Origin of the sequence: Rhodovulum marinum (assembly GCF_004343075.1) — a bacterium.
Taxonomy (GTDB): Bacteria; Pseudomonadota; Alphaproteobacteria; order Rhodobacterales; family Rhodobacteraceae; genus Rhodovulum; species Rhodovulum marinum.
The window spans coordinates 1-110,567 of record NZ_SLXP01000001.1 but is presented as its reverse complement, the minus strand read 5'-3'; the positions used below and the strand labels follow the sequence as shown (position 1 = coordinate 110,567).

The 110,567-nt window shown below is 68.9% G+C and carries 116 protein-coding genes, 2 tRNA genes and 2 pseudogenes (1 of these 120 running past the window's edge); 90 read left to right on the top strand and 30 right to left on the bottom strand.

Annotation, left to right across the window (positions count from 1 at the left end; translation table 11 throughout):
• Window positions 1–268: the 5' end (the start) of an AI-2E family transporter gene (locus tag EV662_RS00600; protein WP_132460193.1), read on the bottom strand. Its footprint begins 839 nt before the window's first position; 268 of the gene's 1,107 nt are visible here — the first part of the coding sequence; it begins with the start codon at window positions 266–268; the stop codon falls past the left edge of the window.
• Window positions 269–397: 129 nt separating this feature from the next.
• On the opposite strand from EV662_RS00600, the gene proS reads away from it, so the two are divergent.
• The 3 genes from proS to argF all read left to right on the top strand — a co-directional run bounded on the left by proS (window position 398) and on the right by argF (window position 4,151).
• Complete coding sequence (gene proS / locus EV662_RS00595; protein WP_132460192.1) at window positions 398–1,795, top strand: proline--tRNA ligase; 1,398 nt, start codon at window positions 398–400, stop codon at window positions 1,793–1,795.
• 242 nt (window positions 1,796–2,037) lie between these two features.
• The gene (locus tag EV662_RS00590) at window positions 2,038–3,228 is read left to right on the top strand and encodes an aspartate aminotransferase family protein (protein WP_132460191.1); all 1,191 of its coding nucleotides are present in this window, start codon (window positions 2,038–2,040) and stop codon (window positions 3,226–3,228) included.
• Complete coding sequence (gene argF, locus EV662_RS00585; protein ID WP_132460190.1) at window positions 3,225–4,151, top strand: ornithine carbamoyltransferase; 927 nt, start codon at window positions 3,225–3,227, stop codon at window positions 4,149–4,151. The genes EV662_RS00590 and argF overlap by 4 nt, the downstream gene beginning before the upstream one ends.
• Before the next feature lie 229 nt (window positions 4,152–4,380).
• Here argF and hrpB read toward each other — a convergent pair whose 3' ends face one another.
• On the bottom strand, window positions 4,381–6,822 hold the full coding sequence (gene hrpB, locus EV662_RS00580; protein WP_132460189.1) for an ATP-dependent helicase HrpB: 2,442 nt from the start codon (window positions 6,820–6,822) through the stop codon (window positions 4,381–4,383).
• Between the two features lie 99 nt (window positions 6,823–6,921).
• Here hrpB and meaB point away from each other — a divergent pair, with 99 nt between their 5' ends.
• The 5 genes from meaB (at window position 6,922) to EV662_RS00555 (ending at window position 10,123) form a co-directional block, all read left to right on the top strand.
• Window positions 6,922–7,905, top strand: coding sequence for a methylmalonyl Co-A mutase-associated GTPase MeaB (gene meaB, locus EV662_RS00575; protein WP_132460188.1), 984 nt, complete (start codon window positions 6,922–6,924; stop codon window positions 7,903–7,905).
• Window positions 7,902–8,642, top strand: a complete 741-nt coding sequence (locus tag EV662_RS00570) for a glutamine amidotransferase (RefSeq protein WP_132460187.1) — start codon at window positions 7,902–7,904, stop codon at window positions 8,640–8,642. The genes meaB and EV662_RS00570 overlap by 4 nt, the downstream gene beginning before the upstream one ends.
• Window positions 8,643–8,810: 168 nt before the next feature.
• Entirely contained in the window at window positions 8,811–9,098 is a 288-nt protein-coding gene (gene rpmB / locus EV662_RS00565) for a 50S ribosomal protein L28 (RefSeq protein WP_132460186.1), read from the top strand.
• Window positions 9,099–9,246: 148 nt separating this feature from the next.
• Complete coding sequence (locus tag EV662_RS00560) at window positions 9,247–9,597, top strand: hypothetical protein (protein ID WP_132460185.1); 351 nt, start codon at window positions 9,247–9,249, stop codon at window positions 9,595–9,597.
• A gap of 46 nt (window positions 9,598–9,643) precedes the next feature.
• Complete coding sequence (locus EV662_RS00555) at window positions 9,644–10,123, top strand: copper chaperone PCu(A)C (protein ID WP_132460184.1); 480 nt, start codon at window positions 9,644–9,646, stop codon at window positions 10,121–10,123.
• A gap of 42 nt (window positions 10,124–10,165) precedes the next feature.
• Here the strand turns inward: EV662_RS00555 and EV662_RS00550 are convergent, their stop codons facing one another.
• Entirely contained in the window at window positions 10,166–10,858 is a 693-nt protein-coding gene (locus EV662_RS00550; RefSeq protein WP_132460183.1) for an NAD-dependent deacylase, read from the bottom strand.
• 51 nt (window positions 10,859–10,909) lie between these two features.
• Here EV662_RS00550 and EV662_RS00545 point away from each other — a divergent pair, with 51 nt between their 5' ends.
• A complete protein-coding gene (locus EV662_RS00545) occupies window positions 10,910–11,362 on the top strand; it encodes a low molecular weight protein-tyrosine-phosphatase (RefSeq protein ID WP_132460182.1) in 453 nt (150 codons plus the stop codon).
• A 19-nt stretch (window positions 11,363–11,381) separates the two neighbouring features.
• Here the strand turns inward: EV662_RS00545 and EV662_RS00540 are convergent, their stop codons facing one another.
• From EV662_RS00540 to carA, 4 genes are all read right to left on the bottom strand, one after another.
• Window positions 11,382–11,678, bottom strand: coding sequence for a hypothetical protein (locus tag EV662_RS00540; RefSeq protein ID WP_132460181.1), 297 nt, complete (start codon window positions 11,676–11,678; stop codon window positions 11,382–11,384).
• A 104-nt stretch (window positions 11,679–11,782) separates the two neighbouring features.
• Window positions 11,783–13,060, bottom strand: a complete 1,278-nt coding sequence (locus EV662_RS00535) for a TAXI family TRAP transporter solute-binding subunit (protein ID WP_132460180.1) — start codon at window positions 13,058–13,060, stop codon at window positions 11,783–11,785.
• A 63-nt stretch (window positions 13,061–13,123) separates the two neighbouring features.
• Window positions 13,124–13,792, bottom strand: a complete 669-nt coding sequence (gene trhA / locus EV662_RS00530; RefSeq protein ID WP_132460179.1) for a PAQR family membrane homeostasis protein TrhA — start codon at window positions 13,790–13,792, stop codon at window positions 13,124–13,126.
• Window positions 13,793–13,918: 126 nt separating this feature from the next.
• Complete coding sequence (carA, locus tag EV662_RS00525) at window positions 13,919–15,073, bottom strand: glutamine-hydrolyzing carbamoyl-phosphate synthase small subunit (protein ID WP_132460178.1); 1,155 nt, start codon at window positions 15,071–15,073, stop codon at window positions 13,919–13,921.
• A gap of 184 nt (window positions 15,074–15,257) precedes the next feature.
• Here carA and EV662_RS00520 point away from each other — a divergent pair, with 184 nt between their 5' ends.
• Complete coding sequence (locus EV662_RS00520) at window positions 15,258–15,716, top strand: GatB/YqeY domain-containing protein (RefSeq protein WP_132460177.1); 459 nt, start codon at window positions 15,258–15,260, stop codon at window positions 15,714–15,716.
• Window positions 15,717–15,923: 207 nt separating this feature from the next.
• Complete coding sequence (locus EV662_RS00515) at window positions 15,924–16,256, top strand: hypothetical protein (RefSeq protein WP_132460176.1); 333 nt, start codon at window positions 15,924–15,926, stop codon at window positions 16,254–16,256.
• A 30-nt stretch (window positions 16,257–16,286) separates the two neighbouring features.
• On the opposite strand, the gene lipB is transcribed toward EV662_RS00515, so the two are convergent.
• Window positions 16,287–16,937 (bottom strand): lipoyl(octanoyl) transferase LipB, encoded by a 651-nt coding sequence (lipB, locus tag EV662_RS00510; RefSeq protein WP_132460175.1) that lies wholly within the window; start codon window positions 16,935–16,937, stop codon window positions 16,287–16,289.
• Window positions 16,938–17,044: 107 nt separating this feature from the next.
• Here lipB and EV662_RS00505 point away from each other — a divergent pair, with 107 nt between their 5' ends.
• The 9 genes and pseudogenes from EV662_RS00505 (at window position 17,045) to EV662_RS00465 (ending at window position 25,002) form a co-directional block, all read left to right on the top strand.
• The gene (locus EV662_RS00505) at window positions 17,045–18,418 is read left to right on the top strand and encodes a peptidoglycan-binding domain-containing protein (protein WP_243695725.1); all 1,374 of its coding nucleotides are present in this window, start codon (window positions 17,045–17,047) and stop codon (window positions 18,416–18,418) included.
• 126 nt (window positions 18,419–18,544) lie between these two features.
• Window positions 18,545–18,631 (top strand) — tRNA-Leu (locus tag EV662_RS00500).
• A 268-nt stretch (window positions 18,632–18,899) separates the two neighbouring features.
• Window positions 18,900–20,000, top strand: coding sequence for an ABC transporter ATP-binding protein (locus tag EV662_RS00495; RefSeq protein WP_132460174.1), 1,101 nt, complete (start codon window positions 18,900–18,902; stop codon window positions 19,998–20,000).
• Window positions 20,001–20,080: 80 nt separating this feature from the next.
• The gene (locus EV662_RS00490; protein ID WP_425056982.1) at window positions 20,081–21,205 is read left to right on the top strand and encodes an extracellular solute-binding protein; all 1,125 of its coding nucleotides are present in this window, start codon (window positions 20,081–20,083) and stop codon (window positions 21,203–21,205) included.
• A 100-nt stretch (window positions 21,206–21,305) separates the two neighbouring features.
• Window positions 21,306–21,596, top strand: coding sequence for a DUF1330 domain-containing protein (locus tag EV662_RS00485; protein WP_132460173.1), 291 nt, complete (start codon window positions 21,306–21,308; stop codon window positions 21,594–21,596).
• Window positions 21,593–23,266 (top strand): ABC transporter permease, encoded by a 1,674-nt coding sequence (locus EV662_RS00480; protein ID WP_132460172.1) that lies wholly within the window; start codon window positions 21,593–21,595, stop codon window positions 23,264–23,266. Before EV662_RS00485 ends, EV662_RS00480 begins: the two co-directional genes overlap by 4 nt.
• A gap of 14 nt (window positions 23,267–23,280) precedes the next feature.
• Window positions 23,281–24,132, top strand: a pseudogene (locus EV662_RS00475) (ABC transporter permease); the annotation flags it as partial.
• An 89-nt stretch (window positions 24,133–24,221) separates the two neighbouring features.
• Window positions 24,222–24,656 (top strand): host attachment protein, encoded by a 435-nt coding sequence (locus EV662_RS00470; protein WP_165915471.1) that lies wholly within the window; start codon window positions 24,222–24,224, stop codon window positions 24,654–24,656.
• A 40-nt stretch (window positions 24,657–24,696) separates the two neighbouring features.
• Window positions 24,697–25,002 carry a DUF4389 domain-containing protein gene (locus EV662_RS00465; RefSeq protein ID WP_132460169.1) on the top strand — a complete coding sequence of 102 codons (306 nt, stop codon included), beginning with the start codon at window positions 24,697–24,699 and terminating at the stop codon, window positions 25,000–25,002.
• Window positions 25,003–25,089: 87 nt separating this feature from the next.
• Here EV662_RS00465 and EV662_RS00460 read toward each other — a convergent pair whose 3' ends face one another.
• The gene (locus EV662_RS00460) at window positions 25,090–26,913 is read right to left on the bottom strand and encodes a M3 family oligoendopeptidase (protein ID WP_132460168.1); all 1,824 of its coding nucleotides are present in this window, start codon (window positions 26,911–26,913) and stop codon (window positions 25,090–25,092) included.
• Between the two features lie 254 nt (window positions 26,914–27,167).
• Here EV662_RS00460 and EV662_RS00455 point away from each other — a divergent pair, with 254 nt between their 5' ends.
• From EV662_RS00455 to EV662_RS00445, 3 genes are all read left to right on the top strand, one after another.
• Window positions 27,168–28,949, top strand: coding sequence for an IlvD/Edd family dehydratase (locus EV662_RS00455; RefSeq protein ID WP_132460167.1), 1,782 nt, complete (start codon window positions 27,168–27,170; stop codon window positions 28,947–28,949).
• A gap of 10 nt (window positions 28,950–28,959) precedes the next feature.
• A complete protein-coding gene (locus EV662_RS00450) occupies window positions 28,960–29,694 on the top strand; it encodes an SDR family oxidoreductase (protein ID WP_132460166.1) in 735 nt (244 codons plus the stop codon).
• A gap of 162 nt (window positions 29,695–29,856) precedes the next feature.
• Entirely contained in the window at window positions 29,857–30,702 is an 846-nt protein-coding gene (locus EV662_RS00445; protein ID WP_132460165.1) for a fumarylacetoacetate hydrolase family protein, read from the top strand.
• 151 nt (window positions 30,703–30,853) lie between these two features.
• Here EV662_RS00445 and EV662_RS00440 read toward each other — a convergent pair whose 3' ends face one another.
• Window positions 30,854–33,094 carry a xanthine dehydrogenase family protein molybdopterin-binding subunit gene (locus EV662_RS00440; protein ID WP_132460164.1) on the bottom strand — a complete coding sequence of 747 codons (2,241 nt, stop codon included), beginning with the start codon at window positions 33,092–33,094 and terminating at the stop codon, window positions 30,854–30,856.
• 3 nt (window positions 33,095–33,097) lie between these two features.
• Entirely contained in the window at window positions 33,098–33,556 is a 459-nt protein-coding gene (locus tag EV662_RS00435) for a (2Fe-2S)-binding protein (protein WP_132460163.1), read from the bottom strand.
• Window positions 33,557–33,740: 184 nt separating this feature from the next.
• Between EV662_RS00435 and EV662_RS00430 the strand changes: the two genes are divergently transcribed.
• Entirely contained in the window at window positions 33,741–35,372 is a 1,632-nt protein-coding gene (locus EV662_RS00430; RefSeq protein WP_132460162.1) for an alpha-D-glucose phosphate-specific phosphoglucomutase, read from the top strand.
• 130 nt (window positions 35,373–35,502) lie between these two features.
• Here EV662_RS00430 and truA read toward each other — a convergent pair whose 3' ends face one another.
• Window positions 35,503–36,276, bottom strand: coding sequence for a tRNA pseudouridine(38-40) synthase TruA (gene truA / locus EV662_RS00425; protein WP_132460161.1), 774 nt, complete (start codon window positions 36,274–36,276; stop codon window positions 35,503–35,505).
• Between the two features lie 105 nt (window positions 36,277–36,381).
• Here truA and EV662_RS00420 point away from each other — a divergent pair, with 105 nt between their 5' ends.
• From EV662_RS00420 to ileS, 3 genes and pseudogenes are all read left to right on the top strand, one after another.
• Window positions 36,382–37,812: a YcjX family GTP-binding protein gene (locus tag EV662_RS00420; protein WP_243695723.1), complete on the top strand. Its 1,431-nt coding sequence runs from the start codon at window positions 36,382–36,384 to the stop codon at window positions 37,810–37,812.
• Between the two features lie 371 nt (window positions 37,813–38,183).
• Window positions 38,184–39,179, top strand: a pseudogene (locus EV662_RS00415) (YcjF family protein); the annotation flags it as partial.
• Window positions 39,180–39,373: 194 nt separating this feature from the next.
• On the top strand, window positions 39,374–42,304 hold the full coding sequence (ileS, locus tag EV662_RS00410) for an isoleucine--tRNA ligase (RefSeq protein WP_132460160.1): 2,931 nt from the start codon (window positions 39,374–39,376) through the stop codon (window positions 42,302–42,304).
• Window positions 42,305–42,354: 50 nt separating this feature from the next.
• On the opposite strand, the gene EV662_RS00405 is transcribed toward ileS, so the two are convergent.
• Window positions 42,355–42,894, bottom strand: a complete 540-nt coding sequence (locus EV662_RS00405) for a hypothetical protein (RefSeq protein ID WP_132460159.1) — start codon at window positions 42,892–42,894, stop codon at window positions 42,355–42,357.
• Window positions 42,895–43,029: 135 nt separating this feature from the next.
• Between EV662_RS00405 and EV662_RS00400 the strand changes: the two genes are divergently transcribed.
• A complete protein-coding gene (locus EV662_RS00400) occupies window positions 43,030–43,296 on the top strand; it encodes a DUF3253 domain-containing protein (RefSeq protein ID WP_132460158.1) in 267 nt (88 codons plus the stop codon).
• A gap of 117 nt (window positions 43,297–43,413) precedes the next feature.
• Here EV662_RS00400 and EV662_RS00395 read toward each other — a convergent pair whose 3' ends face one another.
• From EV662_RS00395 to fsa, 4 genes are read right to left on the bottom strand one after another with little or no spacing between them, the layout of a single operon-like run.
• Window positions 43,414–44,106: a CDP-alcohol phosphatidyltransferase family protein gene (locus tag EV662_RS00395; RefSeq protein ID WP_132460157.1), complete on the bottom strand. Its 693-nt coding sequence runs from the start codon at window positions 44,104–44,106 to the stop codon at window positions 43,414–43,416.
• 49 nt (window positions 44,107–44,155) lie between these two features.
• Window positions 44,156–45,079 carry a tyrosine recombinase XerC gene (locus EV662_RS00390; protein WP_132460156.1) on the bottom strand — a complete coding sequence of 308 codons (924 nt, stop codon included), beginning with the start codon at window positions 45,077–45,079 and terminating at the stop codon, window positions 44,156–44,158.
• Window positions 45,076–45,789, bottom strand: coding sequence for a DUF484 family protein (locus EV662_RS00385; RefSeq protein WP_132460155.1), 714 nt, complete (start codon window positions 45,787–45,789; stop codon window positions 45,076–45,078). Before EV662_RS00385 ends, EV662_RS00390 begins: the two co-directional genes overlap by 4 nt.
• A 47-nt stretch (window positions 45,790–45,836) precedes the next feature.
• Entirely contained in the window at window positions 45,837–46,490 is a 654-nt protein-coding gene (fsa, locus tag EV662_RS00380) for a fructose-6-phosphate aldolase (protein ID WP_132460154.1), read from the bottom strand.
• Window positions 46,491–46,537: 47 nt separating this feature from the next.
• On the opposite strand from fsa, the gene EV662_RS00375 reads away from it, so the two are divergent.
• Window positions 46,538–48,769: a primosomal protein N' gene (locus EV662_RS00375; RefSeq protein ID WP_132460153.1), complete on the top strand. Its 2,232-nt coding sequence runs from the start codon at window positions 46,538–46,540 to the stop codon at window positions 48,767–48,769.
• A 91-nt stretch (window positions 48,770–48,860) separates the two neighbouring features.
• Here EV662_RS00375 and EV662_RS00370 read toward each other — a convergent pair whose 3' ends face one another.
• A complete protein-coding gene (locus tag EV662_RS00370) occupies window positions 48,861–49,925 on the bottom strand; it encodes a YeeE/YedE family protein (RefSeq protein WP_132460152.1) in 1,065 nt (354 codons plus the stop codon).
• Between the two features lie 228 nt (window positions 49,926–50,153).
• Here EV662_RS00370 and EV662_RS00365 point away from each other — a divergent pair, with 228 nt between their 5' ends.
• Both EV662_RS00365 and EV662_RS00360 read left to right on the top strand, forming a co-directional pair.
• The gene (locus tag EV662_RS00365) at window positions 50,154–50,576 is read left to right on the top strand and encodes a cupin domain-containing protein (RefSeq protein ID WP_243695721.1); all 423 of its coding nucleotides are present in this window, start codon (window positions 50,154–50,156) and stop codon (window positions 50,574–50,576) included.
• Window positions 50,577–50,618: 42 nt separating this feature from the next.
• Window positions 50,619–51,860, top strand: a complete 1,242-nt coding sequence (locus EV662_RS00360) for an MFS transporter (RefSeq protein WP_132460151.1) — start codon at window positions 50,619–50,621, stop codon at window positions 51,858–51,860.
• Window positions 51,861–51,864: 4 nt separating this feature from the next.
• Here EV662_RS00360 and ptsP read toward each other — a convergent pair whose 3' ends face one another.
• Genes ptsP through EV662_RS00340 form a run of 4 tightly spaced genes read right to left on the bottom strand, consistent with a single transcriptional unit; the run spans window position 51,865 to window position 56,531 of the window.
• Entirely contained in the window at window positions 51,865–54,111 is a 2,247-nt protein-coding gene (gene ptsP / locus EV662_RS00355) for a phosphoenolpyruvate--protein phosphotransferase (protein WP_132460150.1), read from the bottom strand.
• 11 nt (window positions 54,112–54,122) lie between these two features.
• Window positions 54,123–55,361 (bottom strand): aspartate kinase, encoded by a 1,239-nt coding sequence (locus tag EV662_RS00350; RefSeq protein WP_132460149.1) that lies wholly within the window; start codon window positions 55,359–55,361, stop codon window positions 54,123–54,125.
• A gap of 57 nt (window positions 55,362–55,418) precedes the next feature.
• Window positions 55,419–56,084: an SDR family NAD(P)-dependent oxidoreductase gene (locus tag EV662_RS00345; protein WP_132460148.1), complete on the bottom strand. Its 666-nt coding sequence runs from the start codon at window positions 56,082–56,084 to the stop codon at window positions 55,419–55,421.
• A gap of 12 nt (window positions 56,085–56,096) precedes the next feature.
• Complete coding sequence (locus EV662_RS00340) at window positions 56,097–56,531, bottom strand: DUF1178 family protein (protein WP_132460147.1); 435 nt, start codon at window positions 56,529–56,531, stop codon at window positions 56,097–56,099.
• 137 nt (window positions 56,532–56,668) lie between these two features.
• Here EV662_RS00340 and EV662_RS00335 point away from each other — a divergent pair, with 137 nt between their 5' ends.
• From EV662_RS00335 to EV662_RS00320, 4 genes are read left to right on the top strand one after another with little or no spacing between them, the layout of a single operon-like run.
• Window positions 56,669–57,196 carry a glutathione peroxidase gene (locus EV662_RS00335; protein ID WP_243695720.1) on the top strand — a complete coding sequence of 176 codons (528 nt, stop codon included), beginning with the start codon at window positions 56,669–56,671 and terminating at the stop codon, window positions 57,194–57,196.
• Window positions 57,193–58,308, top strand: coding sequence for an acetoin utilization protein AcuC (locus tag EV662_RS00330; RefSeq protein ID WP_132460145.1), 1,116 nt, complete (start codon window positions 57,193–57,195; stop codon window positions 58,306–58,308). The genes EV662_RS00335 and EV662_RS00330 overlap by 4 nt, the downstream gene beginning before the upstream one ends.
• Entirely contained in the window at window positions 58,305–58,871 is a 567-nt protein-coding gene (gene thpR, locus EV662_RS00325) for an RNA 2',3'-cyclic phosphodiesterase (RefSeq protein WP_132460144.1), read from the top strand. Before EV662_RS00330 ends, thpR begins: the two co-directional genes overlap by 4 nt.
• 24 nt (window positions 58,872–58,895) lie before the next feature.
• Window positions 58,896–59,378: a hypothetical protein gene (locus EV662_RS00320; RefSeq protein WP_132460143.1), complete on the top strand. Its 483-nt coding sequence runs from the start codon at window positions 58,896–58,898 to the stop codon at window positions 59,376–59,378.
• Window positions 59,379–59,384: 6 nt separating this feature from the next.
• Here EV662_RS00320 and EV662_RS00315 read toward each other — a convergent pair whose 3' ends face one another.
• From EV662_RS00315 to EV662_RS00305, 3 genes are all read right to left on the bottom strand, one after another.
• Window positions 59,385–60,365 carry a threonine dehydratase gene (locus tag EV662_RS00315; protein ID WP_132460142.1) on the bottom strand — a complete coding sequence of 327 codons (981 nt, stop codon included), beginning with the start codon at window positions 60,363–60,365 and terminating at the stop codon, window positions 59,385–59,387.
• The gene (locus EV662_RS00310; RefSeq protein ID WP_165915469.1) at window positions 60,358–61,644 is read right to left on the bottom strand and encodes a 3-deoxy-D-manno-octulosonic acid transferase; all 1,287 of its coding nucleotides are present in this window, start codon (window positions 61,642–61,644) and stop codon (window positions 60,358–60,360) included. The genes EV662_RS00315 and EV662_RS00310 overlap by 8 nt, the downstream gene beginning before the upstream one ends.
• A gap of 71 nt (window positions 61,645–61,715) precedes the next feature.
• Entirely contained in the window at window positions 61,716–62,477 is a 762-nt protein-coding gene (locus EV662_RS00305) for a DeoR/GlpR family DNA-binding transcription regulator (RefSeq protein ID WP_132460141.1), read from the bottom strand.
• Window positions 62,478–62,750: 273 nt separating this feature from the next.
• Between EV662_RS00305 and glpD the strand changes: the two genes are divergently transcribed.
• The 17 genes from glpD (at window position 62,751) to EV662_RS00220 (ending at window position 77,004) form a co-directional block, all read left to right on the top strand.
• The gene (glpD, locus tag EV662_RS00300; RefSeq protein WP_132460655.1) at window positions 62,751–64,337 is read left to right on the top strand and encodes a glycerol-3-phosphate dehydrogenase; all 1,587 of its coding nucleotides are present in this window, start codon (window positions 62,751–62,753) and stop codon (window positions 64,335–64,337) included.
• Window positions 64,338–64,356: 19 nt separating this feature from the next.
• A complete protein-coding gene (locus EV662_RS00295; RefSeq protein ID WP_132460140.1) occupies window positions 64,357–65,445 on the top strand; it encodes an ABC transporter ATP-binding protein in 1,089 nt (362 codons plus the stop codon).
• A gap of 12 nt (window positions 65,446–65,457) precedes the next feature.
• Complete coding sequence (locus tag EV662_RS00290) at window positions 65,458–66,534, top strand: ABC transporter ATP-binding protein (RefSeq protein WP_132460139.1); 1,077 nt, start codon at window positions 65,458–65,460, stop codon at window positions 66,532–66,534.
• A complete protein-coding gene (locus tag EV662_RS00285; RefSeq protein ID WP_132460138.1) occupies window positions 66,534–67,403 on the top strand; it encodes a carbohydrate ABC transporter permease in 870 nt (289 codons plus the stop codon). Before EV662_RS00290 ends, EV662_RS00285 begins: the two co-directional genes overlap by 1 nt.
• Before the next feature lie 3 nt (window positions 67,404–67,406).
• A complete protein-coding gene (locus tag EV662_RS00280) occupies window positions 67,407–68,252 on the top strand; it encodes a carbohydrate ABC transporter permease (protein WP_132460137.1) in 846 nt (281 codons plus the stop codon).
• Window positions 68,252–68,455, top strand: coding sequence for a hypothetical protein (locus EV662_RS00275; RefSeq protein WP_132460136.1), 204 nt, complete (start codon window positions 68,252–68,254; stop codon window positions 68,453–68,455). The genes EV662_RS00280 and EV662_RS00275 overlap by 1 nt, the downstream gene beginning before the upstream one ends.
• A gap of 3 nt (window positions 68,456–68,458) precedes the next feature.
• Complete coding sequence (locus EV662_RS00270; protein ID WP_132460135.1) at window positions 68,459–68,731, top strand: DUF2160 domain-containing protein; 273 nt, start codon at window positions 68,459–68,461, stop codon at window positions 68,729–68,731.
• A 91-nt stretch (window positions 68,732–68,822) separates the two neighbouring features.
• Window positions 68,823–70,550, top strand: coding sequence for an ABC transporter substrate-binding protein (locus EV662_RS00265; protein ID WP_132460134.1), 1,728 nt, complete (start codon window positions 68,823–68,825; stop codon window positions 70,548–70,550).
• A 109-nt stretch (window positions 70,551–70,659) separates the two neighbouring features.
• Window positions 70,660–72,144, top strand: coding sequence for a glycerol kinase GlpK (gene glpK, locus EV662_RS00260; protein WP_132460133.1), 1,485 nt, complete (start codon window positions 70,660–70,662; stop codon window positions 72,142–72,144).
• A gap of 3 nt (window positions 72,145–72,147) precedes the next feature.
• Entirely contained in the window at window positions 72,148–73,287 is a 1,140-nt protein-coding gene (locus EV662_RS00255; protein ID WP_132460132.1) for an iron-containing alcohol dehydrogenase, read from the top strand.
• A 309-nt stretch (window positions 73,288–73,596) separates the two neighbouring features.
• Complete coding sequence (locus EV662_RS00250) at window positions 73,597–73,908, top strand: hypothetical protein (protein WP_132460131.1); 312 nt, start codon at window positions 73,597–73,599, stop codon at window positions 73,906–73,908.
• Window positions 73,905–74,135, top strand: a complete 231-nt coding sequence (locus EV662_RS00245) for a hypothetical protein (RefSeq protein ID WP_132460130.1) — start codon at window positions 73,905–73,907, stop codon at window positions 74,133–74,135. Before EV662_RS00250 ends, EV662_RS00245 begins: the two co-directional genes overlap by 4 nt.
• Window positions 74,132–74,884, top strand: a complete 753-nt coding sequence (locus EV662_RS00240) for a hypothetical protein (protein ID WP_132460129.1) — start codon at window positions 74,132–74,134, stop codon at window positions 74,882–74,884. The genes EV662_RS00245 and EV662_RS00240 overlap by 4 nt, the downstream gene beginning before the upstream one ends.
• Window positions 74,881–75,264: a hypothetical protein gene (locus tag EV662_RS00235; RefSeq protein WP_132460128.1), complete on the top strand. Its 384-nt coding sequence runs from the start codon at window positions 74,881–74,883 to the stop codon at window positions 75,262–75,264. Before EV662_RS00240 ends, EV662_RS00235 begins: the two co-directional genes overlap by 4 nt.
• Window positions 75,261–75,620 (top strand): HNH endonuclease, encoded by a 360-nt coding sequence (locus tag EV662_RS00230; RefSeq protein WP_132460127.1) that lies wholly within the window; start codon window positions 75,261–75,263, stop codon window positions 75,618–75,620. Before EV662_RS00235 ends, EV662_RS00230 begins: the two co-directional genes overlap by 4 nt.
• A 60-nt stretch (window positions 75,621–75,680) precedes the next feature.
• On the top strand, window positions 75,681–76,700 hold the full coding sequence (locus tag EV662_RS19790) for a DNA cytosine methyltransferase (protein WP_243695719.1): 1,020 nt from the start codon (window positions 75,681–75,683) through the stop codon (window positions 76,698–76,700).
• 55 nt (window positions 76,701–76,755) lie between these two features.
• Complete coding sequence (locus EV662_RS00220) at window positions 76,756–77,004, top strand: hypothetical protein (RefSeq protein ID WP_132460126.1); 249 nt, start codon at window positions 76,756–76,758, stop codon at window positions 77,002–77,004.
• 50 nt (window positions 77,005–77,054) lie between these two features.
• On the opposite strand, the gene EV662_RS00215 is transcribed toward EV662_RS00220, so the two are convergent.
• The gene (locus EV662_RS00215; RefSeq protein WP_132460125.1) at window positions 77,055–77,264 is read right to left on the bottom strand and encodes a hypothetical protein; all 210 of its coding nucleotides are present in this window, start codon (window positions 77,262–77,264) and stop codon (window positions 77,055–77,057) included.
• Between the two features lie 454 nt (window positions 77,265–77,718).
• On the opposite strand from EV662_RS00215, the gene EV662_RS00210 reads away from it, so the two are divergent.
• Window positions 77,719–78,120: a hypothetical protein gene (locus EV662_RS00210; protein WP_132460124.1), complete on the top strand. Its 402-nt coding sequence runs from the start codon at window positions 77,719–77,721 to the stop codon at window positions 78,118–78,120.
• Between the two features lie 496 nt (window positions 78,121–78,616).
• Here EV662_RS00210 and EV662_RS00205 read toward each other — a convergent pair whose 3' ends face one another.
• From EV662_RS00205 to EV662_RS00195, 3 genes are all read right to left on the bottom strand, one after another.
• Window positions 78,617–79,678 carry a tyrosine-type recombinase/integrase gene (locus EV662_RS00205; RefSeq protein WP_132460123.1) on the bottom strand — a complete coding sequence of 354 codons (1,062 nt, stop codon included), beginning with the start codon at window positions 79,676–79,678 and terminating at the stop codon, window positions 78,617–78,619.
• Between the two features lie 220 nt (window positions 79,679–79,898).
• A complete protein-coding gene (locus EV662_RS00200; protein ID WP_132460122.1) occupies window positions 79,899–80,162 on the bottom strand; it encodes a hypothetical protein in 264 nt (87 codons plus the stop codon).
• Between the two features lie 247 nt (window positions 80,163–80,409).
• Window positions 80,410–80,757, bottom strand: coding sequence for a helix-turn-helix domain-containing protein (locus EV662_RS00195; RefSeq protein ID WP_165915468.1), 348 nt, complete (start codon window positions 80,755–80,757; stop codon window positions 80,410–80,412).
• Window positions 80,758–80,927: 170 nt separating this feature from the next.
• On the opposite strand from EV662_RS00195, the gene EV662_RS00190 reads away from it, so the two are divergent.
• Genes EV662_RS00190 through EV662_RS00160 form a run of 7 tightly spaced genes read left to right on the top strand, consistent with a single transcriptional unit; the run spans window position 80,928 to window position 86,732 of the window.
• Window positions 80,928–81,185, top strand: a complete 258-nt coding sequence (locus EV662_RS00190; protein ID WP_132460120.1) for a helix-turn-helix domain-containing protein — start codon at window positions 80,928–80,930, stop codon at window positions 81,183–81,185.
• On the top strand, window positions 81,182–81,391 hold the full coding sequence (locus EV662_RS00185; RefSeq protein WP_132460119.1) for a hypothetical protein: 210 nt from the start codon (window positions 81,182–81,184) through the stop codon (window positions 81,389–81,391). The genes EV662_RS00190 and EV662_RS00185 overlap by 4 nt, the downstream gene beginning before the upstream one ends.
• A complete protein-coding gene (locus tag EV662_RS00180; RefSeq protein ID WP_207903562.1) occupies window positions 81,384–82,142 on the top strand; it encodes a hypothetical protein in 759 nt (252 codons plus the stop codon). The genes EV662_RS00185 and EV662_RS00180 overlap by 8 nt, the downstream gene beginning before the upstream one ends.
• A complete protein-coding gene (locus EV662_RS00175; protein ID WP_132460118.1) occupies window positions 82,139–83,311 on the top strand; it encodes a DUF6456 domain-containing protein in 1,173 nt (390 codons plus the stop codon). Before EV662_RS00180 ends, EV662_RS00175 begins: the two co-directional genes overlap by 4 nt.
• Before the next feature lie 40 nt (window positions 83,312–83,351).
• Window positions 83,352–83,837, top strand: a complete 486-nt coding sequence (gene ssb, locus EV662_RS00170) for a single-stranded DNA-binding protein (protein ID WP_132460117.1) — start codon at window positions 83,352–83,354, stop codon at window positions 83,835–83,837.
• Window positions 83,838–83,847: 10 nt separating this feature from the next.
• Window positions 83,848–84,972 (top strand): DUF7146 domain-containing protein, encoded by a 1,125-nt coding sequence (locus EV662_RS00165; RefSeq protein WP_132460116.1) that lies wholly within the window; start codon window positions 83,848–83,850, stop codon window positions 84,970–84,972.
• 2 nt (window positions 84,973–84,974) lie between these two features.
• Window positions 84,975–86,732 carry a DNA primase family protein gene (locus tag EV662_RS00160; RefSeq protein WP_243695751.1) on the top strand — a complete coding sequence of 586 codons (1,758 nt, stop codon included), beginning with the start codon at window positions 84,975–84,977 and terminating at the stop codon, window positions 86,730–86,732.
• A 166-nt stretch (window positions 86,733–86,898) separates the two neighbouring features.
• Here EV662_RS00160 and EV662_RS00155 read toward each other — a convergent pair whose 3' ends face one another.
• Complete coding sequence (locus tag EV662_RS00155; RefSeq protein ID WP_132460114.1) at window positions 86,899–87,243, bottom strand: hypothetical protein; 345 nt, start codon at window positions 87,241–87,243, stop codon at window positions 86,899–86,901.
• Window positions 87,244–87,593: 350 nt separating this feature from the next.
• Between EV662_RS00155 and EV662_RS00150 the strand changes: the two genes are divergently transcribed.
• The 30 genes from EV662_RS00150 (at window position 87,594) to EV662_RS00005 (ending at window position 110,084) form a co-directional block, all read left to right on the top strand.
• Window positions 87,594–87,869, top strand: a complete 276-nt coding sequence (locus EV662_RS00150; RefSeq protein ID WP_132460113.1) for a hypothetical protein — start codon at window positions 87,594–87,596, stop codon at window positions 87,867–87,869.
• Window positions 87,866–88,654 (top strand): Rha family transcriptional regulator, encoded by a 789-nt coding sequence (locus EV662_RS00145; RefSeq protein ID WP_132460112.1) that lies wholly within the window; start codon window positions 87,866–87,868, stop codon window positions 88,652–88,654. Before EV662_RS00150 ends, EV662_RS00145 begins: the two co-directional genes overlap by 4 nt.
• Window positions 88,655–89,231: 577 nt before the next feature.
• A complete protein-coding gene (locus tag EV662_RS00140) occupies window positions 89,232–89,951 on the top strand; it encodes a hypothetical protein (protein WP_132460111.1) in 720 nt (239 codons plus the stop codon).
• Between the two features lie 166 nt (window positions 89,952–90,117).
• Window positions 90,118–90,480: an HNH endonuclease signature motif containing protein gene (locus EV662_RS00135; protein ID WP_132460110.1), complete on the top strand. Its 363-nt coding sequence runs from the start codon at window positions 90,118–90,120 to the stop codon at window positions 90,478–90,480.
• Window positions 90,481–90,624: 144 nt separating this feature from the next.
• Window positions 90,625–91,107, top strand: a complete 483-nt coding sequence (locus EV662_RS00130) for a P27 family phage terminase small subunit (protein ID WP_132460109.1) — start codon at window positions 90,625–90,627, stop codon at window positions 91,105–91,107.
• The gene (locus tag EV662_RS00125; protein WP_132460108.1) at window positions 91,104–92,939 is read left to right on the top strand and encodes a terminase large subunit; all 1,836 of its coding nucleotides are present in this window, start codon (window positions 91,104–91,106) and stop codon (window positions 92,937–92,939) included. Before EV662_RS00130 ends, EV662_RS00125 begins: the two co-directional genes overlap by 4 nt.
• Window positions 92,930–94,222: a phage portal protein gene (locus EV662_RS00120; RefSeq protein WP_132460107.1), complete on the top strand. Its 1,293-nt coding sequence runs from the start codon at window positions 92,930–92,932 to the stop codon at window positions 94,220–94,222. Before EV662_RS00125 ends, EV662_RS00120 begins: the two co-directional genes overlap by 10 nt.
• A complete protein-coding gene (locus EV662_RS00115) occupies window positions 94,219–94,809 on the top strand; it encodes an HK97 family phage prohead protease (protein WP_132460106.1) in 591 nt (196 codons plus the stop codon). The genes EV662_RS00120 and EV662_RS00115 overlap by 4 nt, the downstream gene beginning before the upstream one ends.
• A 151-nt stretch (window positions 94,810–94,960) precedes the next feature.
• Window positions 94,961–96,250, top strand: a complete 1,290-nt coding sequence (locus EV662_RS00110; RefSeq protein WP_132460105.1) for a phage major capsid protein — start codon at window positions 94,961–94,963, stop codon at window positions 96,248–96,250.
• Window positions 96,251–96,313: 63 nt separating this feature from the next.
• Window positions 96,314–96,613, top strand: a complete 300-nt coding sequence (locus tag EV662_RS00105) for a hypothetical protein (protein WP_132460104.1) — start codon at window positions 96,314–96,316, stop codon at window positions 96,611–96,613.
• A 24-nt stretch (window positions 96,614–96,637) separates the two neighbouring features.
• On the top strand, window positions 96,638–97,213 hold the full coding sequence (locus tag EV662_RS00100) for a head-tail connector protein (protein ID WP_132460103.1): 576 nt from the start codon (window positions 96,638–96,640) through the stop codon (window positions 97,211–97,213).
• Window positions 97,210–97,542: a head-tail adaptor protein gene (locus EV662_RS00095; RefSeq protein WP_132460102.1), complete on the top strand. Its 333-nt coding sequence runs from the start codon at window positions 97,210–97,212 to the stop codon at window positions 97,540–97,542. The genes EV662_RS00100 and EV662_RS00095 overlap by 4 nt, the downstream gene beginning before the upstream one ends.
• Window positions 97,539–97,961 carry an HK97-gp10 family putative phage morphogenesis protein gene (locus EV662_RS00090; RefSeq protein ID WP_132460101.1) on the top strand — a complete coding sequence of 141 codons (423 nt, stop codon included), beginning with the start codon at window positions 97,539–97,541 and terminating at the stop codon, window positions 97,959–97,961. The genes EV662_RS00095 and EV662_RS00090 overlap by 4 nt, the downstream gene beginning before the upstream one ends.
• Window positions 97,962–98,372: a DUF3168 domain-containing protein gene (locus EV662_RS00085; protein ID WP_132460100.1), complete on the top strand. Its 411-nt coding sequence runs from the start codon at window positions 97,962–97,964 to the stop codon at window positions 98,370–98,372.
• 140 nt (window positions 98,373–98,512) lie between these two features.
• Entirely contained in the window at window positions 98,513–98,914 is a 402-nt protein-coding gene (locus EV662_RS00080; protein ID WP_132460099.1) for a phage tail tube protein, read from the top strand.
• 4 nt (window positions 98,915–98,918) lie between these two features.
• Window positions 98,919–99,329, top strand: coding sequence for a hypothetical protein (locus EV662_RS00075; protein ID WP_132460098.1), 411 nt, complete (start codon window positions 98,919–98,921; stop codon window positions 99,327–99,329).
• A 185-nt stretch (window positions 99,330–99,514) separates the two neighbouring features.
• The gene (locus tag EV662_RS00070) at window positions 99,515–101,332 is read left to right on the top strand and encodes a hypothetical protein (RefSeq protein ID WP_132460097.1); all 1,818 of its coding nucleotides are present in this window, start codon (window positions 99,515–99,517) and stop codon (window positions 101,330–101,332) included.
• Window positions 101,333–101,342: 10 nt separating this feature from the next.
• Window positions 101,343–102,170, top strand: a complete 828-nt coding sequence (locus EV662_RS00065) for a hypothetical protein (RefSeq protein ID WP_132460096.1) — start codon at window positions 101,343–101,345, stop codon at window positions 102,168–102,170.
• Entirely contained in the window at window positions 102,163–103,905 is a 1,743-nt protein-coding gene (locus EV662_RS00060; protein ID WP_132460095.1) for a hypothetical protein, read from the top strand. The genes EV662_RS00065 and EV662_RS00060 overlap by 8 nt, the downstream gene beginning before the upstream one ends.
• A gap of 14 nt (window positions 103,906–103,919) precedes the next feature.
• A complete protein-coding gene (locus EV662_RS00055) occupies window positions 103,920–104,456 on the top strand; it encodes a hypothetical protein (protein ID WP_132460094.1) in 537 nt (178 codons plus the stop codon).
• A complete protein-coding gene (locus tag EV662_RS00050; RefSeq protein WP_132460093.1) occupies window positions 104,453–105,055 on the top strand; it encodes a hypothetical protein in 603 nt (200 codons plus the stop codon). Before EV662_RS00055 ends, EV662_RS00050 begins: the two co-directional genes overlap by 4 nt.
• A 27-nt stretch (window positions 105,056–105,082) precedes the next feature.
• Window positions 105,083–105,397, top strand: a complete 315-nt coding sequence (locus EV662_RS19340; RefSeq protein WP_165915467.1) for a hypothetical protein — start codon at window positions 105,083–105,085, stop codon at window positions 105,395–105,397.
• 53 nt (window positions 105,398–105,450) lie between these two features.
• Window positions 105,451–105,711 (top strand): spike base protein, RCAP_Rcc01079 family, encoded by a 261-nt coding sequence (locus EV662_RS00040; protein ID WP_132460091.1) that lies wholly within the window; start codon window positions 105,451–105,453, stop codon window positions 105,709–105,711.
• Between the two features lie 80 nt (window positions 105,712–105,791).
• Entirely contained in the window at window positions 105,792–106,406 is a 615-nt protein-coding gene (locus EV662_RS00035; protein ID WP_132460090.1) for a holin-associated N-acetylmuramidase, read from the top strand.
• The gene (locus EV662_RS19675; RefSeq protein ID WP_207903561.1) at window positions 106,397–107,074 is read left to right on the top strand and encodes a holin family protein; all 678 of its coding nucleotides are present in this window, start codon (window positions 106,397–106,399) and stop codon (window positions 107,072–107,074) included. Before EV662_RS00035 ends, EV662_RS19675 begins: the two co-directional genes overlap by 10 nt.
• A 4-nt stretch (window positions 107,075–107,078) precedes the next feature.
• Entirely contained in the window at window positions 107,079–108,752 is a 1,674-nt protein-coding gene (locus EV662_RS00025; RefSeq protein ID WP_132460089.1) for a hypothetical protein, read from the top strand.
• A complete protein-coding gene (locus EV662_RS00020; protein ID WP_132460088.1) occupies window positions 108,749–108,970 on the top strand; it encodes a DUF7220 family protein in 222 nt (73 codons plus the stop codon). The genes EV662_RS00025 and EV662_RS00020 overlap by 4 nt, the downstream gene beginning before the upstream one ends.
• The gene (locus EV662_RS00015) at window positions 108,967–109,182 is read left to right on the top strand and encodes a hypothetical protein (protein ID WP_207903560.1); all 216 of its coding nucleotides are present in this window, start codon (window positions 108,967–108,969) and stop codon (window positions 109,180–109,182) included. The genes EV662_RS00020 and EV662_RS00015 overlap by 4 nt, the downstream gene beginning before the upstream one ends.
• Window positions 109,179–109,805 (top strand): nucleoside/nucleotide kinase family protein, encoded by a 627-nt coding sequence (locus EV662_RS00010; RefSeq protein WP_132460087.1) that lies wholly within the window; start codon window positions 109,179–109,181, stop codon window positions 109,803–109,805. The genes EV662_RS00015 and EV662_RS00010 overlap by 4 nt, the downstream gene beginning before the upstream one ends.
• Window positions 109,806–109,994: 189 nt before the next feature.
• Window positions 109,995–110,084, top strand: a tRNA-Ser gene (locus tag EV662_RS00005).
• The last annotated feature ends 483 nt before the right edge of the window (window positions 110,085–110,567 follow it).

The following is a 110,567-nucleotide window of genomic DNA, read 5'->3' as shown; positions in this document are numbered from 1 at the left end:
GGCTGATCGCCTGCTGGATCAGGGTCGGCACGACGATCAGCGCGGCCAGCACGAAGATCACCAGCGCGCCCGCCGTGATCGTGACCGTGGCCCCCACCCGCGACAGCCCCGCCCGTTCCAGCCGGTCGGCCACCGGGTCCAGGAAATAGGCGACCGCCATGCCCACGATGAACGGCATGATGATGTCGCCCAGGAACCACAACAGGCCTAGGAACACCGCCGCGGCGATGCCCCAGTATTTCAGCTGTTCCCGGACCGGCAGGGCCATCTTTCCTCCTGGCTGCGCGCCTCTATCCTCTTCGCCCGGACGGGCCCCGCATGCAAGCGCGGCGCTTGTCTGGTCGTGCGCGATGACATAAGGGGTCGGCAACGCGAATTCACGAGGAAAAGGTCGAAAATGCGCCTGTCCCGCTACTTCCTGCCGGTCCTGAAGGAAACCCCGTCCGAGGCGCAGATCGCCAGCCACCGCCTGATGCTGCGGGCCGGCATGATCAAGCAGGCCAGCGCGGGCATCTATTCCTGGCTGCCTATGGGCTTCAAGGTGCTCAAGAAGATCGAGGCCATCGTCCACGAGGAACAGATGCGCGCGGGCCATATCCCGATGCTGATGCCGACGCTGCAATCGGCGGACCTCTGGCGCGAATCCGGCCGCTACGACGATTACGGCGAAGAGATGCTGCGCATCACCGACCGGCACGGGCGCGACATGCTTTACGGGCCGACGAACGAGGAACTGATCACCGACATCTTCCGGTCCCATGTCGGCAGCTACAAGGACCTGCCGCTGACGCTCTACCACATCCAGTGGAAGTTCCGCGACGAGATCCGCCCGCGGTTCGGCGTGATGCGGGGGCGCGAGTTCTACATGAAGGACGGCTACAATTTCGATATCGACTACGACAGCGCCATCCACGCCTATAACCGCCACATGGTCAGCTACCTGCGCACCTATGAACGCATGGGCCTGAAGGCGATCCCGATGCGCGCCGATTCCGGCCCCATCGGCGGCGACGACACCCACGAATTCCTGGTTCTCGCCGATACCGGCGAGTCCGAGGTGTTCTACGACAGCGCGATCCTCGACCTGACCCTGGGCGAGCGGAAGGTGAACTATGACGACCGCGGCGAATGCGCGGGGATCGTCAAGGAATGGACCACGCCCTATGCCCGCACCGACGAAACCCATGACCCCGCGCTGTACGCGGAAATCCCCGAGGCGCGGCGCAAATCCTCGCGCGGGATCGAGGTCGGCCAGATCTTCTATTTCGGCACCAAGTATTCCGAACCGATGGGCGCCACCGTCACCAACGACAAGGGCGAGCGCGTGCCGGTGCACATGGGCAGCCACGGCATCGGGGTTTCCCGCCTCGTCGGCGCCATCATCGAGGCCAGCCACGACGAGAAGGGCATCATCTGGCCCGAGGGCGTGACTCCCTTCCATTGCGGCATCGTCAACCTGAAACAGGGCGATGCCGAGGCCGACGCGGCCTGCGCGGGGATCTACAAGGCCCTGACCGACAAGGGGCTGGAACCCCTTTACGACGACCGCGAGGAACGCGCGGGCGCCAAGTTCGCCACGATGGACCTGATCGGGTTGCCGTGGCGGATCACCGTGGGCCCGCGCGGCCTGAAGAACGGGGTGGTGGAACTGACCTGCCGGCGCACCGGCGACAGCGAGGAAATGACCCCCGCCGCCGCGGTCGCCAAGGTCGCCGATATCTACGCCCCCCACGGCCCCGACGCCGCGCCGCACTGGGAACCGATGGCGAAATCCAGCTTCCACACCTGGCTCTGATCCGGGCGGCACGCGCCCGGCCCGGGCGCGTGCCGCCCCACGCCCGCCTTGCGTCTGGACAGCCCGGCCAAAGCCGGGTAAAGCCGCGGCCCATGACATGCCGCGTTCCCAGCCTGCGCCGACGCCGCAGCCGTTCCTGAGACGGCCGCCCCCGCGTGCGCCAACGCGTCCCCCTTCACCCTCGTTGACTCGACCCCGGCCGTGGGGCACCCCTATGGCTTCGTTCCCAGAGGATTTTCCCGATGATCCCCTCCATCCTGCCGACCTATAACCGCGCGCCCCTCGAATTCGAGCGGGGCGAAGGCACCTGGCTGATCGCCACGGACGGCACCCGATATCTGGATTTCGGCGCGGGGATCGCGGTGAACGCGCTGGGCCATGCCCACCCCGCGCTGGTGGCCGCCCTGACCGACCAGGCGGGCAAGCTGTGGCACCTGTCGAACCTCTACCGCATCCCCGAACAGCAGGCCCTGGCCGATGCGCTTGTCGCGGCGACCTTCGCCGATACGGCGTTCTTCACCAATTCCGGCACCGAGGCTTGCGAACTGGCGGTCAAGATGGCGCGGAAATACTGGTACGACAAAGGCCAGCCGGATCGCGTGAACATCGTCACCTTCGCCGGTTGCTTCCACGGCCGGTCCTCGGCCGCGATCGCCGCCGCCGGCACCGAGAAGATGGTGAAGGGGTTCGGCCCGCTTCTGCCCGGTTTCGTGCACCTGCCGTTCCCGGCCCATGGCGACGAGCTGACCGGGGCCATCGACGACACCGTGGCCGCGGTGATGATCGAACCCGTACAGGGCGAGGGCGGCATCCGCCCGCTGCCCGATGCCTGCCTCAAGGGCCTGCGCGATCTCTGCGACGAAACCGGCGCGCTGCTGATCTTCGACGAGGTGCAGTGCGGCATGGGCCGCACGGGCCGGCTCTTCGCCCATGAATGGGCCGGCGTGGCGCCCGACATCATGATGGTGGCCAAGGGCATCGGCGGTGGCTTCCCGCTGGGCGCGGTGCTGGCGACCGAGGCGGCCGCGGCCGGCATGACACCCGGCACGCACGGGTCCACCTATGGCGGCAACCCGCTGGCCTGCGCGGTCGGCAAGGCGGTGCTGGACATCGTGGGCGACCCCGCCTTCCTGGACGCGGTGAACCGCAAGGCCGGCCTGCTGCGCCAGCGGCTGGAGGGGCTGGTCGCGGCCCATCCCGACGTGTTCGAACAGGTGCGCGGCGCGGGGCTGATGCTGGGCCTGAAATGCAGGGTGCCGGCCGCCGATCTGGTGCAGGCGGGCTATGCGCAACACCTGCTGACGGTGCCCGCCGCCGACAACGTGGTGAGGCTCTTGCCGCCGCTGACCGTCACCGAGGAAGACATCGCCGAGGCCGTGGCCCGGCTGGACGCGGCCGCGTCGGCCGTCACCCCGAAGGAGGCCGACACATGAGCCATTTCCTGGACATCAACACGACCGAGCCCGCCGCGCTGCGGGCGATGATCGACCAGGCCCGCGCGATGAAGGACGCCCGCGCCGGCCGGCCCCGGGGCGCGCCCGATGACGACCAGCCGCTGGCGGGCCGCATGGTGGCGCTGATCTTCGAGAAACCCTCGACCCGGACCCGGATCAGCTTCGACGTGGGCGTGCGGCAACTGGGCGGGCAGTCGATGGTGCTGTCGGGGGCCGACATGCAGCTGGGCCATGGCGAGACCATCGCCGATACCGCCCGCGTGCTGTCGCGCTATGTCGACCTGATCATGATCCGCACCTTCGAAGAGGCCACGCTGCACGAGATGGCGGAATATGCCAGCGTGCCGGTGATCAACGGCCTGACCAACCGCAGCCACCCCTGCCAGATCATGGCCGACATCCTGACCTTCGAGGAACACCGCGGGCCGATCGCGGGGCGCAAGGTGGTGTGGTCGGGCGACGGCAACAATGTCTGCGCGTCCTTCATCCACGCCGCGGGGCAGTTCGGCTTCGACTTCACCTTCACCGGGCCGCCGACGCTCGACCCCGAACGCGTGTTCGTCGAAGAGGCGCGGGAAAAGGGCGTGCGCGTCGAGATCGAGCGCGATCCGATGACGGCGGTCGAGGCGGCGGACCTCGTGGTGACGGATACCTGGGTCAGCATGCACGACCCGCAATCCGCGCGCGAGCGGCGGCACAACCAGCTGCGCCCCTACCAGGTGACCGAGCGGCTGATGGCGGCGGCCAAGCCCGACGCCTTGTTCATGCACTGCCTGCCCGCCCATCGCGACGAAGAGGCGACCAGCGCGGTGATGGACGGGCCCCATTCGGTGATCTTCGACGAGGCCGAGAACCGGCTGCACGCACAAAAGGCGATCATGCGCTACTGCCTGGGCGTTTGACGGGGCGGGGGCGCTCCCGCCCCCGGTCCGCACGGGGCTTCGCCCCGCTTGCCCGGCGTTGGGCGTGGCGCGCGGCCCCGTGGGCCGCGCGCGCCTCCGGCGGGCGTCGTTCCACCGGGAAAAGCACGGGGGCGCCCGGGGAATAGAGCGCCCGCCCGAGGGACCGGCCGCAGGGCCGGGCCCGAGAGGAAAGGCTTGCGCCGCAGGCGCGCAACTGGATTGCCGGCGTTCAGCTTCGCCGTTTCGCCCGCAGCGTGGGGTCGGCGGATGTCGGGTCCTCGGGCCAGGGATGCCTGGGGTAGCGGCCGCGCATGTCCTTGCGCACATCGGCATAGGAATTGGCCCAGAACCCCGGCAGGTCGGTCGTGACCTGCACCGGGCGCCCGGCCGGTGACAGCAGCGTGATGCGCAGCGGCAGCCGCTTGGGGCCGACCGTGGGGTGGTCCGTCACGCCGAACAGTTCCTGCAGGCGCAGCGCGATCTGCGGCGTCTCGCCGTCGTAATCGACGGGAACCTTTCGTCCCAGCGGCGTTTCGAACTGTGCCGGGGCCAGCCGGTCCAGCGCCTGTTGCTGGTCCCAGGACAGCATCCCGCGCAGCGCGGGCAGCGGGTCGTGGCGTTTCAGGTCCTCGGCGGTCCGCACGCCGGTGACATGCGGCAACAGCCAGTCTTCCAGCGTCTCCATCAGCGCCGCGTCCGACATCGCGGGCAGGTCAGCCCCCTCGGCGCGCAGCAGCTCCACCCGCGCCCGGAACCGCCGCGCGGCGTCGCTCCACGGCAGGCCAAGCGCGCGCACACCCTCCAGCGCGGCGCGGGCCATGGCTTCGGGCGGGGCGTCGGTCCAGGCGCGATCCTCCAGCACCAGCGCGCCGAACCGTTCCTCGCGGCGCGCCCGCACGCGGTTTTCCCGCCGCGACCAGGTGCAGGCCTGGTGCCAGGCGATGGCCGCGCCGTGCACGGCGCGCAGCTCGGCCTCGCTCAGGGGGGCGGCCAGCCGCACCTTGGCCTCGCGCGTGTCCCCGTCGAGGTCGAGCGCCACGATCAGCCGCTGGCCCGCCAGCGCGTCGGCCGCGTCCAGCACCGCGCCCTTGCCGCCCGACAGCACGTAACGCGGCGCGTCGCCCTTGCGGCGCAGCCCCACCCGGTCGGGATAGGCCAGCGCCGCCATCTCGCCCACCGACATCCTGCGCGGCGGGGCGGGGGCGCGGGCGGCCAGCCGGTCGGCCTCGGCGCGGATGCGCTTCAGCGCCGCGCGGTCCGGGGGCACCGGGTGGTCCGCCCCGGCGGTCTCCAGCGCGCGCAGCCGCAGCCCCACGTCGCTTCCCGCCCCGCGCAGCGGGTCCCGCTCTTCCAGCAGCGCGGCCAGCGGCGCCGCCTGTGTCCCCGCCGCCAGCAGCAGGTGGCCCAGCCGCGGATGCACCGGCAGCGCGGCCAGCGCGCGGCCGTGACCGGTGATCCGCCCGTGCCCGTCCAGCGCGCCCAGCCCCGCCAGAAGCGCGCGCGCCTCGGCGAAGGCGCCGGGGTTGGGCGCGGTCAGGAACGCCATCGCCGCCGGGTCGTCCGCCCCCCACAGCGCCAGGTCCAGCGCAAGGCCCGTCAGGTCGCCCGCCTCGATCTCGGCGGGCGGGTAGGGGGCCAGCGCCCCCTCTTCGCCGCGGGTCCACAGCCGGTAACAGACCCCCGGGGCCACCCGCCCCGCGCGGCCCCGGCGCTGGTCGGCCTCGGCCCGGGTCACCCGTTCGGTCACCAGCCGCGCCATGCCGGAATTCGGGTCGAACCGCGCCCGCCGCGCCCGGCCGGCATCGACCACCACGCGCACATCCTCGATGGTCAGCGAGGTTTCGGCGATGGACGTGGCCAGCACCACCTTTCGCCCCTGTTCCGCCGGGCGGATCGCGGCGCGTTGCTCGGCGAAGGGCAGCGCGCCGTAAAGCGGGCGGATATCGCACCCCGCGGGCAGCCGCCCCGCCAGCGCGGCGGCGCACCGGCGGATCTCGCCCTCGCCGGGCAGGAAGACCAGCACGCCGCCCTCGGTCTCGGCCACGGCCCGGCCCACCAGGTCGGCGGCGGCCTCGGCCAGCCGTGCGCCCTTGGGCAGGGGCCGGTCCAGCCAGCGCGTCTCGACCGGAAAGGCCCGGCCCTCGGACGTCACCACCGGCGCGTCGTCCATCAACGCGGCCACCGGCGCGGCGTCCAGCGTGGCCGACATCACCAGCAGCACCAGGTCCTCGCGCAGCGCCTCGCGCACCTCCCAGGCGAGCGCCAGCCCCAGGTCGGCGTTCAGCGAGCGTTCGTGGAACTCGTCGAAGATCACCGCGCCGATGCCGTCCAGCCCCGGATCGGACTGGATCATCCGGGTCAGGATGCCCTCGGTCACCACCTCGATCCGGGTGGCACGCCCCACCCTTGTCTCGCCCCGGATGCGATAGCCGACCGTCTGCCCGACCTTTTCGCCCAGGGTTTCGGCCATCCGTTCGGCCGCCGCCCGCGCCGCCAGGCGGCGCGGCTCCAGCATCACGATGCGGCCCGGCGCCAGCCCCGCCTGCAACAGCGCCAGCGGCACCCGCGTGGTCTTGCCCGCGCCGGGGGGCGCCTGCAGCACGGCGCGCCCCGCGCGGCTCAGCGCCGCGATCAGGTCGGGCAGGGCATCGTCGATCGGCAAGGGAACCATGGGTCCGCTATATGGGCGATTCCGCGCGGGGCGGCCAGAGGGCTGGACAGCCCCGCCCGCACGCGGCAAGACAGGCGCGCCCCCGTATCGGAGCCGCCGATGGATACCGACGAGCTTGCACAGCGCCTCCGCGCCGGCGAACGCCGGGCGCTGGCCCGCGCGATCACCCTGGTCGAAAGCGGCCGCACCGATCACCGCGAACAGGCGCAGGCGCTCCTGGATGCGCTGGCCGCGACGCCGGGCCACGCGCTGCGGCTGGGGCTGTCGGGCACGCCCGGCGTCGGCAAGTCGACCTTCATCGAGGCATTCGGCACGCTTCTGACCGGGCAGGGGCACAAGGTCGCCGTTCTGGCCGTCGATCCCAGTTCCGCGCGCTCGGGCGGGTCGATCCTGGGCGACAAGACCCGGATGGAACGCCTGTCGCGCGATCCCAACGCCTTCATCCGCCCCTCGCCCAGCCAGTCGGCGCTGGGCGGCGTGGCGCGCCGCACCCGCGAGGCGGTAAGCCTGTGCGAGGCGGCCGGTTTCGACATCGTGCTGATCGAAACCGTGGGCGTGGGCCAGTCCGAAACCATGGTCGCCGAGATGACCGACCTGTTCATCCTGCTGATGGCGCCCGCCGGCGGCGACGAATTGCAAGGCGTCAAGCGCGGCATCATGGAAATGGCCGACCTGATCCTGGTGAACAAGGCCGATGGCGACCTGAAACCGGCCGCCGAACGCACGCGGGCCGATTACGCGGGTGCGCTGCAACTGTTGCGCCGCCGCCCGCAGGATCCCGACGGCTTCCCCAAGGCGATCTGCGTCTCGGCGCTGGAACAGGCCGGGCTGGCGCAGGCCTGGGCCGACATGCAGGCGCTGGCCGAGTGGCGGCGTGAAAACGGCCATTTCGACGCGCGCCGCGCCGCCCAGGCACGCTATTGGTTCGCCGAAGAGGTGCGCCGCGGGCTGCTTGCGCGGCTGGACACCGACGCGCAGGTGCGCGCCCGCATGGACAGGCTGGGCGCCGCGGTCGCCGCGGGCGAGATCACCGTCGCCCGCGCCTCGGCCGAGATGCTGGCCCTGCTGGGGGCGGCCCCGTGAAGCCGTTCCTCGTGCTGCAACTGCGCCCCGAGACCGAGGCCTCCGACGACGAGTTCGCCGCGATTTTGCGCAAGGGCGGGCTGCGCCCCGACCAGGCCCACCGCATCCGTCTGGACCGCGACCCGATCCCCGAAGGCCTGACGCTCGACGCCTATTCCGGGGTGATCGTGGGCGGCGGGCCGGGCTGCGTGTCCGACCCCGAGGACGCGAAATCCCCCGTCGAAAAGGCGATCGAAACCGCCGTCATGGGCCTCATGCCCGAGATCACGGCGCGCGATTTCCCCTTCATGGGCTGCTGTTACGGCATCGGCATCCTCGCCCATCACCTGGGCGCCGAGGTGTCCAAGCGGCGCTATTCCGAACCCGTGGGCGCGACCACCTGCACGCTGACCCCGGCGGGCCGCGCCGACCCGCTTCTGGCCGATGTGCCCGACCGCTTCCGCGCCTTCGTCGGCCACAAGGAGGCGGTGCAGGACCTGCCCCGGGGCTGTGCGCATCTTCTGGCGTCGGACCCGTGCCCGTTCCAGATGATCCGCTACGGCGAAAACGTCTATGCCACCCAGTTCCACCCCGAGGCCGACAGCGACGGGTTCGAGCTGCGCATCCGCATCTACAAGGACCGCGGCTATTTCCCGCCCGAAACCGCCGCGGATCTGGTGGCGATGTGCCGGGCCGAGGACGTGCGCGTGCCCGAGATCGTGCTGAAACGCTTCGTGGATCGCTACGCGCGCGGCTAGGGACCGTGCGGGGTCGCGTAGGGTGGGGGCCAACCCACCGCCCCGACCGGCGCGCGCCGGGCATGAATCGCTTGACGCCCTGCCGGATTGCCCTTATGGCACCCGGACGGAATTTGCGGCGCTGCCCCGGGCGGCGCCGGTTGCTTTATCGAGACGAGGAACACACCCATGTCGCGCGTCTGCGAACTGACCGGAAAAGGCCCGATGACTGGCAACAATGTCAGCCACGCCAACAACAAGACCAAGCGCCGGTTCCTGCCGAACCTGAACGACGTGACGCTGATCTCCGACACGCTGGGCCGGTCGTTCAAGCTGCGCGTCTCGGCCTCGGCGCTGCGCACCGTCGACCACCGCGGCGGTCTCGACGCCTTCCTGGCCAAGGCCAGCGATGCCGAACTGTCGGACAAGGCGCTGAAGATCAAGAAAGACATCGAAAAGGCCCAGGCGGCCGCCTGACCCTTCGATCCCGGTAAGTCCCGGTTACGGATAGAACGGCCCCGCGCCCCCGCGCGGGGCCGTTTCGCGTGGCCGGCACCGCGCCGCCCCGGCGGGCATGGTGCGATTCTTCTTTCCCGGTCCGGTGCGGCGGCCTAGAACGGGGGCGATGCGACATCTGCGCCCCGCCCTTGCCCTTTGCCTCGCGCTGGCTCTCGGGTTTGCCTCGCTCGGCCTTGCGATGGCGCGCGGCCAGGCCGCGCCGGCGGGCACGGTCGTGATCTGCACCGGGATGGGGCTGCAGGCGATCGACATCGACGCCGACGGCAACCCGGTCGGCCCCGCGCATCCCTGTCCCGACGGTCTGGCGGCGCTGGCCGCCCTGGTCGCGCCGGCCCCGGCGCTGCCCGGGCGCGGGATGCGCCTTGTGGCGATGGCCGCGCCGGCTGTGGCGGGCCTGCCCGCGGGCCGCGCCGGTGCCGCGCCCCGCTCGCGCGGGCCGCCGCGCGCCATGGCCTGACCCGCACAGACCCAAACCCGACGACACCAGAACACAGGAGGGACCGATGTCCCCGAAATCCATGCTTTTCGCAGGCGCCCTTGCGCTTCTGCCCGCTCTTCCCGCGCTGGCCGGTGATATCGCCGTCCAGGACCCGTATGCGCGCGCCTCGACCATGATGTCGAAATCCGGCGCGGCCTTCATGACGCTGGTCAATACCGGTACCCAGGACGACCGGCTTGTCGCCGCCGCCTCGGACGTCGCCGCCAAGGTCGAGCTGCACACCCATGTCGCCGCCGAGGGCGGCGTGATGAAGATGGTCGAGGTCGAGGAAGGTTTCCCCATCCCCGCCGGCGGCACCCGCGACCTGAAACGCGGCGGCGACCATGTCATGTTCCTTGGCCTGACCCGGCCGCTGGAACAGGGCGATACGGTCACCGTGACGCTGACCTTCGAAAAGGCGGGCGAGATGACCGTCGAAATCCCCGTCGACCTGACCCGCGACCCGATGGGCGGCGGCATGCAGATGAAGAAGATGGGGAACTGATCCCCGCGCCCGGCCCGGCCCCCGCCAGGCCGGGCGCCGCGCCTAGCAGCGCAGCATTTCCTCCACCCAGGCCGGCACGATCTCCGAGGCGGGGCCGTGCCGCGCCTCGGCGAAATCGCCGACCGTCTCGGACGGCTCCAGGTTCAGTTCCAGCGTATGCGCGCCCGCGCGGCCCGCATCCTGCACGAAGGCCGCCGCCGGATAGACGCTGCCCGAGGTGCCGATCGCCACGAAAATCTCGGCCGCGCGCAGCGCCTCCCAGATCGCCTCCATGTGATAGGGAAACTCGCCGAACCACACGATATCCGGCCGCGTCGCGGGGGCGGCGCAGGCCGGGCAGGGGTCGTCCGGCCGCATCGCCATCGGCGCGTCCCAGGTCTCGCCGCAGGCCGCGCAGCGGGCGCGGGTCATCTGCCCGTGCATGTGCCAGACGGCGGTGCTGCCCGCGCGTTCATGCAGGTCGTCGATGTTCTGGGTGACGATCAGAACCTCGCCCGGCATCGCGCGTTCCAGCCGCGCCAGCGCCGCGTGCGCGGCGTTCGGGATCGCCTCGGCCGCGTTCTTGCGCCGGGCGTTGTAGAATTCGTGGACCAGCGCCGGATTGCGCGCGAACCCCTCGGGCGTGGCCACCTCGCCCAGGTCGTATTTCGTCCAGATGCCGCCCGCGTCGCGGAACGTGCCCAGCCCGCTTTCGGCCGAAATGCCCGCGCCGGTCAGAATCACGATCTTGGTCATCGCCGCCTCCTCGGCTAACACTCGGGCCGAGCTTGCCGAAAGGAACCGCCCATGACCACCCGCATCCTGTTCGTCTGTCTCGGCAATATCTGCCGCTCGCCCACCGCGCATGGCGTGTTCGAAACGCTGGCCGCGCAGGCGGGCGTGCCGGTCGCGGTCGACAGCGCGGGCACCGGCGGCTGGCACGTGGGCGACCCGCCCGATGGCCGCGCGCTGCGCGAGGCGGCGGCGCGGGGCTATGACCTGGGCGCGCTGCGCGCCCGGCAGGTGCGGCCCGCCGATTTCGCCGGTTTCGACCTTATCCTGGCGATGGACCGCTCGAACCTGGCCGATCTTGAACGGATGCGCCCGCCGGGGTCCGAAACGCCGGTGCGGCTGTTTCTCGACTATGCCGACAGCCCGCGCGACGAGGTGCCCGACCCCTATTACGAGGGCGGGTTCGACCTGGTGCTGGACCTGATCGAGGATGCCTCGCGCGGGCTGCTGCGCCAGCTGGCCCGGTAACGGCCGCGCCCCCGCGGGCCTAGCCGCAAAAGGCCTCGGCGGTGGCACCGAACCGCTTGTACCGTTCCCAGAAGGCGGCGTCGCTGCGCCGGTCCGACTGGCGGATGACCTGCGCCTGGTGCGGGTCGCGGAAGAATCGGGCGGCCTGTTTCTGGTCGCCTTGGGTCAGCGTCAGGTCCGCGGCATGCTGGATGCAGCCGCACAGCCCGCGCGATACGCCGGGCCGGTCCGACCCCAGGCAGGCCCGCTCGATCGGACCCGCCATGGCGGGGGTGCAAAGCGCGGCGAGGATCGCCGCAAGCGCAAGTCTCTTCATCTGTCTGCCTCGGGTTCAGGGGCCTGCCGGCATCCCGGGCGACTGACGCGCCCTTGCGGACCGGCGGGAACTGCCGCGCACCATGCCAGATTCCGCCGAAAAATTCAATCGGCGGCGCGGGGGGCCATCCGGTCCAGCCGCGCCTCGATCCGCTGGCGCACCAGGTTGATGTGGATCTGCGCGGTATAGGCGCGGTCGCGATAGGGCGGGGGCAGCGACAGGCGTGCCAGCTCGGCGTCGATCCCGTCCAGCGCCTGCACCAGCGCCTCCAGCCGGTCATGCGAGGCCGCGGCGCGGGCGTCCATGTCGATTTCCCGGATCGCGCGGTAATAGCGGAACACGCGCCGCCGCATCTGCCAGGCATACAGCCCCGGCAATGCCCGGATCAGCGGCACCGCGATGAACACCAGCGGCAACAGCAGGATGGCGAACCGGTTGACCTGCGCCACCACCCAATAGGGCAGCACGTCCTGCAACGAACTGGGCCCCTCGCGGATCAGCGTCGCGGCATAGGCGTTCATCGGCAGCGGGCCGGGCTCGGCGGCGGGGAACCGCCCCGCCGGGGTGATCGCGTCCGCGCCCGAATGGATGCCGCGCGCCGCCATGGCCAGCCGGTCCACCAGCGACGGGTGCAGGTCGTCGCGCGCCACCAGCTGCGCCACCATCGCCAGCATCCGCAGATCGTCCGGCGGCACCACCGGGTCGAAATCGATGCCCGCGGCGGGCAGGGTGATGACCTCGGTCTGGATCATCCGCCGCGACAGCGCCGTCATGTGGTCCAGCCGCATCAGCACCACGCCGGGATCGACGAACAGCGGCGCCAGGTAGGGCGCGCTCAGCGGCGCGACGAAGACCGCGATATCGGCCGCGCCCGTCCGCAGCGCGTCGGCGGCCTGCGCGCCCCCCAGGGCCAGCCGCGTGACCGCACCGGGCGCCAGCCCCGCCGCGCGTTCCAGCCCGTCGAACGCCGCCGCGGTACCCGACCCCGCGCCCCCCGCCGCGACCCGCAGCCCGGCCCAGCGGCCCGGGTTCGCCGGCAATTCCGCCCCGCGGCGCGCGAAGAAGAACATCGGTTCCAGGAACATCGCGCCCAGCGACTCGACCCCGCCGGGGGGCGCGACGCCCCCCTGCAACAGCGCCACGTCGGCCGCGCCCCCGCGCAGCAACTCGGCGTTTCCGACCGACCCAGTGCTTTCGATGATCTCCAGCCGGATGCCGTCGCGCGCCAGCCGGTCGCGATAGCGTTCGGCGATCGCCCAATAGCCGCCGCCCGGCGCGCCCGCGGCCAGCCGAACCTCCTTGGGCGGCAACAGGTCCCGGCTCAGCACCCACATCGCGGCCAGCGCCAGGACGATGGACAAGACCCCGATGACGACACGCATCTTTCCGTCCCTCCGACCCTCCTTATAGCAGGGCAACCGGGGCGTGTGTCGAGGGCGGGGCGCTCAGGCGGTCTGGATCACCTGCGCGGTCACCGCCGCGAAGAACAGCATCGTGGCGACCAGGACGAACACATGCCAGATCGTGTTGTGATAGGGCAGCCGCTCCCACAGGTAGAACACCATGCCCACCGTATACAGGACGCCGCCCGCGACGATCAGGCCCAGAACCATCGGCGGCAGCGTGGCGAACAGGCTCCAGCCCGCCACCGCGCCCGCCCAGCCCATCGCCGGGTACAGCATCAGGTTGACCGCGCGGAACCGGTGCGGCGCCAGCACGCGCAGCCCGGTCCCCGCCATCGCCGCGGCCCACAGCCCCGCCAGCAGCCCCGCGCCATGCCCGCCCGACAACAGGGTGAAGGGCGTATAGGTGCCCGCGATCTTCCAGTAGATGGCGGAATGGTCCAGCCTGCGGAAAATCGGTGTCCAGTCCGGGTGCTGCACCATGTGATACAGTGCCGAAAAGCCGATCATCGCGAACAGCGCCGCGCCGTAGACCGTGATGCCCAGGATCGCCGCGCCATCGCCGCGGAACAGCACGGCCAGCGTGACCAGGATCGGCACCCCGATCGCCACCCCGGCCAGACCCATGACATGCACCACCGCGTCCGACAGGCGTTCTGCCCGTGTATAGGGACGCTCTGCCCGGGCATCGGGCGGATACAGTTCACTCATGACAACCCCTACGCAACCAGCTTGCCCCAGCAATACCCAAGGGTATCACAGGTGCCGGCCTGCGTCAAAATCACGCATCCGTACAGTCGGTTGCAGGGCGTGAGTTGGCCGGTCGCGGTGCCGGGGTCAGGCGCGCGCGGCCATCGCCGCGGCGAAGCGCTCGAACAGGTAATAGCTGTCCTGCGGGCCCGGGCTGGCCTCGGGGTGGTATTGCACGCTGAACACCGGGCGGTCGGCCATGCGGATGCCGCAATTCGATCCGTCGAACAGCGAGACATGGGTTTCCTTGACCCCCGCGGGCAGGGTCTGGCTGTCCACGGTGAACCCGTGGTTCATCGAGGTGATCTCGACCTTGCCGGTCTCCAGGTCCTTGACCGGATGGTTCGCGCCATGGTGGCCGTGGTTCATCTTGATGGTCTTCGCACCCAGCGCCAGCGCCAGCATCTGGTGGCCCAGGCAGATGCCGAAAAGGGGGATGTCCCTTTCCAGAACCTCGCGGATCATCGGCACCGCGTATTCGCCCGTCGCCGCCGGGTCGCCCGGCCCGTTCGACAGGAACACGCCCGCCGGGTCCAGCGCCAGAACGTCCTCGGCGGTGGCCGTCGCCGGCAGCACCGTCACGTCGCAGCCCGCCGAGGCCAGGCAGCGCAGGATGTTGCGTTTCGCGCCATAGTCGATCGCCACGACCTTGTGGCCCGGCCCCTCGCGCCGCTTGTATCCCTCGGGCCAGGCCCAGCGCATCTCGTCCCAGCGATAGGATTGCGCGCAGGTGACATCCTTGGCCAGGTCCAGCCCCTCCAGCCCGCAGAACCCGCGCGCCTTGGCGACCAGCTTCTCGATGTCGAACTTGCCCTCGGGGTCATGGGCCAGCGCCACGTGGGGCGCGCCCTGCTGGCGGATCGCCCGGGTCAGCCGCCGCGTATCGACCCCGCCGATGCCGATGCGGCCCTGCTTGGCCAGCCAGCCGGTCAGCGGTTCGGCCGCGCGCCAGTTCGACGGTTCCGTCGGGTCCCACTTGACGACCATGCCGGCCGCGACCGGGGCGGCGGTCTCGTCGTCCTCGGGGTTCACGCCGACATTACCGACATGCGGAAAGGTAAAGGTCACCACCTGCCCGGCATAGGACGGGTCGGTCATGATTTCCTGGTAGCCGGTCATCGCGGTGTTGAAGCACAGTTCCGCCACCGTCTCGCCGGTGGCGCCGAAGCCCTGGCCATAGAACACGGTGCCGTCGGCAAGCGTCAGGCAGGCGGTCGGGCGGGGGCTGGCAGCGGCGGGCATGGGAAACTCCTGGGGCGCGGGATCGCGCGGACACTAGGGCCGGGTGGGCAAAGAATCAAGGCCCGCGTCAAAATGCGAAACTAATTGTTTTCAATGACTTGGCGTGATCCGCCCCGACTTGCCTCGCCCCGCGGGCGGCACTATCTTCGCCAACTTGACGCGCAAGCGACGGAAGGCGACCCCGATGGACCTCAGAACCCGTATCTCGACGGCACTCAAGGCCGCGATGAAGAACAAGGAGACCGAGCGCCTGGGCACGCTTCGGCTGATCAACGCGGCGATCAAGGACAAGGATATCGCGCTGCGCGGCGAAGGCGCCGAAGAGGGCGTGGGCGATGCCGAGGTGCTGGCGATCCTGGGCCGCATGGTCAAGCAGCGCCAGGAAAGCGCGCGCGCCTACGAAGAGGGCGGTCGGCTCGACCTGGCCGAGCGCGAGCGCGCCGAGATGGCGGTGATCGAGGAATTCCTGCCGCGCCAGCTGACCGAGGACGAGGTCGCCCAGGCCATCGGCGCGGCGATCCAGAAGACCGGCGCCGCCACGATCCGCGACATGGGCCGGGTGATGGGCCAGCTCAAGGCGGACTATGCCGGGCGCATGGATTTCGGCTCGGTCGGGCCGATGGTGAAAGACCGCCTGGCCTGAGGGGCGCGCGCGGCGGCTGCGGCAACCTGCCCCGGTTCGGTGGCGCGGTTCGCTCTTCCGGGGGCTTGCACCCGGTGACCTCCGCGCCATTTAGGGGGAAGCGAATTGGTAAGGAACGGCGCGATATGACGGTGGGCGGAACGGCGGCTTTCGCCCGGGCCGTCACAACGTTATCGTAAGGGCCCCGGTCGAGACAGGAACGTGACGATGATGAAATACTTCAAGGGCGTGAAACCCGAGGACTGGCCGGCGGTGATCCTGCGCGGCGCGGCGCTGATCCTGATCGCGATTCACCTGATCACCTTCACCTTCATCTATTCCCACATCCTCTTCATCGCGACGGCGGTGGTGATGGGCCTTTTGCTGGCGCGCGAGATGTACGAGGATCTCGCCCAGCGGTTCTTCCGCCTGAAGGCCGAGGAATACGAAAAGGACCTGATGGAGCTGCAGGAAAACAACCACCCCGACGATCCGCGTTCGCTGCTGATCGAGGGGTCGCATTCCATGAAGGACATCACCGCGCGCAAGACCCGGCACTGATCCGGGCGCACGGGGCCGGGGCGGGCGGCGCTAGCCGAAGACCCGGTCGAACGTCCGGCGCAGCGCCACGTCGAGATCGGCCATCGTCACCGGCAGGCCCAGGTCGACCAGGCTGGTGACGCCATGCTCGCGGATGCCGCAGGGCACGATGCCGTCGTAATGGCTCAGGTCCGGTTCGACATTGATCGCCAGCCCGTGAAAGCTGACCCAGCGGCGCAGCCGCACGCCGATCGCCGCGATCTTGTCCTCGCGCGGCTGGCCGGACGGCCCCGGCGGCAGGTCGGCGCGCACCACCCACACGCCGACCCGTCCCGCGCGGCGTTCGCCGGTGGCGTTGAATTCCGCCAGCGTCGCGATCACCCAGTCTTCCAGCTGGCCCACGAATCGGCGCACGTCGCGCCCGCGCGCGCCCACGTCCAGCATCGCATAGACCACCCGCTGGCCCGGCCCGTGATAGGTGTATTGCCCGCCGCGCAGCGTCGGAAACACCGGGAACCGGTCGGGATCGGTCAGGTCGGCAGGGTCCGCCGAGGTGCCCGCGGTATACAGCGGCGGGTGCTCGACCAGCCAGATCGCCTCGCCCGCGCGGCCCGCCGCGATCGCCTCGGCGCGCGCCTCCATTTCGGCGCAGGTCTCGGAATAGTCCGAGAATCCCTCGAAAACGCGCCATTCCGGCCCCATGGTCGCCCTTTCCAGCCTTGACAGGTTTCGCGGCTCGCCCCGACACTGATGGTATCCGGGCGCGCGTGTGTGGAATTGGCGCCGAAGACCATTTCTGGAGACATGTCATGATGAAGAAGAATTTTGCAATGGCCTGCCTGGCCACCAGCCTGGCCATCACACCCGCCACCCGCGCCGCTGCCGATGGCGACGCCGTCGTGGGGGGCATCATCGGCGGCCTGATCGGTGGCGCCATCATGAACGAGGCGAACAAGAACCGCCAGAAGAAGGTCTATCGCAAGACCTATTCCGGCCCCTCGGCGGCGACCCGCGCGCAGAACCGCGAGGTGCAGACCTCGCTGAACTATTTCGGCTTCCCCGCGGGCACGCCCGACGGCGTTCTGGGCCGCAACTCGCGCAACGCGATCTCGCAATACCAGGCGTTCATGGGCTACCCGGTCAGCGGCAATCTTTCGCCCTATGAACGCGATTTCCTGGTGACCTCGTACCACCGCGCGATCTCGGGCGGGCCGGCGACCACGCAGATGATCGCGGCCAACCCGATGGGCACGCGCGGCCTGCTCAAGACCTATCAGCAGCAGATGGCCGGCGGCATGGTCGCGCCCGTCCAGCCGATGCAGCCCGGCACCACCGTCGTGATCAATCCCCAGCCCGCCGCGCCCCAGGCGCCCGCCACCACCACCGTGGTCACGCCCTCCGCGCCCGCAGCCGCGGCGGGCACCACCGCGGTCGCCGCCGGGGCGGCGGCGGGGGGCGCGCTTGCGCTGCCCAATTTCCTGGGCCAGGGCGCCGGGCAGTCGCTTGCCTCGCATTGCAACAAGGTCAGCCTGCTGACCAGCACCAATGGCGGCTTCACCACCGCGGCCACGATGACGGATGCCGGTTTCGCCCTGGAAGAACAGTTCTGCCTTGCGCGGACCTATGCCATCGCCGAGGGCGAGGAACTGACCGCACGCATCGCGGGCTTTTCCGCCGAGCAGATCGCCGAGCAATGCGCAGGCTTCGGCCCGGCGCTCAAGGACCAGATCGCGGCGCTGTCCTTCAAGCCGCGCGACCAGGTTCTGGACGACGTGCGCGGCTTCGTGATGGCCTCGGGCATGCCGCCCGCACAGCTGGCCGGCACCGCCAAGGTCTGTCTCTCGGTCGGCTACCGCACCGACAACATGGACGTGGCGATCGGGTCGGGCCTGCTCCTGGTCGCGATGGGCGAGGATGTCTATGCCGAGCTGATGGGCCACCACCTGTCGCAGGGCTTCGGCACCGCCAAGCGCGCCGACCTGGCGCTGGACTGGTATGAAACCGCGCTCGACGCGGCCGCGCGCGGGGCCACCACCGTCTTTGCCCCGGGCCAGCCGGAACGCGCCGAGCTGATCCGCAAGGCCGCCTACCGCGTCGGCGGCAAGGCCGATGGCGCGGCGCTGCAACCCGACCCGTCGCGGCCGCAGCCCGCCGCGCTGCCCACCTTCTCGGTCGAGAACTGACATGGCCCCCCCGGGGCGGCCCCGCCGCCGCCCCGGACCCGCCCCCGCGCCGGCGGAAAAAGCGCGAAAATCCCCCTTCACATCGGCGATCCGACTCGGTAAGACACCGCGCACTACCTGACACGTGCGGTCGTGGCGGAATTGGTAGACGCGCAGCGTTGAGGTCGCTGTGGGGTAACTCCCGTGGAAGTTCGAGTCTTCTCGACCGCACCAGTCTCTCCCTGGAAATCCCGGGTCATCCCGTGCGTGACTGCCGCCCGTTCTCGCAGTCGCTCCCTTGCGTGCGCACCGAACACGGCGCCGATTTCAGCGCTTTGATCCATTCTTCAGCTTGAGATCAAAGAGAAAATCCGGCCCGCGCCGTTGTTTCCAAGTTCTTCGTTGCACTCCGCCGGTCACATGATACCGTTTTGCGCAACGGAGGCTCGCTCCGGCAAGAACAGCGCAGGACAACGCCGCGCGTCACAACAGGGGATAACGGTTGACCGCTGCAACGGACAACGGGTTCGTGGTCTTCGACCGCGTCCAGAAAAGCTATGACGGCGAAACGCTCGTCGTGAAGGATCTCAATCTCTCCATCGGCCGGGGCGAGTTCCTGACCATGCTGGGGCCGTCGGGGTCGGGCAAGACGACCTGCCTGATGATGCTGGCGGGGTTCGAGACGGCGACCCATGGCGACATCCTGCTGGACGGCCAGCCGATCAACAACATCCCGCCGCACAAGCGCGGGATCGGGATGGTGTTCCAGAACTACGCGCTGTTCCCGCACATGACCGTGGCCGAGAACCTGGCCTTCCCGCTCGAGGTGCGCAAGGTCGGCAAGTCCGAGCGCGAGGAAAAGGTCAACCGCGCGCTCGACATGGTGCAGATGGGCGCCTTTGGCGGGCGCCGCCCGGCGCAGCTTTCGGGCGGCCAGCAGCAGCGCATCGCGCTTGCCCGCGCGCTGGTCTTCGAACCCGAACTGGTGCTGATGGACGAACCCTTGGGCGCGCTCGACAAGCAGCTGCGCGAGCACATGCAGTTCGAGATCACGCGGCTGGCCCACAATCTCGGGATCACCACGGTCTACGTCACCCACGACCAGACCGAGGCGCTGACCATGTCGGACCGGGTCGCGGTGTTCAACGATGGCCGGATCCAGCAACTTGCCCCGCCCGACGAACTCTATGAACAGCCGCAGAACAGTTTCGTCGCGCAGTTCATCGGCGAGAACAACACCCTGATGGGCACGGTGAAAGAGATCACCAACGGCGTCGCGCTGGTCGAACTGGACGATGGCGAGGTGATCGACGCCAAGCCGGTGAACGTCTCGAAACCCGGCGACCGCACGCTGGTCTCGATCCGGCCCGAGCGGGTCGAGATCAACAAGGACCGGCTGTCGCCCGATGCCCACCTGATCCATGCCGAAGTGCTGGAATTCATCTACATGGGCGACATCTACCGCACCCGGCTGCGGGTCGCGGGCAACGACGAATTCGTCATCAAGACGCGGAACGCCCCCGATCAGCGCCGGCTCAAACCCGGCGAACATATCGAGATCGGCTGGCTTCCCGACGATTGCCGCGCGCTCGACGCCCGGTGACGCAACCGGGCCTCGCCGCACCCGGGGCGTGCGAGGCCTCTGTCCCGGAACCCGGGTCATACAACTGGGAGTGCTTAACGATGATGAAACGACTTCTTTCCGCTACCGCGCTTGCGGCTCTTCCGGCCGGGGCGCTGTTCGCCCAGGACCTGCCGCCCTGCGAGAATTGCGCCGACAGCATGACGGTGGTGTCCTGGGGCGGCGCCTACCAGAACAGCCAGATCAAGGCCTATGCCGAACCCTATGCCGAAGCGACCGGCGTCACCTTCGTCTGGGACGAAAGCTCGGCCGAGGCGGTGGCCAAGCTGCGCGCCCAGAACGAGGCGGGCAACCTGACCTGGGACCTGGTCGACGTGACCGCGGCCGATTCGATGCGCCTGTGCGACGAGGGGCTCGCCATGGAGATCGACCATGACGAAATGCTGGCCCCCGCGCCCGACGGCACGCCCGCCAGCGAGGATTTCGCCGAGATGATCGTCAGCGAGTGTTTCATCCCGCAGATCGTCTATTCCTACACCTTCGGCTACCGCAACGACGTGGCGGAGTGGAACGGCAACACCCCCGACGACATCTGCGACGTGTTCGACCTCGAGGCCTTCCCGGGCAAGCGCAGCCTGGAACGCCGTCCGCACAACAACATGGAATGGGCGCTGCTCTGCGACGGCGTGGCGATGGACGATGTCTATGACGTCCTCGAAACCCCCGAAGGCCAGGACCGCGCGCTGGCCAAGCTCGACACGATCAAGGACCAGACGATCTGGTGGACCGCGGGCGCCGACACGCCGCAGCTTCTGGCCGATGGCGAGGTGGTGTTCGGCTCGACCTATAACGGCCGGCTGTTCAGCGTGATCGTCGAACAGAACCAGCCGGTCTCGATGATGTGGGACACCCAGTCCTTCGACATCGACGGCTGGATCGTGCCCGCCGGCCTCTCCGAGGACAAGCTGAACCGGGTGATGCACTTCCTGCGCTTCGCCACCGACACCCAGCGTCTGGCCGACCAGGCCAAGTACATCTCGTATGGCCCGGCCCGCGACTCGTCGCAGCCGCTGGTCTCGACCCATGCCGAACTGGGCATCGAGATGGGGCCGCACATGCCGACCAACCCCGAGAACGCAAGGAACGCCTTCGTGCAGAACTACGAATGGTGGGCCGATTACCGCGACGACCTGGACGCCAAGTTCCAGGCCTGGCTGGCGCAGTAAGCCGGCATCGGGGCGTGCGCCTGCGCGCGCCCCTCTGACATTTCGGCGGCGGTGCCTGTCGCGCCGCCGCCCACCACAGACGACCGGGGGACCCCACGCGATGCCCAAGGGATACATCATCGCCCATATCACCGTCACCGATCCCGAGGCCTACCGGGAGTATGTCGAACGCGACACGCCCATCCTCGAAGGCTTCGGCGGGCGGTTCATCGTGCGCGGCGGCGCCAGCGAGGCGCCCGAGGGCCCGATGAAGGACCGCCACGTGGTGATCGAGTTCCCCGATTTCGAGGCCGCGAAACGCGCCTTCCATTCGCCCGAATACCAAGAGGTGGCCCGCATCCGCCACGCCACCGCCCAAAGCGACATCGTCCTGGTCGAGGGGGTCGCATGAGCGACGCCGCCTCCCAGACGGGCCCGGTCCTTTCCGCCGACGGCAAGCCGCTCAAGCGCAGCCTGCAACGTGCGCTGCGCGCCCAGAAACTGCGCGCGCTGGCGCTGATCGCGCCGCTTCTGATCTTCATCCTGGTGACCTTCATCGCGCCGATCGCGGACATGCTGTTCCGCTCGGTCGAGAACCAGATCGTGTCCGACACGCTGCCGCGCACCACCCGCGCGCTGCAGGACTGGGACCACAAGGCCGGCCAGCCGCCCTCCGAGGACGTGTTCGCGGCCTTCACCTACGACCTTGTCGCCGCCGCCGAGCGCAAGGAACACACCCGTCTCGGCACCCGCCTGAACTATGAAATGACGGGCATCTCGTCGCTGTTCCGCAAGACCGGGCGCCGGGTCGACGATTTCGGCGAAACCTACATGGACCAGTTCACCCAGGTGGACCCGGCCCTGGAACGGCCCGAAACCTGGATGACGCTGATGGCGGCGCCCGACTGGCAGGCCGATTACGCCGCCTGGGACGCCGCGCGCGTGGCCGCCAACAAGGCCGGGCGCGATTTCGACCAGCCGGCGCCCCTGTTCCGGCTCAAGGCCGGGGTGGCCGAGGTGCTGCCCGAAACCGCCGATGCCTATGCCGAATTCGCCCGCCTCGCCCAGACCGAGAATGCCGACAATCCCGCCGACGAAGAGCCATGGCCGCCGGTGTTCCTCGCGCTTTACCGCGACCTGATCCATGTCGGCCCCGGCGCCATCGGCCGGCTGGACGACGCCAGTCAGGCCATCCTCGCCCCCGCCCATGACGCGGTCGAGACGTTCGAGACGGTCGACCTCGTCGATCTCTACCTCGACGCGGACGAGGACTGGCAGAACCCGCAGGTCTGGGCCACGATCCAGGCCTTCGCACCCGCGTATACACCGGGCTATTTCCTGTCCTCGGTCGATCTCAAGCAGACCCCGGACGGCGTCGCCGCCCAGCCCGAGGACCAGCGCATCTATGTCATGCTGTTCCAGCGGACCCTGTTCATGAGCCTCGTGATCATGGGGTCCTGCGTCCTGCTGGGCTATCCCATCGCCTACCTGTTGTCGAACCTGCCGATGCGCACCTCGAACGTGCTGCTGATCCTGGTGCTGCTGCCGTTCTGGACCTCGCTTCTGGTGCGCACCTCGGCGTGGAAGGTGCTTCTGCAACAACAGGGCGTCATCAACGACGTGCTCGTCTGGATGGGGATCGTGGCCGATGACGCGCGGCTGGTGATGATCAACAACCAGTTCGGCACCATCGTCGCGATGACCCACATCCTGCTGCCCTTCATGATCCTGCCGCTCTACTCGGTGATGAAGACGATCCCGCCCTCCTACGTCCGCGCGGCGAAAAGCCTCGGCGCCACCAACTGGACGGCGTTCTGGCGGGTCTACTTCCCGCAATCGGTGCCGGGGATCGGCGCTGGCTGCATCCTCGTCTTCATCCTCGCCATCGGCTATTACATCACGCCGGAACTGGTCGGCGGGACGACGGGGACCTTCATCTCGAACCGGATCGCCTACCACATCTCCAGCTCGCTCAACTGGGGCCTCGCGGCCGCGCTGGGCACGATCCTGCTGGCGGTGGTGCTGATCCTCTACTGGCTCTACGACCGGATCGTGGGCATCGACAACGTGAGCCTGGGGTAACCGACATGTCACAGATGGACCTGCCTCCCTATGCCACCACGGGCCAGAAGATCTGGCACTACACCTTCTACGTGATCTGCGGGCTGATCTTCTTCTTCCTGATCGCGCCGATCCTGGTAATCATCCCGCTCAGCTTCAACGCCGAGGATTTCTTCACCTTCACGCCCGAAATGCTGGCCTTCGACCCCGAGGGCTACTCGCTGAAACACTACCGGGATTTCTTCACCAATCCCGACTGGCAGCAGGCGATGTGGAACTCGATCAAGATCGCGCCCGCGGCCACCTTCCTGTCGGTCAGCCTCGGCACGCTGGCCGCGGTGGGCCTGTCCCAGGACCACGTGCCCTTCCGCCGCGCGATCATGGCGATCCTGATCTCGCCGATGATCGTGCCGCTGATCATCTCGGCGGCGGGGATGTATTTCTTCTACTCGCGCATCGGCCTGCAGGGCACCTATTTCGGCGTCGTGCTGGCCCATGCCGCGCTGGGCATCCCCTTCGTCATCATCACCGTGACCGCGACGCTGGTGGGCTTCGACCGCTCGCTGACGCGGGCGGCGGCGAACCTGGGCGCGAACCCGGTGACCACCTTCTTCAAGGTTCAGATGCCGCTGATCCTGCCGGGCGTGATCTCGGGCGGACTCTTCGCCTTCATCACCTCCTTCGACGAGGTGGTCGTGGTCCTCTTCGTCGGCTCGGCCAACCAGCAGACCCTGCCCTGGCAGATGTTCACGGGGCTGCGCGAACAGATCAGCCCGACGATCCTGGCGGTGGCCACGATCCTGGTGGTGATCTCCATCGCGCTCCTGACCACCGTGGAAATCCTGCGCCGCCGCTCGGAACGGCTGCGCGGGATGACGCCGGGCTGAGAACCGCGCCCGGCGCTTGCGCCACGTCAATGCGCCGGCGCGGGCGCGCGGCTAGCCTTCCCCCGCACGCACAAGGGGAGGAGGATGCCATGAAACCCGTCCGCACGCTGGTCCTGATCGCCAACGAGAAAGAGGCCCGCCTGTTGGCCAATGACGGCCCCGGCAAGGGGCTGACCGAGCTGTCGCATTTCGACAAGGCGACCGAAACGTGCTTCGCCGACACGCCCGGCCGCGGCCAGGCCGCCCCCGGCGCCGCGCGCCACGGCTTCGAACCCGTGACCAGCGAACGCGAACAGAACCGCGAGGCCTTCGCCCGCGACGTGCTGGCGGTGACGGACCAGGCCTGGGCGCAGGGCGGCTATGACCGCTTCGTGCTGGGCGCGCCGCCCGCGATGCTGGGCGCGCTGCGCGCCGGCATGCCCGCCGACCTGGCCAAGGCGCTCGCCGCCGACCTGAACAAGGACCTCCTGGGGGTTGCAGCGGCCGACCTGCCGCGCCATTTCGAGGATGTGATCGTGTTCTGAGCCGGGGCCCGGCGCCCCGGCGCAACCCGCGGAGGCAGATATGTCCGACACACCCGACCCGACCCCCGATCCCGCCCGTGGCGCCCCCGACGCGCGGGCCGCCGAAACCCGCGCGGTCTGGGCCCGCGGCGGCTGGATGCTGGTGCTGCTGATCCTGTTCTCGATCGCCCAGACGCTGCTGGTGGCGACCGCCGTCCTGCAATTCGGCTGGATGCTGTTCACCCGGGCCAAGAACCCGCATATCGCCGATTTCGGCACCAGGCTGGGCAACTGGATGGCCGCCACCGCCCGCTTCCAGGCCGTGGCGAGCGACGAGAAACCCTTCCCCTGGACCGAGTGGAAATAGCCCGCCCGCGGTCTTCTTCTGGCCGGAAATATCCCCGCCAGAGGCCGCCGGGCGCCCGCCCTCGATGGGCGGGCGCCCGGCTTCCCGTCAATCTTCCATCGCCTCCAGCTCGTCGATCATGCCCTCGATCATCGACAGCCCCTTGTCCCAGAAGGCCGGGTCGCTGGCGCCCAGCCCGAAGGGCGCCAGCAACGCCTTGTGGTGCTTGGACCCGCCCGCCTTCAGCATCTCGAAATACTTGTCCTGGAACGCCGCGCCGCTTTCCTCGTAGACCGCGTAAAGCGCGTTCACCAACCCGTCGCCGAAGGCATAGGCGTAGACGTAGAAGGGCGAGTGGACGAAATGCGGGATATAGGCCCAGAAGGTTTCATACCCTTCCATGAACTCGAAGACCGGGCCCAGGCTCTCGCCCTGCACGCTCATCCAGATCTCGTTGATATCCTCGGGGGTCAGCTCGCCCTGCCGCCGCGCCGCGTGCAGCTTGCACTCGAAATCGTAGAACGCGATCTGGCGGACCACCGTGTTGATCATGTCCTCGACCTTGCCCGCCAGCAGGGTCTTTTTCTGCGCCGGCGTCTCGGCCTTGGCCAACAGCTTGCGGAAGGTCAGCATCTCGCCGAACACGCTCGCCGTCTCGGCCAGCGTCAGCGGCGTCGACGACAGCAACTCCCCCTGCGGCGCGGCCAGCACCTGGTGCACCCCGTGGCCCAGCTCGTGGGCGAGCGTCATCACGTCCCGCGGTTTGCCAAGGTAGTTCAGCATCACGTAAGGGTGCACATCCGTCACCGTCGGGTGGGCAAAGGCCCCCGGCGCCTTGCCCGGTTTCACCCCCGCATCGATCCAGCCCTTCTCGAAGAAGGGTTCGGCGATCTCGGCCATCCTGGGCGAGAAATCGGCATAGGCCTCCATCACGGTCGCCTTCGCCGTGTCCCAATCCACGGTCTTCGGCTCTTCGGTCGGCAGCGGCGCGTTGCGGTCCCAGACCTGCAGTTTCTCCAGCCCCAGCCATTTCGCCTTCAGCGCGTAATAGCGGTGCGACAGCCGCGGATAGGCCGCCACCACCGCGTCGCGCAGCGCCTCGACCACCTCGGGTTCCACGTCATTGGCCAGGTGCCGGCCGGTCTGCGGCGTCGGCATCTTGCGCCAGCGGTCCTCGACCTCCTTTTCCTTGGCCAGCGTGTTGTGCACGCGGGCAAAGGTCTTGATATGCGCGCCGAACACCTCGGCCAGCGCATGCGCCGCGGCTTCGCGTTTCGCGCGGTCCGGGTCGGTCAGGAAGTTCAGCGTGCCCTCGATCCCGAAGGCTTCGCCGTCCACCTCGAATTCCAGCCCCGCGATGGTTTCGTCGAACAGCTTGTTCCAGGCGCTGGCGCCGACCACCGACTGGTCATGCAGGAACTTCTCCAGCTCGTCCGACAACTGGTGCGGGCGCATCGCGCGCAGCCGGTCGAACACGGGCTTGTAGCGGGCCAGGTCGGCATTCGCGGCGAACAGCGCCTCCAGCTTCGCGTCCTCGATCCGGTTCAGTTCCAGCGTGAAGAAGACCAGCGGCGTGGTAAAGGTGGTGATCCGGTCCTGGCAGTCGGACAGGAACTTGGCGCGCTCGGCATCGACCGTGTTCTGGTAATAGCGCAGGCCCGCATAGGACATGATCCGCCCCGACACCCGGTTGATCGCCTCGTAGCGCTGCACGCAGCCCAGCATGCCCGCCGCGTCCAGCCCGGCCAGCTTGCCCTCGTAATCGGCGGCGAAGCCGGCGCATTCGGTCTCCAGCCAGCCCATGTCGCGCTCGATCTCGGGGGCGTCCGGGGCGGGGTACAGGTCGCTCAGGTCCCATTCGGGAAGGTCGCCCAGCCCCCCCTGGGCCGTGGCATTGGCATCGAAGACGGGCGCGGGATGGGGCAGGGGCATCGGGGTTCCTCGTTTCTGTCGCACTGGCCCAACACATAGGGTGCGGGGGGCAGGGGGATCAAGCGCGGCCGCGCCGGCGCCGGGGGCGTCAGCCCCCGGCGCCGGTCGCCTTGGCGAAGCCAAGGCGAAACCCCGTCCGCGCCCGGACCCCCGCCGCCGCGCGCCGATTGCCCTTGCATTCGCCCGCCCGCGTTGGAAGGCTGCCAGCCGAAGGCACGGCGCCCGCAGCGGCGCCGCCAGCAGGGAGTCCGCCCGTGTCAGATACCCGCGCGCACCGGCGCTTTCGCTCGCAGGAATGGTTCGACAACCCCAACAACCCGGGCATGACCGCGCTCTACCTGGAACGCTACCAGAACCAGGAATTCACCCGCGAGGAATTGCAGGGCGAACGCCCCGTCATCGGCATCGCCAATACCGGCTCCGACCTTGCCCCCTGCAACAAGATCCACGTGTTCCTGATGGACCGGATCAAGGCCGGCATCCGCGACGCGGGCGGCATCCCGATGGAATTTCCCGTCCACCCGATCCAGGAAACCGGCAAGCGGCCCACCGCCGCGCTCGACCGGAACCTCGCCTATCTCGGGCTGGTCGAGGTGTTGCACGGCTACCCGATCGACGGGGTGGTGCTGACCACCGGCTGCGACAAGACCACGCCCGCAATGCTGATGGGCGCGGCCACCGTGGATATCCCGGCAATCGCGCTGAATGGCGGCCCGATGCTGGACGGCTGGTGGAAGGGGCAGCGCGCGGGCTCGGGCACCATCGTCTGGGAATCGCGCCGCCTGCTCGCCGAGGGCAAGATCGACTATGACGAGTTCATGTCCCGCGTCTGCGCCTCGGCGCCGTCGCTGGGCCATTGCAACACGATGGGCACGGCGTCCACGATGAACGCCATGGCCGAGGCGCTGGGGATGAGCCTGACCGGCAACGCCGCGATCCCCGCCCCCTTCCGCGAACGCATGGCGATGGCCTACCAGACCGGGCGGCGCATCGTGGGGATGGTGCTGGATGACCTGAAACCCGCCGACATCCTGACCCGCGCGGCGTTCGAGAACGCCATCGTGGTCAACGCCGCCATCGGCGGGTCCACCAACGCGCCCCCGCACCTGCAGGCCATCGCGCGGCACGCGGGCGTGCCGCTCGACGTGAAAGACTGGGAAACCATCGGCTACGACGTGCCGCTTTTGGTCAACATGCAGCCCGCGGGCGAATACCTGGGCGAAAGCTTTTTCCGCGCGGGGGGCGTTCCGGCGGTGATGGCGGAACTGGCCAGGGCGGGCCGCCTGCACCTGGACGCACCGACCGCGACGGGCCGCCCGCTGGCCGAGGTGCTGGACGGCATCCACAGCCTCGACCACGACGTGATCCGCCCCTATGACGCGCCCCTGCGCCCCAATGCGGGGTTCAAGGTTCTGACGGGCAATCTGTTCGACTCCGCCCTGATGAAAACCAGCGTGATCTCGGACGATTTCCGCCGCCGCTTCCTGTCGGAACCGGGGCAGGAAGGCCTCTTCGAGGCCCGCGCCGTGGTCTTCGAAGGCCCCGAGGATTACCACGACCGGATCAACGACCCCGCGCTGGGCATCGACGAAAGGACCATCCTGTTCATCCGCGGCGCGGGCTGCGTCGGCTATCCGGGTTCGGCCGAGGTGGTGAACATGCAGCCCCCCGACGCGCTGGTCCGGCAGGGCATCCATCACCTGCCCACGGTGGGCGACGGGCGGCAATCGGGCACGTCGGAAAGCCCCTCGATCCTGAATGCGTCGCCCGAGGCGGCGGTGGGCGGCGGGCTGGCGCTTTTGCAGACCGGCGACCGGGTGCGGCTGGACCTGAACGCCTCGCGGATGGACGCGCTGGTGGACCCGGAAGAATGGGCCGCGCGCAAGGCGGCGTGGACGCCGCCCGAACTGCACCACCAGACCCCGTGGCAGGAGATCTACCGCACCCATGTCGGCCAGCTGGCCGAGGGCGGCTGCCTGGAACTCGCCACCGCCTATCGCCGCGTGGCGCAGGATCTGCCGCGCGACAACCACTGAAGGAAGACCCATGCAGACGATCCTGATCACCGGCGCGGGCAGCGGCATCGGCCGCGCAACGGCGCGCGCCTTCCTGGATGCGGGCTGGCGCGTTGCGCTGGCAGGCCGCCGCGCGGGCCCGCTGGAGGAAACCGCGGACGGCCACGAAAACGCCCTGGTGCTGCCCATGGACGTGACCGATGCCGACGCGGTGGCGGACGGGTTCGCCCGGATCGGGGCCGACTGGGGCCGGCTCGACGTGTTGTTCAACAACGCCGGCATCGGCCTGCCGTCCGCGATGATCGACGAGATCGCGGTCGAGGACTGGCGCGGGCTGTCCGCGATCAACATCGACGGCATGTTCCTGTGTGCCCGCGCGGCCTTTGGGCTGATGCGGCGGCAGGTGCCGCGGGGCGGGCGGATCATCAACAACGGCTCGGTCTCGGCGCATGTGCCGCGCTATGGGTCGGCGCCCTACACGATGTCGAAACATGCCGTGACCGGCCTGACCCGCGCGCTCAGCCTGGACGGGCGGCGCTTCGACATCGCCTGCGGCCAGATCGACATCGGCAACGCGCTGACCGAGATGGCGCAGCCGATGACCCGGGGCGTGCCCCAGGCCGATGGCCGCATCGCGGCCGAACCGGTGATGGACGTGGCCCATGTGGCCGCGTCGGTCCTGCACATGGCCTCGCTGCCCTTGTCGGCGAACGTCCAGTTCATGACGGTGATGGCCAGCGCCATGCCCTATATCGGCCGCGGCTGATCCAGTTGCGCGCCTTCGGCGCAAGCCTTTCCTCTCGGGTCCGGCCTTGCGGCCGGTCCCTCGGGCGGGCGCCTGGCCCTGCCCGGGCGGCGGGGGGGGCGGAGGCTCGACAGCGGCAGGCGGCAGGGTATACCGGTTGGACAGCCAGAACGGGAGGGTGCGATGAAGCTGTTGAGGGTGGGCCCGGCGGGCCAGGAGCGGCCGGCGGTGCTGGATGGCGAGGGGCGGGTGCGCGATTTGTCGGCCAAGGTGGCCGATTTCGCGGGCCGGGGCGTGTCGTTCGAGGCGCTCGACGCCATCCGCGCGCTGGATATCGCGGCACTTCCGGTGATCGAGGAACCGATGCGGGTGGGGCCCTGCCTGGCCTCGGTGCCCAATTTCCATTGCATCGGGCTGAACTATGCCAGGCATGCCGCCGAGACCGGGTTGACGCCGCCGGCCGAGCCGATCCTGTTTTCCAAAGCCAGTTCCGCGCTGTCGGGACCGTTCGACCCGGTGGTGATCCCGCGCGGGTCGGAAAAGGCCGACTGGGAGGTGGAATTGGGCGTCGTGATCGGGCGCGAGGCGCTGTACGTGTCCGAGGCGGATGCGCTGGACCATGTCGCGGGCTATTGCGTGGTCAACGACGTGTCTGAACGCGCCTTCCAGATCGAGCGGGGCGGGCAGTGGATCAAGGGCAAGTCGGCGCCAACCTTCGGCCCCGTGGGGCCGTGGCTGGTGACCGCCGACGAGGTGCCCGACCCGCAGGCGCTGGCGCTGTCGCTGGATCTGAACGGCGTGCGGGTGCAGGACAGCCACACCTCGGACATGATCTTTTCGGTGCGCGAGATCGTCAGCTACATGAGCCGGTTCATGGCGCTGATGCCCGGTGACATCATCGCCACCGGCACGCCCTCGGGCGTGGGCATGGGGATGAAACCGCAGCGGTTCCTGCGCCCCGGCGACGTGATGGATCTGCGCGTCGAGGGGCTGGGCGCCCAGCGCCAGGAGGTGGTGGCGGCCGGCTAGCGCGGCTTTCGGGTTTCGCCCCGGCTGGCGCCGGGGCGACCCGCGCGGGGGCGCTGCCCCCGCCGCCATCTGCGCTGACGCTGCGATGGCTGCCCCCGGAGTATTTCCGCCAAGAAAAAGCGGGATGGGCGCGGGACCGTGCCCGGGGGGCTCAGGCGAAGCGCACCGATTTCGACAGCGGCAATTCGCGGATGCGCTGGCCGGTGGCCGCGAAGATCGCGTTGGCCAGCGCGGGGGCGGCGGGCGGCACGGGCGGTTCGCCGATGCCGCGGATGCGCTCGCCGTTTTCCAGCCCGCGCACCGTGATCTCGGGGCACTCGGGCAGGCGCATCATCGGGTAGGCGTCGAAATTCTCCTGCTCGGGGCGGCTATCGGCATAGGTCAGTTCGCCGTGGATCGCGTGGGACAGGCCCCAGACCACGCCGCCCTGGACCTGGTTCTCGAAATTCACCGGGTCCAGCACGCGGCCCACCTCGGCCGCGACGAACACCCGGTCGATGCGGATGCCCCGGTCGGTCGCCGTCAACTCGACCACCTCGGCGCAGGGCACGCCGAAGGACAGCGTATAGGCCAGCCCGCGGCCGCGCCCCGGCCCCAGCGCGCCGCCCCAGCCGGACATTTCGCCCACCGCCTCCAGCACCGCGCGGGACGGCGCGTGGCTGCACAGCCGCAGCCGTTCGGCCAGCGGGTCGGCGCCCGCGGCATGGATCAGCTCGTCCAACAGGCATTCATGGAAGAACCCGTTCGCCGAGGCCCCCACCGACCGCCAGGAACTGATCGGCACGGTTTCCGGCGCGCGGTAGCCGGTGACGCGATAGGCGGGGATGGCGAAGGGCTGGTCCCAGGCGCCCGCGACGATGGCGGTATCCGCCCCCAGCGCGTTGAAGCCCAGCCGCCCCATCTGCGAGTCCGACACGGAAGGTGCGGCGATCGACAGATCCAGCGCCGCGACCCGGCCCTGCGAAACCCGGCCGCGGCCGCGGGCGATGGCGGCGGGGCGGGGGAAATCGTGGGTCATGTCCTCTTCGCGCGACCAGGTCAGCTTGACCGGCCGCCCCTCGGCGGCCCAGGCCAGCCGCACCGCCTGGGCGATGTAATCGTCCTCCAGCCGGCGGCCGAAACTGCCCCCCATCGGCAGCGCGCGCAGCACCACCCCGTCCTTTGGCAGGCCCGCCAGTTCGCGCGCGGTCTTTTCCGCGAAGCGCGGGATCTGGGTGCCCGCGCGGATCTCCAGCTGGCCGTTGCGGAACCACGCAAGCGCCGTCATCGGTTCCAGCGGGGCGTGGGCCAGGAACGGCACGCGGTATTCCGCCGTGACATCCGCGCCGTCCTCCAGCGCGGCCTCGATATCGCCCTCGTCCTTCAGGCGGCTGTCGCGCGCGTCCTCGGTGAAGGCGCCCGCGATACTGTCGAACAGCGCTTCGGTCGTCGCGGGATAGGGCGCGGGGCCCCAGTCGATCCGAATGGCCTTGACCGCCTCGAAGGCGCGCCAGGTGTTGTCGGCCAGCACGCCCACGCCGTCCTCCAGCCGCACCACCCGGACAACGCCGCGCATCGCCTCGGCGGCGCTGGCGTCGTAACCGGCCATGCCGCCGCCCCGGAGCGGGTTGGTCCGCACCGCGGCATACAGCATCCCCGGCAGCGCCTCGTCGATGCCATAACGCTGGGTGCCCGTGGATTTCGCCACGATATCAATCCGCTGCATCGGTCGGCCCAGGTAACGCCAGTCGGCCGGGTCCTTCAGCGCCACCTCGCGCGGCTCCAGCAGGCGGCCCGCCGCGGGGGCCAGCTCGACGTAACTCAGCCGGGTGCCGTCGGGGGCGATCACGACGCCGTCCTCGGTTCTCAGCGCGGACTCCGCCACCCCCAGCCGCCGCGCGGCGGCGGTGACCAGCATCGCCCGCGCCGTGGCCCCCGCGCGCCGCAGCCGGTCAAAGGCATCGGGCACCGTGGACGACCCCCCGGTGATCTGAAGACCCATCGCCTTGGCCACCATCGCCCCGGCGTCCCGCGCCCGTTCGGCCAGCCAGCCGTCATCGGTCGCGGCGAAGGGCAGGCCCTCGGGCACGATGGCGGCGTTGTAATAGGCCGCGGCCGGCGGCCCCGGATCGGTGCGCACCGCGTCCAGCGCAACGTCCATCTCCTCGGCGATCAGCGCGGCCTGGATCGAGGTTGCGCCCTGGCCCATGTCGGCGCGCGGCGTGATCAACGTGACCCCGCCCGCGTCGATCACCACATAGGGCGTCAGCGCCGCCACCCCGGGCGGCAAATCGTCGGCGAGCGGGCTGACGAAGGGCTGGCGCAGCGAGTAGACCCCCACCGCAAAGCCGCCCGCCACGCTCGCCGCCCCGATCAGGAAGCCCCGCCGCGCGATCTTTCCCAGGCCCGCCATCGCTCAGCCCCCCTTCATCTTGTCGGCCGCCAGCCGCACCGCCGCGCGGATCCGCGGATAGGTGCCGCAGCGGCACAGGTTGCCCCACAGCGCATCGCCGATCTGCGCGTCGCTGGGCGCGGGCGTCTCGGCCAGCAGGGCGGCGGCGGCCATGATCTGGCCCGACTGGCAATAGCCGCATTGCGCGACCTGCGTCTCGATCCAGGCGGCCTGCACCGGGTGCGGCGCCTGCGGCGTGCCCAGCCCCTCGATCGTGGTCACGGGCGCGTCCACGTCGCCCGCCGCCACCTGGCAGGACTGCACCGCGCGGCCCCCCAGGTGCACCGTGCAGGCGCCGCACTGGCCGATCCCGCAGCCGTATTTCGTGCCCGTCAGCCCCAGGATATCGCGCAACACCCACAACAGCGGCATGTCGGGGTCGACATCGACCTCGTGCTCGACCCCGTTCACGGTCATCTTCATCGTCTCGATCCTCTGGCCAGCGAATCCCTGATGGGCAACTAGTTCCTACAACGCATCAATCACGGGTTTCCGCCGGTGTTGATGTCGCGCCACCCCCGTCCCGCGCCGCGTTGGTTGTGGTCCGCAATGGCATCGCTATGCTCGGGCGCGCAAGGGGCAGAGCGCAGCCACGGGACGCAACGGAATGCAGCGACGGACGATCCAGACCCACCCGATCCAGGGGCAGAAACCCGGAACCTCGGGCCTGCGCAAGAAGACGCGCGTCTTCATGGGGCCGCATTACCTGGAGAATTTCGTCCAGGCGATCTGGCTGGGCGTGGGCGGCGTCAAGGGCAAGACCCTCGTGCTGGGCGGCGACGGGCGCTATTTCAACGACCGCGCGGCGCAGGTGATCCTGCGCATGGCCGCCGCCGCCGGCGTGGCCAAGGTGATCGTCGGGCAGAACGCGCTTTTGTCGACGCCCGCGGCCTCGAACCTGATCCGCCAGCGCCGCGCCGATGGCGGCCTCATCCTGTCGGCCAGCCACAACCCGGGTGGGCCGGACGCGGATTTCGGCGTGAAATACAACACCGCCAATGGCGGCCCCGCCCCCGAGGAGATCACGAACCGCATCTACCAGCAGACGCAGCGGATGACCTCCTACGACATATTGGAGGCCCGCGACGTCGACCTGTCGCGGCTGGGCGCGGCGCGGCTGGGCGACATGGTGGTGGAAATCGTCGACCCGGTGGCCGATTACGCCTCGCTGATGGCGCGGCTGTTCGATTTCGACGCGATCCGGGCGCTGTTCGCGGACGGGTTCACGATGCGCTTCGACGCGATGCACGCGGTGACCGGCCCCTATGCCAGGGCGATCCTGGAAGAGACCCTGGGCGCGCCGCCGGGCAGCGTGGTGAACGCCACGCCCAGCCCCGATTTCGGCGGCGGCCATCCCGACCCGAACCCGATCTGGGCGAAACCGCTGGTCGACCTGGTGATGGGCCCGGACGCCCCCGATTTCGCCGCCGCTTCGGATGGTGACGGCGACCGCAACATGATTCTGGGCCGCGGCATCGTGGTGACACCGTCCGACAGCCTGGCGGTGCTGGCCGCGAACGCGCATCTCGCGCCGGGCTATCGCAAGGGTCTGGCGGGCGTCGCGCGGTCGATGCCGACCTCGCGCGCGGTCGACCGGGTCGCCGCGGCGCGGGGGCTGGACCTGTACGAGACGCCCACGGGCTGGAAATTCTTCGGCAACCTGCTGGACGCGGGGCGGGTGACGCTCTGCGGCGAGGAAAGCGCGGGCACCGGGTCGGACCATGTGCGCGAGAAGGACGGGCTTTGGGCCGTGCTGTTGTGGCTGAACATCCTGGCCGAGACGCGCGCCTCGGTCGCCGGGATGATGGCCGCGCATTGGCGGGAATTCGGGCGCAACTACTACGCGCGCCACGACTACGAGGCGCTGGAGACCGCCACCGCCGAGGCGATGATGGACGCGTTGCACGCCCGCCTGCCGGACCTGCCGGGGCAGAGCTTTGCCGGACGCCGGGTCGAGGCCGCGGATGCCTTCGCCTATGACGACCCCGTGGATGGCAGCCGTTCCGAGGGGCAGGGGCTGAGGATCCATTTCGAGGGCGGCGCGCGGGTGGTGTTCCGGCTGTCGGGCACCGGGACCGAGGGCGCGACGCTCAGGGTCTACCTGGAGGAGGTCGTGGACGACCCCGCCCGGCTGGACCTGCCGGTCGACGAGGTGCTGGCGGGCGTGATCGCCGCGGCCGAGGCGCTGGCCGGGATCGCCGCGCGCACCGGCCGCGAGGCGCCCGACGTGATCACCTGAGCCTCCCGCCCCCGGCCGGCGCGGGCCTGCGGCCCGCTTGTCCGGCGTTGGGCGTGGCGCGCCCGGCTGCGCCGGGCGCGGGCCTCCGGCGGGGATATTTCGGGCCAGAAGAAGCCTGCGCGCCGTGCGCTCAGGCGCCGGCGAACGGGTCGGGATCGTAGCCGACATGGGAGAGGTAGAGCCCGTGCGGCGGGCAGACCGGGCCGCAGGCGGCGCGGTCGCGGGCCGCGAGCGCGGTCTTGACCCGGTCGGGCGGCCAGGCCCCCGCGCCGACCCGTTCCAGCGTGCCGACGAGGCTGCGCACCTGGTTGTGCAGGAAGCTGCGGGCGCGCAAGGAGAAGCGGAATTCCTGGCCGCCGGGATAGGGCAGTTCCTCGATCTCCAGCGCGTCCAGCGTCTTGACCGGCGATTTCGCCTGGCAGAGCGAGGCGCGGAAGGTGGTGAAATCGTGCCGTCCGACCAGGTGGGCCGCGCCCGCCCGCATCGGCGCGAGGTCGAGCGGGTGGGCCACCTGCCACACGCGCCCGCGCTCCAGCGTCATGGGCGCGCGCCGGGCGACCAGCCGGAACAGGTAGCGCCGTTCGAGGGCCGAGAACCGGGCGTGGAAGTCGTCCGGCACCCGCGCGCAGGCCACCACCGCGACGGGGGCGGGTTTCAGGTGGTGGTTCAGCGCCTGGGCCAGGCGGAACGGCGCCCAGTCCTTTGCCAGGTCGCAATGGGCCACCTGGCCCAGCGCGTGCACCCCGGCATCGGTCCGGCCGGCCGCCGCGATGGAGGGCACGTCCGGGTCCAGACGCGCCAGCGCGGCCTCGAGCGCGCCCTGTACCGAGGGCTGGTCGGCCTGGCGTTGCCAGCCGGAGAACGGCGTGCCGTCATATTCGATCTTCAGCGCATAGCGGGGCATGGGCCGGGGTTACCGCGACAATGCTTCCTTGGCAATCGCGCCTGTCGGGGCTGGCACGCCGGCGCGCCCGTGCTTAACTTGGGCAGAGCCGTGAAAGGAGCGACTTTGCGCATTGGCGATCTTGCCGACGGGGTGACGCGCGGGGTGGAGGGGTTCGCCGCCTCGGTGTCCGAGACCTTCATGGAGCCGGTGATCCGGCTGGGCGTGACCGGGCTGTCGCGGGCGGGCAAGACCGTCTTCATCACCTCGCTGGTGGCCAACCTGATGGACCGGGGGCGGATGCCGCAGCTGCGCGCCGCGGCCTCGGGGGCGATTTCCTCGGCCTATCTGCAGCCCCAGCCGCACAACACCGTGCCGCGCTTCGATTACGAAACCCACCTGGCCGCGATCATCGGCCCGGACCCGCACTGGCCCGATTCGACCCGGGCGGTGTCGGAACTGCGCCTGTCGCTGAAGGTGCGGCAGGGGGGGCTTGGCGGGTTGCTGGGGGCGGTGACCGGGCCGCGCACGGTGCATCTGGACATCGTCGATTACCCCGGCGAGTGGCTTCTGGACCTGGCGTTGCTGGAAAAGGGCTATGCCGCCTGGTCGCGCGAGACGCTGGAGCGCATCGACCAGCGCCCCGGCGCACAGGGGTTCCGCGACGCGCTGGCCATGGCCGATCCGGCCGCGAAACTGGACGAGCCGGTGGCCCAGGCGTTGGCCGCGGCCTTTACCGCGCATCTGCAGGCCGCCCGCGCCGCCGGGTTTTCCGATTGCACGCCGGGCCGGTTCCTGTTGCCGGGCGAGATGGCCGGGTCCCCGGTGCTGACCTTCGCGCCCTTGCCCGCGCCGTCCGGCGCCACCCCCCGCGGCAGCCTTTGGCGCGAGATGGAGCGCCGCTTCGAGGCCTACAAGGCCGAGGTGGTCAAGCCGTTCTTCCGCGAGCATTTCTCGCGCATCGACCGGCAGGTGGTCCTGGTCGACGCGCTGGGTGCGATCCATGCCGGGCCCCGCGCGGTCGAGGATCTGCGCCGCGCGATGACCGAGATCCTGGGCGCCTTCCGGCCCGGGCGCAACGCCTGGCTGACGTCGCTCTTGCTGGGCAAGCGGGTGGAAAGGATCCTGTTCGCCGCGACCAAGGCCGACCATCTGCACCACACCCAGCACCCGCGCCTGACCGCGATCATGCAGGCGCTGATGCGCGATGCGCGGCGCCGGGCCGATTTCGCGGGCGCCGAGACCGCCGCCATGGCCATCGCCGCGCTGCGTGCCACGGTCGAGGAAACCCGCGAGCAGGGCGGCGAAAGCTATGAGTGCGTGCGCGGGCGGCTGTTGGAAAACGGGCGCGAGGCCGCGCTTTATCCCGGCGAGTTGCCCGAGGATCCGGCCGCCCTGCTGGACCCGGCGCGCGACGGGGCCGAGCACTGGCTGGACGCCGAATACGACGTTATGCGTTTCGCGCCTGCCCGCCTGACGCTGCGCCCGGGCGACGGGCCGCCGCATATCCGCCTGGACAAGGCGGCCGAGTTCCTGATCGGGGATCGGCTGGGATGACCCGCCGTCCGGTGCTGTTCGACCTTGGTGGCGGGGGCGAAAAGCCCGCCGAGGGGGGCGCCGGGCCGGACGACCCCGGCCGCGAGGCGCGCGAAAAGGCGGCAGAGCGGGCCGCGGCCGAACGGGCCGCAGCCGCACAGGCCGCGGCGGAGAAAGCGGCGCAGGAACAGGCCGCGCGCGAGCGGGCCGAAGCCGCCCGGGAACGCGCCGAGCGTGAGCGGGTTGAGGCCGAGCAGGCCGCGCGGGAACAGGCGGAACGACAGGCGGCGGAGCGCGAACGGATGGACCGGGAACAGGCAGAGCGGGAACAGGCCGAACGCCGCGCGGCCGCGCGGGCGCAGGCCGCCGAAGGCGCGCGCGCCAAACCCGCCCGCGCGCCGCGGCTCTTCGAGGAAACCGCCGCCGCCCCGCTCTCGCCCGCCGAGGCGCCCCCGGTGCCCGACCCCGAAGCGCCGCCGCCCCCCCAAGGCCGCGCGATGCAGACCGTGGCGCTTCTGGCGGCGCGGCGCCCCTCGCGGCTGATGCGGTTCTTCTGGTCGGCGCTGGCCGCGCTGATCGGTTTTGCCGCCTCGGTCGCGGCCTGGGATTTCGTCACCGGCCTGTTGATCCGCAACCCCATCCTGGGCGGGATCGCGGCCGTGCTGATCGGGCTGGTGCTGCTGGCGCTGGCCCTTATCACCCTGCGCGAAATGGCGGCCTTTGCCCGGCTGCGCCGGCTCGACCGGTTGCACGCTGAATCGGACGCGGCGTTGGCCAGCCACGACATGACCGCCGCCCGCGCCGTCCTCGACAAGCTGATGGCGCTTTACGCGGGCCGCGAGGATACCAGTTGGGGCCGCCGCAACCTGGCCGAGCGGCGCGACGAGATCCTCGATGCCGACGCGCTTCTGGGCCTGGCCGAGCGCGAATTGCTGGCCCCGCTCGACGCCGCCGCCACCCGCGAGATCGAGGCCGCCGCCCGCCAGGTCGCCACCGTCACCGCCATCGTCCCGCTGGCATTGGCCGACCTTCTGGCCGCGCTCACCGCCAACCTGCGCATGATCCGCCGCATCGCGGAAATCTATGGCGGGCGCGGCGGGCTGTTCGGCAGCCTGCGGTTGGCCCGCGCGGTGATGACCCACCTTGTGGCCACCGGCGCCGTGGCCATCGGCGACGACATGATCGGGTCGATCGCCGGGGGCGGGGTGCTGGCCCGCGTCTCGCGCCGGTTTGGCGAGGGCGTGGTCAACGGCGCGCTCACCGCCCGCGTCGGCGTCGCCGCGATGGAGGTCTGCCGCCCGCTGCCCTTCCGCGAAACCCGCCGCCCCTCGGTCGGCGCGCTGGTCAAACGCGCGCTTGCGGGCCTGTTCAGCAAGGCCGACGCCTGATCCCCGCGGCCGCGCGTCCCTTTACGCCCCCGCCCGCGCGCCCTATAAGCGCGCCCATGATGCACCGCCCCGCGCTCATCATTCGAATTACCGGCCCGGCGCTCTGACCCAGAGCCGCCGGGACAAGGCGCTTGACCCTTCGCGCCGCGCCTTTCACACACAGCCCCAGACCGTTTGCCCGAGGACCCCGTCCCATGTGTGCCGACACGCCCGACTACAAAGACACCCTCAACCTGCCCGAGACCGAATTTCCCATGCGCGCGGGCCTTCCCGCCCGCGAACCCGGCTGGCTTGACCGCTGGGCGCGCATCGGCATCTATGACCGCCTGCGCGAGAAGACGGGCCGCCCGCCCTTCATCCTGCATGACGGCCCGCCCTATGCGAACGGCCACCTGCATATCGGCCACGCGCTGAACAAGATCCTCAAGGATTTCATCGTGCGCAGCCAGCAGATGATGGGCAAGGACGCCCGTTACGTGCCCGGCTGGGACTGCCACGGCCTGCCGATCGAGTGGAAGATCGAGGAACAATACCGCGCCAAGGGGCTGGACAAGGACAAGGTCGACGTCGTCGATTTCCGCCAGGAATGCCGCCGCTTTGCCGAGGGCTGGATCGACATCCAGCGCGAGGAATTCAAGCGCCTGGGCATCACCGGGAACTGGGCCGACCCGTATCTCACGATGGACTACCACGCCGAGGCCGTGATCGCGCAGGAATTCATGAAACTCCTGATGAACGGTACGCTCTACCAGGGCTCCAAACCCGTGATGTGGTCGCCCGTCGAGAAAACCGCGCTGGCCGAGGCCGAGGTCGAATACCACGACCACCAAAGCCACACGATCTGGGTGAAGTTCCCGGTCGTGGCCGCGTCGTCCTTTGCCGATAAGGACGCCTGCATCGACACCGACCTCCTGTCGGCCCAGGTCGTCATCTGGACCACCACCCCCTGGACCATCCCGCAGAACCGCGCGGTCTGCTACGGCCCCTCCATCGCCTATGGCCTGTACGAGGTCACCGGCACGCCCGAGGAAAGCTGGGCCAAGGTGGGCGACCGTTACCTCTTGGCCGATGCGCTGGCCGAGGACGTCATGCGCAACGCCCGCCTCGAACCCTCGATGTATACCCGCCTGCGCGACGTCCCGGCGGATGAACTCGCGGGGCTGACCCTCGCCCACCCGCTGCGCGGCGTCGAGAACGGCAACGGCGAATGGGACTATGACGTGCCGATGCTGCCCGGCGACCACGTCACCGACGACGCGGGCACGGGCTTCGTGCACACCGCGCCCAGCCATGGCGATGACGACTACCAGATCGGCCTGAAATTCGGCCTGCCCATGACCTATAACGTCATGGAAGACGGCTCCTACCGCGCCGACCTGCCGCTGTTCGGCGGCGCCGTCATCACCAAGCCCAACGGCAAGGAGGGCGACGCCAACCGCCGCGTGATCGACGCCCTCGTCGCGGCCGGCGCCCTGATCGCCCGGGGCCGGCTGAAACACAGCTATCCCCATAGCTGGCGGTCCAAGGCGCCGCTGATCTACCGCAACACGCCCCAATGGTTCGCCGCCATCGACAAGACGCTCGACGACGGCATGGGCACCTACGGCGACACGATCCGCAGCCGCGCCCTCACCTCCATCGACCAACTGGTGAAATGGACGCCGCAGACCGGGCGCAACCGCCTTTACTCGATGATCGAGGCCCGCCCCGACTGGGTGCTGTCGCGGCAACGCGCCTGGGGCGTGCCGCTGACCTGTTTCGTGAAAAAGGGCGCGCAGCCGACCGACCCCGATTTCCTGCTGCGCGACCCCGCCGTCAACGCCCGTATCGTGCAGGCGTTCGAGGAAGAGGGGGCAGACGCCTGGTATAAACCCGGCGCCAAGGAACGCTTCCTCGGCAACGACCACGACGCGGACGACTACGACCAGGTCTTCGACGTGCTCGACGTGTGGTTCGATTCCGGCTCCACCCACGCCTTCGTGCTGCGCGACCGCGCCGACGGGTCCGAGGACGGCCTCGCCGATCTGTATCTGGAGGGCACCGACCAGCACCGCGGCTGGTTCCATTCCTCGATGCTCCAGGCCTGCGGCACCATCGGCCGCGCCCCCTATCGCGGCGTGCTGACCCACGGCTTCACGCTCGACGAGAAGGGCAACAAGATGTCCAAGTCCTTGGGCAACACCGTCGCGCCCGAGGAAGTGGTCAAGCAATACGGCGCCGATATCCTGCGCCTCTGGGTGGCGCAGTCGGACTATACCGCCGATTTGCGCATCGGCCCGGAAATCCTGAAGGGGGTGGCCGACAGCTATCGCCGGCTTCGCAACACCATGCGGTTCCTGCTGGGCAACCTCGCGGGCTTCACCGAGGCCGAACGCGTCGACCCCGCCGACATGCCCGAACTCGAACGCTGGGTGCTGCATCGCCTCGCGGAACTGGATGACACCGTGCGCCAGGGCTTCGACGCCTACGATTTCCAGGGCGTGTTCCAGGCGCTGTTCAACTTCGCCACGGTGGACCTGTCGTCCTTCTACTTCGACATCCGCAAGGACGCGCTCTATTGCGACGGCCCCGACTCGCTCCGCCGCAAATCCGCGCGCACCGTGCTGGATATCCTGTTCCACCGGCTCACCACCTGGCTCGCCCCGATCCTGGTGTTCACGATGGAGGATGTCTGGCTCGACCGCTTCCCGGGCGAGGACAGTTCCGTCCACCTCCAGGACATCCCCGAAACCCCGCAGGCCTGGCGCGATGACGCGCTGGCCGCGAAATGGGCGGGCCTGCGCCGGGTCCGCCGCGTGGTTACCGCCGCCCTCGAAATCCAGCGCCGCGACAAGGTGATCGGCGCCAGCCTCGAGGCCGCCCCGGTGGTCCACGTGCAGGACGCCGAAACCCTCGCCGCGCTGAAGACCGTCGATTTCGCCGATATATGCATCACCTCGGCCGTCCAGCTGACCGGCGATCCCTCCCCGAACGAGGCCTTCCGCCTGCCCGAGGTGGACGGCGTCGGCGTGGTCTTCGAAAAGGCGGACGGTCAGAAATGCGACCGCTGCTGGAAAATCCTGCCCGACGTGGGCCACCACGCCCACCCGGGCACCTGCGCGCGCTGCAACACGGCGCTGGGCTAGGGAACAAGGGGCCCGGCATCCCCGGGCCCCTTGCCGCGTCGTCAGGCGCGCTAGCCCGCCGCGATCAGCATTTCCTGCATCGTGGCATACAGCTCTTCGGCATAGGCGCTGCTACTGTCACTGGCGGTGCCGTTCATCGCGGCCGCGTCCTCGATCAGGCTCAGCACGATCGACTCGCTTTCGCTCATCCCACCGCTGCCACCGCCCGGTCCGCCCATGCCGCCGCCGCCCGGTCCGCCCATGCCGCCGCCGCCCTGCGGGGGCGGGGGCGGGGGCATGTCGCCCTCACCGCCCGGCGTCGTGGCCGCGCGATGGGTCTCCAGCTCGTCCGCCGACAGCAACCCGTCGCCATCGCCATCCACCTCGGACCAGTTTTCGGAATTGATCAGGTTTTCCAGAAAGCTGTCCGACACCTCGCCATAGGACAGGCCGCCATCGCCGTCGCTGTCCAGGCTCGACACGACCTCGCTGATCGACCCGGCGCCCGCCTGGCTGGTCTTGCTGTCCTGTGGCGGGGGCGGCGGGGGCGGGGCCGTCCGGGCGGCGGATGTCCCGCCAAAACCTGGCGAACTCGACATCGTCACGTTCATCTTGTCACCTATTCAACACTTCTGGTGCACGCACCCGCTCCGGGTTATCCCCGGTAAACTCCGCAATCGCGCGCAAAATATGGCGAAAGCGCGGCGATTTCTTCCGTACCCCCTTGAAACGCCAAGACCGTTCCGATGCACCCGCCGCCCGATACCGCCCTCGATCCCCTCCTTCTGGACCTCGCCCACCGGCGCGGCCCGGGCAAGACCTTCTGCCCCTCCGAGGCCGCCCGCGCCCTGTCCGCCGACTGGCGCCCGCTGATGCCCGCCATCCGCGCCGCCGCGGCCCGGCTGCAGGCGCAGGGGCGGCTTCAGGCCACGCAAAAGGGCGTGCCCGTCGATCCCGCAACCGCGCCCGGCCCGATCCGGCTGGGCCTGCCGCGAACGGCCCCAACCCCCTGACCCGCGTGGCTTCTTCTGGCCGGAAATATCCCGGGGGTGAGGGGCGTCAGCCCCGAGGGGGCAGCGCCCCCTCCGCCGGTCGCCCCGGCGCCAGCCGGGGCGAAACCCCTTACGGCCCTAGCGCCGCGCCGGCACGATCTGCTGCACGATCCCCGCGCCCAGCAGGTAGACGCTGGTGCCCGCCAGGATCCAAACCTCCCATGGCCGGGTCGCGAAATCATGCCAGGCCGCCCAGCCCGCCACCCCCGTCCAGACCAGCGCCACCGGCAGCGACAGCGCCCGCCCGCGCGCCGTGCGCACCGGATGGATGAATTTCAGCGGCAGGAACATCGCCACCGCCAACACCGCCACCACCGCCAGGATCACCACGGTCCCGGGCGTCAGCGCGAACAGCACCAGCACCACCATGTTCCAGCAGGCCGGGAACCCCCGGAATGACCCGTCATCGGTCTTCATCCGGGTGTCGGCGAAATAGATCACGCTGGCAAAGGTGATGATTATGATCGCGATCCACCCGGTCCAGCCCGGCAACAACCCCGACTGGAACAACGCGAAACTGGGGATGAACACGTAGGTCAGGTAATCGACGATCAAATCCATCAGCACCCCGTCGATCCGGGGGGCGTTGCTGCGCACGTCGAACCGGCGCGCCAGCGGGCCGTCCAGCCCGTCCACGGCAAAGGCCACCACCAGCCACAGGAACATCACGTCCCACGCCTCCTGCGCCGCGGCCAGCAGCGCCAGCATCGCGAACACGGCCCCCGTGGCCGTCAGAAGGTGAACCAGAAGGGCGCGCAGCGCAGGGGTCATTCAACTTTCTTCACGGATTCGATGCGCCCGCGCAATCGCAAACCCGCGCTCACGCCTTGGGGTGGGCGGCCTCGTAGACCTCCATCAGGCGGGCGGTGTCCACCGCCGTATAGGCCTGCGTGGTCGACAGCGAGGCATGCCCCAGCAGTTCCTGGATCGCCCGCAGATCGCCCCCCGCGCCCAGCAGGTGCGTCGCGAAACTGTGGCGCAGGGCATGCGGCGTGGCGCTGGCCGGCAGGCCCAGCCGCGCCCGGGTCTGCTCCATCGCGCGGGCCACCAGCCGCGGGTTCAGCGCGCCGCCCCGCGCGCCGCGAAACAGCGGCCCCTCGGGCGGCAACTCGAACGGGCAGACCGCCAGGTAGGCGTCGACCGCATCGCGCGCCGCCGGCAGCACCGGCACGATGCGTTCCTTGCCGCCCTTGCCGGTGATCCGCAGGCTGCCGGGCAGCGGCGCATCGCACGCCTTCAGCCCCAGCGCCTCGGAAATCCGCAAGCCACAGCCATACAGCAACGTCACCACCGCCGTGTCGCGCGCCGCGATCCAGGGGTCGCGCGCCGTCTCGCCCACGGTGTCCAGCACCTCGCGCGCGGCGTCCTCGGTCAGCGGGCGGGGCAGCTTGCGGCGGAATTTCGGCGCGCGCACGGACAGCACGGCGGTCGGTTCGATCCCCGCCCGCCGCCCGTACCAGCGAAAGAACCCCTTGACCGCCGACAGGGCGCGCGCCAGCGACCGCGCACCCAGCCCCCGCCCGCGCTCATGCGCCATCCAGGCGCGCATGTCGCGCAGCTCCATCGCGGCCAGCCGCGCGGGCCCCGCCGGCGCCCCGTCATATTCGGCCAGGAAGGCCAGGAACCCGGTCACATCGGCGCCATAGGCGCGCAGCGTGGCCTCGGCCGTGGCGTTCAGCGCGCGTTCCTCGGCCAGCCAGTCGGCCAGTGCGTCACGCGCGGCCGGCGACAGCGCCAGGCTCACCCCAGGAAACGGCGCATCGTGCGGTCCACGACGCCGCCCAGGAAGGCCAGCAGGTCGGTGCCCTGGTTCGGCGCGAACAGGTGCGGGTCCTCGGACCCCATCGCGATCATCCCCGGCAGCCGCCCGGGCCCGAAATCCAGCCGCAGCAGCGCCTCGGACCGGATATCGGCGGCCTTTTCGCCATACAGCGCCGTGCTGCCCGGCACCTGCTGGCGCAGCGTCACGTCGCGCAGGCTGCGGCCATGGGCGCCGCCGGCATAGGCCTCGGTGAACCCGGCGGGGACGACCTGCACCACCTCGCCCAGCGCCGACAGGACCGCTTCCTCGGCGTCATCGTGGCTTTCCAGCAACAGGCGCAGGCAATCGATGCGCAGGATCGCCGCCACCTCGCCCGACAGCGCGGCCAGGAACCCGCCGAAATCGTCGGGTTCCAGCAGCGCCAGAACCGCGCGGTGCACCTGGTTGGTGCCCGCCAGGTTCTCATAGGCCGCCGCGATCACCGACCGGTGGGTTTCCTCCAGCCGGTCCAGCCGCGCCTCCAGCCGTTCCATCGCGATGCCGCGCAGATCGACGATATTGCCGCCCATCATGCGTTCGTTGGCCGCGACCAGCGCGCGCATCACGTCCGGGTCGTCCAGGATCACGTCGGGGTCGGCAATGATCTTCGCACGAAGATCGTCCGCGAAAGCGGGGGCGGGGGAACTGCTCATGTCGGCCTCTTTGGCTTTTTGTCGTTTCCCCGCAGTCTACACGATGTTCAGACGATTTTCTGCCCCGTTTTTTCCCAATCCTGCAGGAACGTCGCCAGGCCCTTGTCGGTCAGCGGGTGGGCGGCCATCTTCTTCAGCACCTCGGGCGGCGCGGTGGCGATGTCGGCGCCGATCTTCGCGGCCGTCGTGACGTGGTTGACCGACCGGATCGAGGCGGCCAGTATCTCGGTCCCGAAGCCGTAATTGTCATAGATCGTCCGGATATCGGCGATCAGCTCCATGCCGTCGAGATTGATGTCGTCCAGCCGCCCGATAAAGGGCGAGATGAACGTGGCCCCCGCCTTGGCGGCCAACAACGCCTGCGCGGCCGAGAAACACAGCGTGACATTGACCATGTGCCCTTCGCCCGTCAGCGCCTTGCACGCCTTCAGCCCGTCCCAGGTCAGCGGCACCTTGACCGCGATATTCGGCGCGATCTGCGCCAGCTTGCGGCCCTCCTCGATCATCGCGGGCGCCTCGGTCGCGACCACCTCGGCCGAAACCGGCCCCTCGATCATCTCGCAGATTTCCTGCGTCACCTCGCGGATGTCGCGCCCCGATTTCAGGATCAGCGACGGGTTGGTGGTCACGCCGTCCACCATGCCCAGGTCGTTCAACTCGCGGATGGCCGCCACATCGGCGGTATCGACGAAGAATTTCATGGCGTTGCCTCTTGTGCTGGTGGGATATGTCGCGTTTCTGATACCGGATGCGCCCGCGCTCCGAAAGCCCGTCTTTGGATGGCCCGCCCGTGGCTGAGGGCTTTGCCCCGGGCGCGCGTCTTGGCGTGCTGACGGCCGAACCGCTGGGCCGGGTGCTGGATTACCGCGCCCCCGAAACCGGCTGCCGCACCGGCGATTTCGTCGAGGTGCCGCTGGGCCCGCGCCGGGTGCTGGGCGTGGTCTGGGGGCCGGGCGAAAGCGATCTGGATTTCGCCCGCCTGCGCCCCGTCAACCGCGTGCTGGACGCCGCCCCCATGCGCGACGAGATGCGCGGCTTTCTCGAACGCGCCGCCGATTACACGCTGACGCCGCTTTCGGCGATGCTGCGGCTGGCCACCCGCGCGCCGGGCCTGGGCGACCCGCCCTCGATGCAGAAAATCTATCGCCGCGGCCCCGGCACGCCCGACCGCATGACGCCCGCCCGCACCCGCGTGCTGGACACGCTCGACGCCTATGGCGGGCTGGCCTTCAGCCTGGGCGAGTTGTCGGCCGAGGCGGGCGTCTCTACCGGGGTCATCAAGGGCCTTATCCCCTCGGCCGCCGTGCTGGAGGAAGACACCCCCCGCGACCGCCCCTATCCCCGCCTCGACCCGGCCCGCCCCGGCGTGGCGCTCGCGGACGACCAGCAACAGGCCGCCGCGCGGCTTTGCGCGGGCGTGGCGGCGGGGGGCTATGGCACCACCCTGCTCAAGGGCGTGACCGGGTCCGGCAAGACCGAGGTTTACCTTGAGGCCGTCGCCGAATGCCTGCGCCATGGCCGCCAGGCGCTTGTCCTCCTGCCGGAAATCGCGCTGACCGCCGAATTCCTGGCCCGGGTCGAGGCCCGCTTCGGCGCGCGCCCCGCCGAATGGCATTCCGGCGTCACCATGGTCGAACGCCGCCGCCTGTGGCGCATGGTCGGGCAGGGCGGCGCGCAACTGGTCGTGGGCGCGCGCTCCGCGCTGTTCCTGCCGTTCCGCGACCTCGGCCTGATCGTGGTGGATGAGGAACACGACAGTTCCTACAAGCAGGAAGAGGGCGTCCTGTACAACGCCCGCGACATGGCCGTTCTGCGCGCCTCGCTCTGTTCCGCGCAGGTGGTCTTGGCCTCGGCCACGCCGTCGCTGGAAAGCTGGGCCAATGCCGAGGCCGGAAAATACGCGCGCCTCGATCTGACCTCGCGTTTCGGCAAGGCGGAACTGCCCGACATGGAAGCGCTGGACATGCGGGCCGAGGATACGGCCCCCGGCCGCTGGATCTCGCCCAGCCTGGAACAGGCGGTGCAGGACCGGCTGGCGGCCGGGCGGCAGTCGCTTCTGTTCCTCAACCGCCGGGGCTATGCGCCCGTCACCGTCTGCCGCGCCTGCGGCCACATGATCGCCTGCGACCAGTGCGATGCGCGCATGGTCGAACACCGTTTCCTGCAACGCCTCGTCTGCCACCAATGCGGCGAGACGAAACCGATCCCCGCCGCCTGTCCCTCCTGCAAGGTCGAGGGAAAACTGGCCCCCGTCGGCCCCGGCGTCGAGCGGCTGGCCGAGGAAACGCAGGCGCTGTTTCCCGAGGCGCGCGTCGCGGTGCTGTCGTCGGACCTGTTCGGCTCGGCCCGCGCGCTCAAGGCCCAGATCGAGGCCATCGCGTCCGGGCAGGCCGACATCATCATCGGCACGCAGCTGGTCGCCAAGGGGCACAATTTCCCGCTGCTGACGCTGGTGGGCGTGATCGACGCCGATCTCGGCCTTCAGGGCTCCGACCTGCGCGCCGCCGAACGCACCTTTCAATTGATGCGCCAGGTGGCGGGGCGCGCGGGGCGGGGGGCGGAACGCGGGCTGGCGCTGCTCCAGACCTTTCAGCCCGACCACCCGGTGATCCGCGCGATCCTGACCGGCGACGAGGAAGGTTTCTGGCGGGCCGAGGCCGCCGAACGCCGCGCCGCCGGCGTGCCGCCCTATGGCCGGATGGCGGGCATCATCATCTCCGCCCCCGAGGCGAAACCCGCCTTCGACCTTGGCACCCACCTGGCCCGCAACGACGCGCCCCTGCGCCGGATCGGGGCGCAGCTTTACGGCCCCGCGCCCGCGCCCATCGCGCGCATCCGCGGCCGCCACCGGGTGCGGATGCTGATCAAGGCCGACAAGGCCGCGCCGCTGCAATCGGCGATCCGCGCCTGGCTCGCGCCGGTCAAGCTGCCCGCGCAGGTCCGGCTCGCGGTCGATATCGACCCGCAAAGTTTCTTTTGACGCCGCGTTCGGGCCGCGCGCGGAGTCCGACAAAGCTCATATGGAATTCATATGGGAATCATATGCGATTCATATCGCCGAGTCCGGCCCCTCAGACCGGTTTCGCGGCGCCCTTGGGCTGGTCGATCAGGTAATCGGTGGCCATCCCCCCGATCCACATCGACAACAGCGCCAGCCACATCGTGCCGGCAAAGATCGACCCGCCGGTGACGCCCGCCCCGATCGAACAGCCCCCCGCCAGCATGCCCCCGAACCCCATCAGCGCGGCCCCGATCATCGCCTTGCGCATGTTCACCTCGGACTCGAAGCCCTGGAATTTCAGGTCCCCGCAGATCCAGGCGGCCAGGAACGATCCCAGGAACACGCCGGGCACCAGACCGATGTCGAATTCCAGGATCGCGGGCCGTTCCAGGAAGAACATCAAGGTGTTGGCCGACGGCCCGGTAAAGGTCAGGCTTTCGATCTGGGTGGGTTCGAAACTGACCTGCGACAGCCCGAAGGTCAGCACCCAGCCCACCGCCACGGCAAAGCCCACGCCCGCCCCGAAGAACAGCTTGCGGAACGAGATCCGGTTCCGCCTGGCCAGCCACAGCGCCAGCGCGGCAAAGAAAAATCCCAGCAAAAGACCAGATATATCAGGCAGATGCGCGGCCTTTATCAGGTTAACGTTGCGCCCGCCCGGGGTGACCCAAAGTGCTGCCAGCTTGTCGCGCAGGGGTGACAGCCAGCCATGCAGGCTCATCTGCGCCAGCACCGCGAAGATCAGCCCCGAGATCACCGACCGCAGGTTCCCCGTCGCCGCCAGCACCAAGAGTCGCCCCGGGCAGCCGCGCGCCAGAACCATGCCCGCGCCGAAGATCAGCCCGCCGATGATCGCCCCCGACCATGAGCCGGTGACCGCCATCATCCGCGCATCCTCGGCGCGCATCAGCCCCATCAGGTCGGCGCCCTGCACCCAGACCAGCGCGGTCGAGAAACACAACAGCCACACCGCCATGCGCGGACCCAGCGACCCGCGGGCGAACTCGATGGTGGCCGCGCGCAGGCAAAAGGCCGACCGCTGCGCCGCCACGCCGAAGATCACGCCGGTCATCAACCCGAACAGCGCCGCCGTCGGCGATTCGCCGATACGCTCCACGATCGCCAGAATGTCCATGACGCGTGTCTCCCGTGCTCCCTGCGCCGATGTTTCCCGCCATCGCGCCCGACCCGCCTTGATTTAGATCACGCCTGTCCCCGCCCATGGCACAGGATGTCGCAGCCCGCCGCGCCCGTCCGATCGCCCGAAAGCGACGCTTGCGGGGTCGCACATGGGCGGGACGGCCCCCGCCGCGCGGCCCTATCTGCGAAACAGGGACAGGCCAGGCAGGGAGGCGCGCGGCACATGGACATGACACCCCTTGAGACGCTGCGCGAGCGGGCGTTCTCGGTCAACGGGTTCACCCTTGAACGCGAGGGCGGCACCGACCCGGCCTTCGGCAATGTCACCTGGCGCACGCTGATCTGCGCCGACCGCCAGCCCTCGCGGCATTTCGTGCTGGGTTTCGCCGAATTCGGGCCGATGGGCACGCTGCTGGCCCACCGCCACGCGCATGCAGAATTCTACCTGGGCTTCAGCGGCGACGGGGTGGTCACGGTCGAGGGCGAGACGCACCACATCGCCCCCGGCGTCGCGATCTACCTGCCGCCCGATGCGGAACATTCCGTGCTGGCCGGGCCCCAGGGGCTGTGCTTTGCCTATGGCTTTCCGACCGACCGGTTCGCGGATGTCCAGTATCGCTTCAGCGCGGCGGCCGAGCCGGGCTGATTTCCCTCGCCAAGGCCGCGGGGCGGGATTATTGATCCTGCGATGAAATCCCGTTTCGCCCCCCTGGCCCTGGATCAGGCCGAAACCCTGCCGCTCTGGCGGCGGCCGGTGTCTCTGTTGTTCGTGCTGGCCTTTGCCATGCCGGTGGCCTTTGCCACCTGGTCGGCGCTGTTGAACAATTTCGTCATCGAGGCCGCGGGCTTTACCGGGGTGGAAATCGGCTGGCTGCACACGGTTCGGGAAATCCCCGGCTTCCTGGCGGTGGGGGTGATCGCGCTGATCCTGTTCATCCGCGAACAGATCCTCGGCATCGTCTCGCTGGTCATGCTGGGCGTGGCGACCGCGGTCACCGCGTGGTTCCCCTCGCTGGGCGGTCTGCTGGCGGTCACGCTGATCAGTTCGATCGGGTTCCACTATTTCGAGACGGTCAACCAGTCGCTGCAACTGCAATGGATCGACAAGGACCGCGCGCCGCAAACGCTGGGCTGGCTGGTCGCCGCCGGCTCGGCGGCGTCGCTGCTGGCCTATGGCCTGTTGGTGGTGACGTGGAAGGCGTTCGAGCTGTCCTACAACTTCGTCTACCTAGCGGCGGGGGGCTTTACCGCCGCGGTGGCGCTGTTCTGCCTGTTCGCTTATCCCCAGTTCGAGGCGCCGAACCCGCAGGTGAAACGGCTGATCCTGCGGCGGCGCTATTGGCTGTATTACCTGCTTCAGTTCATGTCGGGCGCGCGGCGGCAGATTTTCGTCGTGTTCGCGGCCTTCATGATGGTGGAAAGGTTCGGCTTCGAGGTGCACGAGGTCACGGCGCTTTTCCTGATCAACTTCCTCGCGAACATGGCCTTTGCGCCCCTGATGGGGCGGGCCGTGGCGAAATGGGGCGAGCGGCGCGCGCTGGCCTTCGAATATGTCGGGCTGATCGCGGTGTTCCTGGCCTATGGCGGGATCTACTATTTCGGCTGGGGTGTGGCGCTGGCCGCGGCGCTTTACGTCATCGACCACCTGTTCTTCGCGCTGGCCTTCGCGCTGAAGACCTATTTCCAGAAGATCGCGGACCCGGGCGACATCGCCCCCACGGCCGCGGTGGCCTTCACCATCAACCACATCGCCGCGGTGTTCCTGCCCGCCACGCTGGGCTATCTGTGGGTGACCTCGCCGGGCGGGGTGTTTGCGCTGGCCGCGGGCATGGCGGGGCTGTCGCTGATGCTGGCGCTGATGATCCCGCGCCACCCCGAACCGGGCAACGAAACGATCTTTTCCGGGCTGATCGCCACGCCCGCGGAATAGCGGGCTATTCGCCCCGGCGCCGCAGCCAGTCCATCACCGCGGGCCGCACCGATTGCGCGCCGCTGGCACGTGCCGCGTCGATCACCGCGCGCGCCTCGGCCAGGTCCGACTTGCGCAGCATGTGCTTGACCGGCCCGATGGACGCCGGCCGCATCGACAGCGCCCGGAACCCGATGGCCGCGAAACACAGCGCCTCGACCGGGCGGCCGGCATCCTCGCCGCAGAACGACAGGGGCGTGCCGGTATCCTCGCAGCGTTTCACGATCTGTTCCAGGAAGGTCAGGAAACTGACGTTCAGCGTGTCGTAACGCCGCCGGACGCGTTCGTTTTCACGGTCGGCCGCGAAAAAGAACTGTTTCAGGTCGTTGCCGCCGATCGAGATGAAATCGGCCATCTCGTAGAACTGGCGCGGCGCAAAGGCCATGCTGGGCGTTTCCACCATGGCGCCGATCTCGACCTTTTCCGGCAGGGGGCGGCCCAGCCGTTCCTCGCGCTCCAACTCGCGCAGCAGGTGGTCGCGCGCGGCGCGGAACTCGTCCAGCTGGGCGATCAGCGGGAACATCACCGTCAGGGGCCGCCCGTTCGCCGCCCGGATCAGCGCCTGCAACTGCATCCGCATCATGCCGGGGCGGTCCAGCCCCACACGGATCGCGCGCCAGCCCATCGCCGGGTTCGGCTCCTCCTGCGGTTTCATGTAGGACAGGACCTTGTCGGACCCGATATCGAGGGTGCGGAACGCCACCCGCTGGCCCTTGGCCGCCTCGATGACGCGCGCATACAGCGCGGCCAGCTCGCTGCGGCGAGGCACCTTGGACCGCACCAGGAATTGCAGCTCGGTGCGGAACAGGCCCACGCCCTCGGCCCCCGAACTGTGCAGCGAGGGCAGGTCGGCCATCAGCCCCGCGTTCATGGTCAGCGCGATGCGGTTGCCGCACAGCGTCCGCGCGGGTTCCTTGCGGATCGCGGCATAGCGTTTCTGCGCCTTGGCCTGCATCGCGATCTTGTCGGCAAAGGCGGCGGCGACGGTTTCCTCGGGGCGCAGGTGCACGATGCCCTGTTCGCCGTCCACCAGGATCGGGTCGCCGTTCAGCGCCTCGGTGGTGATGCGGCCGGCATGGATGATCAGCGGGATCGCCAGCGCGCGGGCCACGATCGCGGCATGGCTGCCGACCGACCCCTCCTCCAGCACGATGCCGCGCAGGGATCGCCCGTAATCCAGCAATTCCCCGGGCCCGATATTGCGCGCGATCAGGATCGGGTCGGCGGGGCGTTCCGCGCCGGTCTTGTCGCCCTGGCCGGTCAGGATGCGCAACAGCCGGTTCGACAAATCGTCCAGGTCGTGCAGCCGTTCGCGCAGGTACGGGTCGGGCACGGTCTGCATCCGGGCGCGGGCAGCGGATTGTTCCTTTTCCACCGCCGCCTCGGCCGACAGGCCGCGGGCGATGTCCTCTTCCATCCGCCGCTTCCAGCCGCGGGAATTGGCGAACATTCGATAGGCTTCCAGCACCTGCAGCTGGTCCTTGTCGCCGTTATTGGCCGAGTTCAGCATCTCGTCGACGGTGACGCGCAGCCGGTCCACCGCCTCGTTCAGCCGGGCCAGTTCGGTTTCGGGGTCGTTGGCGATGGGGTTGGTGATGACCACGCGCGGTTCGTGCAGCCAGACATGGCCGACCGCCACGCCCTCTTGCCCCACCGTGCCCTGCAGCATCACCGGGCGCTGGTGCAGCGCGGCCAGCGCATCGCCCTCGCCGACGAAGGCGCCCAGTTCCGTCATCTCGGCCAGCACCATGGCGACGACTTCCAGGGCATAGACCTCGTCCTCGGAATACTGCCGCCCTTCCTTGGACTGGACGACCAGCACCCCCAGCCGTTCGCCCAGCCGCTGGATCGGCACGCCCAGGAAGGACGAGAAGATTTCCTCCCCCGTCTCGGGCATATAGCGGAACCCGCGTTCCTGGGGCGCGTTGCCGGTGTTGATCGGGCGCGCGGTCTTGGCCACCCGGCCCACCAGCCCCTCGCCGACCCGCAGGCGCGTCTGGTGCACCGATTCCGGCTTCAGCCCCTCGGTCGCGCACAGCTCCAGCGTGTCGGGGTCGCGGAACAGGTAGATGGAACACACGTCGGTGCCCATCTGCGCGGCGATGATCGTGGTGATCCGGTCAAGCCGTTCCTGGCCCGCGCCCGGCTCGGCGAGGGCCTCGCGCAGGCGGCCGAGCAGCCTGCGGCTGGCACTGTCGGTTTGTTCGGGCATCTGCCCCCGCGTCAGGCTGCGCTGTCCAATCCGAACGCATCATGGAGGGCTTGCACGGCAAGTTCCATATATTTCCGGTCGATAAGGACCGAAATCTTTATCTCGGAGGTTGTGATGACCTTGATGTTTATCCCTTCGGCGGCGAGCGCATCGAACATGCGCGAGGCGACGCCCGCGTGGCTGCGCATGCCGATGCCGACGACCGAAACCTTGGCTACGTCGGTATCGGCCACCAGGTCGTGGAAATTGATCTCGCCGCTTTCCTTGGCCTTGTCCATGGCGTCCTTCGCGCGGGCCACCTGGTTGACCGGGCAGGAAAACGTCATGTCCGTCCGGCCCTCTTCGGAAATGTTCTGCACGATCATGTCGACATTGACGCCGGCGCGGGCCAGCGGGCCGAAAATGGCGGCCGCGATGCCGGGGCGGTCGGCGACCGAGATCAGCGTCATCTTCGCCTCGTCGCGCTGATAGGCGACACCCGAGACCACATTCTGTTCCATGATTTCCTCCTCGTCGCAGACGAGCGTGCCGGAATTGTCGTCGGTATCTTCAAAGCTGGACAGAACCCGCAGCTTGACCTTGTAGCGCATCGCCAGTTCGACCGACCGGGTCTGCAGCACCTTGGCGCCCAGGCTGGCCAGTTCCAGCATCTCCTCGAAGGCGATCTTGTCCAGCTTGCGCGCCTTGTCCTCGATCCGCGGGTCGGTGGTATAGACCCCGTCCACATCGGTATAGATGTCGCAGCGCACCGCGCCGAAGGCCGCGGCAAAGGCCACGGCGGTGGTGTCCGACCCACCCCGGCCCAGCGTGGTGATCCGGCCCTCGGGACTGATGCCCTGGAACCCGGCCACGACGGCCACCTTCATGCCCTCGGCGAATTTCTGGTCGATATTGGTGCGCGGGATGTCCTCGATCCGGGCCGCCGAATGGGCGGAGGTCGTCTGCACCGGCACCTGCCAGCCCTGCCAGCTGCGCGCGGGGATATCCATTTCCTGCAGGGTCAGCGCCATCAGCCCCGCGGTCACGTTCTCGCCGGAACTGACCACCGCGTCGTATTCGCGCGCATCGAACAGGGGCGAGGTTTCCTCGACCCAGCCGACCAGTTCGTTGGTCTTGCCCGACATGGCCGACACGATGACGATCACGTCATGGCCGCGCTCGACCTCGCGCTTGACCTTCTCGGCGGCGTTCCTGATCCGCGCCAGGTCGCCCACCGAGGTGCCGCCGAATTTCATCACGAGAACTGACATGCCGGCCTTTCCGCCCCGACTGGTTCCGCGCCCCTCTAGGCCGCGGCGCGGACAAGATCAATAGGGCAGCGGCTGGCCGTTCCAGGTTTCGAAACAACCGGTGCCGTCCAGATCCAGCGCGGCGAACCGCGCGCGCAGGCCCGCGCTGGCCTCGGCCACGTCGATATCGGCCGCCGCCCCGCCCATGTCGGTGCGCACCCAGCCGGGGTGATAGATGCCCACCGCGATGCCCATCGGTTTCAGGTCGACGGCCAGGTTGCGGCCCAGGTTCAGCGCCGCCGCCTTGGACGCGCGATAGATATACGACCCGCCCGGCGCGCGTTCGCTCGATCCCATGGTGGACGCGATGATCGCCACCTTCGGCGCGTCGGCCCGGCGCAACAGCGGCAACAGCGCCTGCACCGTCAGGAACACGCCGGTGACGTTGGCGGCGAACATCTGCGCCCACATCGCGGGCGGATAGCCGGTTTCCAGCGCCTCGTGCTTGTCCAGGTACTGGCCCGCGTTGCAGACCAGCAGGTCGATGGGCTGGCCGGCCAGCCGCGCGGCCAGCGCCTCGTGCTGCTTGCGGTCGGTGACGTCCAGCGCCTCCCAGCGGGCGCCCTCGATGCGGGGGGCGTCGTCGGCCCGCGTGGTGCCGATGGGGGACATCCCCTCGGCGGCATAGTCCTGCAACAGGCGCAGCCCGATGCCGCGATTGGCGCCGGTGATCAGCGGGGTCATGGCGGCGGTCCTTCAGTTGGTCTTGCGTCCGGGGGTGAAGGGCAGGGGGGCGATCGGCACGCCCTCCTCGATCAGCTTCTTCGCCTCGTCCAGCTTGGCCTCGCCATGGATGGCGCGGCGCGGGGCCAGCCCCGCGTGCATCTCGCGCGCCTCCTGGGCAAAGCGCAGGCCCACGTAATCCGACTCGGCCTCGATCTTGCGCTTCAGCTCGGCCATCGCCTGTTCGGCGGGGGTGGCGGGTTTCGACAGGGGCCGGTCGGGGCGGTCTTCGGCGGGGGCGGCGTCGCCGCCGATGCGGGGTGCCATCAGGCTTTTCTCGACCTGCGTGCCGCCGCAGACGGCGCAGGTCACCATGCCCGCGGCCTGCAGGCTGTCAAAGGCGTCGGCCGACTGGAACCAGCTTTCGAAACGGTGGCCCTCGGCGCAGCTCAGCGCGTAGCGGATCATGTCCGAACCCTAGCACGGAAACGTTCCGCCGACAGATAACCGTTGCGTGGGGGAATGCAACGCCATGGCCGCGCTTGACCCTGCATCGCGCCGCGATACGTCAATCCCAGTTCGCATTTGCCCACAGGATGACCCGCATGCGCCTGTTTGCCGCCCTTTTGTCCGCCGCCGTGACCGCCGCCGCCCCCAGCGCGCAGGCGGCGCAGGGGTTCAGCTTTGCCTCCATCGACGGGGGCCAGATTTCGCTGGACGCGTTCCGGGGCCAGCCGGTCCTGGTGGTCAACACCGCCTCGCAATGCGGGTTCACCGGCCAGTACGAGGGGCTGCAGAAACTGCACGACCGCTATGGCCCGCGCGGGCTGGTGGTGCTGGCCGTGCCCTCGGACGATTTCAACCAGGAACTGGCCAGCGAAGAGAAGGTCAAGGAATTCTGCGACGTGAATTTCGGCCTGACCCTGCCGATGACCGAGATCACCCACGTCAAGGGCAAGAACGCGCACCCGTTCTACAAATGGCTCGCGGCCGAGGCGGGGTTCACCCCGGGCTGGAACTTCAACAAGGTGCTTCTGGGCCCCGACGGCGCGGTGGTGGCGACCTGGGGGTCGTTCACGAAACCCACCGCGCCCAAGCTGACCCGCCGGATCGAGGCGCTGCTGGCGCAGTGACGCCGCTTTTCCTGGGCGCGGGAATCTATCGCGGCTCGTCCTACGGCGCGGGGCACCCGCTGGCGATTCCCCGGGTTTCGACGGTGATCGACCTTGTCCGCGCGCTGGGCTGGCTGCCCGCGTCACAATACCGCGCGTCGCCCCGCGCCAAGCCCGCCGCGCTGACCATTTGGCACGACCCCGATTACCTGGCCGCCCTGGAACGCGCCGAGGCGCGGCAGCATGTCACCGAGGCCGAGCGTGACCGCTTCGGCCTTGGCACCCCCGCCAACCCGGTCTTCCCCGAGATGTTCCGCCGCCCCGCCACCGGGGCGGGCGGGTCGCTCCTGGCGGGCGAATTGCTGAGGAGCGGCGGGGTGATCCACCATCCGGCGGGCGGCACCCATCACGGGCTGCGGGCGCGCGCGAACGGGTTCTGCTATCTCAACGACCCGGTGCTGGCGATCCTGTCGCTGCGCCGCGCGGGCGTGTCGCGCATCGCCTATGTCGATATCGACGCCCACCACCCCGACGGGGTCGAGACGGCGTTTCGCGACGATCCCGATATCCTGATGATCTCGGTCCACGAGGAGCGCCGCTGGCCCTTTACCGGCGCGCTGCCAGAGGTGGGCGCGGGCAACCTGTTCAACCTGCCCGTCCCGCGCGGGCTGAACGATACCGAAATGGCCGCGATCCGCGACCGGCTGATCCTGCCCCGCGTGGCCGCCCATGCGCCCGGCGCGATCGTGCTGCAATGCGGGGCCGACGCGGTCGCGGAAGACCCGCTGTCGCGCTTGTCTCTTTCGAACAATGCGCTGTGGGAGGTGGTCGCGGCGCTCAGGCCGCTCAGCCCCCGCTATCTCGTTCTGGGCGGCGGCGGATACAACCCGTGGTCGGTGGCGCGGGCCTGGGCCGGGGTCTGGGCGGTCTTGAACGATTTCGACATTCCGGCCATCCTGCCCGAACCGGGCCGGCAGGTGCTGCGCGCGCTGTCCTGGCCCGGGCGGCAGGCCGGCCGCCAGCCGCCCGCGCACTGGTCCGACACCCTGCGCGATGCGCCCCGCCCGGGGCCGCTGCGCCCCGAACTGGCCGACCGCCTGCGCCGGCTGGAGCAGAGGAGGCCCCCCGCATGATCCGCGCCTTCGCCGCGATCCCGCTGCCCGACGAGACGCGCGCGGCGCTGGGCCTGGCCCAGGCCGCCCTGCCGCTGGCCCGTCCCGTCCCGCCCGAGAACCTGCACCTGACGCTGGCCTTCCTGGGTGAGCTGCCCGAGCCGCTTCTGGAAGAGGTGCATTTCGCCTTTTCGGCGGTGCATGCGGCGGGCTTCGACCTGACGCTGCAGGGGCTGGGGATGTTCGGCACGCACCCGCCGCGCTCGGTCCATGCGGGTGTCGTCGAGAACGCGGCGCTGCGCCATCTTCAGGCCAAGCTGGAACAGGCCGCGCGCGGCGCGGGCGCCCGGGTCGAGCGCCGCCGCTTCACCCCGCATGTGACGCTAGCCTACCTGAACCCGCGCACCACCGACCTGCCGCGGCTGGAACGCGCGCTGGCCGGGGGCGCCGGGTTTCGCGCCGGGCCTTTCCCGGTCACCGGCTTCACGCTGTTCCGGTCCGACCTGTCGCGCGGCGGTGCGCGGCACACGGAACTGGCCCGTTACCCGCTTTCCGCTTCGTCTTGGCCCGCTTCTGGGCCATAGTAACCGCGTAGCAGGGGGGACGTCATGAGTTGGAGCATCGCACCCGGACAGGGTGTTGGCGAGTTGCGCCTCGGCATGTCGCGCGAGGCGGTGGAGGAACTGCCCGCGATGGGGCGTGCGCAGCATGTCTATCGCGGCTCGGGCGGGCGGCAGATGGAATATCGCGGCCTCGGCCTGCCGATCTGCGAATACCGCGACGGCGCGCTGATGCGCATCGTCGCCAGCCGCCATGTCGCGGGCGTGCGCATCGACGGCATGGACGTGTTCGCCAGCGACCCGTTGGCGCTTGTAAAGGCGCTGGAAACGCGGTTCGGCGCGGTCACGCTTTGCCAGGAACAGCTGTGCTTCCGGGCGGCGGGGCTGATCCTGGGCGGGTTTTACGAACCGCATGACCACCGCTTTTTCCGCCCCGATATCGAGTATCACGACGAACGCAGCGTGACACTGTACCAGCCGGGCACCTGCGCCGGATCCTGCGATGTCAGCGAGGCGCTCAGCTTTCTCTAGGCCGTCTCACGGGGTGGGCACGCCGCCCGACATGACCGTCACGAACCAGTCGGTGTCGATATTGCCGCCGCACAGGATCACGCCCACCCGCTTGCCGGCCATCATCCCCCGTTCGGCCATCAGCGCGGCCAGCGGCGCCGCGCCCGCGCCTTCGGCCACGTTGTGGGTGGTGCGGAAATACAGCCGGATCGCCTCGGCCACCTCGTCGTCGGACACCGCCACGATCCGCTCGGCGCCCGCGGAATAGATCGCCAGCGCCTCGGGCACGGGCACCCGCACCGCGATGCCGTCGGCAAAGGTGCGGGCGGTCTGCGTTTCAACGAAATCGCCCGCCGCCATCGAGCGCAGCACGCAATCGGCGTTCTCGGACACCACGCCCACGATCCGCGTGGACAGCCCCAGCGCATCGCGCGCCGCGATCGTGCCGCAGATGCCCGACCCGCAGCCGATCGGCACATAGACGGTGTGCAGGTCGGGCACCGCGGTGAACAGTTCGAACGCATAGGTCGCCACGCCGCGGACCAGTTCGCGGTGGAAGGGCGGCACGAAATGCAGCCCCTCGGCCTCGGCCACGCGCATCGCTTCCTCGCGCGCGGTGTCGAAATCGGCGCCATGCACGATCAGATCGGCCCCGAAGGCGCGCATGGCGGCGTTCTTCTCGACGGAATTGCCCTCGGGGACATAGACCCGGGCCACCATCCCCGCCGCGCGCGCGGCCAGCGCCTGGTCCTGCCCGTGATTGCCCCGCGTCGCGGTGACGATGCCGGGGCAATCGGGGTGGGTGCGCTTCAGCCAGTCGATGAAGGTATGCGCGCCGCGCACCTTGAACGCGCCGGTGGGCGTGTGGTTCTCGTGCTTGACCCAGACCTCGGCGCCGGTCTCCTCGGCCAGCAGGGGCCAGGCATGTTGCGGGGTCGCGGGCATGCGGGCATGGACGAAGGCGGCCGCCTCCTGCAACTCGTCCAGGGTGAACTGCGGGTCAGCCATGGTCGGTCCCTTTCGTGGCGGTCAATCCGGGTTCGCCGATCAGCCGGCCCAGGGCCGCCAGCAGCGGGTCCAGCCCCGCGCCGGCCTGTTGCTGGGCGGCGATGATGCGGGTCGCGCGGGCGGCCATCGCCGCCTGTGCGTTTTCGTCGATCTGGTCCAGGGCGCGGGCGATGTCGTCGGCCCCAGCCACCGGGCGGGCCGCGCCATCCGCGTCAAGTGCCGCGTAGACGCCTGCGAAATTCGCCACGTGCGGGCCATGCAGGATCGCCGAGCCATGCCCCGCCGGTTCATAGGGCGTGTGCCCGCCGCGATCCACCAGCGACCCGCCGACGAAGGTGATCCCGGCCAGGTCGTACCACAGCGCCATTTCGCCCATCGTGTCGGCCAGGTAGACGGCGGTATCGTGCCCCGGCGCCTCGCCCCGGGATCGCGTGGCAAAGGGCAGGCGCAGCCGCGCGATCTGGGCCGCGATCTCGGGGGCGCGGCGCGGGTGGCGGGGGGCAAGGATCAGCCGCAATTCGGGCCGCGCCGCATGCGCCTTGGCAAAACCGGTCAGCACCTCGCGGTCCTCCCCCTCGTGGGTCGAGGCCGCCAGAAGGGTTTCGGCGCGCGGGAAATGCGGCGCCAGGGCCGCCCGCGCGTCCGGGTCGGGCGCCGCGGCGGGGCGGGCGGCGGATTTCAGGTCGACCACCGGGCCCGCCTTCGCCTCGTCAAGGCCCAGCGCCACGAACCGCGCCCGCGCGCCCGCATCCTGCGCCGACAGGTAGGAAATCCGCCCCATCATCGGCCGCACCAGCCCCGGCAGCCGCGCCCAGCGGGCAAAGCTGCGCTCGGACATCCGCGCGCCCAGCACCAGCACCGGCCGGCCTCGCGCCGCCATCTCGGCCAGGCGGTTCGGCCACAGCTCGCTTTCGACCAGGATCAGCGCGTCGGGCTGCCAGGCGGCGATGAACCGGCGCAGGGTCGCGTGGTAATCCAGCGGCGCCAGCCGCACCGCGACCCGGTCAAGCCCCCATCCGCGCGCGAAATCGCGCCCCGTCAGCGTGTTGCAGGTGACCACCATCCGCGCCCCGGGCAGCCGGTCGAGGATGGCCCCGATCAGCGCCCGCGCCGAGGCCAGTTCCCCGTTCGAGGCCGCGTGCAGCCAGATCACCGGCCCCCGCGCGCCCCCCGCCGGGCCATGCCCGCCCAGCCGTTCGGCCGCCGCTCCGCGCTCGCGCACCAGACGCCACGCAAAGGCGGGCGCGGCGAAGGCAAGGAAGATCCGGTAGGGCAGCACGGGCGCTCCGGGCTTGGGGCTGACGCGACCAAGGGTTACGCAACCCCGCCCGCCGAGACAAGCGCGGGCGGTCAGGCGCAGACCACGATCTCGGTGCCCCACTCGGCACAGCGCGCGGCAAGGTCGGGGGCCAGCGGGCGGTCGGTGAAGAAACAGTCGATTGCCGCAAGCGAGGCGATGCGCGCGGGCGCCGAACGGCGGAACTTGGACTGGTCGGCCACCAGGAAGGTGCGCCGCGACTGGCGCAGGATCGTCTGGCTGACGCCGACCTCCTGGATGTCGAAATCCAGCAGGTCGCCGTCGCCGTCCAGCGCCGAACAGCCGATCACCGCCAGGTCGAACTTGAACTGCCGGATCGTTTCGGCCGCCAGCGTCCCCACCAGCCCGCCATCGGACCGGCGCAGCGTGCCGCCGGTGACGATGATCTGGCAGTCGCGGTTGGCCACCAGGATGTTCGCCACGTTCATGTTGTTGGTCACCACCATCAGGTTGACGTGGTGCAACAATTCCTGCGCCACCGCCTCGGTCGTGGTGCCGATGTTGAGAAACAGCGAGATGTCGGACGGCACCCGGGCCGCGCAGGCCCGCGCGATGGCGCGTTTCGCGTCCTGGTTCAGCGAGCGGCGTTCCTCGTAGCCGATATTCGTGGTCCCGGACGGCAGGATTGCCCCGCCATGGACCCGTTCCAGCCGCCCGGCCTCGGCCAGTTCGGTCAGGTCGCGGCGGATCGTCTGAAGGGTGACGCCGAAATGATCGGCCAGCCCCTCGACCGTGACCTTGCCCTCGCGCCGCGCGATCTCGAGGATCTCGGGGTGGCGGATCGTCTGCGACATGCGCTCGTTCCTTTTCGGGAATCTTCGCATGGCGGCGGCGGGCGCTCAAGGCCCGGCATCGACGCCCGGCAGGGGCGGCGCCGGGCCCGGGCCGCAAGTCGCCACCGGCGCGGGATCTGGCGGGGGGGCATGGGCCGCCGGGCGGCAAGCCCTTGAAAAGACGGGTCTTGGCAAAACGAAAAATAACGAAAGCAAGACGCTTTCCTTTCGGATCAATCTGCGGCATAAAGTCCGGGCGTTGCGCGAAGGGAGGAACGCGTGTCGGCAAAGGTCATGGACAGCCCGGTCGATCTGTTCGTCATCGGTGGCGGGATCAACGGCTGCGGGATCGCCCGCGACGCCGCGGGCCGCGGCCTGACGGTGCGCCTGGCCGAGATGAACGACCTCGCCTCGGCCACCTCCTCGGCCTCGACCAAGCTGTTCCACGGCGGGTTGCGCTACCTGGAATATTTCGAATTCCGCCTCGTGCGCGAGGCGCTGATCGAACGCGAAACGCTGTTGCGCGCGATGCCGCATATCAGCTGGCCGATGCGATTCGTCCTGCCTTATCATAAGGATATGCGGTTCGAATCCGCCACGCCAACCTCGCGTGTCCTTGCGCGGGTCATGCCCTGGATGAAGGGGCGGCGCCCCGCCTGGCTGATCCGGCTGGCGCTGATGCTGTACGACACGCTCGCCCCGCGCCGCATCCTGCCGGGCACCCGCACGCTTGATCTGCCGGGCACGCCCGAGGGCGCGCCGCTGCAGGACCGGTTCCGCCACGCCTTCGAATATTCCGATTGCTGGGTCGAGGATTCGCGGCTCGTCGTGCTGAACGCCCGCGACGCCCAGGCCCGCGGCGCCGAGATCCTGCCCCGCACCCGCGTGTTGTCGGCGCGGCGGGACGGCGGGCTGTGGGTCATCGAAACGAAAGATACCGAAACCGGTGAACGCCGCACCCACCGGGCGCGCGCCCTGGTGAACGCCGCCGGCCCCTGGGCGGGCGCGGTGATCCACGGGGTCATCGGCCTGAACGCGCAGGACAATGTGCGCCTCGTGCGCGGCAGCCATATCGTGACGCCGCGGCTGTACGATCACGACAAGTGTTATTTCTTCCAGGGCACCGACGGGCGGATCATCTTTGCCATCCCCTATGAAACCGATTTCACCCTGATCGGCACCACCGATGCCGACCATGCCGACCCGGACGCGCCGCCCGAATGCACGCCCGAGGAACGCGATTACCTGATCGCCTTCGCCAACCGGTATTTCCGCCGACCCATCGGGCCAAAGGACGTGGTCTGGACCTATGCCGGCGTGCGCCCGCTTCATGACGATGGCGCCTCCAGCGCGACGGCGGCCACGCGCGACTATACGCTGAAGGTGGACGCGACGGGCGGGGCGCCGGTGCTGAACGTCTTCGGTGGCAAGATCACCACCTATCGGCGGCTCGCCGAGGCGGCGCTTGACCGGTTGGCGCCGCATTTCCCCGGGCTGCCGGGCGACTGGACGGCGGGCGTGCCGCTGCCCGGCGGCGATTTCCCGGTCGATGGCGTGACGGCTCTGGTCGACGGGCTGCTTGCCGATTACGCTTTCCTGACGCGGCCCTGGGCGCTGCGGCTGGTGCGGGCCTATGGCACCGAGGCGCGCGCCATGCTGGGCACGGCGACGCGGGCCGCCGACCTGGGCCGCGATTTCGGCGCGACGCTGAGCGCGCGCGAGGTCGCCTGGCTGATGGACCGCGAATATGCCCGCACCGCCGAGGACGTGGTCTGGCGGCGCAGCAAGCTGGGGCTTCGGATGGGCGCGGATCAGATCGCCGCGCTGGACGATTGGATGGGGGAACGGCGCCGCCAAAGCGCGCCGGCCGCCGCCGAATAGGGGAGCGAAGGGGAGGAGCATGACGCTGGAGCTGAAGGGCGTGACCAAATCGGTCGGCGCCGAGACCCATATCCATCCCACCGACCTGACGCTGGAAAAGGGCACGATGAACGTGCTGCTGGGCCCCACGCTGTCGGGCAAGACCTCGCTGATGCGGCTGATGGCGGGGCTGGATGTGCCGAACGCGGGCCGGGTGATCTGGAACGGCCAGGACGTCACCGGCATGCGGGTGCAGGACCGCAAGGTGGCGATGGTCTACCAGCAGTTCATCAACTACCCCTCGATGACCGTCTACGACAACATCGCCTCGCCGATGCGGCTGATGGGGCTGGACCGGGCGGCGATCGACGCGCGCGTGCGCGAAACCGCCGAGTTGATGAAGCTTACGCCCATGCTGAACCGCACGCCGCTGGAACTGTCGGGCGGGCAACAACAGCGCTGCGCGCTGGCCCGCGCGCTGGTCAAGGGGGCCGGGCTGGTGCTGCTGGACGAACCGCTGGCGAACCTCGATTACAAGCTGCGCGAGGAATTGCGCGTGGAAATCCCCCGCATCTTCGAGGCATCGGGCGCGATCTTCGTCTATGCCACCACCGAACCCGAAGAGGCGCTCTTGCTGGGCGGCAATACCGCGACCCTGTGGGAGGGGCGGGTGACGCAGTTCGGCCCCACCCCCCATGTCTATCGCCGGCCGGTGGATGCCACGACCGCGCGGGTGTTCTCCGACCCGCCGATGAATTTCCTGCCCATCGCCAAGACCGGCGCGCGGCTGATGTTCGGCGACGGACAGTCGGCGCCCGCGACCGGCAAGCTGGCCGAACTGGCCGACGGGCGCTACACCGCCGGGTTCCGCCCCAACCACTTGGAAATCATTCAGCACACGGCGGACGCGATGGAATTCACCGCCCGGCTGGTGGTGACCGAACTGACCGGGTCGGAAACCTTCGTCCATCTCGACCATCACGGCGAACGCTGGGTGGGGCTGGTCCACGGGGTGCACGACCTGGCCATCGGCGAGGATCTCAGGGTCCATCTCGACCCCGCCCATGTCTACATCTTCGGCGAGGACGGGCGGCTGGTCGCGCCCGCCGCCTATGCGCTGGCCGCCTGAGGGAGGGACGACATGGCCCGGATCACGCTCGACAAGCTTGCCCATTCCTACCTGCCCGCGCCCAAATCTGACGACGACTGGGCGCTGAAGGAAATGAACCACGTCTGGGAGGATGGCGCCGCCTATGCGCTGCTTGGTCCCTCGGGCTGTGGCAAGTCCACGCTCCTGAACATCATCTCGGGCCTGCTGGCGCCCAGCCAGGGGCGCATCCTGTTCGACGATGCCGACGTGACCCACGCGCCCACGACCGAACGCAACATCGCGCAGGTGTTCCAGTTCCCCGTGGTCTACGACACCATGACCGTGCGCGATAACCTGGCCTTCCCGCTCAGGAACCGGGGCCGCGACCCCGCCTATATCGCCGAACGCGTGCAGGCCATCGCCCGGATGATCGGGATGGAGGATCAACTTGACCGCAAGGCGCGCGGCCTGACGGCGGATGCCAAGCAGAAGATCAGCCTTGGGCGCGGCATGGTGCGGCGCGACGTCAACGCGATCCTGTTCGACGAGCCGCTGACGGTGATCGACCCGCACATGAAATGGGAATTGCGCACCCAGCTGAAATCGCTGCACCGCGATTTCGGCCACACGATGATCTACGTCACCCACGACCAGACCGAGGCGCTGACCTTCGCCGACAAGGTGGTGGTCATGTATGACGGCCGCGTGGTGCAGATCGGCACCCCGGAAGAGTTGTTCGAGACGCCCGCGCATACCTTCGTGGGCTATTTCATCGGCTCGCCGGGCATGAACGTGCTGCCCGCGCAGGTGGACGGCACCCGCGCCTATATCGAGGGCGCCGAGGTGCCGCTGGCCCATGGCTACGGCGCGCTGTCGGGCAAGGTGGAAATCGGCGTCCGGCCCGAATTCGCGCGGCTGACGGCGGGCGACGGCCTGCCCGTGAAAATCCGCCGCATCGAGGATGTGGGCCGGCACAAGATCGTGCGGGCCGAGTTCTTTTCCCACGAAATCAACATCATCGCCCGCGAAGAGGATCATATCGGCGCCGACCGGACCCGCGTGATCTTCGACCCGGCGCGGGTGAACGTCTATGCCGATGACTGGCTGGTGCAGGGAGAGGCCGCCTGATGGACAAGACCACCAATCACAAGGCCTGGTTCCTGGTGCTGCCGGTGCTGGCGCTGGTGGCCTTCTCGGCGGTGATCCCGCTGATGACGGTCGTCAACTACTCGGTGCAGGACACGTTCGGCAACAACCAGTTCTTCTGGGCGGGCCTCGAATGGTTCCGCGAGATGCTGGAATCCGAGCGCATGTGGAACGCGCTGGGCCGGCAGCTGGTCTTTTCGGCGACGATCCTGGCGATCGAGGTGCCGCTGGGCATCTTCGTGGCGCTGAACATGCCCAAGAGGGGTATCTGGGCCAGCGTGTGCCTTGTGCTGATGTCCTTGCCGCTGCTGATCCCGTGGAACGTGGTCGGCACGATCTGGCAGATCTTCGGCCGGGTCGATATCGGCCTTCTGGGCTATACGCTCGACAAGCTGGGGATCGACTACAATTACACGCAGGATGCCGTCGATGCCTGGATCACCGTCATCGTGATGGATGTCTGGCACTGGACCTCGCTGGTGGCCCTCCTTGCCTATGCCGGGCTGCAATCCATTCCCGATGCCTATTACCAGGCCGCCAAGATCGACCAGGCCAGCCGCTGGAAGGTGTTTCGTTACATCGAACTGCCCAAGATGGCGGGCGTGTTGATGATCGCGGTGCTGCTGCGCTTCATGGACAGCTTCATGATCTATACCGAACCCTTCGTCGTCACCGGGGGCGGCCCGGGCAACGCCACCACCTTCCTGTCGATCGACCTGGTCAAGATGGCGCTGGGGCAGTTCGACCTTGGCCCCGCGGCGGCGTTCTCGATCATGTATTTCCTGGTGATCCTGCTGATTTCATGGGTGTTCTACACCGTGATGACCAATCTCGACAAAAAGGGGGGCTAGGGGATGGCCGACGCGACGATGACCGAACCCCGCCGCGCCGCCTTGCCGCGCGTGAACACCCGCGCGGTGGTGATGGGGTTGTATCTCTTGTTCCTGCTGTTGCCGATCTACTGGCTGGTGAACATGAGCCTGAAGACCAACGCGGAAATCCTGGGCGGGTTCTCCCTGTGGCCGCGCGACCTGACGCTGGCCAATTACGCGACCATCCTGACCGATGCCAGCTGGTACATGGGCTATGTCAACTCGCTGATCTACGTGGTGTTGAACACGGTGATCTCGGTGACGGTGGCGCTGCCCGCGGCCTATGCCTTCTCGCGCTACCGCTTCATGGGCGACAAGCACCTGTTCTTCTGGCTCTTGACCAACCGGATGGCCCCGCCCGCGGTCTTCGCCCTGCCGTTCTTCCAGCTTTATTCGTCGGTCGGTCTGTTCGACACCCATATCGCGGTGGCGCTGGCGCATTGCCTGTTCAACGTGCCGCTGGCGGTCTGGATTCTGGAAGGGTTCATGCGCGGCGTGCCCAAGGAAATCGACGAGACCGCCTATATCGACGGCTATTCCTTCCCGCGCTTCTTCGTGAAGATCTTCATGCCCCTGATCGCGTCGGGGATCGGCGTCGCCGCCTTCTTCTGCTTCATGTTCAGTTGGGTGGAACTGCTGCTGAGCCGCACGCTGACCAGCGTCGACGCCAAGCCCATCGCCGCCACCATGACCCGCACGGTATCGGCCTCCGGCCTCGACTGGGGCGTTCTGGCGGCGGCGGGGGTGCTGACCATCGTGCCGGGTGCGTTGGTGATCTACTTCGTCCGCAACTACATCGCCAAGGGCTTCGCCCTGGGGAGGGTGTGATGAAACTGGGGACCAAGGGCAGCGCCCGACCCTGGGTGGGCGCAATCAACCTGCTGGCGGGGCGAGGCATCGTCGCGCTGAATGCCGGCGGTTCCGTGCTTAACGGCAAGAATGCGCCCTCCCGGGGGGAGGGTCGGGCGCTGCCCGGCGTGCCGCCGGGCGCAGAGGCTCGAACGTTGCGATTTTCCAAGGGGAGGGTCTGACCGATGGACTGGATGGCATGGACCTGGCCCACCGCGGTCTTCTTCATGGTGATCGCCGGGCTTCTGATCACCTTCACCGTGCTCGCGATCCGCTATCCCGAAACGCCCCGCGTGGGCATCCTGCGGATCGAGACGACGCGCGGCGACCGGCTGTTCATCACGCTTCTTGGCTCGGCCTTCATCAACCTCGCCTGGCTGGGGCTGGTGGGCGAGAACCAGCCCTGGGCGCTTATCGTCTGCCTGGCCTGGGCCGCGGCGGTGTTCCGCTGGGTCTAGGCCCGTCACCCGCCCCCGGGGCACGAGGAGCCCCGGGCTGCGTCTACCCCCATCCTCGGAAAAACGGTTCACCAAAGGGAGGAAACCTAAAATGAACCTCAGACTGAAATCCACCACGGCCATCGCGGCAAGCCTCGCGATCCTGTCCGGCCCCAGCTGGGCGGGCATGGAGGAAGCGATGGAATTCCTCGACACCGAGATCGCCGGCCTGTCCGTCCTCTCGCGCGAGGAGCAGGAGGCCGAGATGCAGTGGTTCGTCGACGCCGCCCAGCCCTTCGCCGGCATGGAAATCAACGTGGTGTCGGAAACCATCACCACCCATGAATACGAATCCCAGGTGCTGGCGCCTGCGTTCAGCGCGATCACCGGCATCAAGGTCACCCACGACCTGATCGGCGAGGGCGACGTGGTCGAGAAACTGCAAACCCAGATGCAGTCGGGCCAGAACGTCTATGACGCCTACGTGAACGACTCCGACCTGATCGGCACCCATTGGCGGTACCAGCAGGCCCGCAACCTGACCGACTGGATGGCGGGCGAGGGCGCGGACGTCACCAGCCCGACGCTCGATCTCGACGATTTCATCGGGCTCAGCTTCACCACCGGGCCGGATGGCAAGCTGTACCAGCTGCCCGACCAGCAATTCGCCAACCTCTACTGGTTCCGCTACGACTGGTTCACCGATCCCAAGACGATGGAGGATTTCAAGGCCGCCTATGGCTATGACCTCGGCGTGCCGGTCAACTGGTCGGCCTACGAGGATATCGCCGAATTCTTCACCGGCCGCGACATGTCCTACCTGGGTGTCGAGGGCGAGGTCTATGGCAACATGGACTACGGCAAGAAGGACCCCAGCCTTGGCTGGCGCTATACCGATGCGTGGATGTCGATGGCCGGCATGGGCGACGTGGGCGAACCCAACGGGCTGCCGGTCGACGAATGGGGCATCCGGGTGAACGAGAACTCGCAGCCCGTTGGATCGTGCGTGGCGCGCGGCGGCGCGACCAACAGCCCGGCCGCCGTCTATGCGGTCACCAAGGCCATCGAATGGCTGGAGAAATACTCGCCCCCCACCGCCGCCGGCATGACCTTTGGCGAGGCGGGGCCCGTGCCCGCCCAGGGCCAGATCGCCCAGCAGATGTTCTGGTACACCGCCTTTACCGCCGACATGGTGGGTGACGGCGCGGGGGCGGTTCTGAACGAGGACGGCACGCCCAAATGGCGCATGGCCCCCAGCCCGCATGGCGTCTACTGGCAAGAGGGCATGAAGATCGGCTACCAGGACGCAGGATCGTGGACACTGATGGAATCCACCCCCGTCGACCGTGCCAAGGCCGCGTGGCTGTACGCCCAGTTCGTCACGTCCAAGACCGTGGACCTCAAGAAATCGGATGTCGGCCTGACCTTCATCCGCGAATCCACGATCAATTCCGACCACTTCACCGAACGCGCCGACAAGCTGGGCGGCCTGGTGGAATTCTACCGCTCGCCCGCCCGCGTGCAGTGGTCGCCCACGGGCACCAACGTGCCGGACTATCCGAAACTCGCCCAGCTGTGGTGGCAGAACATCGGTGACGCGATGTCGGGCGCCAAGACCCCGCAAGAGGCGCTGGACGCGCTTTGCGCCGACCAGGAACGCGTGCTGGAACGGCTGGAACGCGCGGGCGTGCAGGGCGACCTGGGGCCGAAGCTGAACGAGGAGCAGGACCCCGGCTACTGGCTCGCCCAGCCCGGCGCGCCCAAGGCCGCGCTGGAAAACGAGGACGAAGAGCCGATCACCGTCTCCTATGACGAGCTGATCAAGTCCTGGCAGAACTGAGGCCCGTGCGGCCGGGGTGGTCAGCCCCGGCCGTTTCGGCCAAGACTGCAAGGGCCGCGGCGGCCCGCCTCGCCGCGGCCCGGTTCCTTGACGCAAGACGAGTGGCCCCATGACCCATATCCTCGCCATCGACCAGGGCACGACCTCCAGCCGCGCGATCCTGTTCGGCCCCGACCTGAACGTCGTCTCCGTCGCGCAAGAGGAATTTCCCCAGCATTACCCGGCCAGCGGCTGGGTCGAACACGACCCCTCGGACCTGTGGTCCACCACTGCCGCGACCGCCCGCGCGGCGATCGAAAAGGCCGGGCTGCACGCCACGGACATCGCCGCCATCGGCATCACCAACCAGCGCGAAACCACGCTGGTCTGGGACCGCGCCACCGGCAAGCCCATCCACAACGCCATCGTCTGGCAGGACCGGCGCACCGCCGAAACCTGCCGCGCCCTGCGCGAGGCCGGGCACGAGGCGAGCGTGACGGAAAAGACCGGCCTGTTGCTCGACCCGTATTTCTCGGGGACCAAGCTGAAATGGATCCTCGACACCGTCGAGGGCGCCCGCGCGCGCGCCGCCCGCGGCGAACTGGCCTTCGGCACGGTCGATACCTGGCTGGTCTGGAACCTGACGGGCGGCCGCGTGCATGTCACCGACGCCACCAACGCCGCGCGCACGATGCTCTATGATATCCGGAAGGGCCGCTGGTCGCGCACCATGTGCGACATGCTGGACATCCCCATGGCACTGCTGCCCGAGGTGCGCGATTGCGCCGCCGATTTCGGCATGACCCGGGCCGACCTGTTCGGGCGGGAAATCCCGATCCTGGGCATCGCCGGCGACCAGCAGGCCGCGACCATCGGCCAGGCCTGTTTCCGCCCCGGCATGATGAAATCCACCTATGGCACGGGCTGTTTCGCGCTGCTCAATACCGGCACCGACCCCGTGGCGTCGCGGAACCGGCTGTTGACCACCATCGCTTACCAGATGGACGGCCAGCCCACCTATGCGCTGGAAGGGTCGATCTTCATCGCGGGCGCGGTGGTGCAATGGCTGCGCGACGGGCTGAAACTGATCCGCACCGCGTCCGAAACCCAGCCGCTGGCCGAACAGGCCGACCCGGGGCAGAACGTGGTCCTCGTGCCCGCCTTCACCGGGCTGGGCGCGCCCTATTGGAACGCCGACTGCCGGGGCGCGGTGTTCGGGCTGACGCGCAATTCCGGCTCCCAGGAATTCGCCCGCGCCGCGCTGGAAAGCGTCGGCTACCAGACCCGCGACCTTTTGGAGGCGATGACCGCCGACTGGTCCGGCGGCGGCGATACCGCGCTGCGCGTCGATGGCGGGATGAGCGCGTCCGACTGGGCGATGCAGTTCCTGGCCGATATCCTGGGCGCCCAGGTCGACCGGCCCCGCGTGCTGGAAACCACCGCGATGGGCGCGGCCTGGCTCGCCGGTCAGCGGGCCGGGCTTTATCCGGGCATGCAGGAATTCGCCCGCACCTGGGCGCTTGAGAAAAGCTTTGCCCCCGCGATGGCCATGGACGACCGCGAGGCGCGCTATGCCCGCTGGAAACGCGCCGTTGCCGCCGCCCAGGCGTTCTGAGCCGTGACCTTCGAACTGATAACCCCGGGCCGCATCGTCTTTGGCCGCGGTGCCGCCGCCGGGGCGGCCGCGCGGATCGCCGCCATGGGCCGGCGTATCCTGCTGGTGCGGGGCGGATCGGTGGGGTTCGCCGATGCGCTGGCCGCCGACCTGCGCGCGCAGGGGGCCGAGGTTCTGGGGCTGCGCGGGCAGGGGGAACCCACGCTCGACGCGCTCCAATCCGCCCTGGCCGAGGCGCGCGCCTTCGCCCCCGACGCGGTCGCGGCGATCGGCGGCGGCTCGGTGATCGACCTGGGCAAGGCGCTGGCCGCGCTGGTGCCCTCGGACCGCCCGCCGCTCGACCATCTCGAAGTGGTGGGCCAGGGCCTGCCGCTGCCCGGGCCCCCCCTGCCCATGGCGGCCCTGCCGACCACCGCGGGCACCGGCGCCGAGGCCACCAAGAACGCGGTGATCGGCGTGCCCGCCCATGGCCGCAAGGTGTCGCTGCGCGACGACCGGATGATCCCGGCGCTGGCCCTTGTCGACCCGGGCCTGACCGATGGCTGCCCCTGGGCGGTGACGCTGGCCTCGGCCCTCGACGCGGTCACCCAGGTGATCGAGCCTTACCTGTCGGCCCGCGCCAACCCGCTGACCGACGCGCTGTGCCGCGACGCGATCCCGCGCGGGCTGGCCGCGCTGGTCCGGCTGGCCGAGGCCGAGGATGCGGCCGCCCGCGATGCGCTGGCGCTTGTCAGCCTGACGGGCGGCATCGCGCTGGCCAATGCGGGGCTGGGGGCGGTGCACGGGCTGGCGGGCGTGATCGGCGGGCGCCACGGCGCGCCCCATGGCGCGATCTGCGGCCGCCTTCTGGTGCCGGTCCTGCGTGAGAACCGCGCCGCGCTGGCCGCCGAGGGGCGCCCCGTCGACCGTTTCGACGAGGTCGCGGCCTGGATCGCGGCGGCGCTGGGCTGCGCCCCGGCCGCGGCACTCGACCGTTTCGCCGCCTGGATCGACACCGCGGGCCTGCCCCGCCTGTCCGATATGGCCCAGGGCGTGCCCGATCCCGCCGCGCTCGCGCGCGAGGCCGGCCTGTCGTCGTCGATGAAAGCCAACCCCGTGACGCTCGCGCCCGAAGCGCTGGCCCGGATCGTCGCCGCGGGCTGACCCCCGTCCGCCCCGAACCCGATCCTGTCGCGGACCGCTCGCGGCGACGGTTTTTCCCCTTGTTTTCACCTGCCCGCCCAAATACACACGTCGGCGGAGACGTGGCCGAGTGGTCGAAGGCGCTCCCCTGCTAAAGTCTAGCGCCCTCCATTAAAACCCCTTTTCTTTCAAGCCTCTGACGCGCCCTCGCGGCGCGCGTGCACGCATTTTGCACACCCTCGCGCCGGGCGCACCGTGCGCACCGCGTCGCGCACCTTAAGGCGCGCGCCGTCTCCTCTCCCCGTGCAATCCACACGAGGAGAAAAGACAGTGAAACTCCCCCTTATCGTCCGCCGCCGCACCGGCCGCGAAAACGACCCCTTTCTCGGGCTCCAGATCGGCGACCGGGCCGGGTGCTCGATCTCCGGCTTCTCCGGGATCGTGACAGCCCGCGTCGAGTATATCGACGGCTGCAATCAAGTCCTCCTGCAACCCTCGTGCGACGAGTCCGGCAACTACCGCGAGGCGCGGTGGTTCGACGTCGAGCGGGTGCAGTTGCAAGAGCCCGGCGCCGTCTCCTTCCGGGGCACGAAAACCGGCGGCGAGCTCCCCCTTCCCTCGCGCCCGGAGGCCCCGAAATGAGCCCCGCCGCGCCCCTTCCCGTCCTCCGCCGCTTCGCGCGCCGGCTTCCCCGCTTCATCGTCCATTGCCAGGTCCCGGGCTTCGGTCGGATCGCGCACTCGATCGTGGCGCTCGACTTCGCCGAGGCCGAGGCCCGCGCCCGGCGCGCCTATTCCCGGAAAACGATCCACGTCCTCGAAGTCCGCCGCATGACGGGCGCGCCCGCGCTCAAGGTGGTGACGTCATGAGTGCCCCGGATCGCTCCGCCCCCGTCGCCGAGATCGCCGCGATGATCGAGGCCGCGATCGAGAGCTCGGTCGAGGACGCCCTCGCCGAGAGCGCCCGGGCGCAGGCCGAGGCGCTCCGCGCCCTCGAAAACGATCACGAGAGGAACGTCGATCGGGCGACCGAGGCGGCCTTCGAACGCGGCCGTCGCGATATGCTCGACGAGATCGCCCGGGCCGACGCCGCGACCTTCCGCGCGCTCGATCCTCTCGTCGGCTCGCGCCCGGAGCGGCTTCGGATCGACGTCTCGGCGCATGGCGATCGCGGCTGCGGCGCCGTTTTCGTCCCGCACCCGGCCGAGGCGGAGCTCTTCGCCGAGATTGCCGAGGAGCTCTATCGCGCCCGCGCCAAGTTCCCCGGCGAGAATGTCACCTTTGCCGCGCTCGTCGAGGAGGTCGGCGAGCTTGCAACGTCTCTCTTCTCGGAGGATCGCGCCCGGGTCCGCGCCGAGGCGGTCCAGGTCGCCGTGATGGCGCTCCGCGTGGTGCTCGACGGCGATCACACCTTCGACGCATGGCGCGCGGGGCGCGATCTCGACCCCCTCGTCGAGAGCTCCTCTCCCGGGCCCGGTCCCCTCATGACCGCCGAGAGCCTCTTCGCCGTCGCGGAGGAGGTGGGGGACGCCGCGGCGCCCGCGCGGCCGGGGTGGGTTTCGATCGAGCGCCTCGTCGATGCCGCTCGGGCCCTTTACTCCGGGAGGGGAGAGGCATGAGCGGCGCCCTCGATTTCGGCGAGCTCCTCGCGGCGCTCCGCCTCTTTGCGGGGGCGACGGTTTCGGCCGCCAACCCGCACGATCTGCGGCGCTTCGTGGCCGCCGAGGACTCCCGGGCTCTGGCCGCCTTCCGCGCCGTTGCGCCCGTGCCGTCGGACCCTGCCCGGATGGAGGGTCCGACGATCTACGGCCGCGAGATCGTGCGCGACGCGCGGCTCCCGGCCGGCGTCGCCGTGCTCCAGGTCCCGGGCGCCCGCGCCCGCGCCGTGGCATATGCGCCGGAGGCCGCCCCGGCGGCCGCGGCGCTCGACCGCGCCGCCGAGCTCGGCCGTCACGTCGAGCTCGCGACCGCCTTCCGGCCGGGGAGGGAAAGCCGATGATCCCGCCGGAGCATCCCGCCGCCGATCGCCGAGCGGCGCTCCTCGATCGGGTTCGCGCCCGGGTCGAGATCGACCCGCAAACGGGGTGCTGGATATGGCAGGGCCCGACCTCCGGGACGGGCCCGCGCGAGGGATATCCCCGGATGAGTCTCGACGGCCGGACGGTTTCGGTTCACCGGGTCATGGCCGCGCACGCCTTCGGCTATCTGCACCCGGGCCGCAAGGTGGATCACACATGCCGGACCCGGCTTTGCGTCAACCCGGCGCATCTGGAGCCGGTGACGCACCTCGAAAACTGCCGCCGCCGCGACCGGGCCCGGGCGATCGAGGCCGGCGCCGCGGCCGGCGAGCTCTGAGGTCATGGCGTGGTGCTACGTCCCCGGAATGGCCTCTCCCTCTGCGCCGGCGGCGGAGGCTTGGATTTGGGCCTCGGTCTCGCCGAGCCCGGATTCGCGACCCGGTGCTTCGTCGAGATCGAGCCCGCCGCCCGCGACGTCCTCGTCGCCGGGATGCGCGCCGGATATCTCGACGAGGCGCCGATCTGGGACGATCTCGAAACCTTCGACGCGCGACCCTTCCGCGGCGCCTTCGATACCGTCCTCGCCGGCTATCCCTGCCAGCCCTTTTCAACGTCGGGCAAGCGACAAGGGCCGAACGACGAGCGCCACCTCTGGCCCCATGTCGCCCGCGTTATCGGCGAGCTCGATCCCGCCTTCGTCCTCCTCGAAAACGTCGAGGGGCACGTCTCGCTCGGGCTGGAGCTCGTGCTCCGAGAGCTTCGAGGCATGGGCTACGAGGTCGCGGCGGGTCTATTCAGCGCGGAAGAGGTCGGCGCGTCGCACGAGCGGGCCCGCGTGTTCGTCGTGGCCTACAGCGAGAGTCGCGCGCGGGAGCTATACGCGCGACAAGGGCCGGAAGGGCAAGGAGCGGGCGACGCTGGAGGGCTTGGCCTCGACGTTCCCGGCTCGGCGTCTCTGGCCGACTCCTGCGGCGCGGGACGCGAAGGGGGAGAACTCGGCCGAGCATGTCGCTCGGCCAGGTCGCGGGCACATGGATCAACTTCCGAACGCCGCGACACATGGCTTTTCCCCCCGGCCCGGCCGCGCTCGATCTCTGGCGCGAGCTTCTCGCCCGCGATCCCTTCCTTGCGCCCGCTCTTGCGCTGGATGATCTCCGCCCATGGGCGCAAGGTGGCCCGCCGGCTCTGGCGGATGCGGGCGCGGCCGCGGCTGAATCCGCTCTTCGTCGAGCGGCTCATGGGCTGGCCGCCCGGGCACGCGCTTTGCGATTGCTCGGCAACGGAGTTTGCCCTCTGGCGGCGGCGTATGCGTGGCGCTCTCTCGGCGCTGCCCTTGGCCTCCGGCCCGTTCCTCTGGATTCCGCCGATCGAGGCTGACCGGCCGGCCGAGCAACTCGACCTTTTCGGCGCGCCTTGATCGCCGCCCCGGCCCGTGGCACTCCGGGCCCGGGCTTCAACCGAAAGGGGAAATCATGATCCGACGTCTCGCTCTCCTCCCGCTCCTCCTCGCCGGCTGCGCGCCGCCGGGGTCGGTCGATCGGCTTTCGCTCGAATACCAGGTCGGCGAGGAGCTCATGATCGCGTGCACCGAGCGCGGCGAGCGGTGCGCGGAATGGCTGGAGTTCAAGCGGGGATGGGAGGAGGGCGTCTCCTACATGACGACATTCGAGAAGAGCCTCGCACAGCACAAGGCGCGCGTGGCGGCCGGCGGCGCGGTCTAAGCGCGTTGGCGCAACGCAAAGAAGGGCAATTGGATCTTTTTCAAACCCGTCTAACGTCGCTTGCGGTGTCGCTTCAGACCATCTCGCGCGACCTCTTCAACGTTGAGGTGATAATCTAAAGCTTCCCAGCCCTCGCCTGCGGCGTGGCGGTGGAGCATGTTGACCATTGCCCTTACCGCCTCTTCTTCGGGCCGGGCATCTAGAGCGGCCGCGTTATCAGCCACATACTGGCGACACAGGTTTGCAATTTCTTCTGCCATCACTCGTCTCCTTTGCCTAGGCTGTCAGTATCATTCGGCTTCTGCTCTGCCGGCTGCCGCAGCTTAGCGCTGAACCGCGCTTCGTCGTTGTCCTTTTGTAGCTGACGAGCGGCTTCTTTGAAGCGGTGGAGTTGGGGTTTCTCCGCGTTCCTGATTCGCCCCGTGCACCTTGCATTGTGCGAAATTCAAGTGGTATAATCGTCGCGTCTTATGCGCGCGTATGTGTAAAACATTGATAACGCAGCAAAAAAATTGCGTCAAAGAATTTGCATCGCATTGCGTTGACTCTCGGGCCGTTGCGCGCCAAGCTATATATTGCGAGGGTGATCTCGTGAGCTACAAGAGCAAGTAGGTCCCGTGGCGGAATTGGCAGACGCAGCGGTCTTTAAAACCGCGACCTTCCCAGGGTGTGCGGGTTCGAACCCCGCCGGGACCACCACTTAAGGAGAAACATATGGGAAAGAGCAATGCGATGAAGGCCTTGGAGGACAGGCTCTCGCGCATTCGGTCTGAGATGGAAAAGCTCCGCATCCAAGAAGAGCTCGTGTTGGACATGATGCGCGAAGAGCGTGGGGAGCCCGCACCCAAGAAGAGGGCCAAGCGGGCCAACGTGAAACGAACGGTGCTTGACCTTCTTACTGCCGTTGGAGCGGGAGGCCTTAACGCAGCCATAGCGGTTGATATGGCCGCAAAAGATGGCGTCGAACTTGAACGTGGGTCAGTCTCTTCGCTTCTTAGCCGTCTCAAGAATGAAGGCACAGTCACATACGACGGAGAGGTCTATCGCCTCAAGGAACACAGCAACAGGGGTGGCGAAGTCCACCCTCTTAGACTCCCGGGGGCTACCATGAGGTAAGTTCTCAGAGGAGCCGACCCTAACGCTTCGACTTTGGAGGGAAGAGCGTTAGGGCCGGATCACGTCCATAGAAGGAGAACCAACTATGGCGACTACGAGTGACGGAAAGACCGTCATCTTTCGGCCCTACATCACGACCAAGGATGGTCGAAGGATTTGGGCCAAGTGGTATGGCAAGAAGGCCTTCGCTATCGAAGTTGGGCCAGAGACCAACACCACCATCTGAGCTGAGGAGGGGCGGGAACGCCCCTTCTCTTTTTGAGGGCAGACACTAGCGACCGAAGCCACTACCTTCCCAGGGCTTTAGTCCACCACTCACGAATCATTATATTTGCGCTTGACTTGCGGTCCACCTGAGATTGCCGCAGATGACTCATTGCTACGCTTGCTAGTCTAAGAGGCGTAGGTCAGGCTCTTCCCTACAATCGATTGCAGGGCGATTGAAAAGCGATTGTGACGCTCTCAGCTTCATCCACACCGTTAGCGAAATGGAAGTCTAGCGGCCTCTTGCTATAATCGTCTCGACGAGCCGCGGCGCCCGGAAATCGGCCCGCGTGAAATCCCATCCCCTCGCGAGCAATCGGTCCGCGAGGTCCTCGGGCGCGAGCTTGCGGTAGCGGTTCGCCATGGCGGGCGTTTTCCAGCCCCCGAGGTCCATCAAGGCGCCGAAATCGCGCGTCGCGGCGTGATACCAGGTCGCCCAGGTATGGCGCAGGACGTGGGGCGTCACCTCGCGGGGATCGAGGTCCGCCGCCGCGACGACCTTCGCGAAGGCGGCGGCGATCTGGCCGCCGCCATTCTCGCGCAGGACGTAGGGCTCCCCCTTCGGCGTCCGGCAGACCGGCCCCTCCTCGGGGAGCGGCTCGGCGCGGAGGAGGTCGAGCGCCCGGCGGGGAAGCCGGATCATGCGGGGCTCGCCGTTCTTCGTCTCCGGAATCCAGACTTCGCCCGTCGCCTCGCGGATATCCGCCCGGGCGACGCGGAGCGCCTCGCCGGAGCGGAGCCCGCCGCCCAGCATGAGCGCGACCGGGCGGAGGGTGTGGGGCTGGAGCTCGCGCACGGCCGCGAGGAGCGCCTCGGCCTCCTCCGGCGTGATCCAGCGCACCCGGGCGCGGTCCTTCGCGCGCTTGCGGAAGCGTCGCGGCGGACAGAGATCGTCCTCGGCCGCCATGTTGACGACGGCCGAGACGGGGGTCACGAGTTGCCGGTCGATCGTGGCGGGGGCGCAATCCGGATAGAGCGCCTCGGCGGCCTCGCGGACCCAAGCGTTATTGACGTCGCGGAGGAGCGTATCGGGCCCGGCATAGCGGAGAATCCGATCGAGGAAGCGCGGGCTCCCGCCGGCCTCTACATAGGCGAGCGCGGCCTCGGCGAAGGTGATCGTCGCCTCGCGGCCGAGGCACTCCCGCTCCAGAATCTCGCGCTCTAGGCGGACCCTCTTCGCCTCGGCGAGGCGGCGCTCACTCGTTCCAGAGCTTTCATAAACGCTTTTTCCCGCGAGCTTGCCGCGGATGATCCAGTTTCCGCCCGGCTTCCGCCGGAAGAGCTTGAGGGCCATTTCTCTTCCCCTTCAACGAAGGCCCGGGCGAGGTCGCTCGGGCGAAACTTGATCCGCTTCCGGCCGCGGGTGCGGATCGTCGGGAGCGATCCCTCGGCCCGGAGCCGGTAGAGCCCGAAGCGGCTTGTCTCGATCCCGCGCTCGGCCAGCCACGCGACGGCCTCCTCGACGGTCAAGAGCTGCTCGTCGAGGAGGCCGGTCGGATCGGGGATCGCCGCGATCATCGGCGGAGCACCCAAAGCAGCGTGGCCGAAGTTGGGAGCCCGAAGGGCCAGCCCCAGAGCGTGACGGCGATCGGCTGGAGCGACCCGGGTGCCTCTCCCGTTGCGGCATGGCGCAGCGCCGCGCCGATCGAGAAGGCGACGAAGGCGGCCGTCGCCGCGGCGCAATGGCGCACCAGGTCGCCCAGGCCGCGCGGTGCGGCGGGCGCATGGCCGGGATTAAAACCCCCTGTCTTTCTGTTGTTTGTTCCATCTTTGTTCATGTCTGGCACCTCCTGCAAGGTGCCAATATCACAATAACTTGTGACAATCAAATAATAAGGTGAGTTGCGTTGGTGTGCGTTTCTTGCCAGTTATCCGGGCCATCCGGTGCGAGCGATCCGCGCGCGCGGGTGATTAACGATTTGTGGGGGTGTAGTGTCATGGCTGAAAGGTCCGAGTATATCGAGCAAATCCACGAGATCACGCGGGGCTGGAGTGACGAGGCTCTCTATGCTCTTGCGCGTGATCTCAAGCGTCGTGATCCCGTCCCGGGGCCGGTCGAGCCGACAGATTCTTGACCGTTGCTGCGAGCTCTTCCGGGGAAAGCTCTGAAAGCACCTTTTGGAGTTCCAGGCGCCCGGGTGTGACGCTTCCGGGGGTGTGCAGAATTCCGATCGGGATATCGAGCACGTCGCAGACCCGTAGGAGGTTCGCGTAGGAGATCGAGCTCTTCCCACGAAGAAACGCGCCGAGCGCGTTCACGCTGAGATCGGCCGCCCGGGACACCTCGGCGGCCGTCGTTTCCCGGATCGCAATCGCAATCCGGAGGTTTTGCCGTGCCGTCTGGATGCGCGCTTCGTTCGTCTCGTTACTCATTGACCGTTTCCCTTGCTGCATGGTCGCCGTTTCCGGGCGTATGCGCGCACAAAATAATGGGAAGCGCACCATGTCCAAAGGTGAGGTATTCCAGACGCGAGAAAATGTGTTGACGGCCGCGGAATTCACAACATAGGGTGAGCGTCACAATTATTTGTGACGAGGCACCCGTGACAGAGAACCCGAACACCCTTCCAGATGCGGCCAGGTTCCGCGCTTGGCTCGCTGATTCGATGCGGGCGGCCGGCCTTCCTGCCTCCCGCCTGTCTCTCCGCTCCGGGCTTTCCGTGAATACGGTCGGCCGAATTCTCAACGCGGAGTCGGACCTCACGCTCGGAACGGCCGCGAAGCTGGAGCGCACGCTCCGGGCTCTCGCCGCCGAGGCGGACGTCGAGCTTCCCGCGCTCGTGTCGGGCGTGCCGTCATGAGCGACGATCTCCTCCTCTCGCGCCTCTCGCCGGCCGAGCGCCGGGCGATGGAGGCGCTCGCCGTCGAGGCTGGATTTCCCGCGCAGGAGATCGCCGCGGAAATGGTCGCGGCATATCTGCGCCTTGTCCTCGACGCCCCCCGGGCGCTCCCGGATCGCCCGCTCCTCGGCCTGATCCGCCGCGCGAAGGCGCGCCGCCATGGATAGGCCGCTCCCCCTCAACACCCGGAGCACGCCGGCCGGGGATCGCGACTATTTCCCGACCCCGCCTTGGGCGACCCGGGCGCTCTGCGAGGCGCTCTCCGGGCGCGGGCTTCTTTTCGGCTCGACCGTTTGGGAACCCGCGTGTGGCGAGGGCTACATGAGCCGGCCGCTCGGCGAGTATTTCCGCGAGGTTCGCTCGACCGATATCGAGGATTGTCGCGACGCCTTTCCGGATCAGGACGGGGTGGTCGATTTCCTTCTTGACTGGCCGGACCCCAGCGCCCCGCCGGCCTCTGACTGGATCGTGACGAATCCGCCTTTCAACCGGGCCGAGGAGTTCTTCGAGCTCGCCTATCGCCGCGCCCGGGTCGGCGTGGCCTTCTTCGTTAAGCAACAGTTCCTAGAGGGGATCGGCCGATATCGCTCGATCTTCTCCCGGCATTGGCCGCGCCTGATCCTGCAATTCGCCGAGCGGGTGCCGCTGGTGAAAGGCCGGGTCGATCCAGAGGCGGGCACAAATCAGGCTTATATCTGGATCGTTTGGATCAAGCGCGATCGCTTCGGGGCGCTCGACCTCGATCCGCACGCCGCCCCCGAATTCGGCTGGATCGGGCCTTGCCGCAAGCGGCTGGAGCGCCCCGACGACTATCCCGCCCCCGCACCCCCGGCGCCGAGCGCGCCGACCGAGCTCCTCGCCCTCATGGGCGAGGCCCCCGCGGCCGCGGCCGCTTCGCACGAGGAGAGCAACCCGTGACAATCCAAGACAGAACCCCCGCCCCCGCCGATCTCGGCCGCGAACGCGCGCGCCGTGTCCTCCCGTCCCTCCTGCATCCCGGCGCGCTCCTGATCGCCGCCCCGGGGCTTCCGAGGGCGAGCGTCGTCGTCGCCGCCGGCGATGCCGTGGAAACCGTCGAGTCCTTCGACGTGGCGATCGTGGACGATCTCGCCGCGGCCGGCTGGGTCGAGCTCATCGATCCGGGCGCGACGCTTGCGCAATACCGGATCACGCCCGCGGGCCGCGGCGCCGCCAAGGGCGCGGACCGCGATCCCGCTCTCGGCGACAATGGCGCCGAGTCGATCGACCCGCTCGACCGGCTCCGCCGCAGCGACTCCCATCCGCTTCGCCGGCTGACCGATCGCGAGCTCGCCGCCGCCGCCCATGTGCGCGCGCTTCACGCCGCCGCAGGCTTCGAGGCCGAGGAGCTCCTCGCGGAGTGGCAATCCTTCCTTGACGAGGGGGAATGGCCGGGCGATCTCGACGGCCTGCCCGATCCGGTCGCCTTCGCGCGCTCGCGCTTGCGCGGCCTTCTCGCCGAGCTCGGGCCCGATCTCGGGTGCTCGGTTGCGCGCGTGGTGTGCCTCTGGCACCTCCTGACCCGTTTCGAGTCCGATATGGGGCTTCCGGCCCGCTCCGGGAAGGCGATCGTCAAGGCCGCGCTGCGCCGCGTCGCCCGCCATGTCTCCGCCCTTCCGCCGCGCGGCGCGTCGCGGGCGCTCTGCGGCGATCTCCCCGCTCCCTCGCGCATCCGTGCCGAGATCATGGCGCGCCCGGAGGGCGAGCGGCTCGATTACGCGATCGAGCTCCTCGAATACATCGCCGGCCCCGACGAGATCGACGCGACCCGGCTCGCCGAGCTCGGCCTTCGCCTCTCCCCGGCCCAGGTCCGACTCCTCGCCGCGCTCGATCGCCGCCGCGGCCGGCCCGTGAGCCGCGAGGCGCTCGGCGCCGCCGGCGCGTCGCGGCGGTCCCTCTCCGAGGACGAGGGGCCGAAGGAGAACGTCCTCGACGTGCACGTCTCCCACCTTCGCAAGCGTATCCGCGAGGCCGGCCTTCCGATCGAGATCAACGCGGTCTGGGGCTTCGGCTATCGGCTCGACGCGCCGGCCGATCTCGATCTCGGCCTCGTGCCGCTCACGATCTGATCGCTCTTCTGTCCCCCTCGAAACACGAAAGGCGCTTTCCATGGCGAAATCAATCAACCGCGTGCAGCTCCTCGGGCACCTCGGCCGCGATCCGGAGGTCCGATCCTTCCCGAATGGCGGCAAGGTCTGCAATTTCCGCTTGGCGACCTCCGACAGGTGGAAGGACCGCAACACCGGCGAACAGCGCGAGCGGACCGAATGGCACACGATCGCGATCTTCAATGAGGCGCTTGTCCGGGTCGCGGAGCAATACCTCCGCAAGGGCTCGAAGGTGCTCGTCGAGGGGCGGCTCGAAACGCGGAAATGGCAGGACCAGAGCGGACAGGACCGCTATTCGACCGAGATCGTCCTCCGCCCCTACAATGGCGACTTGATCCTCCTCGACGGCCGATCCGGGCAGGGCGACGGCGGCGGCTATGGTGGCGCCGGGGCCGGCTACGGCGGCCCGGATGATCGCGGCCCCGCCGCGTCGGGCGGGCCGGGGCCGGGGCCGGCCGGCGATCTCGACGACGAAATCCCCTTCTGAGGGCGCGGCCATGGGCTCCGATCCGAGGATCGAGATCGCGAAGGCAATGCCCATGCGGGAGGTGATCGAGCGCCTCCCGCTGGAGGGGCTCCGGCGCGACGGGCGCGAGCTCGTCGGGCCCTGCCCGCGCTGCGGCGGGCGGGACCGTTTCGGGATCAATCTCGATCGCGGTCTCTTCCTGTGCCGGGTCTGCGGCGCCAAGGGGGACGGGCTCGACCTCGCGCAGCATGTTCTAGGCTGCGATTTCAAGGGCGCGCTGGATCACCTCGCCGGCGCCGCGATCGAGGTCGATCCCGCCGAGCTCGCGCGCCGCAAGGCTCGCGCCCGGGCCGAGCGCGCCCGGCAGGAGGCCGAGGCCGCCCGCTATCGCGAGGCCGCGATCCGCGACGCCGCGACGATCTGGAGCTCCGCCAGGTCGCCGGCCGCCTCGCCCGTGGTCGAATATCTCGCCGCCCGTGCGATCCGGCTCCGCGAGCTCCCGAAATCGCTCCGCTTCAAGCCGGATCACCCCTATGTGCGCAAGATCGGCGGGCGGCTCGTCACGCTGCACCGCGGCCCCTGCATGATCGCCGCGATCCAAGGGCCGGACGGGAGGCTCGCGGCGGTGCATCAAACATGGATCGATCTCTCCAAGCCCTCGGCGAAGGCCGAGATCGTCGATCCGGAGACGGGCGAGGCGTTCCCGGCGAAGATGGTCCGGGGCTCGAAGAAGGCCGGCGCGATCCGTCTCGGCGGCGACCCGTCCGCCGGCGTGCTCGTGATGGGCGAGGGGATCGAGACGACCCTCTCGGCGCGCGTTATCGCCCCTCTCGGTCCCGCGGTCTATTGGGCGGCCGTCGATCTGGGCAACATTTCCGGCCGGATGCTTCCGCCGCGCAACTCGGGCCAGCCCGACCCCGCCGACGATCGCGCCTTCGTCCCGCCGCCATGGGTGCGGCGGCTCGTGCTGATCCAAGACGGCGACAGCGATCCCGAAGCGACCCGCGCGAAGCTCCTCTCCGGGCTCCGCCGCGCGCAATCCGCGATCCCCGGCCTCGCCGGCGAGATCGTGCATCCCGGCGCCGGCCGGGACCTTAACGACCTATTGCGAGAGCTCGGCGACAAGCCGGGCCGGACCGAGGAGAGCACAACGTGAAGATGGACGCGAGAGACGCGCTCGCCCGGGCCTTCGAGGAGGCCGAGCAATTCCCGCCGGCCGATTCCGGCGGGCCCGGAGCGATCCCGCCCGACCCGCAGGAGGAGCCGATCGAGTCGCGATGCGCGGCGCTCCCGCTGAACGACTACGGGAACGGGCAACGCTTCCTCGCGCATTTTGGCGAGGATTGCCTCTTCGTCCCGCGCGTCGGCTGGCACCGCTGGACGGGCCAGGTCTGGCGGCTCGACGAGGACCGGATCGACGTCCGCGCGCTGGCGCATCGGATCGGCGAGCGCATCCTCGCCGAGCTCCCGTGGATCGCGCTCGAAGATTGGGAGCGGTCCGCGATCGAGGCCGAGGAGCGGGCGAGCGAGGAGCTCGAAGCCCTCTATCGGAAGGACGACCCCACGCGGGCCGATCGCCGTCGGATCAAGGAGCTAGAGGAGCTCGTGAAGGAGGGGAAGGAGGCGCGGAAGGCGCTCGGCGCTCGCAAGCGGTCGCATCGGGCGCACGCCAAGAGCTCGGGGAACACGGCCGCCATAAACAACATGCTCACCGAGGCGAGCGTCTCGGTCGCCGTGCCGCTCAATCGCCTCAACGCGGACCCGCTCGTCGTCAACACCCGCTCGGGGCTGATCCGCTTCCGAAAGGCGGTCGATCCGCACGAGGCGGCGTGGGCGAAGGACGGCGAGGAGGTCCCGGAGCGGTGGGGTTTCGAGCTCCTCCCGCATGATCGCGAGCACCTCGTCTCGAAGATGATCGCGGCGGACTATGACCCGGGCGCGGCGGCTCCGACCTTCGAGCGGTTCCTCGCGCGTATCCAGCCGGACCCGGAGCGCCGGGCGTTTCTCAAGCGGTGGTTCGGCTACACCCTGACCGGGCTCACGACCGAGCAAAAGCTCCTCTTCGCCCATGGCGGCGGGCGAAACGGGAAATCGACCCTCGTCGATCTGATCGCCGAGATCATGTCGGATTATGCGACGACGGTCCCGATCGAGAGCCTCACGGGCGCCGAGCAACGCAAGGGATCGGACGCGACGCCCGACCTCGTGCGCATCCCCGGCGCCCGGATGGTCCGCGCCTCGGAGCCGGAGCAGGGCCAGAGGATGCGCGAGGCGATCGTCAAGGCCCTGACCGGCGGCGAGCCCGTCTTGATCCGGCGGATGCAACAGGAATTCGTCGAGGTGACGCCGGAATTCAAGCTCACGATCTCGGGCAATCACAAGCCGGAGATCAGGGGCGACGATGATGGAATCTGGCGGCGGGTGATGCTCCTCCCCTTCGACGAGCAAATCCCCGAGGAGGAGGTCGATCCGCTTCTCCCGCGCAAGCTCCGGGCCGAGGCGTCCGGGGTGCTGAATTGGATGATCGAGGGCGCCGTCGAGTGGCTGGAGGGCGGGCTCCAGGTCCCGGCCGCGATCTCAGAGGCGACGCGCGTTTACCGCGAGGAGAGCGACCCGCTCCGGGTTTTCCTCCTGACGCAATGCCATGTGACCGGCCGCGACTCCGACGAGCTCCTCGCGCGCGATCTCGTGGACGGCTTCCGGCTCTGGATGGAGGACACCGGGAACGAGCCTTGGGGGAAGCGCGCCGTTTCCATGCGCCTCGCCAAGGCGGCCGGCATGTTCAAGCACCCGGAGACGGGCGCGACCTTCGCCGCCCGCAAGAAATCCGATTCCTACTATGTCGGGATCGGATTCCTCCCGGAGATCGCCGCGCGCCTCGCGCTGCGTCGGGATCGCGACGCCGGCTATCGCTGATGGCCGGGCCCTGTCACCTCTGCGGCGCGGCCTCCGCGCCCTTCGGCTTTCGTCGGCCCGGGCTCTATACGGAGCTCCGGCCGGAGGAGCGCCGCTATCTGCGGGCCTGTGCGGCGTGCCGCGATGCGGCCGAGGCGCGGTGGCGGAAAGCGTTCAGCTTGAAGGATCAGCCGCGCCACTGTTCGCAGGGCGAGAAGAAGTCGCGTTGCCGAAAGTCGCCATCTACCACAACGCCCCCGAACATTGAAAACCCGACATAGCCGCCCATGGCGTTCTTTCCGTTTACTTCGCCGCAGACGCGCCGCTCGTGCTGGCCGTTGGCGAGTGTAACGTCAACGACTCTCAGGTTGCGAAACTGCGCGCTATTGGGGTCGAGGAAATCCCGCGTCACTTCGGCCTTGATCTCGGACACCAGAGTCGGGCTGGGCTTCACGGGGCTTGATTGCTCGATCTCGGCGAATTGCACGCAGCCGGCAAGGCCGGCCAGGGCAAAAGCATACACGGGGCGCATTCTCTCTCCTGTCGTCTGTAGTCGCGGCCAGCGCGGCCGGGCCTGTCTGCCAAACGCGCGCGGCCTTGTCACGCCCGAAGCGGCCGGGTGCCCGCCCTGTGTTGACTTATTCAGTCGTGGGGCCTATCGTTTCGTAGTGCCGGACGCATCCGGCGCCGGGATTGGCCTCCCGCAGTGACTTAGGCGCTCGCAAAGTCGCGCCGTTTCGGTGCGGCTTTTTTATGGTCGGGCGGGGCAGGAGCTCCTTCGGGGGCGCCGCTTCCTAAGGGCGGTAAGGCCAATCCTGTTCCGTCCGGCCACCCGGGATTGGTCTCCCTTCGGTCGGATCAAACTGACCTTAGGAGAACGCCATGAGTGCCGCACATAAACTGACCCCCGCCGCCGAAGCCCTGACCGCACTGATCTACAAGGCCCAAATGCAGGCACGCACTCTGCGCCTTGCCGGTCAGGGCGCGGCCGATCTTTCGCCCGAAGAGTTCTGCGAAATGGTCGGCGCCGCCGCCTCGATTCTGGAAGATATCCTTGCGGATGCGACTGCTCACTCCGATACTTTGTGCGCTGACATTTTCGCCACGCACCCCGCGGTGCGGGCGGCGCGCCGTGCGCAGGAAAGGGCGGGGGCGTGAGCGTGGCGGCCGAGGTTCCCGCCCGCCAGCCGGTTGTGTTCGCCAGGAATGGTGGCGTGTTCGCCAGCAGCCGGGACGTGGCCGCGTTCTTTGGTAAGCGGCATGACAACGTATTGCGGGATATCGAGAGGCTGATCTCGGAAGAGCCCGCGTTGTTGTTGGGGCCACTCCTCAAATTTGAGGAGTCGTTCATAGAGGTGGAGACCGGCAACGGGACAGCAAGGCGATTCCGCGTATTTGAAATGACGCGGGACGGGTTCACCCTTCTTGCAATGGGGTTCACCGGCCCGCGTGCCTTGCGCTGGAAGCTGTGCTATATTGAGGCGTTCAATCGCATGGAGGCGGCCTTGCAAGGCCAGGCCGCCGCCGCCTCTGTTGCCCCGGATGGATTGGAGCAGGCTCTTTCCGCCTGCCGCGAAGTTCGGTTGACCTGGGGGCGTCGTGCTGCTCAGGACTTCTGGTCCACGAGCGATCTCGTCGGCCTTTACGATCCTGCCAAGCATCACGCCACGCAGGTTTGCGGCGATGGCGACGACCCCTTGCGCGTGTTCCTGTCCACGCAATGCGTCGTGAGCGGAGATAGGGATGATGTTCTGCTTGCCCGCGATCTGATCGCCCGTTTCCGCGCATGGCAGGTCGAGCGGGGCCTTCCCGCCTGGGGACGACGCCGCGCGCAGATCAGGCTTGCGGCGCTTTCCGGCGTTTATCGCGACCCCGAGAGCGGCGCCACCTTTTGCCCTTTCAAGAGTTCGGACAGCTATTACCGCGGCATTGCTTGGCGCTGACCGCCTGCCGCCTGCTCTGGATCGTCCCGTCTCTCCCACGCCCTCGGCCGCCGCGAGGCGGGACGATCGGCAGGGCCGGCTTTTCTGATCCATCGCTCCCGGCGGCGCTGCCACGACCGCCCCGCCAGATCGGCGCCGCCGCCTCGGCCCGGCGCCTCCCGCGCGGCTTCGGCCGCCCCCTTCCCCCATGCCAGAGAAGCGCGATCTCGGTCCGTTGATCCCGTCACGGGATTGAGCGCGGGAGCGAAAAAAGGCGTTGATCCCATGGAAAGTCTATCAAGGACAATGGTTTAGGATGCCTGCGGGATTGACGGGAGCGAAATTCCCGGGGCTCTTCATATGTGTGCGCGGGGTGCGGGGAGCCGGGTTTTTCTTTTATGCGTTATGTCGGATTCTCGATCCCGTCGATCCCGTAGATCAGAAAAAAGAAATAAAAACAGGAATCTGGGTGCGCTGGGGTTGATTTTGTCGGTCCCGTTTCGGTCCCGCGTCGATCCCGTAAATCCCGAAATCAGGGGCTAAAATCACAATATCTTGTGATGTATTGTGCCGGGGAGCACCAAAAGGAGCGGAGAGCATGATCCGGACCCATTCCACGCCGCGGGGCCTCGTTGCGTCCCTGACCCTCGACATACTCGCCGCCGCCGCGGCGTCCCGGCAGGGCGCGGGCGACGGCGCAGGCGAGCGCCCCGCGTCGGGCCTCGCCCGCGATCCCGTCGTCCTCGGCGAGGTGGTGGAGCTCCGCCGCACGCCGGACGGCCGCCAGGTTGAGGAGCCCTTGACCGAGCCGGGCACCCGGACCGCGCTGCGCCGGGAGCCTCCGATCCTCGCCAAGCTCTCGCGCCATGATGGCCGCCGCCTTGCCGCGCTGGCCTATGCGTCCGCGGTCGAGCGGGTCGGGGCCGTCCGCGGCGCGTCGCTCGGCCCGGAGGCGCCCGGCGGATCGTCCGCCGAGGTGCCGGACGGCGGCGCGGCGACGCGGGCGCAGCAGGCCGGAATGGTCCGCCTCGCGCGCGGCACGGTCAACCGCTGGAAATGGTCGCGCGCCCGGCGGGCCTATGTCGAGGGTCCGGCGCGCGTGATCCTCCGCCCCAGCCGCGGCGCCGCTCGCCCGATCACCGCGACCGAGCTCCTCGACGCGATCGCGATAGAGGGCCTCGACATGGCGGCGATCTTGCGCCGCGCCGGCTGGAGCGCGCACTCGAAGCACCGCAAGGCCCTGACCGAATCGGCGGCGGAAATGCTGACCGACCTCGCCGACGCGATGGGCTACGGCAACCGGGTTTCGCGCCCTTGATGTCACCCGGCCGCGGTTTTCTTGACGGCTCGTGTCGCTCTCGTCTAGCGAGTCGAGCAACGTCGCGGATCGCGGCCGTTCGGGGCTCTTGCTCTCCTCGTCTCGCCCTCGCCCCGGGCCCATGCGATCCGCGACGTCCTTCCCGCCAGATCGAGGAGCGCAGGACATGGCGAGCGATCCGCGCCCGTGGCGGCGCCTCTACAAAACCGCGGCATGGCGCCGGCTCTCGACGGCGCAGAAGGAGCGAGAGCCGCTTTGCCGTCTCTGCCTGAAACGCGGTTTCGCCAATGACGGGAGCCTCACCTCCGCAGGCGCGCCCCAGAGCAACCCACGCCGCCGCCACGTCGTCGCGGATCACATCGTCCCGCACAAGGGCGACGAGGCGCTCTTCTACGATCCGGACAACCTGCAAACGCTTTGCCCTGACGATCACGATCGGAACAAGCAGCGCGAAGAGGTGAAGGGTTTTTCCGAGGAGCGCGGCGCCGATGGCTGGCCCCTCGACCCCCGCCACCCTGCCAACAGGTAGCGCGGCCTCCCGCGCCGCGCGCTTCGCGCAGACCCCGGGGGGAGGGGTCGAAGCGCCACCCGCCCGCCAGAGGACCGGAGGAGGAGCCTTTTTTCGCGCCGAGCGGAAATTGAATAGAGTTCTCCACATGAGAGGGATTGCCACATGAAGGGCCGTAAACCCAATGGGAGCGGCGCCGTCGTCCCCATGCGGGAGGACGGCGCGGCGCCTCACAATCTGGCCGAGCGCGCCCGGTCGCGGATGCTGGAGCTTGAGCCGGGCGACATGAATCCCGATCACCGGGAAATCTACCGCCGCCTCGCGCTCCCGCTCTGCCACCCGACGCGGGATCGGCTCAACGAGGCGAATATTTTCATGTTTCACCAGCTCGTCCGCGTCGTCGCGCGGCACGAGCGACTCCTCCTCGTGATCGAGGAAGAGGGCGAAACCTACACGACGAAAACCCGGGACGGCGAGCAACAGAAAGCCCGCCCGGAGGTCGCCCAGGTCAACGAAACCTTCCGCCAGATTCGGGCCCTCGCCGGCGAATTCGGCATGACGCCCGCGACCGAGCGGAGCCTCACGGCGCCGGGTCAACTCGGCTTCAACTTCAACGATCCTGACGGGACGGGGGATTACCTGACATGAGCCGCGCACACCGGACCGCGGCCGCCGCGGACCCGGTGACGGCGTGGGCCGAGAGCGTGGTCGCCGGGGAGGTGGTCGCGGGGCCCTATATCCGCGCCGCCGCGGCGCGCCACCTTCGCGACCTCGAAGAGGGGCCCGCCCGTGGCCTCGTTTGGGACCTCGACGCGGCGCTCCGCGCGATCCGTTTCTTCCCGAAGATGCTCCGCCTCAACGGCGGACAGTTCGAGGGCCGTCCGTTCAAGCTGCACCCGTCGCAGGCGTTCCGGGTCGGGTCTCTCTTCGGCTGGAAATGGGCGGACGATCACCCGAGCCCGGTCCTTCGCGGGACGCGCCGCTTTCGCCGGTTCTACGACGAAGAGGGGAAGGGGAACGGGAAGAGCCCGCTAATCGCCGGGATCGGTCTTTATATGCTGATCGCGGACGGCGAGGCCCGGGCCGAGGTTTACGCCGCCGCCTCGAAGAAGGATCAGGCGCAAGTCATGTTCCGCGACGCCGTGGCGATGCGGGACCAGTCGCCGGCGCTCTCGCGCGTCGTCTCGGCGCAGGGCGAGAATCCGGTCTGGCAATTGACCTATACCGGCCGGGACGGCGGGAAACGCATCTTCAAGCCGATCTCGGCGGAGGCCGGGCAATCGGGCCCACGCCCGCATTGCGCGCTTTGCGACGAGGTGCACGAGCACCGCTCGCGGGACGTTATCGACATGCTGGAGAGGGGCTTCAAGTTCCGCCGGCAACCGCTCCTCGTCATGGCGACGAATAGCGGGACCGATCGGCGCTCGATCTGTTTCGAGGAGCACACGCACGCGATCAACGTCGTGACCGGCGTCACCGACGACGATACGACCTTCGCTTTCGTTTGTTCGCTCGACGAGGGCGACGATTGGGAAAGTGACCCGTCGTGCTGGATCAAGGCAAACCCGCTCCTCGGCCATACGATCTCGGAGGAGTTCCTCGCCGGCGAGGTGAAGAAGGCCCGCCAGATGCCGGGCAAGCGGAACGGGATCGCCCGGCTCCATTTCTGCCAGTGGACGCAATCCGTCACGGCCGCGATCAAGCGCGAGACGTGGCTCGCGGCTCACGGCGAGGTCGATCCCGAGGAGCTCACCGAGAAGGGCTTCCCGTGCTTCGGAGGGCTCGACCTTTCCCAGGTCCGCGACTTCTCGGCGCTCACGCTCGCGTGGCTCGTCGATCCTACGAAGGACGCCGAGCGGCTCGTCGCGAAAACGTGGTTCTGGACGCCGGGCGATACGCTCCTCGATCGCGCCGCCCGCGACCAAGCGCCCTATGATCTCTGGACGGATCAGGGCTTTATCGAGGCGGTCCCGGGCGAGCGGCTCAAGTATGCGTGGCTCGCCGACGCGATCGGCCGGATCAACGCGCGCTTCTCGCCGGTCGCGATCGCGGCGGACCAATACGGACTCGAGAGGTTGACCGAGAACCTCACCGAGGCCGGGATCACGATCCCCGCGGAAATCCATCCGCAGGGCTACCAAAAGCGGATTCTGGAGAAGGACCCGAACGCCCCGGAGGGCGCGAAGGAAATCTTCCTCTGGATGCCGGACTCGATCAACAAGCTGGAGGAGGCGCTCGGCGACGGGCGCTTGACCGTCGAGCGGAATCCGCTCCTCGACTCCATGGCGGCCTCGGTCACTTACGCCGAGAATCGGACCGGACACCGCATGTTCGACAAGGAGAAGGCTCACGGCCGGATCGACGGGATGGTCTCGCTCGCGATGGCGGTCGGGATGGCGCTTTGCCGCGAGCGGAGCGGCGATCCCGTGTCGCCTTGGGCGGACGCAACCTTTTCGCTGGAGGATTCCCTATGGGATTGAAGAACCTCTTCCGCCGCGCGCCGGCAACCCGCGCGGCCGAGGCCGAAGCGGAGCTCCGCGCCGCGGTCCAGTTCGATCCGGGCTTCGAGGGGCTCCTCCGGATCATCGGCGCCGAGGGGGCCTCGGAGCACGTCTCTTTCAATGAGGCGATCTCGCTCCCTCCGGTTTTCGCGGCGATCAACTTCCTGAGCTCCTCGCTCGCCGCGCTCCCGGTCGCCGTCTATCGGCGGCGGGGGCCCGGCGAGCCCGACGAGCGGGTCGATCACCCGGTCGCCGCCCTTCTCAACGTCGCGGCCAACGATACGACCCCGGCGATCGAGCTCCGCCAGGTCGCGCACGCCGAGCAATTCGGGCCGGGGCGCGGCTATATCTACATAGAGCGCGACCGGACCGGTCTCCCGATCAACCTCTTCCCGCTGGAATATGACCGGACCGCGGTCCGCCGCGACGGCCGCGGCCGGGTCTTTTTCGACTACACCCGCGCGGACGGCCGCGTCGTCACCTATCCGGCGGCCGACGTGATCGACCTCGCTTTCTCCCGGCGGGCCGATCTGATCTCGTCGCGAAACCCGGTTCTGACATGCGCCGGGGCGATCCGGCAGGGTTTGAACGCCTCGCGCTATGCCCTGACGGTTTTCGGGAAGAACGGGATTCCGCCCTATGTGCTGGAGGGCGCCATGCCCTCCGGCGACGCGGCGCGTCGGGCGTCCGACGACGTGGCGAAGGTCGCGCGCCGGCAGGCCGAGGAAGGGAAGCCGATCCTCCCGATCCCCGCCGGCTTCAAGCTGACCCGGCTCGGCGACGATCCGGAAAAGATGCAGTTGACTCCGGTCCAGATTTTCACGGTTCAGCAGGTCGCGCGGATTTACAACCTCCCGCCGGTTTTCCTGCAAGAGCTCTCGACCGGGACCTTCGCGAACACCGAGCAACAGGACCTTCACCTCGTCAAGCACACGCTCTCGAAGCGGGCCCGCCAGAGCGACGCCGAGCTTTCCTTGAAGCTCTTCGGGCGCGATTCCGACCTCTACGTCCGGAGCGATCTCGACGAGCTCGCGAAGGGCGTTTTCAAGGACCGGATCGAGGCGCTCGCCCGGGCTGTGCAGACCGGGCAACTCACGCCGAACGAGGCGCGCGAAATGTCCGGTCGCGAGGCGCTGGACGGCGGCGGTCAACTCTTCATGCAATCCGCGACGATCCCGATCACGCTTATCGAGGACAAAATCCGCGCCGAGATCGCGCGCGGGGTTTCGTCGCCCCAGCCCCCGGAGGACACCGAGGAATGACGAAACAAGAGCGCGAGGTCCGGGCAGGGCTCCCGATCGAGGTCCGCGAGGCGGGCGAGGCCGAGGCCGACGCGGTTCGCGTCTCCGGCTATGCGGCCGTTTTCAGCGAGCCGGCAATGATCGGCGATTTCTTCGAGGAGGTGATCGCGCCCGGCGCCTTCGCCGAGGCGCTCAAGCGCGGCGACGATACGGTCTTTCTCGTCAATCACCGGGATTTGCCGCTCGCGCGCACGAGCTCGGGGACGCTCCGGCTCGCCGAGGATGCGCGCGGGCTCCGGGTCGAGAGCGAGCTCGATCCCGACGATCCCGACGTGAAGCGGATCGTCCCGAAGATGAAGCGAGGCGACCTCTCGAAAATGTCCTTCGCCTTCCGCGCCGTGCGGGAGGAGTGGGACGATAGCGGCGAGGTCCCGCGGCGCACGATCCACGAGGTCGAGCTCTTCGACGTCTCGATCGTGACGGAGCCGGCCTATTCCGGGACCGAGATCGGCCTTCGGTCTCTGGAGGCCGCCCGCGCCGATCGGAGGCCGGACGCCGGCCAGGTCGCAGCCCGCCTCGCGCGGAAGGCGCGCCTCGCCGGGCTCTGACCCGGCCGGCGACCCCGCCGCCCCACGCTGACGAAGGCCGCCCCCGGGCGGCCTTTTTCGTGCGGCCTCCCCGCCGCCCTTCCCCCTGCGATCGAAACCCCAAGCGCCCCGCCGGGGGAGGGGCGCGTTTCTGAAAAGGAAAGGCTTGGAAATGTCCAAGATCAAGGAGCTCCGCGAGGAGGCGAAGCGGCTCGAAACCGAGGCCCGCTCGAAGCTCGACGCTGCCGGCGCCGAGAAGGACGCCGACAAGGCCGCGGCCTTCGAGGCCGAATTCGATTCCCTGATGGATCGCCGCGACTCGCTCGTGAAGCAGGCGGACCGGCTGGAGCGGTCCGACGAGGCGCGCCGGGAAATGGAGGAGATCGAGGAGCGCGGCGCCCGCGAGGCGCGCGAGTCGCGCCGCCCGACCGCGGCCTCCGATTCCTTCGCGCCCGGCGCGCACGCGGACAGCGACGAGTATCGCGAAGCCTTCCGCGACATGCTCGCGGCCGGCGGCGATCTCTCGGCGATCCCGCAGGAGGCGCGCGACATGCTGCGCGCGAATTTCGCGAAGATCGACCAGCGCGCCCAGGCCGGCGCGACGGGCGCGACCGGCGGCTTCACCGTCCCGACGACCCTCGCGCGCGAGATCAATATCGCGATGGCCGCCTATGGTCCCATGTGGGACGAGGACGTCGCGACGGTCATGGTCACGGGTGACGGCGCGCCGATCGTCCTTCCCAAGATCGACGACACCGCCGGCGAGACGGCCGCCCATACCGAGGGCAACTCGCTCGCCGACGACGGGTCGGGCGACGTGACCGTGACGAAGGAGGACCTCCTCGCCTACACCCGCGCGACGCCGTGGATCACTTGGAGTTTCGAGCTCGCGCAGGATTCGGGCTTCTCGTGGGAAGCGATCCTCGCCCGCCTCATCGCCAAGCGCGCGGGCCGGAAGGCGAATACCGAGCTCACGGTCGGGACCGGCGTCGGCCAGCCGCTCGGGTTCATGACGGCCTCGGTCGAGGGCAAGCTCGCGGCGTCGAATTCGGCGCTCACCTTCGACGAGGTGATCGACCTCTTCCACTCGGTCGATCCCGCCTATCGCATGGGTCCGAAGGTCGGTTTCCAGATGCACGACCAGACCGTGAAGCACGTCCGGAAGCTGAAAAACGCGAACGGCGATTACATCTGGAGCGACGGCGACGTGACCCGCGGCGTCCCCCCGACCCTCCTCGGCAAGCCGGCGCGCTTCAATCAGGCGATGGATCAGATCGGCGCCTCGAAGAAGCCGATCGCCTTCGGCGATTTCGGCGAGTTCTACGTCCGGAAGGTGGGGAGCCCGATGATCGGGATCGCCCGCGAGAAGTTCTTCCCGAATCTCGGGATCGCCGGCGTCGTGCGCTACGACGGCGGGATCGGCACGCCGGGCGCGATCAAGCACCTCGCCACGCCGGCCTGATAGGGGCCGGGTCGGGCGGGCGGCCTCCGGGCCGCCCGCCCCTTTCCGCTGGAGAATGACGACATGAAGCCGACGAGATATCTCGCGACGGTCAGCGCCTCGGGCCCGGCCGTCGATCTGACGGAAGGTCACGAGGTCACGCTCTCCGATGCCGCGATCGCCGCCGATCTGGAGCGCGCGGGCTACGTCGTGAAGCTGACGAAGGGCCTCACCCTCGCGCGTGCGAAGGAGATCGCCGCCGCCCGTGTTGCGGAGGAGGCGCAAGAGTTCAGGACGGCCGCGCGCGCTGCCATTGCCGCCCGGCGCGCCGCCCGGAAGGCGGCCCTCGCCCAGGCCGCCGCCCCCGATCCCGCGGCGGAGTAACCCGAAGCACCGGAGCCCGGACCCATGCCAACGCGCCAGACGACACCGCCCGCCGCGCTCCCCGTCACCCGGGAAGAGCTCAAGGCTCACTTGCGGATCACCTCGACGGCCGAGGACGATCTCCTCGACGGCTGTCTCGCCGCCGCGATCGACGAGATCGACGGGACCGGGCTCCTCGGCCGCGCCATGATCTCGGCGAGCTACACGCTCACGCGAGGCCCCGCCGCCGCCCGCGACGTCGAGCTTGAAATCGGCCCCGCGCAATCTTTGGAGGCGATCGCCTTCGTCAAGGCGGACGGCTCGACCGTTGCCGGCGATATCGGGGATTTCGCGCTGATCTCTGACGGCGAGCGCGCCTTCGTCCGCGGCGATTGGCCGAGCGGTCTCGGCGATCGGCCCGACGCGATCTCGATCACCTATCGCGCGGGCTTCGGGGATACGGCCGCGGCGGTCCCGGCGACCTTGCGGCACGCCGTCAAGCTCCTCGCGGCGCACCGCTTCGAGGTGCGCGACGAGGTGGTGATCGGAACGGTCGCGACGCAAATCCCGCTCGGCGTCGAGCGGCTCGTGAACCTCAACCGCGTGAGGGTTTTCGGATGATCGGAAGGCTCGACCAGAAGATCGAGATCGAGCGCCAGGTCCGCACCCCGGACGGCGCCGGCGGCGAGGTGGTCGCGTGGGCGCCGATCCCGGCCGATCCCTCGCCGTGGGCGAAGGTGACGCTCCTCGCCGGCGAGGAGGGCGCTCTCGGCGCCGGGGTCCAAGCCCGGCAGAGGGCGCGCTTCACGATCCGCGCCCGCGACGATCTTCGCGCGAGCGACCGGATCAGGTGGGGCGGCTTCCTGTGGAATATCGAGGGCCACGGTCGCCCGGTCGCCCGCGCGCTCTATCAGACAATCACCGCCACGGCGGGGGAGCTTTCGGCATGATGCGGGTAGAGGTGCGCGGAACAGAGGACGTCAAGCGGCTCCTCGAAGAGGTTGCGCCGCGGCACGCGGTCAACATTTCCCGCGCGACCGTGCACGGCGTCGCCGGGAGCGTGCGGGACCTCGTGAAGAGGAACGCGCCCCGAGACGAGGGCGACCTCGCCCGCTCGATCAAGACGAAGCGCCGGCGGATGGAGTTCGGCCGCATCCGGTCCGACGTCGTGGCAGAGCGCGGCCGCGGCGCGAAGGCGGACGGCTTCTATTGGCGCTTTCTGGAGCGCGGGACCTCGAAGCTCTCGGCGCGGCCCTTCATTCTGCCCTCGGTCCGCGAGATCGAGGCCAAGCTCCCGGTGATCCTCCGCGAGCAATTCGTGAAGAAGTTCCAAGCGGCGATCCGCCGGGCGCAGAAGAGGGGGCGGTAGATGGACGAATTCGCGCTCCAGACGGCGCTTTTCGAGCGCCTCTCCGGCGACGCGGCCCTCGCCGGCCTCGGCGTCACGGTCTGCGACGCCCCGGCGCAGGGCGAGGACGGGGACGCCGCCGCGGCCTTCCCGCGCGTGGCGATCGGGGAAATGGACGTCCGCGACGTCGGGACGAAGGGCTCGGACCTCTTCGACGTGATCGTCCGGGTTCATACCTTCTCGGCCTCCGGGTCGCACGCGGAGGCGCGCGCGATCCAGAGGCGGATTTTCGAGCTCCTGCACCGGGCCGCCTTCGCGGTCCCGGGCCACAATCTCGTGATGATCCGGCGCGAGCGATCGACGATCGACCGCGATCCCGACCGCCTTCGGCACGGGCTTTGCGAATATCGGCTCCTGATCGAGCCGCTCTAGGGCGCCTTGGCGCCTTTCCGTCACCCGGGCCGCCCTTCGAGGCGGCCTTTCCCATTGCGGCCCCGCCGCGTGATCCCCCGAGCCTTCAACCTCGTGCGCCCCCTCCGGGGGAGGGCGCCCCTCTTCAAGGAGTGTCACCCATGACCGCAACCGCAGGGCAAGACGCGACGATCTCGATCGGCGCGACCCCCGTCGCCGGCGTCCGCGTCTCCGGCTTCACCCGCAACGCGACCCCGATCGACATTTCCGACAAGGGCTCGGCCGGTTATCAGGAGCTTATGGCCGGCAAGGTCTCGTCGGCCGTGCTGACCTTCAACGCCGAGGGCGTCGAGAAGGACCAGGTTCTCCGCGACCTCGCGCTTGGGCCCGTCTCGGGCTGGACGATCGAGAACCTGACCCTTGACCTCGCGAACGGGGACAAGATTTCGGGGACCTTCTTCATGGGGGAATATACCGAGGGCGACGATTACAAGGAGGCGACGACCTTCTCGGCGACGTTCCAGTCCTCGGGGCAATGGACCCTGACGCAGGCGGGCGGCTGATCCGATGAAGGGTTTCGAGCCTGTCACGCTGAAATGGCGGGGTGAGTCCTTCCGGGTCGAGGCGGAGGATCAACTCCGCCTTATCGCCGAGATCGAGGACGCCCTCGCCGACAAGTCCGGCACGCCGGCCGTTCTCGTGCTCATGCGCAAGGGCGGGCCGAGCTATGCGCGGCTCTCGCGCGCCTACGGCGCGGCGCTGCGCTATGCCGGCGCCGACGTCTCGGACGACGAGATTTACCTCTCCCTGACCGAGACGATCGCGGAGGGCGATCTCGCGCTCGCGCTCCAGGTGCAAAGCGCGATCCTCGGCCTCCTCGCGATCATCGCCCCGCCGGTTCACCGCCGGATCATGGCGCCGGCCGAGGAGGCGCCGGAAAAGCCGGAGGGGGAAGGGGCGAGCGAGGGGGCGGAATAGTCCGCCTCCTCTATTCGGTCCTCGTCGGCCGCGGCTGGGTTTCCCGCGCGGAGTTCTGGCGCCTCCCGCCCGGCGAGGTGTGGTGGCTGATGGACGCGCACCTTCCCCCGGAGAAGGAGTCGCCCCTCGAAGAGAAGGAGCGGCTTTATCAACGCCTTATGAAAGCGGTCGAGGAGGCCGGATAGATGAAAGCGGAAGCCGATATCCTCGTCGAGGTCGGCGGCGACGTCTCGCCGCTGGCGCGCGCCCTGCGCGCCGGGGGGCGCGATCTCGACACCTTCGCGACCAAGAGCGCGCGGATCGGCCGCCGCATGGCGAAGATCGGCTCGGCGATGGCCGCCGCCCTCACGATCGGCGCCACGGCGACGACGGGGCTCGCCCGTCGCGCCGCGGAGGCGGCCGTCGAGATCGAGAACCTCTCGCGCGTCGCCGGCACGACTCCGACCGAGTTCCAGAAATGGGCGATCGCCGCGCGGACGGTCGGGATCGAACACGACAAGCTGTCCGACATTCTCAAGGATGTGCAAGATCGCGTCGGCGATTTTATCGCGACCGGCGGCGGGCCCATGGCTGATTTCTTCGAGAAGATCGCGCCCCAGGTCGGCGTGACCGCCGAGCAATTCGCGCGGCTGTCCGGCCCCGACGCGCTCCAGCTTTACGTTTCTTCGCTGGAGAAGGCGAACGTCACGCAAGCGGAGTTCACCTTCTACATGGAGGCCATGGCCTCCGACGCGACGGCACTCCTCCCGCTCCTGCGGGATGGGGGCCGCGTGATGAACGAGCTCGGCGACGAGGCGGAGCGATCCGGCCGAATCCTCTCGGGCGAAACGCTCCGCGGCGCCGAGCGCCTCCGGAACAAGCTCGACGAGCTCGAAGGGGAAATCCGGACCGAGCTCACGACGGCGCTTATCGGGCTTGAGGACGAGATCGTCCTCCTCGCGCAGTTCGTGAAGGATTACGGGATTCCGGCGCTCGAAGGGCTGATCCGCTTCGGGGCCGGGGTCGCCAAAGCCTTCGACTCCGCTGCCGTGGCGATGAAGGCGCTCCGCGATCCCGCCGCCGCCGCCGCCGAGGGGGCGGCTCGCTCGATCGGCGGCGATCTTGGCGTCGATCCCGAAGGGGGCGTTACCCGCGACCCGGTTCTCGGGGGCGGTCAGGGAACGGGCGATGCGGCGACGGACAAGGCGCTCCGCGACCTCTACGGCTTGGACGGCGAGGGGGATTCGCCCGGGATCAAGCCCGGGAATCACCTCGTCCCCGAGGTCGAGATTCCGACCGCGCCGATCGGGCTCAACAATCGCGACCCGGCGACTCTCGGTTTCGACGATATCGGGGGCGGCGGCGGCAGATCGGGCCCGACCGAAGAGGACCTCCGGGCTCTCGAAGAGAGCCTCGCCTCCGAGCGCGAATTGATCGAGCTCGACTATCAAGAGAAGCTAGAGGCGCTGAACAAGTTCCGCGAGGAGAAGGTCGGCAAGGAGGAAGAGTGGAACGCGCTCGAAGAGAGAATCCAGAAGGAGCATAACGAAAAGATCGCAGAGCTTGAGGCCGCGAAGCGTCAAGCCCGGATGCAGGCGCTTGCCGGCATGTTCGGCGATCTCTCCTCGTTGATGCAGAGCGAGAATAAGAAGCTCTTCGAGATCGGCAAGGCCGCGGCGATAGCCGAGGCGACCGTGAACGGCTACGAGGCGGCCGTCGCGGCATGGGAAAAGGGTATGAAGATCGGCGGCCCGCCGATGGCCGCGGCCTTCACCGCGGCGTCGCTCGCGAAAACGGGCGCCCTTATCTCCTCGATCGCCTCGACCTCCGCCAGTGGCTCCGGTGGCGGTGGCGGTGGCGGTGGAGCGACGGCCGCCCCCGCCGCGGCGGAAGCCGCGCCCGCGCCGCAGCAAGTAAACCTGAACATCGGCGAGGCGGAATGGCTTCCGCGCTCGGCGGTGATTTCCCTTGCGGAAAAGCTCCAAGAGCTCTCGCGCGAGGGCGCGATCGTGACCGTCAACTAGAGGTGATCCGATGCCCGTCCAGTTTCCCGCCGGCTATGCCCTCCCGGCCGGCGATAAGCCGTTGACCCATGCCCGCATTGCGCACGCGGGAAACTGGATCACGGGCACGATCACCGCCTCCTCGACGGATGCGGCCGCGATCTACACGGCCGAGGCCCCGGCGAATTCGCTCCTCTTCGAGCGGTGGAAGCCGGCGGAGGACTATGCAACGTGGGAAATCGCGACCTCCTCGGCGTCGGCGGTCGATTATTGCGTGGTCGCTGCCCATGATCTCGCGGCGGCCGGCGCTTGGCTTTTCGTCGAGTTCTTCGACGGGGCAGGGTGGCGGGAATGTATCCCGGGTTTCCAGGTCTCCGGCGCGGGCCCTCTCTTCGTCATGTTTCCGCCGATCGTGGCTGATCGCTTCCGGGTCGGCGTTTGGGTCGAGGCGGGCGCAACGCGCCCGGCGATCGGCTTTATCCGCTTTGGGAAGGCGCTCCAGATGGAGGAGCGGACGACCTATGTCGGCCGGACCCCCTTCGAGCTCGCGCGCCAGGTCACGATGACGGGAAATCGCTCGGTCCGGGGGGAGTTCCTCTCGCGCGTGAAGCTCCGCGCCGGGCTGCCTCTTTCGTTCCGCTGGGCGTTCCTCTCCGAGAGCTTTGTCCAGACCGAGGCGAAGGCGTTCCTCGACGCGATCGAGGCCGACCTCTTCGTGATCGCGGATCGCCCCGGCACCCATCCCGACGATGTGGCCTTGTGCTGGACGCAATCGGCCCGGCCGCGGCCCTCCGCCGCCGGCGCGATGGATTTGCACAATCTGGAAATCGACGCCGAGGGATACCTCTCCGATGCCTGAGACGCCTTTCTCCGCCGAGCCGATCGTGATCGTCCGGATCGAGCAGCCGCGATGCGCGCTTTCCCATGGCCTCGCGCCGTGCGCGGCGACCGGCGCGCCGTGCTTCAACACCTATTCGACGTGCCGCGACCGGGAAAACTACGCCCCCGGCGCGACGCTCGATCTCTATTTCGGAATCCCGGGGCAGGGGCGCCCCGCAGACGAGATCATGATCCTGCCATTCCTCGCCGGCCCGCCTTCCACCTCGCCGGCGCGGATCAACGTCTCGGGCGCCGATCGCCGCGTGAACCCGCTTGGGATTCGGGCGGCCGCGACGATCACCTTCCGGGATGCGCCTCATAGCGACTTGCTCGTCGATCCCTATCGCTCGGCGCGCTCCTACGATCCGCTCGCGCAAGGCACGTTCTGGAGCAAGTGGCTTGCGCGGAACACCTTCGGCAAGGCCGGGATGGTGGTTTCGATCTTCGAGGGCTTCGCCGGGGACGCGCTCGCCGACATGGTGAAACGTGTCTATCTCTGCGACGCGGTGGATTTTTCGAGCGACGAGATCGTCACGATGAAATGCCGCGACGTCCTCTCGAAGGCCGCGGACGAAAAGGCGCAATGCCCGCCGATCTCCGAGGGCGAGCTCGCGACCGATATCTCGGCCGCCGCGGCCTCGATCCAGGTCGCCGGCGCGGTGCTCGGGGATTACCCGGCCGCCGGGACGATCCGGATCAACGACGAGGTTATGACCTATTCCGCGATCTCCGAGGCGGAGGGCGGACTTCTTGAGTTCACGATCACCGCCCGCGGGTCGGATGGAACGGAAGCGGCCGAGCACGCGGCGGAGGATCGGGTCCAAGAGTGTTTCCGCTTCTCCGGCGAGACGGTCGATCAGGGGCTGGCCGCGCTTTACGGCTTCACGACGATTCCGGCCGCCTATCTGCCGTTCTCGGATTGGGCGGCCGAGGCCGGCCAATACCTGACCGCCTACACCCTGACCGGGCTCGTCACCGAGCCGACGCCCGTCGTCGATCTCGTGGGCGAGGTGCTGGAGCAGACTCAATCGCTCCAGTGGTGGGACGAGGTGGCGGCAAAGGTCCGTTTCGCGGCCGTGAAGCCGATCGTCGAGCGGCCGGTCCGGCTGACAGAATCCGAGCACCTCGTCGCCGGCACCGTGCGAATCCGGGATTTCCCGGAGCGGCGGGTTTCGCGGGTCTATGTCTATTTCGACCCGCGCGATCCGACCGCGAGCCGCGACGACGAGGACAATTATCGCCGGATTCAAGGCTCGCTCGACCTTCCGATCGAGGACGAAAAGGCTTTCGGCGACAAGGCGATCCGAAAGATTTTCGCGCGGTTCGTCAACTCCGGCGCGGTGGCGCTGGAAACGACGTCGCGAATTCTCTCGCGATACCGTCTCGGGTCGCGGGAGGTTTCCTTCGCCGTCTCCGACAAGGACGGCGGGCTCGGCGTCGGCGAGATCGTGGAAATCCTCTTCCATCGGCTCCAAGGCACGACCGGCGCGCCGGAGTCGCGTTTCTGGATCGTGACCTCGCGCGACCCGCGCCCCTCGGAGCGCCGGGTCTACTACACGGCCGAGGACGCGACCCTCGCCGGGACTCTCTCGGAGATCGCGGAGGACTCCCTCGGCGATTACGTCGGCGACGGGAGCGATCCCTTCGGGGTCGCGTGGATATCCGACGATAACGGCTTTCTCCCGGACGGGAGCGAGGGCTTCAAGATCAGATAGCAGGAGGGCCAAGCGTGCCAGACTGGAACGATATCGGCGACGAGGAGCTCGACGCGGGCTCTCCGCTCACCTCGTCGCTTTTTACGCGGCTTGCTCGCAACCCAGAAGCAATTGCGATCGGTGCGCCAGGAGCCCCGCGGCTGATGCCTGGGGCTTTCCCTGAGATTACGGCCGGGGACGAGGTGCGCTTCCTCTCGGTTGGGGTGATGACCAGCCCGAGTCAGATTTATTCTGATGGGTTTCGCTGGACGTCTTTGCAGGCCGGTTCGGTGCGCTTGCGTTTTGTCATCGGATCGAACTCCGGCTTGGCCTACGCCCGGGTTTATGTTGATGACGTCACCGTGGGCACCTTCTCGGGGTCCGGGGCTGGGGTGGCGCACTCTGTCGATCTCCCGATCTCTGCAAACAGCGAGATAAGGGTCGCGTTCCGCCTCGACAATCAGGGTGCGGATCGGTTCGCTTCCCTCTCAAATGTGCAGCTTTCAACGGGTGGCGAGTGGGTTTTTCCCGTTCCGCCCGCCGTGGGCGCCGGCAAATGGAGTTTTCAATGATCCTCGAAAATCTTCGCGCCGTGAACCGGCATGGCGGAATCCTTGCTCGCAACACGGCGACCGGCGTGGACGTTTATTTGAAGCCCGGCGATCTGGTGCACGATCTCGCCCTCTCGGGGCAACTCGGCCCGGTCGCGCCCTATATCGAGCCTCCGAAGCCGGAGGCGCCGCCGAAATACGCGACCGCCGCCGAGGCCCTCGCCGCGATGGTGGCTTGGGCCGAGGAGTTCGCGGCGCCCCTCGTCCGCGCCGTTCCGGCCGAGGAGCGGCTCTCGTGGCCGATCAAGGAGGCCGCCGCGCGCGCCTATCTCGCCGGGTCGGCGTCCTCCGCCGATCTCGACTTTCTTTCCGGCGAGGCGACGATCACGGGCGAGACGCTCGACGAGCTCGCGGCGAAAGTCATTGCCCGGGCCGAAACGTTCCGGGCCGGCGCCGCGGCGCTGGCGGGGCTGCGGCGCAAGGTGACGGCGCAGATCGAGGCGGTCGAAGATCCGCACCAATACGAGCCGACGCTCCTTGCCGCGGCTGAGGAGGCCCGGGCGACCGCGATCGCGCTCGGGCTCGGCCCGGCGCTCGGGCTGGAGGGGGCGGGATCGTGATGCGGTGGATCAGGAAAGGGGGCGAGAATGGTTGACCTTCCTCCGAAGCCCGTTTTCACGCGGACGATATCGGTCGGGAACGTGATCCAGGTCGCCGTGATCCTCGTCGGCTTCGGCGGCTCTTGGGTCGCCATGACGTCCGATCTCGCGGCCGTGGCCTCGGACGTCGCCGCGGTCGAGGAGGAGATCGACGAGGCGGCCGCGGCGCGCCTCGTCGTCGAGGGGCGCGTCCGCGCCCTCGAAATCGAGGCCGCCCGCGCCGACGAGCGTTATTCGCAACTCCTCGCGAATATCCAAGCAATCCGCGACTCGATCGCGCGCCTTGAACAGAAGGCGCAGTAAATCGCCGCGGTGGGCTCTGCGCCCGCTCAAGCCTTTTCATAGGAGGTTTCCCAATGTCTGACCGATTCCAATCGCACGCCGCGGGACTCGAGTCCCCCGGCGCCTTTCTCGCGGCCGTGACCCCGGACGACGAGGCGGACCTCGCGACCGCCTCGCGCGCCTTGTGCGTCGCGCAGAGCGGCGAGGTCAGGGCGACGACGGTCGGGGGCACGACCGAGACGGTCTACATCGCGGCGGGAGTCGCCTTTCCCATCCGCGTCGCCCGTGTCTGGGCGACGGGGACGACGGCGGCCGGGATCGTCTCGATCTGGTGATCGCCCCTCCGCGCCGCCGACTCGGCGGCGCTTCGTGCACCGCCCGGGCTTCGGCCCGGGCTTTTTCTTGAGGTGATGCAATGCAAACGGTCCGCGAGATCACGGCCGAGATCGTCGCCCGCGAAGGCGGCTTCGTGAATGACCCCGACGATCCGGGCGGCGCGACGAAATTCGGCGTCACGATCGGGACGATGCGCCGGCTCGGGCTCGACCTCGATCGCGACGGGGATATCGACGTCGCCGACGTCAAGCTCCTCTCGGCCGAGAAGGCGGCCGAAATCTTCGAGCGCCACTATTTCCAAGGCGCAGGGATCGACCTCCTGCCCGCGGCGCTCCAGCCGACCGTTTACGACATGAACGTGAACGCCGGCGGCAATGCCGCGAAGCTCCTTCAACGGCTCCTCGTCGAGCTCGGCGAGCGCGTGGCGATCGACGGCGCGATCGGCCCGAACACCGCGGCCGCCGCTGCGCGCGCCGTGCGCCAGGTCGGCGCGGCGCTCCTCGCCGATGCCTACGGGATCGCCCGGCGGAATTACTATTACCGGCTCGCCGATCTCCGGGCGAGCTCGCGCAAATACGCGCGCCGCCGCGATGGCGGAAAGGGCGGCTGGATCGTCCGCGCGGAGGAATTCATTTCGCCGCGGTTTCACCTGACCGCGGCCGAGCACAAGGCGAGGTGTGCCAAATGGGCCTGATCTCCTTCCTGACCCGCTTCCTCGGCTCCGGCGTCGCCCGCGAGACGATCGAGGTCTTTCGGCCGAACGCCGAGGCCGCGGACCAGCGCGACAACGATCGCTTTCTCGCCGCGCTGGAGCAACTCGCCGCGGAGCGCGCCGGTCCCGATCGCTTCGGGCGGATCGTGGACGGCCTGAACAGGCTCCCGCGCCCGGCGATGGCCTTCGGGACGCTGGGCCTCTTCGTTTTCGCGATGGTCGCGCCCGAATCCTTCGCCGTCCGGGTTTCGGCCCTCGCGCTCGTCCCCGAGCCGATGTGGTGGCTTCTCGGCGCGATCGTGTCCTTCTATTTCGGCGCGCGCGAGCTCCAGAAGGGCCGCGAGGTGAACGTCGCCCGCTCGATGGAGGCGCTCGCCCGGTGGCGCGCCGGGACGGCGGAGGTCCGCGAGGAGCTCGCCGCGGCCTCCCCGCCGGGTGCCGCCCATCCGTCCGCGGCGCGCGCGGGCCTCTTCGGCGCGCTCCCGGCCTCGATCCGCGGTCTCCTCGGGGGTCGCCCCGCCTCGCTGCCCGTGCACCAGGTCGCGACGGCCGACGACCCTCGCCCGGCGCCGCCGCCGGGGGCCTCCCTGATCGACTTCGCGATCCTCGATCGAAACCCCGCCCTCTCGGCGGCCCTTCGGAGGGTGTGATCCCATGCCTAACGCCGGAATGGAGCCCGCCCGGGCGCAGCGCATCAAGGACGCGATCGAGCGCGCTCTCCGGGCGGGCTTCGCGCCCTACCGGCAGAAGGCCGGGCGCGGCTCCTCGATCTCCGAGGCCGCGCGCGCCTTGCGCGAGGCCGGTCACGAGGAGGATCGGAATTCGATCGGGGGTTTCGTCCGGACGCAGGAGCGGCGGAAGGCCCGGGGCGAGGAGCATTTCCTCCCCGACTGGAGCCTCTTCTCGCCGGCCGGCGTCGCCCCCGGTGAAATCCGCACGGGGGAGGTGCGCCGCTGGATCGTGACCTCGGCGCAGGATGATACCGACGTTCACCCGCGGTTCTGGAGCAACCTCCGCGCCTATGCGACGGCGATCGGCGCCGAGCTCCTCGTCGGCGGCTTCACCTATCAGACGATCCGGCACTCCGACCGGCTGACCCTGACGGGGACCTTCCGCGAGGAGGTCCGCCCCTTCCTTCGCTTCGATCCGATCGAGCTCGGGCCGGTGCTCTTCTGCGCCGAAATGAATACGCTCCCGACCGCCGCGCGGCCGCTTTCGGGGCTCACGAGCTACTCGCGCGGGCGGGACGCGATCTTTCCTCACGCGAAGCTCGCATATCAGACCGCCCCCGCGCCGCGGGGCGAGCACGTTCCCTCGCTCATGACGACGGGCGCCGTCACCGTGCCGAACTACGTCGAGAAGAAGGCCGGAAAGAAAGCGGAGTTTCACCATATCCTCGGCGCGACCGTCGTCGAGGTGGACGATTCCGGCGCGGCGTGGTGCCGGCAAGTCTCGGCCACGCCGGACGGCGCGTTTCAGGACCTCGACGCGGTGGTCCGCGACGGCCGCGTTTCCCATGGGCACCGTGTCGAGGCTGTCACCTTCGGCGACTTGCACGTCCCGACCGTCGAGGATCACGTCGCCGCGCTCCTCTGGGGGCGCCGGGCGGACGCCCTGATCGAGGAGCTCCGCCCGCGGCTGGCCTTCGTTCACGATCTCGTCGCGATCGAGGCGCACTCGCGCCACGTCGCCGGCGATCCGTTTCACCGGGCGAAGATGGTCGCGGCCGGTCACTCCGGAATGGCGGGCCAGGTCGCCGCCGGCGCCCGGACGTTGCGCGAGATCGAGCGCGATTTCTGCCAGCCCGTCGTGATCTACTCGAATCACGACGACCGGCTCCTTCAATGGGCGAAGAGCCCGATCGACCGCGGCGACGTGGAAAACGTCGCATATTGGCACCGCTGCAACCTTGCCTTCTACGAGGCGCTCTCGGACGAGGATGAAGATTTCGACCTCTTCCGCTGGGCGCTCCGGGACGCGGACCCGCGCCGGCTGGAGGGGGTCGGCTTCGTCCCGCGGGGCGGGACCTTTCCGATCTGTCAGGACTCGGGCGGCGGCGGGATCGAGTGCGGCCTTCATGGTGACGAGGGCCCGAACGGGGGCCGCGGATCGGCGACGAGCTTCGCCCGCATGGCGAAGCGGATCACGATCGGGCACACCCACGCCCCGGAAATCCACGACGGCGTTTACATCGCCGGGATCACCGGGGCGCTGGATCAGGGCTATAACACCGGCCCCGGCTCGTGGAAGCGCGCGCACGTCGTCACCTATCCGAACGGGAAGCGGACGATCGTCACGCAAGACCCGCGCGGCCGGTGGCGGGCATGAGGGGCCAGACCCGCCGAGCCTCGCTCGTCGAGGCCCTCGTGAATATCGTCGCGGGCTCTGCCCTCGCCTTCGCCCTGAATATGACCGTTCTCCCGGCGCTCGGCGTCGGGATCACGGCCGCCCAAAGCCTCGCCGCGACGGCCGCCTTCACCGTCGCCTCTCTCGCGCGGAGCTACGCTCTCCGCCGCCTCTTCAATTACTGGAGCACCCGGACATGATCCGACGTTACCTGATGAATATCTTGATCGCGGTCGATCAACTCGGAAACGCGATCCTCTTCGGCGATCCCGACGAGACGATCTCGTCGCGCGCCGCCAAGCGCGCGCACCTCGCGGGCTGGCGAGAGCTCGGCCTTCTCCTCGAATGGATCGACCCCGGGCACCTCAAGGAATCGCTTGAGCCCGACGAGGGGAAGGACGCGATCCTGTGAGCGGGCAGGAGTGGAACGCGGGCGACGCCGATCTCGCGGATGCGACGATCCTCGCCGCCGCCTCTGGCCAGGTCCCGCGCTTCCCGGTGATCGGCCTCGCCGGCCCGCAATACTCGGGCAAATCGACCGCGGCGAAGGCGCTTGCGGGCGTGGGTTTCGAGCGGCTCCGCTTCGCCGCGCCGCTCAAGGCCGCCTTTCGTGGCCTTCTCGCCGAGCTTTGCGTCGCCCCTGACCGGATCGAGCGGATGATCGAGGGCGACTTGAAGGAGGTCCCGGCGCCGGAGCTCTCGCACCGGACGCCCCGGCACGCGATGCGCACGCTCGGGACCGAGTGGGGGCGCGATCTCATGGCGCCGGATTTCTGGGTCTCCCCGATGATCGCGCGCGCCTCCGATCTCCTCGCTCGCGGCGTTCCGGTCGCCTTCGAGGACGTCCGCTTTCCGAACGAGGCCGCGGCGGTGCGCGCGCTCGGTGGGATCGTCGTCATGATCGAGGGCCGCGGCGGATCGGCCGCGGCCGCGCACGCCTCGGAATCCTTCGCCTTCGAGGCGGACGCCGTGATCGACAATTCCGGCTGTCTGGAGAGGCTTGAGGCTCAAGCTCTGGAGATCGCGCTCGGCTGATCGCCGGGCCGGAACGTCGCGCGAACATCGCGGCGGGCCGTGCACGCTTTTTGCACGCTTCCGGCGTGCACGGCCCGCCCGCGTCACAATGAACGCGCACAAATCAAAATATTTTGTGGCGATGTGGAATTTCGGATCGCGGCAAAATTCGCCTTGTTTTATTGGGGCCTAGCGCATAGACACGTCGGCGGAGACGTGGCCGAGTGGTCGAAGGCGCTCCCCTGCTAAGGGAGTAGGCGGGAAACCGTCTCGAGGGTTCGAATCCCTTCGTCTCCGCCACCCCTCATCCATAGAAATTATGCATTATTTATCAATGGTTTGGCGTGACTGCATTTGCCCCATCACCACACGTTATCACCACACGCTTTTAGCGCTATTGCCCAGCGGTTCTATCGATTGCGATCCCCGTTTGTGACGAGAGAGGCTCGAGTCAGAAGAGAGGTCTGTCATCGCCAAGCGCGGCACTGCCCTCGCTGCGTAAGGTGATGGCCCATCGGCCTGTAGGCGTCCCACTCACCTCCAAATGTCCGCGGCCCTGCGCCGACTGTCAGGCTTGGCGCAGCATAGGCTTTGATCTCGACCTGGAAGGGGTGGGGAGCGGAAGTTCGCTGCGGGTTCGGAACAATCTACACGCTTGGCGAAATCCGGAAGTTTGCCGTAAGCAGCATGACCTGCCCCGATGAAGTGGTCCGGTTTCAGTCTTAGTGCATGAGGGGTCTTGGCGCTACGGCTGGTGTGGCCGGCGAAGCGGCTCCGGATGGC

Coding starts and splice junctions, on each gene's coding strand:
- EV662_RS00245 (WP_132460130.1), top strand. CDS start 73,905: ATGAGCCCCGCCGCGCCCCTTCCCGTCCTCCGCCGCTTCGCGCGCCGG.
- EV662_RS00375 (WP_132460153.1), top strand. CDS start 46,538: ATGCGCCCGCGCTCCGAAAGCCCGTCTTTGGATGGCCCGCCCGTGGCT.
- ssb (WP_132460117.1), top strand. CDS start 83,352: ATGGCGAAATCAATCAACCGCGTGCAGCTCCTCGGGCACCTCGGCCGC.
- EV662_RS00220 (WP_132460126.1), top strand. CDS start 76,756: ATGATCCGACGTCTCGCTCTCCTCCCGCTCCTCCTCGCCGGCTGCGCG.
- EV662_RS00085 (WP_132460100.1), top strand. CDS start 97,962: ATGGACGAATTCGCGCTCCAGACGGCGCTTTTCGAGCGCCTCTCCGGC.
- EV662_RS00275 (WP_132460136.1), top strand. CDS start 68,252: ATGAAACTGGGGACCAAGGGCAGCGCCCGACCCTGGGTGGGCGCAATC.
- EV662_RS00050 (WP_132460093.1), top strand. CDS start 104,453: ATGATCCTCGAAAATCTTCGCGCCGTGAACCGGCATGGCGGAATCCTT.
- EV662_RS00150 (WP_132460113.1), top strand. CDS start 87,594: ATGAGTGCCGCACATAAACTGACCCCCGCCGCCGAAGCCCTGACCGCA.
- EV662_RS00290 (WP_132460139.1), top strand. CDS start 65,458: ATGGCCCGGATCACGCTCGACAAGCTTGCCCATTCCTACCTGCCCGCG.
- EV662_RS00340 (WP_132460147.1), bottom strand. CDS start 56,531: ATGATCCGCTACGCGCTGAGCTGCGCCGAGGGCCACCGTTTCGAAAGC.
- EV662_RS00550 (WP_132460183.1), bottom strand. CDS start 10,858: ATGACCAAGATCGTGATTCTGACCGGCGCGGGCATTTCGGCCGAAAGC.
- EV662_RS00335 (WP_243695720.1), top strand. CDS start 56,669: ATGCGCCTGTTTGCCGCCCTTTTGTCCGCCGCCGTGACCGCCGCCGCC.
- EV662_RS00430 (WP_132460162.1), top strand. CDS start 33,741: ATGCAGCGACGGACGATCCAGACCCACCCGATCCAGGGGCAGAAACCC.
- EV662_RS00235 (WP_132460128.1), top strand. CDS start 74,881: ATGAGCGGCGCCCTCGATTTCGGCGAGCTCCTCGCGGCGCTCCGCCTC.
- argF (WP_132460190.1), top strand. CDS start 3,225: ATGAGCCATTTCCTGGACATCAACACGACCGAGCCCGCCGCGCTGCGG.
- EV662_RS00020 (WP_132460088.1), top strand. CDS start 108,749: ATGAGGGGCCAGACCCGCCGAGCCTCGCTCGTCGAGGCCCTCGTGAAT.
- EV662_RS00535 (WP_132460180.1), bottom strand. CDS start 13,060: ATGCGTGTCGTCATCGGGGTCTTGTCCATCGTCCTGGCGCTGGCCGCG.
- EV662_RS00205 (WP_132460123.1), bottom strand. CDS start 79,678: ATGGCCCTCAAGCTCTTCCGGCGGAAGCCGGGCGGAAACTGGATCATC.
- EV662_RS00035 (WP_132460090.1), top strand. CDS start 105,792: ATGCAAACGGTCCGCGAGATCACGGCCGAGATCGTCGCCCGCGAAGGC.
- EV662_RS00265 (WP_132460134.1), top strand. CDS start 68,823: ATGAACCTCAGACTGAAATCCACCACGGCCATCGCGGCAAGCCTCGCG.
- EV662_RS00560 (WP_132460185.1), top strand. CDS start 9,247: ATGCGACATCTGCGCCCCGCCCTTGCCCTTTGCCTCGCGCTGGCTCTC.
- EV662_RS00105 (WP_132460104.1), top strand. CDS start 96,314: ATGAAGCCGACGAGATATCTCGCGACGGTCAGCGCCTCGGGCCCGGCC.
- EV662_RS19675 (WP_207903561.1), top strand. CDS start 106,397: ATGGGCCTGATCTCCTTCCTGACCCGCTTCCTCGGCTCCGGCGTCGCC.
- EV662_RS00180 (WP_207903562.1), top strand. CDS start 81,384: ATGGATAGGCCGCTCCCCCTCAACACCCGGAGCACGCCGGCCGGGGAT.
- EV662_RS00555 (WP_132460184.1), top strand. CDS start 9,644: ATGTCCCCGAAATCCATGCTTTTCGCAGGCGCCCTTGCGCTTCTGCCC.
- EV662_RS00590 (WP_132460191.1), top strand. CDS start 2,038: ATGATCCCCTCCATCCTGCCGACCTATAACCGCGCGCCCCTCGAATTC.
- EV662_RS00060 (WP_132460095.1), top strand. CDS start 102,163: ATGCCTGAGACGCCTTTCTCCGCCGAGCCGATCGTGATCGTCCGGATC.
- trhA (WP_132460179.1), bottom strand. CDS start 13,792: ATGAGTGAACTGTATCCGCCCGATGCCCGGGCAGAGCGTCCCTATACA.
- EV662_RS00165 (WP_132460116.1), top strand. CDS start 83,848: ATGGGCTCCGATCCGAGGATCGAGATCGCGAAGGCAATGCCCATGCGG.
- glpK (WP_132460133.1), top strand. CDS start 70,660: ATGACCCATATCCTCGCCATCGACCAGGGCACGACCTCCAGCCGCGCG.
- EV662_RS00315 (WP_132460142.1), bottom strand. CDS start 60,365: ATGGCTGACCCGCAGTTCACCCTGGACGAGTTGCAGGAGGCGGCCGCC.
- EV662_RS00395 (WP_132460157.1), bottom strand. CDS start 44,106: ATGACCCCTGCGCTGCGCGCCCTTCTGGTTCACCTTCTGACGGCCACG.
- EV662_RS00130 (WP_132460109.1), top strand. CDS start 90,625: ATGAAGGGCCGTAAACCCAATGGGAGCGGCGCCGTCGTCCCCATGCGG.
- EV662_RS00100 (WP_132460103.1), top strand. CDS start 96,638: ATGCCAACGCGCCAGACGACACCGCCCGCCGCGCTCCCCGTCACCCGG.
- EV662_RS00075 (WP_132460098.1), top strand. CDS start 98,919: ATGAAGGGTTTCGAGCCTGTCACGCTGAAATGGCGGGGTGAGTCCTTC.
- EV662_RS00450 (WP_132460166.1), top strand. CDS start 28,960: ATGCAGACGATCCTGATCACCGGCGCGGGCAGCGGCATCGGCCGCGCA.
- EV662_RS00160 (WP_243695751.1), top strand. CDS start 84,975: ATGGACGCGAGAGACGCGCTCGCCCGGGCCTTCGAGGAGGCCGAGCAA.
- EV662_RS00295 (WP_132460140.1), top strand. CDS start 64,357: ATGACGCTGGAGCTGAAGGGCGTGACCAAATCGGTCGGCGCCGAGACC.
- EV662_RS00545 (WP_132460182.1), top strand. CDS start 10,910: ATGACCACCCGCATCCTGTTCGTCTGTCTCGGCAATATCTGCCGCTCG.
- EV662_RS00405 (WP_132460159.1), bottom strand. CDS start 42,894: ATGAACGTGACGATGTCGAGTTCGCCAGGTTTTGGCGGGACATCCGCC.
- EV662_RS00025 (WP_132460089.1), top strand. CDS start 107,079: ATGCCTAACGCCGGAATGGAGCCCGCCCGGGCGCAGCGCATCAAGGAC.
- EV662_RS00155 (WP_132460114.1), bottom strand. CDS start 87,243: ATGCGCCCCGTGTATGCTTTTGCCCTGGCCGGCCTTGCCGGCTGCGTG.
- EV662_RS00215 (WP_132460125.1), bottom strand. CDS start 77,264: ATGGCAGAAGAAATTGCAAACCTGTGTCGCCAGTATGTGGCTGATAAC.
- EV662_RS00485 (WP_132460173.1), top strand. CDS start 21,306: ATGCCCAAGGGATACATCATCGCCCATATCACCGTCACCGATCCCGAG.
- EV662_RS00440 (WP_132460164.1), bottom strand. CDS start 33,094: ATGGCGGGCCTGGGAAAGATCGCGCGGCGGGGCTTCCTGATCGGGGCG.
- EV662_RS00070 (WP_132460097.1), top strand. CDS start 99,515: ATGAAAGCGGAAGCCGATATCCTCGTCGAGGTCGGCGGCGACGTCTCG.
- carA (WP_132460178.1), bottom strand. CDS start 15,073: ATGCCCGCCGCTGCCAGCCCCCGCCCGACCGCCTGCCTGACGCTTGCC.
- EV662_RS00135 (WP_132460110.1), top strand. CDS start 90,118: ATGGCGAGCGATCCGCGCCCGTGGCGGCGCCTCTACAAAACCGCGGCA.
- glpD (WP_132460655.1), top strand. CDS start 62,751: ATGGACAGCCCGGTCGATCTGTTCGTCATCGGTGGCGGGATCAACGGC.
- EV662_RS00285 (WP_132460138.1), top strand. CDS start 66,534: ATGGACAAGACCACCAATCACAAGGCCTGGTTCCTGGTGCTGCCGGTG.
- EV662_RS00110 (WP_132460105.1), top strand. CDS start 94,961: ATGTCCAAGATCAAGGAGCTCCGCGAGGAGGCGAAGCGGCTCGAAACC.
- EV662_RS00505 (WP_243695725.1), top strand. CDS start 17,045: ATGATGAAGAAGAATTTTGCAATGGCCTGCCTGGCCACCAGCCTGGCC.
- meaB (WP_132460188.1), top strand. CDS start 6,922: ATGGATACCGACGAGCTTGCACAGCGCCTCCGCGCCGGCGAACGCCGG.
- EV662_RS00040 (WP_132460091.1), top strand. CDS start 105,451: ATGTCTGACCGATTCCAATCGCACGCCGCGGGACTCGAGTCCCCCGGC.
- EV662_RS00120 (WP_132460107.1), top strand. CDS start 92,930: ATGGGATTGAAGAACCTCTTCCGCCGCGCGCCGGCAACCCGCGCGGCC.
- EV662_RS00400 (WP_132460158.1), top strand. CDS start 43,030: ATGCACCCGCCGCCCGATACCGCCCTCGATCCCCTCCTTCTGGACCTC.
- fsa (WP_132460154.1), bottom strand. CDS start 46,490: ATGAAATTCTTCGTCGATACCGCCGATGTGGCGGCCATCCGCGAGTTG.
- EV662_RS00140 (WP_132460111.1), top strand. CDS start 89,232: ATGATCCGGACCCATTCCACGCCGCGGGGCCTCGTTGCGTCCCTGACC.
- proS (WP_132460192.1), top strand. CDS start 398: ATGCGCCTGTCCCGCTACTTCCTGCCGGTCCTGAAGGAAACCCCGTCC.
- EV662_RS00240 (WP_132460129.1), top strand. CDS start 74,132: ATGAGTGCCCCGGATCGCTCCGCCCCCGTCGCCGAGATCGCCGCGATG.
- EV662_RS00065 (WP_132460096.1), top strand. CDS start 101,343: ATGCCCGTCCAGTTTCCCGCCGGCTATGCCCTCCCGGCCGGCGATAAG.
- EV662_RS00540 (WP_132460181.1), bottom strand. CDS start 11,678: ATGAAGAGACTTGCGCTTGCGGCGATCCTCGCCGCGCTTTGCACCCCC.
- EV662_RS00280 (WP_132460137.1), top strand. CDS start 67,407: ATGGCCGACGCGACGATGACCGAACCCCGCCGCGCCGCCTTGCCGCGC.
- EV662_RS00445 (WP_132460165.1), top strand. CDS start 29,857: ATGAAGCTGTTGAGGGTGGGCCCGGCGGGCCAGGAGCGGCCGGCGGTG.
- EV662_RS00460 (WP_132460168.1), bottom strand. CDS start 26,913: ATGCCCCTGCCCCATCCCGCGCCCGTCTTCGATGCCAATGCCACGGCC.
- EV662_RS00320 (WP_132460143.1), top strand. CDS start 58,896: ATGAGTTGGAGCATCGCACCCGGACAGGGTGTTGGCGAGTTGCGCCTC.
- EV662_RS00125 (WP_132460108.1), top strand. CDS start 91,104: ATGAGCCGCGCACACCGGACCGCGGCCGCCGCGGACCCGGTGACGGCG.
- EV662_RS00520 (WP_132460177.1), top strand. CDS start 15,258: ATGGACCTCAGAACCCGTATCTCGACGGCACTCAAGGCCGCGATGAAG.
- EV662_RS00200 (WP_132460122.1), bottom strand. CDS start 80,162: ATGAACAAAGATGGAACAAACAACAGAAAGACAGGGGGTTTTAATCCC.
- ptsP (WP_132460150.1), bottom strand. CDS start 54,111: ATGCCCGAACAAACCGACAGTGCCAGCCGCAGGCTGCTCGGCCGCCTG.
- EV662_RS00465 (WP_132460169.1), top strand. CDS start 24,697: ATGTCCGACACACCCGACCCGACCCCCGATCCCGCCCGTGGCGCCCCC.
- EV662_RS00435 (WP_132460163.1), bottom strand. CDS start 33,556: ATGAAGATGACCGTGAACGGGGTCGAGCACGAGGTCGATGTCGACCCC.
- EV662_RS00385 (WP_132460155.1), bottom strand. CDS start 45,789: ATGAGCAGTTCCCCCGCCCCCGCTTTCGCGGACGATCTTCGTGCGAAG.
- EV662_RS00090 (WP_132460101.1), top strand. CDS start 97,539: ATGATGCGGGTAGAGGTGCGCGGAACAGAGGACGTCAAGCGGCTCCTC.
- EV662_RS00365 (WP_243695721.1), top strand. CDS start 50,154: ATGGACATGACACCCCTTGAGACGCTGCGCGAGCGGGCGTTCTCGGTC.
- EV662_RS00470 (WP_165915471.1), top strand. CDS start 24,222: ATGAAACCCGTCCGCACGCTGGTCCTGATCGCCAACGAGAAAGAGGCC.
- EV662_RS00230 (WP_132460127.1), top strand. CDS start 75,261: ATGATCCCGCCGGAGCATCCCGCCGCCGATCGCCGAGCGGCGCTCCTC.
- EV662_RS00185 (WP_132460119.1), top strand. CDS start 81,182: ATGAGCGACGATCTCCTCCTCTCGCGCCTCTCGCCGGCCGAGCGCCGG.
- EV662_RS00480 (WP_132460172.1), top strand. CDS start 21,593: ATGAGCGACGCCGCCTCCCAGACGGGCCCGGTCCTTTCCGCCGACGGC.
- EV662_RS00095 (WP_132460102.1), top strand. CDS start 97,210: ATGATCGGAAGGCTCGACCAGAAGATCGAGATCGAGCGCCAGGTCCGC.
- EV662_RS00015 (WP_207903560.1), top strand. CDS start 108,967: ATGATCCGACGTTACCTGATGAATATCTTGATCGCGGTCGATCAACTC.
- EV662_RS00305 (WP_132460141.1), bottom strand. CDS start 62,477: ATGTCGCAGACGATCCGCCACCCCGAGATCCTCGAGATCGCGCGGCGC.
- ileS (WP_132460160.1), top strand. CDS start 39,374: ATGTGTGCCGACACGCCCGACTACAAAGACACCCTCAACCTGCCCGAG.
- thpR (WP_132460144.1), top strand. CDS start 58,305: ATGATCCGCGCCTTCGCCGCGATCCCGCTGCCCGACGAGACGCGCGCG.
- EV662_RS00270 (WP_132460135.1), top strand. CDS start 68,459: ATGGACTGGATGGCATGGACCTGGCCCACCGCGGTCTTCTTCATGGTG.
- lipB (WP_132460175.1), bottom strand. CDS start 16,937: ATGGGGCCGGAATGGCGCGTTTTCGAGGGATTCTCGGACTATTCCGAG.
- EV662_RS00080 (WP_132460099.1), top strand. CDS start 98,513: ATGACCGCAACCGCAGGGCAAGACGCGACGATCTCGATCGGCGCGACC.
- hrpB (WP_132460189.1), bottom strand. CDS start 6,822: ATGGTTCCCTTGCCGATCGACGATGCCCTGCCCGACCTGATCGCGGCG.
- truA (WP_132460161.1), bottom strand. CDS start 36,276: ATGCCCCGCTATGCGCTGAAGATCGAATATGACGGCACGCCGTTCTCC.
- EV662_RS00210 (WP_132460124.1), top strand. CDS start 77,719: ATGGGAAAGAGCAATGCGATGAAGGCCTTGGAGGACAGGCTCTCGCGC.
- EV662_RS00350 (WP_132460149.1), bottom strand. CDS start 55,361: ATGTCAGTTCTCGTGATGAAATTCGGCGGCACCTCGGTGGGCGACCTG.
- EV662_RS00115 (WP_132460106.1), top strand. CDS start 94,219: ATGACGAAACAAGAGCGCGAGGTCCGGGCAGGGCTCCCGATCGAGGTC.
- EV662_RS00360 (WP_132460151.1), top strand. CDS start 50,619: ATGAAATCCCGTTTCGCCCCCCTGGCCCTGGATCAGGCCGAAACCCTG.
- rpmB (WP_132460186.1), top strand. CDS start 8,811: ATGTCGCGCGTCTGCGAACTGACCGGAAAAGGCCCGATGACTGGCAAC.
- EV662_RS00370 (WP_132460152.1), bottom strand. CDS start 49,925: ATGGACATTCTGGCGATCGTGGAGCGTATCGGCGAATCGCCGACGGCG.
- EV662_RS00345 (WP_132460148.1), bottom strand. CDS start 56,084: ATGACCCCGCTGATCACCGGCGCCAATCGCGGCATCGGGCTGCGCCTG.
- EV662_RS00490 (WP_425056982.1), top strand. CDS start 20,081: ATGATGAAACGACTTCTTTCCGCTACCGCGCTTGCGGCTCTTCCGGCC.
- EV662_RS00515 (WP_132460176.1), top strand. CDS start 15,924: ATGATGAAATACTTCAAGGGCGTGAAACCCGAGGACTGGCCGGCGGTG.
- EV662_RS00195 (WP_165915468.1), bottom strand. CDS start 80,757: ATGAGTAACGAGACGAACGAAGCGCGCATCCAGACGGCACGGCAAAAC.
- EV662_RS19340 (WP_165915467.1), top strand. CDS start 105,083: ATGGTTGACCTTCCTCCGAAGCCCGTTTTCACGCGGACGATATCGGTC.